The organism is Sporolactobacillus terrae (genome assembly GCF_019930545.1).
Classification (GTDB): Bacteria; Bacillota; Bacilli; order Bacillales; family Sporolactobacillaceae; genus Sporolactobacillus; species Sporolactobacillus terrae.
On the sequence record NZ_CP082837.1, the window covers coordinates 2650931 to 2766273 of the forward strand.

General features: G+C 45.6%; 104 protein-coding genes, 4 tRNA genes and 1 riboswitch (2 of these 109 running past the window's edge). Of the genes, 46 read left to right on the forward strand and 62 right to left on the reverse strand.

Translation table 11 applies throughout. The annotated features are described in order from the left end of the window. Positions 1-758, reverse strand: partial view of an NRAMP family divalent metal transporter gene (locus tag K7399_RS12635; RefSeq protein WP_152080812.1) — the 5' portion only. It extends 451 nt beyond the left edge of the window; 758 of the gene's 1209 nt are visible here — the first part of the coding sequence; it begins with the start codon at positions 756-758; its stop codon lies off the left edge, out of view. Positions 759-1017: 259 nt separating this feature from the next. Here K7399_RS12635 and rpiA point away from each other — a divergent pair, with 259 nt between their 5' ends. The 4 genes from rpiA to K7399_RS12655 all read left to right on the forward strand — a co-directional run bounded on the left by rpiA (position 1018) and on the right by K7399_RS12655 (position 6055). Then, on the forward strand, positions 1018-1722 hold the full coding sequence (gene rpiA, locus K7399_RS12640; protein WP_028978102.1) for a ribose 5-phosphate isomerase A: 705 nt from the start codon (positions 1018-1020) through the stop codon (positions 1720-1722). Further along, positions 1715-2683 carry a Gfo/Idh/MocA family protein gene (locus K7399_RS12645; protein WP_223362340.1) on the forward strand — a complete coding sequence of 323 codons (969 nt, stop codon included), beginning with the start codon at positions 1715-1717 and terminating at the stop codon, positions 2681-2683. Before rpiA ends, K7399_RS12645 begins: the two co-directional genes overlap by 8 nt. 127 nt (positions 2684-2810) lie before the next feature. Further along, on the forward strand, positions 2811-4307 hold the full coding sequence (locus K7399_RS12650) for an aldehyde dehydrogenase family protein (protein ID WP_223362341.1): 1497 nt from the start codon (positions 2811-2813) through the stop codon (positions 4305-4307). A 217-nt stretch (positions 4308-4524) separates the two neighbouring features. Beyond that, positions 4525-4626: riboswitch (SAM riboswitch) on the forward strand. A 124-nt stretch (positions 4627-4750) separates the two neighbouring features. Further along, positions 4751-6055, forward strand: coding sequence for an O-acetylhomoserine aminocarboxypropyltransferase/cysteine synthase family protein (locus K7399_RS12655; protein WP_028978105.1), 1305 nt, complete (start codon positions 4751-4753; stop codon positions 6053-6055). 80 nt (positions 6056-6135) lie between these two features. Here K7399_RS12655 and K7399_RS12660 read toward each other — a convergent pair whose 3' ends face one another. From K7399_RS12660 to K7399_RS12700, 9 genes are all read right to left on the reverse strand, one after another. Beyond that, positions 6136-7326 carry an NAD(P)/FAD-dependent oxidoreductase gene (locus tag K7399_RS12660; RefSeq protein WP_028978106.1) on the reverse strand — a complete coding sequence of 397 codons (1191 nt, stop codon included), beginning with the start codon at positions 7324-7326 and terminating at the stop codon, positions 6136-6138. A 640-nt stretch (positions 7327-7966) separates the two neighbouring features. Then, a tRNA-Glu gene (locus K7399_RS12665) sits at positions 7967-8038 on the reverse strand. Positions 8039-8182: 144 nt separating this feature from the next. After that, positions 8183-8836, reverse strand: coding sequence for a deoxyribose-phosphate aldolase (gene deoC, locus K7399_RS12670; RefSeq protein WP_028977116.1), 654 nt, complete (start codon positions 8834-8836; stop codon positions 8183-8185). Positions 8837-8865: 29 nt separating this feature from the next. Next, complete coding sequence (locus K7399_RS12675; protein WP_028977117.1) at positions 8866-10164, reverse strand: pyrimidine-nucleoside phosphorylase; 1299 nt, start codon at positions 10162-10164, stop codon at positions 8866-8868. Between the two features lie 17 nt (positions 10165-10181). Next, a complete protein-coding gene (locus K7399_RS12680) occupies positions 10182-11375 on the reverse strand; it encodes a phosphopentomutase (RefSeq protein WP_028977118.1) in 1194 nt (397 codons plus the stop codon). A 172-nt stretch (positions 11376-11547) separates the two neighbouring features. Further along, complete coding sequence (locus K7399_RS12685) at positions 11548-12501, reverse strand: ketopantoate reductase family protein (protein WP_028977119.1); 954 nt, start codon at positions 12499-12501, stop codon at positions 11548-11550. Between the two features lie 569 nt (positions 12502-13070). Then, positions 13071-13946: a glycine betaine ABC transporter substrate-binding protein gene (locus K7399_RS12690; RefSeq protein ID WP_028977120.1), complete on the reverse strand. Its 876-nt coding sequence runs from the start codon at positions 13944-13946 to the stop codon at positions 13071-13073. A gap of 10 nt (positions 13947-13956) precedes the next feature. Then, complete coding sequence (locus K7399_RS12695; RefSeq protein WP_028977121.1) at positions 13957-14805, reverse strand: ABC transporter permease; 849 nt, start codon at positions 14803-14805, stop codon at positions 13957-13959. Continuing rightward, entirely contained in the window at positions 14802-16007 is a 1206-nt protein-coding gene (locus tag K7399_RS12700; protein WP_028977122.1) for a quaternary amine ABC transporter ATP-binding protein, read from the reverse strand. The genes K7399_RS12695 and K7399_RS12700 overlap by 4 nt, the downstream gene beginning before the upstream one ends. A gap of 325 nt (positions 16008-16332) precedes the next feature. Here K7399_RS12700 and K7399_RS12705 point away from each other — a divergent pair, with 325 nt between their 5' ends. Further along, entirely contained in the window at positions 16333-16899 is a 567-nt protein-coding gene (locus K7399_RS12705; RefSeq protein ID WP_081791764.1) for a GbsR/MarR family transcriptional regulator, read from the forward strand. Positions 16900-17221: 322 nt separating this feature from the next. Here K7399_RS12705 and K7399_RS12710 read toward each other — a convergent pair whose 3' ends face one another. Both K7399_RS12710 and K7399_RS12715 read right to left on the reverse strand, forming a co-directional pair. Next, complete coding sequence (locus tag K7399_RS12710; RefSeq protein ID WP_028977125.1) at positions 17222-18247, reverse strand: NAD(P)-dependent oxidoreductase; 1026 nt, start codon at positions 18245-18247, stop codon at positions 17222-17224. Between the two features lie 574 nt (positions 18248-18821). Further along, on the reverse strand, positions 18822-19214 hold the full coding sequence (locus tag K7399_RS12715) for a DUF4183 domain-containing protein (RefSeq protein ID WP_010024027.1): 393 nt from the start codon (positions 19212-19214) through the stop codon (positions 18822-18824). A gap of 339 nt (positions 19215-19553) precedes the next feature. Between K7399_RS12715 and K7399_RS12720 the strand changes: the two genes are divergently transcribed. Then, positions 19554-19913 carry a DUF4183 domain-containing protein gene (locus K7399_RS12720; RefSeq protein ID WP_028977126.1) on the forward strand — a complete coding sequence of 120 codons (360 nt, stop codon included), beginning with the start codon at positions 19554-19556 and terminating at the stop codon, positions 19911-19913. A 288-nt stretch (positions 19914-20201) separates the two neighbouring features. Then, positions 20202-21221: a Rossmann-fold NAD(P)-binding domain-containing protein gene (locus tag K7399_RS12725; protein ID WP_028977127.1), complete on the forward strand. Its 1020-nt coding sequence runs from the start codon at positions 20202-20204 to the stop codon at positions 21219-21221. Between the two features lie 126 nt (positions 21222-21347). Here the strand turns inward: K7399_RS12725 and K7399_RS12730 are convergent, their stop codons facing one another. Further along, entirely contained in the window at positions 21348-22337 is a 990-nt protein-coding gene (locus K7399_RS12730) for a polysaccharide biosynthesis protein (RefSeq protein ID WP_081791765.1), read from the reverse strand. 447 nt (positions 22338-22784) lie between these two features. Here K7399_RS12730 and K7399_RS12735 point away from each other — a divergent pair, with 447 nt between their 5' ends. The 6 genes from K7399_RS12735 (at position 22785) to K7399_RS12760 (ending at position 27144) form a co-directional block, all read left to right on the forward strand. Continuing rightward, complete coding sequence (locus K7399_RS12735; protein ID WP_156031396.1) at positions 22785-22961, forward strand: hypothetical protein; 177 nt, start codon at positions 22785-22787, stop codon at positions 22959-22961. Then, on the forward strand, positions 22930-23121 hold the full coding sequence (locus K7399_RS12740) for a glycosyltransferase (protein ID WP_223362342.1): 192 nt from the start codon (positions 22930-22932) through the stop codon (positions 23119-23121). Before K7399_RS12735 ends, K7399_RS12740 begins: the two co-directional genes overlap by 32 nt. Positions 23122-23257: 136 nt before the next feature. Continuing rightward, a complete protein-coding gene (locus tag K7399_RS12745) occupies positions 23258-24028 on the forward strand; it encodes a DUF1796 family putative cysteine peptidase (protein WP_081787945.1) in 771 nt (256 codons plus the stop codon). Between the two features lie 266 nt (positions 24029-24294). Beyond that, the gene (locus K7399_RS12750) at positions 24295-25530 is read left to right on the forward strand and encodes a glycosyltransferase family 4 protein (protein WP_028977130.1); all 1236 of its coding nucleotides are present in this window, start codon (positions 24295-24297) and stop codon (positions 25528-25530) included. Continuing rightward, positions 25523-26185, forward strand: a complete 663-nt coding sequence (locus K7399_RS12755) for a hypothetical protein (protein WP_028977131.1) — start codon at positions 25523-25525, stop codon at positions 26183-26185. The genes K7399_RS12750 and K7399_RS12755 overlap by 8 nt, the downstream gene beginning before the upstream one ends. A 23-nt stretch (positions 26186-26208) precedes the next feature. Further along, a complete protein-coding gene (locus K7399_RS12760) occupies positions 26209-27144 on the forward strand; it encodes an NAD-dependent epimerase/dehydratase family protein (RefSeq protein ID WP_028977132.1) in 936 nt (311 codons plus the stop codon). Positions 27145-27596: 452 nt separating this feature from the next. Here K7399_RS12760 and K7399_RS12765 read toward each other — a convergent pair whose 3' ends face one another. Then, positions 27597-28376 carry an outer membrane protein assembly factor BamD gene (locus tag K7399_RS12765; protein ID WP_028977134.1) on the reverse strand — a complete coding sequence of 260 codons (780 nt, stop codon included), beginning with the start codon at positions 28374-28376 and terminating at the stop codon, positions 27597-27599. 167 nt (positions 28377-28543) lie between these two features. Here K7399_RS12765 and K7399_RS12770 point away from each other — a divergent pair, with 167 nt between their 5' ends. Beyond that, positions 28544-29449: an SDR family oxidoreductase gene (locus K7399_RS12770; RefSeq protein WP_028977135.1), complete on the forward strand. Its 906-nt coding sequence runs from the start codon at positions 28544-28546 to the stop codon at positions 29447-29449. A gap of 247 nt (positions 29450-29696) precedes the next feature. Here K7399_RS12770 and K7399_RS12775 read toward each other — a convergent pair whose 3' ends face one another. Beyond that, complete coding sequence (locus tag K7399_RS12775) at positions 29697-30884, reverse strand: pyridoxal phosphate-dependent aminotransferase (protein ID WP_028977136.1); 1188 nt, start codon at positions 30882-30884, stop codon at positions 29697-29699. Between the two features lie 208 nt (positions 30885-31092). Here K7399_RS12775 and K7399_RS12780 point away from each other — a divergent pair, with 208 nt between their 5' ends. Beyond that, a complete protein-coding gene (locus tag K7399_RS12780) occupies positions 31093-32679 on the forward strand; it encodes an amidohydrolase (RefSeq protein WP_028977137.1) in 1587 nt (528 codons plus the stop codon). Between the two features lie 381 nt (positions 32680-33060). Here the strand turns inward: K7399_RS12780 and K7399_RS12785 are convergent, their stop codons facing one another. Genes K7399_RS12785 through K7399_RS12805 form a run of 5 tightly spaced genes read right to left on the reverse strand, consistent with a single transcriptional unit; the run spans position 33061 to position 34633 of the window. Continuing rightward, on the reverse strand, positions 33061-33228 hold the full coding sequence (locus K7399_RS12785) for a hypothetical protein (RefSeq protein ID WP_160168717.1): 168 nt from the start codon (positions 33226-33228) through the stop codon (positions 33061-33063). A 13-nt stretch (positions 33229-33241) separates the two neighbouring features. After that, complete coding sequence (locus K7399_RS12790; RefSeq protein ID WP_128167233.1) at positions 33242-33490, reverse strand: hypothetical protein; 249 nt, start codon at positions 33488-33490, stop codon at positions 33242-33244. Next, positions 33456-33641: a hypothetical protein gene (locus tag K7399_RS12795; protein WP_160168718.1), complete on the reverse strand. Its 186-nt coding sequence runs from the start codon at positions 33639-33641 to the stop codon at positions 33456-33458. Before K7399_RS12795 ends, K7399_RS12790 begins: the two co-directional genes overlap by 35 nt. A gap of 4 nt (positions 33642-33645) precedes the next feature. Next, the gene (locus K7399_RS12800; RefSeq protein WP_028977140.1) at positions 33646-33969 is read right to left on the reverse strand and encodes a hypothetical protein; all 324 of its coding nucleotides are present in this window, start codon (positions 33967-33969) and stop codon (positions 33646-33648) included. A 1-nt stretch (position 33970) separates the two neighbouring features. Continuing rightward, positions 33971-34633, reverse strand: coding sequence for a YhbD family protein (locus tag K7399_RS12805; protein ID WP_028977141.1), 663 nt, complete (start codon positions 34631-34633; stop codon positions 33971-33973). A gap of 176 nt (positions 34634-34809) precedes the next feature. Between K7399_RS12805 and K7399_RS12810 the strand changes: the two genes are divergently transcribed. The 9 genes from K7399_RS12810 to K7399_RS12850 all read left to right on the forward strand — a co-directional run bounded on the left by K7399_RS12810 (position 34810) and on the right by K7399_RS12850 (position 46003). Beyond that, complete coding sequence (locus K7399_RS12810) at positions 34810-36165, forward strand: amino acid permease (RefSeq protein WP_028977142.1); 1356 nt, start codon at positions 34810-34812, stop codon at positions 36163-36165. A gap of 133 nt (positions 36166-36298) precedes the next feature. Next, positions 36299-37273 (forward strand): LacI family DNA-binding transcriptional regulator, encoded by a 975-nt coding sequence (locus tag K7399_RS12815; protein ID WP_028977143.1) that lies wholly within the window; start codon positions 36299-36301, stop codon positions 37271-37273. A gap of 165 nt (positions 37274-37438) precedes the next feature. Further along, complete coding sequence (locus tag K7399_RS12820) at positions 37439-38998, forward strand: ABC transporter substrate-binding protein (protein WP_028977144.1); 1560 nt, start codon at positions 37439-37441, stop codon at positions 38996-38998. 365 nt (positions 38999-39363) lie between these two features. Further along, positions 39364-40308 (forward strand): ABC transporter permease, encoded by a 945-nt coding sequence (locus K7399_RS12825; protein WP_028977145.1) that lies wholly within the window; start codon positions 39364-39366, stop codon positions 40306-40308. A 67-nt stretch (positions 40309-40375) separates the two neighbouring features. Next, positions 40376-41212: an ABC transporter permease gene (locus K7399_RS12830; protein WP_037563439.1), complete on the forward strand. Its 837-nt coding sequence runs from the start codon at positions 40376-40378 to the stop codon at positions 41210-41212. 19 nt (positions 41213-41231) lie between these two features. Further along, positions 41232-42218 (forward strand): ABC transporter ATP-binding protein, encoded by a 987-nt coding sequence (locus tag K7399_RS12835; RefSeq protein ID WP_028977146.1) that lies wholly within the window; start codon positions 41232-41234, stop codon positions 42216-42218. After that, complete coding sequence (locus K7399_RS12840) at positions 42215-43201, forward strand: ABC transporter ATP-binding protein (protein ID WP_028977147.1); 987 nt, start codon at positions 42215-42217, stop codon at positions 43199-43201. The genes K7399_RS12835 and K7399_RS12840 overlap by 4 nt, the downstream gene beginning before the upstream one ends. Then, positions 43198-43890 (forward strand): DUF1028 domain-containing protein, encoded by a 693-nt coding sequence (locus K7399_RS12845; RefSeq protein WP_037563441.1) that lies wholly within the window; start codon positions 43198-43200, stop codon positions 43888-43890. Before K7399_RS12840 ends, K7399_RS12845 begins: the two co-directional genes overlap by 4 nt. Before the next feature lie 4 nt (positions 43891-43894). Further along, positions 43895-46003 carry a helix-turn-helix domain-containing protein gene (locus K7399_RS12850; RefSeq protein WP_028977148.1) on the forward strand — a complete coding sequence of 703 codons (2109 nt, stop codon included), beginning with the start codon at positions 43895-43897 and terminating at the stop codon, positions 46001-46003. 35 nt (positions 46004-46038) lie between these two features. Here the strand turns inward: K7399_RS12850 and K7399_RS12855 are convergent, their stop codons facing one another. The 3 genes from K7399_RS12855 to K7399_RS12865 all read right to left on the reverse strand — a co-directional run bounded on the left by K7399_RS12855 (position 46039) and on the right by K7399_RS12865 (position 49232). Next, positions 46039-47274: a DUF2075 domain-containing protein gene (locus K7399_RS12855; protein ID WP_128167236.1), complete on the reverse strand. Its 1236-nt coding sequence runs from the start codon at positions 47272-47274 to the stop codon at positions 46039-46041. Between the two features lie 78 nt (positions 47275-47352). Further along, positions 47353-48366, reverse strand: a complete 1014-nt coding sequence (gene msrA, locus K7399_RS12860; RefSeq protein WP_223362343.1) for a peptide-methionine (S)-S-oxide reductase MsrA — start codon at positions 48364-48366, stop codon at positions 47353-47355. A gap of 146 nt (positions 48367-48512) precedes the next feature. Continuing rightward, complete coding sequence (locus K7399_RS12865; RefSeq protein ID WP_010023575.1) at positions 48513-49232, reverse strand: LbetaH domain-containing protein; 720 nt, start codon at positions 49230-49232, stop codon at positions 48513-48515. A gap of 469 nt (positions 49233-49701) precedes the next feature. On the opposite strand from K7399_RS12865, the gene K7399_RS12870 reads away from it, so the two are divergent. The 3 genes from K7399_RS12870 to K7399_RS12880 all read left to right on the forward strand — a co-directional run bounded on the left by K7399_RS12870 (position 49702) and on the right by K7399_RS12880 (position 54418). Then, positions 49702-52086 carry a phosphoketolase family protein gene (locus K7399_RS12870; protein ID WP_128167238.1) on the forward strand — a complete coding sequence of 795 codons (2385 nt, stop codon included), beginning with the start codon at positions 49702-49704 and terminating at the stop codon, positions 52084-52086. Between the two features lie 434 nt (positions 52087-52520). Then, positions 52521-53045 carry a GNAT family N-acetyltransferase gene (locus K7399_RS12875; RefSeq protein ID WP_010025890.1) on the forward strand — a complete coding sequence of 175 codons (525 nt, stop codon included), beginning with the start codon at positions 52521-52523 and terminating at the stop codon, positions 53043-53045. 356 nt (positions 53046-53401) lie between these two features. Further along, positions 53402-54418, forward strand: coding sequence for an oxidoreductase (locus K7399_RS12880; protein ID WP_028977153.1), 1017 nt, complete (start codon positions 53402-53404; stop codon positions 54416-54418). A gap of 46 nt (positions 54419-54464) precedes the next feature. Here K7399_RS12880 and K7399_RS12885 read toward each other — a convergent pair whose 3' ends face one another. After that, positions 54465-54677, reverse strand: coding sequence for a hypothetical protein (locus tag K7399_RS12885; protein ID WP_128167241.1), 213 nt, complete (start codon positions 54675-54677; stop codon positions 54465-54467). Between the two features lie 262 nt (positions 54678-54939). On the opposite strand from K7399_RS12885, the gene K7399_RS12890 reads away from it, so the two are divergent. Then, positions 54940-55434, forward strand: a complete 495-nt coding sequence (locus tag K7399_RS12890; protein WP_128167243.1) for a hypothetical protein — start codon at positions 54940-54942, stop codon at positions 55432-55434. A gap of 168 nt (positions 55435-55602) precedes the next feature. Next, the gene (locus K7399_RS12895; RefSeq protein WP_128167244.1) at positions 55603-56550 is read left to right on the forward strand and encodes an aldo/keto reductase family protein; all 948 of its coding nucleotides are present in this window, start codon (positions 55603-55605) and stop codon (positions 56548-56550) included. 174 nt (positions 56551-56724) lie between these two features. Here K7399_RS12895 and K7399_RS12900 read toward each other — a convergent pair whose 3' ends face one another. Further along, complete coding sequence (locus tag K7399_RS12900; protein WP_223362344.1) at positions 56725-57819, reverse strand: PTS sugar transporter subunit IIC; 1095 nt, start codon at positions 57817-57819, stop codon at positions 56725-56727. Positions 57820-58132: 313 nt separating this feature from the next. Here K7399_RS12900 and K7399_RS12905 point away from each other — a divergent pair, with 313 nt between their 5' ends. Then, positions 58133-58951: a MetQ/NlpA family ABC transporter substrate-binding protein gene (locus K7399_RS12905; protein ID WP_028977157.1), complete on the forward strand. Its 819-nt coding sequence runs from the start codon at positions 58133-58135 to the stop codon at positions 58949-58951. Positions 58952-59019: 68 nt separating this feature from the next. On the opposite strand, the gene K7399_RS12910 is transcribed toward K7399_RS12905, so the two are convergent. After that, positions 59020-60330, reverse strand: coding sequence for an L-cysteine desulfidase family protein (locus K7399_RS12910; RefSeq protein ID WP_128167246.1), 1311 nt, complete (start codon positions 60328-60330; stop codon positions 59020-59022). A 310-nt stretch (positions 60331-60640) separates the two neighbouring features. Between K7399_RS12910 and K7399_RS12915 the strand changes: the two genes are divergently transcribed. The 6 genes from K7399_RS12915 to K7399_RS12940 all read left to right on the forward strand — a co-directional run bounded on the left by K7399_RS12915 (position 60641) and on the right by K7399_RS12940 (position 68029). Then, entirely contained in the window at positions 60641-62284 is a 1644-nt protein-coding gene (locus K7399_RS12915; RefSeq protein ID WP_028977159.1) for a malolactic enzyme, read from the forward strand. Next, positions 62281-63699: an anion permease gene (locus tag K7399_RS12920; RefSeq protein ID WP_028977160.1), complete on the forward strand. Its 1419-nt coding sequence runs from the start codon at positions 62281-62283 to the stop codon at positions 63697-63699. Before K7399_RS12915 ends, K7399_RS12920 begins: the two co-directional genes overlap by 4 nt. Positions 63700-63899: 200 nt before the next feature. Then, entirely contained in the window at positions 63900-64781 is an 882-nt protein-coding gene (locus K7399_RS12925) for a LysR substrate-binding domain-containing protein (protein WP_028977161.1), read from the forward strand. A 162-nt stretch (positions 64782-64943) separates the two neighbouring features. Beyond that, on the forward strand, positions 64944-65909 hold the full coding sequence (locus K7399_RS12930) for an ABC transporter substrate-binding protein (RefSeq protein WP_028977162.1): 966 nt from the start codon (positions 64944-64946) through the stop codon (positions 65907-65909). Between the two features lie 98 nt (positions 65910-66007). Then, positions 66008-67003, forward strand: coding sequence for a FecCD family ABC transporter permease (locus K7399_RS12935; protein WP_051577945.1), 996 nt, complete (start codon positions 66008-66010; stop codon positions 67001-67003). Further along, a complete protein-coding gene (locus K7399_RS12940) occupies positions 67004-68029 on the forward strand; it encodes a FecCD family ABC transporter permease (protein WP_028977164.1) in 1026 nt (341 codons plus the stop codon). Between the two features lie 73 nt (positions 68030-68102). Here the strand turns inward: K7399_RS12940 and K7399_RS12945 are convergent, their stop codons facing one another. Continuing rightward, a complete protein-coding gene (locus K7399_RS12945) occupies positions 68103-68555 on the reverse strand; it encodes a helix-turn-helix domain-containing protein (protein WP_128167247.1) in 453 nt (150 codons plus the stop codon). Positions 68556-68868: 313 nt separating this feature from the next. Here K7399_RS12945 and nrdD point away from each other — a divergent pair, with 313 nt between their 5' ends. Continuing rightward, the gene (gene nrdD, locus K7399_RS12950) at positions 68869-71076 is read left to right on the forward strand and encodes an anaerobic ribonucleoside-triphosphate reductase (protein ID WP_128167249.1); all 2208 of its coding nucleotides are present in this window, start codon (positions 68869-68871) and stop codon (positions 71074-71076) included. A gap of 14 nt (positions 71077-71090) precedes the next feature. Beyond that, positions 71091-71681 (forward strand): anaerobic ribonucleoside-triphosphate reductase activating protein, encoded by a 591-nt coding sequence (nrdG, locus tag K7399_RS12955; RefSeq protein ID WP_028977167.1) that lies wholly within the window; start codon positions 71091-71093, stop codon positions 71679-71681. 90 nt (positions 71682-71771) lie between these two features. Here nrdG and K7399_RS12960 read toward each other — a convergent pair whose 3' ends face one another. From K7399_RS12960 to K7399_RS12975, 4 genes are all read right to left on the reverse strand, one after another. After that, entirely contained in the window at positions 71772-72809 is a 1038-nt protein-coding gene (locus K7399_RS12960; protein ID WP_223362345.1) for an alpha/beta hydrolase, read from the reverse strand. A gap of 337 nt (positions 72810-73146) precedes the next feature. After that, the gene (locus K7399_RS12965) at positions 73147-73419 is read right to left on the reverse strand and encodes a DUF4190 domain-containing protein (RefSeq protein ID WP_028977169.1); all 273 of its coding nucleotides are present in this window, start codon (positions 73417-73419) and stop codon (positions 73147-73149) included. 259 nt (positions 73420-73678) lie between these two features. Then, positions 73679-74893, reverse strand: a complete 1215-nt coding sequence (locus K7399_RS12970) for a CynX/NimT family MFS transporter (RefSeq protein ID WP_051577937.1) — start codon at positions 74891-74893, stop codon at positions 73679-73681. A gap of 611 nt (positions 74894-75504) precedes the next feature. Beyond that, a complete protein-coding gene (locus tag K7399_RS12975) occupies positions 75505-76056 on the reverse strand; it encodes a cysteine hydrolase family protein (RefSeq protein ID WP_028977171.1) in 552 nt (183 codons plus the stop codon). A gap of 898 nt (positions 76057-76954) precedes the next feature. On the opposite strand from K7399_RS12975, the gene ahpC reads away from it, so the two are divergent. The 3 genes from ahpC (at position 76955) to K7399_RS12990 (ending at position 79752) form a co-directional block, all read left to right on the forward strand. Next, positions 76955-77518, forward strand: coding sequence for an alkyl hydroperoxide reductase subunit C (gene ahpC / locus K7399_RS12980; RefSeq protein ID WP_010025844.1), 564 nt, complete (start codon positions 76955-76957; stop codon positions 77516-77518). Between the two features lie 11 nt (positions 77519-77529). Beyond that, positions 77530-79059, forward strand: a complete 1530-nt coding sequence (gene ahpF / locus K7399_RS12985; RefSeq protein WP_028977172.1) for an alkyl hydroperoxide reductase subunit F — start codon at positions 77530-77532, stop codon at positions 79057-79059. A gap of 498 nt (positions 79060-79557) precedes the next feature. Next, positions 79558-79752, forward strand: coding sequence for a hypothetical protein (locus K7399_RS12990; protein WP_028977173.1), 195 nt, complete (start codon positions 79558-79560; stop codon positions 79750-79752). 360 nt (positions 79753-80112) lie between these two features. Here the strand turns inward: K7399_RS12990 and pgmB are convergent, their stop codons facing one another. From pgmB to K7399_RS13040, 10 genes are all read right to left on the reverse strand, one after another. Next, positions 80113-80793, reverse strand: coding sequence for a beta-phosphoglucomutase (gene pgmB, locus K7399_RS12995; RefSeq protein WP_028977174.1), 681 nt, complete (start codon positions 80791-80793; stop codon positions 80113-80115). Between the two features lie 17 nt (positions 80794-80810). Next, positions 80811-81848 carry an aldose epimerase family protein gene (locus K7399_RS13000; protein WP_051577938.1) on the reverse strand — a complete coding sequence of 346 codons (1038 nt, stop codon included), beginning with the start codon at positions 81846-81848 and terminating at the stop codon, positions 80811-80813. A 65-nt stretch (positions 81849-81913) separates the two neighbouring features. Further along, a complete protein-coding gene (locus K7399_RS13005; protein WP_269473207.1) occupies positions 81914-84190 on the reverse strand; it encodes a glycoside hydrolase family 65 protein in 2277 nt (758 codons plus the stop codon). A 110-nt stretch (positions 84191-84300) separates the two neighbouring features. Then, positions 84301-85665, reverse strand: coding sequence for an SLC45 family MFS transporter (locus K7399_RS13010; RefSeq protein WP_028977177.1), 1365 nt, complete (start codon positions 85663-85665; stop codon positions 84301-84303). 242 nt (positions 85666-85907) lie between these two features. After that, positions 85908-86891 (reverse strand): LacI family DNA-binding transcriptional regulator, encoded by a 984-nt coding sequence (locus K7399_RS13015; RefSeq protein WP_028977179.1) that lies wholly within the window; start codon positions 86889-86891, stop codon positions 85908-85910. A 158-nt stretch (positions 86892-87049) separates the two neighbouring features. Further along, entirely contained in the window at positions 87050-87439 is a 390-nt protein-coding gene (locus K7399_RS13020; RefSeq protein WP_051577939.1) for a UPF0236 family transposase-like protein, read from the reverse strand. Positions 87440-87602: 163 nt separating this feature from the next. Beyond that, positions 87603-88205: a hypothetical protein gene (locus K7399_RS13025; protein ID WP_128167251.1), complete on the reverse strand. Its 603-nt coding sequence runs from the start codon at positions 88203-88205 to the stop codon at positions 87603-87605. A gap of 137 nt (positions 88206-88342) precedes the next feature. After that, the gene (locus K7399_RS13030) at positions 88343-90721 is read right to left on the reverse strand and encodes a glycoside hydrolase family 2 TIM barrel-domain containing protein (protein WP_028977180.1); all 2379 of its coding nucleotides are present in this window, start codon (positions 90719-90721) and stop codon (positions 88343-88345) included. A 37-nt stretch (positions 90722-90758) separates the two neighbouring features. Further along, entirely contained in the window at positions 90759-91367 is a 609-nt protein-coding gene (locus K7399_RS13035; protein WP_028977181.1) for a sugar O-acetyltransferase, read from the reverse strand. A 21-nt stretch (positions 91368-91388) separates the two neighbouring features. Next, complete coding sequence (locus K7399_RS13040) at positions 91389-92192, reverse strand: HAD family hydrolase (RefSeq protein WP_223362613.1); 804 nt, start codon at positions 92190-92192, stop codon at positions 91389-91391. A gap of 243 nt (positions 92193-92435) precedes the next feature. Between K7399_RS13040 and K7399_RS13045 the strand changes: the two genes are divergently transcribed. Continuing rightward, on the forward strand, positions 92436-93308 hold the full coding sequence (locus K7399_RS13045) for an AraC family transcriptional regulator (RefSeq protein WP_028977183.1): 873 nt from the start codon (positions 92436-92438) through the stop codon (positions 93306-93308). A gap of 203 nt (positions 93309-93511) precedes the next feature. Here the strand turns inward: K7399_RS13045 and K7399_RS13050 are convergent, their stop codons facing one another. The 17 genes from K7399_RS13050 to K7399_RS13130 all read right to left on the reverse strand — a co-directional run bounded on the left by K7399_RS13050 (position 93512) and on the right by K7399_RS13130 (position 109794). Further along, the gene (locus K7399_RS13050; RefSeq protein ID WP_128167253.1) at positions 93512-94204 is read right to left on the reverse strand and encodes a hypothetical protein; all 693 of its coding nucleotides are present in this window, start codon (positions 94202-94204) and stop codon (positions 93512-93514) included. Continuing rightward, positions 94185-94502 carry a response regulator gene (locus K7399_RS16320; RefSeq protein WP_081791821.1) on the reverse strand — a complete coding sequence of 106 codons (318 nt, stop codon included), beginning with the start codon at positions 94500-94502 and terminating at the stop codon, positions 94185-94187. The genes K7399_RS13050 and K7399_RS16320 overlap by 20 nt, the downstream gene beginning before the upstream one ends. Positions 94503-94684: 182 nt before the next feature. Further along, positions 94685-95164, reverse strand: coding sequence for a 23S rRNA (pseudouridine(1915)-N(3))-methyltransferase RlmH (gene rlmH / locus K7399_RS13060; RefSeq protein ID WP_028978109.1), 480 nt, complete (start codon positions 95162-95164; stop codon positions 94685-94687). A gap of 516 nt (positions 95165-95680) precedes the next feature. Continuing rightward, a complete protein-coding gene (locus K7399_RS13065) occupies positions 95681-96916 on the reverse strand; it encodes a S1C family serine protease (protein ID WP_028978110.1) in 1236 nt (411 codons plus the stop codon). A gap of 216 nt (positions 96917-97132) precedes the next feature. Continuing rightward, positions 97133-97927 carry an MBL fold metallo-hydrolase gene (locus K7399_RS13070; RefSeq protein ID WP_028978111.1) on the reverse strand — a complete coding sequence of 265 codons (795 nt, stop codon included), beginning with the start codon at positions 97925-97927 and terminating at the stop codon, positions 97133-97135. A gap of 45 nt (positions 97928-97972) precedes the next feature. Beyond that, positions 97973-98779 (reverse strand): two-component system regulatory protein YycI, encoded by an 807-nt coding sequence (locus K7399_RS13075; protein WP_128167255.1) that lies wholly within the window; start codon positions 98777-98779, stop codon positions 97973-97975. Then, on the reverse strand, positions 98776-100092 hold the full coding sequence (locus K7399_RS13080; protein ID WP_081791822.1) for a YycH family regulatory protein: 1317 nt from the start codon (positions 100090-100092) through the stop codon (positions 98776-98778). The genes K7399_RS13075 and K7399_RS13080 overlap by 4 nt, the downstream gene beginning before the upstream one ends. After that, the gene (gene walK, locus K7399_RS13085) at positions 100089-101903 is read right to left on the reverse strand and encodes a cell wall metabolism sensor histidine kinase WalK (protein WP_028978114.1); all 1815 of its coding nucleotides are present in this window, start codon (positions 101901-101903) and stop codon (positions 100089-100091) included. Before walK ends, K7399_RS13080 begins: the two co-directional genes overlap by 4 nt. Continuing rightward, positions 101896-102615, reverse strand: coding sequence for a response regulator YycF (gene yycF / locus K7399_RS13090; protein WP_028978115.1), 720 nt, complete (start codon positions 102613-102615; stop codon positions 101896-101898). Before yycF ends, walK begins: the two co-directional genes overlap by 8 nt. Before the next feature lie 263 nt (positions 102616-102878). After that, positions 102879-102951: transfer RNA gene (locus K7399_RS13095), tRNA-Phe, on the reverse strand. A gap of 7 nt (positions 102952-102958) precedes the next feature. Further along, positions 102959-103034 (reverse strand) — tRNA-Asp (locus K7399_RS13100). 4 nt (positions 103035-103038) lie between these two features. Next, positions 103039-103112, reverse strand: a tRNA-Met gene (locus K7399_RS13105). Positions 103113-103354: 242 nt separating this feature from the next. Continuing rightward, entirely contained in the window at positions 103355-104641 is a 1287-nt protein-coding gene (locus K7399_RS13110) for an adenylosuccinate synthase (protein WP_010027373.1), read from the reverse strand. Between the two features lie 148 nt (positions 104642-104789). After that, the gene (gene dnaB, locus K7399_RS13115; protein ID WP_010027372.1) at positions 104790-106160 is read right to left on the reverse strand and encodes a replicative DNA helicase; all 1371 of its coding nucleotides are present in this window, start codon (positions 106158-106160) and stop codon (positions 104790-104792) included. Positions 106161-106265: 105 nt separating this feature from the next. Beyond that, complete coding sequence (rplI, locus tag K7399_RS13120; protein ID WP_028978116.1) at positions 106266-106709, reverse strand: 50S ribosomal protein L9; 444 nt, start codon at positions 106707-106709, stop codon at positions 106266-106268. Further along, positions 106710-108689, reverse strand: a complete 1980-nt coding sequence (locus K7399_RS13125) for a DHH family phosphoesterase (protein WP_128167257.1) — start codon at positions 108687-108689, stop codon at positions 106710-106712. A gap of 157 nt (positions 108690-108846) precedes the next feature. After that, positions 108847-109794, reverse strand: coding sequence for a YybS family protein (locus K7399_RS13130; protein ID WP_010027209.1), 948 nt, complete (start codon positions 109792-109794; stop codon positions 108847-108849). Positions 109795-110275: 481 nt separating this feature from the next. Here K7399_RS13130 and K7399_RS13135 point away from each other — a divergent pair, with 481 nt between their 5' ends. The 4 genes from K7399_RS13135 to K7399_RS13150 all read left to right on the forward strand — a co-directional run bounded on the left by K7399_RS13135 (position 110276) and on the right by K7399_RS13150 (position 113219). Continuing rightward, positions 110276-111211: a cation diffusion facilitator family transporter gene (locus K7399_RS13135; RefSeq protein ID WP_028978118.1), complete on the forward strand. Its 936-nt coding sequence runs from the start codon at positions 110276-110278 to the stop codon at positions 111209-111211. 97 nt (positions 111212-111308) lie between these two features. Beyond that, positions 111309-111785: a chemotaxis protein CheW gene (locus K7399_RS13140; protein ID WP_028978119.1), complete on the forward strand. Its 477-nt coding sequence runs from the start codon at positions 111309-111311 to the stop codon at positions 111783-111785. Between the two features lie 45 nt (positions 111786-111830). Further along, positions 111831-112478 (forward strand): HD domain-containing protein, encoded by a 648-nt coding sequence (locus K7399_RS13145; RefSeq protein ID WP_028978120.1) that lies wholly within the window; start codon positions 111831-111833, stop codon positions 112476-112478. A gap of 171 nt (positions 112479-112649) precedes the next feature. Then, entirely contained in the window at positions 112650-113219 is a 570-nt protein-coding gene (locus K7399_RS13150; protein ID WP_037564048.1) for a DUF420 domain-containing protein, read from the forward strand. Between the two features lie 647 nt (positions 113220-113866). Here K7399_RS13150 and rpsR read toward each other — a convergent pair. From rpsR to ychF, 4 genes are all read right to left on the reverse strand, one after another. After that, on the reverse strand, positions 113867-114097 hold the full coding sequence (rpsR, locus tag K7399_RS13155; RefSeq protein ID WP_028978122.1) for a 30S ribosomal protein S18: 231 nt from the start codon (positions 114095-114097) through the stop codon (positions 113867-113869). 35 nt (positions 114098-114132) lie between these two features. Next, positions 114133-114651, reverse strand: a complete 519-nt coding sequence (ssb, locus tag K7399_RS13160; protein WP_028978123.1) for a single-stranded DNA-binding protein — start codon at positions 114649-114651, stop codon at positions 114133-114135. Between the two features lie 30 nt (positions 114652-114681). Then, the gene (gene rpsF / locus K7399_RS13165) at positions 114682-114987 is read right to left on the reverse strand and encodes a 30S ribosomal protein S6 (RefSeq protein ID WP_028978124.1); all 306 of its coding nucleotides are present in this window, start codon (positions 114985-114987) and stop codon (positions 114682-114684) included. Positions 114988-115095: 108 nt separating this feature from the next. Further along, on the reverse strand, positions 115096-115343 hold the 3' portion of the coding sequence (ychF, locus tag K7399_RS13170; protein ID WP_028978125.1) for a redox-regulated ATPase YchF. 853 nt of this gene lie beyond the right edge of the window; 248 of the gene's 1101 nt are visible here — the last part of the coding sequence; its start codon lies beyond the right edge, outside the window; the stop codon is at positions 115096-115098.

Below are 115343 nucleotides of genomic sequence, written 5' to 3' on the forward strand. Positions count from 1 at the left end.
GGATTAAGCTTGAATCCTTCTGCAATGACGGCAAGCGCGGCAAGAAAAAGCAGGACACGAATAAACGACGCCACACCAATGCCGGTCAACGCCCCTTGATTTATGTAACGAATACTTTCCTTTCCTTTAAGTCCGCCTTCAAGCAGTCGATGTCCACCTGAAAAGGATATGTAGCCGCCAACCGTACCGCCAACGATCGTTACAATTGAATAGAAGTCAATATGCGAAGGCGCGATGGTATGAATCGCAGCTTGTCCAACTGGAGGCGAGCTGATTGCAACTATAAAGATGATGAGCAGCACCTTTACAACCGCAAGTACTTGAACCGTGCGATCCATGACAATCAGCGCATTGCGAACAAGAAAAATAATTAATGCGATCGCTCCGCCAATTAACGCACCATTTTCCGGAGAAATACCGAAGAGTACATTAAAACCAAGACCAACACCGCCTATATTGCCAATATTAAAAGTCAAACCGCCAATGACAATTAGCGCCGTGAGCACGTAGCCGAGCCCCGGTACCAATTCATTGGCAATCTGTTGTGCGCGTTTTCCCGAAACACAGATAATTCGCCAAATGTTCAGCTGAACGCCAATGTCAACAAGAATACAAACAAGTATGGCGAATCCGAAATCAGCGCCCATTTGCGATGTAAATGCAGCCGTTTGCGTCAAGAAACCTGGCCCAACAGCCGACATGGCCATAAGAAAAGCTGCGCCCATCGCAACATTGAACGCCTTTTTATTATTAAGCATGGAACTCCTCCTAGTTGTAAGAAATCATGACACAGCAATTATACACTATAGTTATAAAAATCTTCAAACTAATTTTTGGAAAATATAAAAACCACCGAAAAGTCACCATTTTATCCTATAAAATGAATAAGGTAACACCGATCTTCAGAATTGCAGACAAAATAGTTTAACTATGGGTATTCGCGTAGTATACTTACACCGTACACAACGCACATATTTTTATCCCGTGCACATATGTGCAAGTGGTGGGGAGGTAAACATGAGCGAAACAGATCTAAAACGAGAATGTGCCAAAAAAGCGTTGGCGCTGATTCCCGATCATTCGGTTGTTGGCCTTGGCGGCGGCAGTACGATTCGTCATTTAATCCAATTTATTAAAGAAAAGCCTGAGCGAAACATCCAAGTCGTCACGCCTTCAATGCAGACAAGACAGCTATGTCTGGCAAACGGTCTCACCGTACTTCACACGGAAGCGGTCGACCACATTGATCTCGCTTTTGATGGCTGCGATCAGGTTGATGAACAGTTAAACGCATTGAAAAGCGGGGGAGGCATCCACACACTGGAAAAATTGATTGCGACGATGGCAGACGAGTATATCTTGCTCGTGGATCAATCCAAGTATGCACCCGCACTTACATTCGAAAAGCCGGTTGTACTTGAACTCTTAGCCGAAGCACAAGCCTATGTCACGCATCAAGTCAAGCAGCTTGGCGGCCGACCGGTCATGCGTCAAAGTGAAGGAAAAGACGGATTCACGATCTCTGACAACGGACACCCGCTAATGGATGTTTTTTTTCAAAAGGTCCGTAACATTCGTCAATTAAACCGTGAATTGGCATCCATTCGTGGCGTGATTGATACATCTTTGTTCGTTAATGTTGCAACCAAGGCACTGATCGCCGGTGAAAACAGCATAAAGTGGCTGAACAAATCAACTCAAGAGGTGACAATCCATGACTGAACCGAATTGGGCCATCATTGGTCCCGGGGCCATCGCATCTGAATTTGCACAAACGCTGCAAGCAAACGGTCGTGAAATTTACGGAGTTGGCTCACGTCATCTTGAACGTGCTCAAGCCTTTGCCGATCAGCACAACATCAAGCATGCTTACGGGAGCTACAGCGATCTGCTGCATGACCCGGCAATTGATATTATTTATCTGGCAACCCCGCACTCCCATCACTATGACTACCTGCTTCAATGTCTGGAAAACGGTAAGCATGTACTCTGCGAGAAAGCGATCACCGTAAGCAGCAGACAACTGGATCCGGTTCTGGCTTTGGCACAGAAAAAAGGACTGATTGTCGCGGAAGCGATGACCATTTACCATATGCCGCTTTATCAAAAAATAAAAGAACTGATCGCAAATGGTGCAATTGGAAACCTGAAAATGGTCAACGTCACCTTCGGCAGCCTGAAACCCTACGATGTCTCGAACCGTTTCCTTAATAAGGATCTTGCCGGCGGCGCCTTGCTCGACATCGGCACCTATGCGCTCTCCTTTGCACGCTTCTTCTTAACCAGTCAGCCTGATGAAATCTTAACAACGGTTAAACCGTTTGAGACCGGTGTCGATGAACAATCGGGAATTATTTTAAAAAATCCGGATGACGAGATGGCGGTCGTCACTTTAACCATGCGCGCAAAGCTGCCGAAACGTGGTATTGTGACCGGCGATAAAGCCTACATTACCGTGGACAACTTTCCAAGAGCAGACCAAGCAACCATCACTTATCCGGATGGTCGCACGGAAGTGATCAAAGCCGGCAGTACTGCAAAAGCAATGGTTTATGAATATGATCACATGAATGCTGCGGTCAGCGGAGCGATCACGGAACAGACTGCGCGTCTGACAAACGATGTCATGCAGATGATGACCAACATCCGTGATCAATGGGGAATCCGTTATCCATTTGAATGAGGCAGATTCGCTCAAATCATAGTTTTTAAAATAAGAGAGCGTTTTCTTTTTAATTTTTATATGTCTGTATTACAATATACCTGTGATATTAATTACACTAAATTCTGACTTGAAGGGAAGATGTGCAATGAGCATTCAAGACACAGTCCTGGAACACGCAGTAGATTCAGAATACAAATTATATATTGGAGGAAAATGGGTCACAGGCACGGAAGGCAAAAAGATCGCAAGCTATAACCCAAGCAACGGCGAAAAGCTGACTGAATTCGTTGACGCTAGCCATGCCGATGTAGACGCTGCAGTTGAAGCAGCGACAAAGGCTTTTGAAACATGGAAAGACACCAGCGTTCAGGAAAAAAGCGCCATCCTGCTGAAAATTGCCGATCTGATCGACGAAAATACCGAACATCTTGCACTTGTTGAAACGTTGGATAACGGCAAACCGCTCCGGGAAACAACAAACATTGATGTTCCGGCTAGTGCAGATCACTTCCGCTATTTCGCAGGCGTCATCCGCTCTGAAGAAGGCACAGCAAACGCTCTGGATGAAAATACATTAACAATTAACTTAAAAGAATCATTAGGGGTTGTCGGCCAAGTCATCCCTTGGAATTTCCCATTGCTGATGGCAGCTTGGAAGATTGCCCCGGCGATTGCTGCGGGGAATACGGTTGTAATCCATCCATCGTCCTCAACATCGCTCAGTTTGCTTGAACTCGCGAAGCTCCTTGATCAAGCGCTTCCTGCTGGTGTTGTGAACGTCATCACCGGACGCGGATCGGATTCAGGCGACTACATGCTGCACCACGAAGGATTTGCTAAACTTGCGTTTACCGGGTCGACCCAGATTGGTTATGAGGTTGCCGAAGCAGCCGCAAAACGGCTCATTCCGGCAACACTCGAACTCGGCGGCAAATCGGCAAACATCTTCTTCGATGATGCCCCTTGGGAACGTGCCATTGAAGGCGCACAACTCGGTATTCTATTCAACCAAGGTCAAGTATGCTGCGCCGGTTCTCGAATCTTCATTCAGGAAGGGATTTATGATAAATTTGTAGCCGCTTTGAAAGAAGCATTCGAAAAAGTAAAAGTCGGTCTCCCTTGGGAAGATGGCGTACAAATGGGCGCTCAAGTCAACAAACATCAATTGAGTCAAATTCTTGATTACGTAAAAATCGGTCAGGACGAAGGCGCAAAACTTGTTACCGGCGGCTGCCAGCTGACAGACAACAACCTAGATAAAGGGGTATTCATGGCGCCAACCTTGCTTGCAGATGCAAAGAACACCATGCGTATTGCCCAGGAAGAAATCTTTGGACCGGTTGCAACTGTCATTAAATTTAAAGATGCCGATGAAGTAATTAAACTGGCGAACGAATCGGATTACGGGCTCGGCGGCGCGGTTTGGACAAAGGATATTAACAAAGCATTGCGTGTCGCTCGCGGCGTACGCACCGGACGCATGTGGGTCAACACCTACAACCAGCTCCCTGCCGGCGCTCCGTTTGGCGGCTATAAGAAATCCGGAATCGGACGCGAAACATACAAGAGCATTCTCGATGCATACACGCAAACCAAGAATATTTATATCAGCACCAAGGAAGACGTCGACGGTCTTTATTAATTTTGAGCATTACAGTGCATTTTAAAAAGAGGGTCTCATCCTGTCTTTGGACACTGAGACCCTCTTTTTTGCCATTCAGAACCGATAGGCCGCGTGGTCACGCAATTGAACAGTGCATCGGCAACTGAGTTTTCTTAAATATAATTATTCCGATCTTTTTACTTATTTTATCTTGACAAACCCCTTGGGCGAAGCTAAACTTAACTCAATTAAATGAATCTTATCAAGAGCGGCGGAGGGACTGGCCCTGAGAAGCCCGACAACCAGCACATCGGTGTATGGTGTTAATTCCAGCAGATTAATTTCTGGCAGATAAGACTAGCATCGGCGATATAAGCCGCTTCTCAATAGTCTGCGAGAAGCGGCTTTTTCATCATCTGCTCACGCACCTTCTTCTAAGATTTTATTTAATGTACTCGAAATGAACAAAGGGAGCGATTCACATGGCAGAAGAACACAAGTACGGATTTGAAACGCTGCAGGTCCACGCAGGACAGGTGCCTGATCCTGCAACAGGCGCACGTGCAGTGCCGATTTATCAAACAACATCGTTTGTTTTTAAAGATGCGGATGAAGCAGCCGATTTTTTCCAACTGAAACGACCGGGTAACGTGTATGCACGAATTATGAATCCTACCGAGGATGTCTTTGAACAGCGTGTCGCTCAGCTTGAAGGCGGATCTGCCGCACTAGCAACCGCTTCAGGACTCGCAGCAATCACCTATTCGATCTTAAATGTTGCAAACAGCGGCGATCACATTGTTGCAGCGTCGACATTGTACGGCGGAACCTACGAATTGTTTAACGTGACCTTGAAAAAGCTCGGCATCGATGTTACCTTCGTTGATCCGGATGATCCGGAAAACTTCCGCAATGCGATTCAGGATAATACCAAAGCGCTTTACGGTGAAACAATCGGAAATCCGAAAATCAACATCCTTGATATTGAAGCCGTTGCGAACATTGCTCATGAATACAATATTCCACTGATCGTCGATAACACATTCGGTACACCTTACCTTGTTCGTCCGATTGAATTTGGCGCCGATGTTGTTGTACATTCCGCTACAAAATTCATTGGCGGTCATGGCACTGCGATTGGCGGCATCATCGTAGACGGCGGAAAATTCGACTGGCGTGCAAGCGGCAAGTTCCCGGACTTTACGACACCGGACAAAAGCTACGGCGGTTTAGTTTACGCAGACCTCGCTCCGGCTTCCTTTGCCGCAAAAGCGCGTGTTCAGCTGTTGCGCAACACCGGTGCAACCATCAGCCCGCAAAATGCTTTCTTATTCCTGCAAGGCCTTGAATCGCTCTCGCTTCGGGTAGAACGCCATGTTCAGAATGCCCGCAAGGTCGCCGAATACTTGAATAACCATCCGAAAATCACATGGGTTAATTATCCTGACTTAGAAGATAACCCGTACCACGACCTTGCGAAAAAATACTTCCCAAAAGGCGCCGGCTCGATCTTTACATTCGGCGTTAAAGGAGGCCGTGAAGCCGGCAAAGCACTGATTAATAACGTGAATCTCTTCTCCTTGCTGGCAAATGTCGCCGACGCGAAGTCGCTGATCATTCATCCGGCAAGCACCACACATGCAGAACTGACACCGGAGGAACAGGCGGTTACCGGTGTAACACCTGAACTGATTCGTGTATCTATCGGCGTTGAAACCGTAGACGATATTATCTACGATCTGGATCAAGCACTTGCAAAAATTCCAGATACAGTAGAAGCAAAATAAAAAAAGAGATGTGTTACATTACAGGGGTTATTGCATAAGGGAGTCTGCATACGCAGGCTCCCTTATATTATGACTGCAGCCTAACTGAATCTGCCCTTCTTCAGCATGGTTTCAACACCGCCGATCTTTACCAGTGAACGGTTTTCAATCACCTTTTTCATCACGGATGCCGGACGACCTTTTAACCCTTTACCCATGACTTCCCCAACCGCATCATCGCGTCCAAGTGAACAAACCGTCCCTTTAAACTTGAAAACAAACGGCTTTGTCGGTCTATCATCCAGCATTGCTTTAACATTGTAGGCAGCACAATCTGCCTGTTGCAGTGCGATTTGAGCAGTCGTCGGATAAGGTTGCCCGCTGCCTGGATCAATCACTGCGGAACAATCACCGATAATCAGTATCTCCGGATGATCCGGAACCGACAGGTCATCCATGACACGCACGCGACCGCGCCGCTCTTCAAAACCTGAATCACGGACAACCGCACTCCCACTGACGCCGCCTGTCCAAACAAAGGTCCCTGCCTTTAACGATCGAACATGTTCCTCCGTGCGATAATAAATCTTCGCTCCATCAAATCCGCACACACGCCCAATTAAAAAGTCAACACCGCGATCGCGAAGCTTGCGCGATCCGTATGCAGCAAGCCGTCGATTGAACATCGGCAATGCCTTTGGCGTCGGCTCAATACAAACAATGCGCACCTGTTTGGCATCTACTTGATAACGCGTGATTAATTCCGGAATACGATGTGTCAATTCACCGAGAAATTCAAAACTGGTAAATCCAGCTCCCCCGACCGCAACCACCAATCGATCCGAGCGCTGATCTTCAGTCCACGCTTTAAATTGTTCCTCGATATGGTTGCGGATTCTGATCACGGAGGGAATGTCAGAAATAGCAAGTCCAAAACGGTCCATCCCTTCAATCCCATAATACTCAGGCACAAATCCGAGTCCAATGACCAGATAGTCATAACTCACCGGATCATGATTCTGCAGCAGAATCATTCGCGTTTTCTTAACCACACGCAAAACGGTATCTTGAACAAATTGAGTCCGTTTTGGATCGATGACTTGCTGTAACGAATAACAGATTTCATCAGCATCCGCCGTTCCGGCCGCAACCTCATGAAGCGATGTCTTCTCACAATGATAGTTGTTTTTATCAATCAGAATCAATGCGGCGTTCGGTTTCATCCTTTGCAGTCTCTTTAACGTACGCAGTCCTCCATACCCCGCACCTAAAATAACGATTCGCTTTCTCATGGTCAATCCCTCCTCAATTGATCTTGAAGAACTCATCCAAGCAAACAGGAGATCGTCACAAATTATTCACATTTCCCTTTTTTATTGTAGCCCATAATGTAAACGCTTTCAATATAAAGATGAGAAAAACCGGGCAAAAAGCGCCCGGTCCTTACTTCCGCCTTCCATTCGGGCTTTGTTCATCACCTTGTGCACAAACGACACTCCAGCTGCTCGCTTGCCGCGGGCGATCCGGAAGCCTCCTCGGACACGCAATTGATCTGCGGGGTCTTCCTTGGCTCGCTGTTCCCGCTGGCGTCTCGCGCTTTCGTGTCTCGAGCTAACTCTTATTGATGAAATTGCCGCTTATCGTTCTACACCAAAGCAAAATCATAAACTTTCTTTACCTGTGAGAAAAACCAAGCTGTGCTTGGTCCTTAATCTCCAGCCATGTGTGATGGGCTCGTGTCTTTTCGGTGCTGAATCACCGCTTCGGTTACTCGCTGCCGCGGGCAGTCCAGGAGCCTCCTCAGACAGACAGGAATCTGCGCTTTGATTCTTAGCCAAAACACGGGTCTATTGGTTTGAAAGACGAATCAGATACTTTCTTACTCCTTAAAAAAAATGCTCCCCGCTGTTTACGGAGAGCATCTCATTTCTAGAGGGCGTACGGGAATTGAACCCGCGATCATGGAATGAGAATCCATTGGCTTAACCACTTGCCCAACGCCCTATACCATGTTTGCACGCTGAATAGGCGTTTTAACCACCCATTCAGCACGACAAACATTATACCACAGTTTTGATCATTGATTCAAGCAATTATTTTTAATTTCTGGATGTGATACTTACCTCGGATGACCTTATCGTATGAGGTTTAAACGCTTGCGGCAATAATTTTCACGCCTGAGCTGGCTCCGATTCGTGAGGCACCTGCTTCAATCATCGCTTCCGCATCTGCCTTAGAGTGAATGCCCCCGGCTGCCTTGACACCAATTCCGCTGCCCACCGTCTTCCGCATCAGTGCAACATCTTTCACGGTTGCCCCACCGCTAGAGAATCCGGTTGAGGTCTTGACATAATCTGCGCCTGCTTGAACCGCTAATTGGCAGGCCAGTACCTTTTCATCGTCGCTAAGCAGGCAAGCTTCAATGATCACTTTAACAAGCGCTTGCTTGTTTGCCGCTGCAACAACAGCACCAATATCCGATTCTACTGCATCCGTTTGCCCACTTTTTAGGGCACCGATATTGATCACCATATCGACTTCATCAGCGCCTTTAGCAATTGCATCTTTAGTTTCAAATGCCTTCGCTTCACTCGTTGACGCACCCAGCGGGAAGCCGATCACCGTGCACACCTTTGTTTTGCTGTTCTTTAGTTGATCAGCCGCTAGACGAACCCAACACGGGTTAATGCAGACGGAGGCAAACCCGAACTTTTTGGCTTCATCTGTAATTCTGATAATCTCTGCTTCTGTTGCTTCTGGTTTAAGAACCGTATGGTCAATATAGCTCGCAAGTTTATTCATCGAATTGATCACCCTTATTCTTTATTTCTTTAGCTGATAATGCGGCGAATCAGTTGCAACGGCTCGGCCTGCTCGGTTATCGAAATACTCTGTTCCAGTTTTTCTAAGACGTGATCGATATCCTCAGTATCCGCATGAATGGTCAACAACGATTCGCCTTCTTTTACTTTGTCGCCAACCTTTTTATGCAAGACAATTCCAGTCGCATGATTGATTGAATCTTCTTTTGTTGCGCGCCCAGCGCCAAGCAGCATCGCCGCAAGTCCTATTTGATCCGCCTTTAATCGTGCCACGACTCCTGAAGATGATGCCCGAAACTCGAATTGATGCTGTGCTTTCGGCAACCGTTCCGGATGGTCGATAATCTCCGGATCACCGCCTTGGTTGGTGATGAACTGCTTAAATTTTTCATAGGCCTTTCCTTGAGCAAGCGCTTGTTCAAGCTGCTTGCGTGCATCCGGCAAATGGTCCGCTTTGCCGGCAAAAAGCACCATGCGGCTGCCAAGTTCATAAACCAATTCCTTTAAATCACTCGGTCCATTTCCTTTTAATGTCTCAATGGCTTCTTTTACTTCAAGCGCGTTGCCGATTGCATAGCCAAGCGGCTGCGCCATATCCGTAATCACTGCGGACGTTTCCCGCCCCACATGTTTTCCAATCTGAACCATCGTCTTGGCCAAGCGTATGGCATCGCGTTCATTTTTCATAAAAGCGCCGTCGCCGCAGGTTACTTCGAGAACAATCGCATCCGCGCCGGCAGCAATTTTCTTGCTCATAATCGAGCTGGCAATCAGCGGAATCGATTCAACCGAACCGCTGACATCACGCAGTGCATAAAGTTTTTTATCGGCAGGCACAAGATCGCCTGTTTGTCCGATTACCGCAATATGATCATGATTGACATGATCGATGAACTGCTTACCGCTCATCTCCACAGAAAATCCGGGAATGGACTCCAGCTTGTCAATCGTTCCTCCGGTAAATCCAAGGCCGCGTCCACTCATTTTCGCAACCTTTACACCAAGTGAGGCTACAAGCGGCGCCAAAACAAGTGTGGTCGTATCACCAACACCGCCGGTCGAATGTTTATCCACTTTCTTTCCGGCAATTGCAGACAAATCTACGGTATCGCCTGAATCAACCATTGCACGTGTCAGTTCGGCAATTTCGGCATCATTCATGTCTCGAAAACAAATCGCCATGGCAAGTGCGCTGGCTTGGTAATCGGGGATTGTGCCGCCTACATAGCCTTCAATGAAAAAGCGGATCTCCTCAGGAGACATAACGCCTCCGTCTCGCTTCTTCGTGATGATGTCAACCATTCTCATTTTGGCTCACCTCGAATTTAGTTTAAGAAACTTAGGAAGCTTTCACCCGTTTTCGGCATTTCCACAGCAAAATTATCGGCCACAGTCGCACCTAAATCAGCAAATGTCTGTCGAACGGGGAGCGCTTCGACTGAAGAAAAGGATGGTGAATAGACGAGCAGCGGTACAAATTCACGTGTATGATCCGTTCCTCGGAACCCCGGATCATTGCCGTGGTCCGCCGTAATCATCAACAGATCATCTTTTTTCAATTTTGGAAGTGCTTCACCGAGCTGACGGTCAAACGCCTCCAACGCTTTCCCAAAAAGAACCGGCTCGCGGCGATGCCCGTATTTGGCGTCAAAATCGACGAGGTTCGTGAAGCTTAGCCCATGAAAATCACGGTCAAGCAGTGCAATGAACCGCTCCATACCATCTTCGTTGCTGACGGTGTGCCATCCTTCTTTTATTCCTTTGCCACTGAAAATATCATTAATTTTCCCGACTGCCAGCGTATCCAGTCCCGCATCATCTAGAAAATTGAGCGCGGTTTTTTCAGGCGGAACCAATGTCAGATCGCGACGATTGGCTGTGCGTTCAAACGTATCCGCAGAGTTGCCCACATATGGACGTGCAATGACCCGGCCGAGGTGATAGGGCTCATCAATGGTCAGCTTACGTGCATATTCACAAATTTTGTAGAGTTCCTCAAGCGGGATCACATGCTCATGGGCTGCAATCTGCAGTACTGAATCTCCGGATGTGTAAACAATGAGTTCACCGGTCTTCAGTTGACGCTCACCAAGTTTCTGGATAATTTCCGTTCCGCTCGCCGGCTTGTTCCAGAGGACTTTTCTGCCGCTGAAAGATTCAATCTTTTGAATCAGTTCATCGGGAAAGCCATTTGGAAATGTATGCAGCGGCGTCCTAACCGGAAGCCCCATCATTTCCCAATGCCCGTCCATACTGTCCTTTCCAGCCGACACTTCGTGCATTTTCGTATAATAGGCCAGTGGCTGCTCCTGAATCGGAACACCTTGAATTGGTCGTTCCGGACGAATATTGGATAAGCCTAACTTTGTTAAATTGGGGACGTTCAATCCATTCATTGCTTCTGCTGTATGGCCCAAGGTGTCGCAGCCTTCATCATTATAGTTTGCTGCATCGGTTGCTTCGCCAATACCAACCGAATCCAAGACAATGATATGAATCCGTTTAAAGCGTTTGGTCATGGGATCCTCCTATTAAGTAAAACGGTTCGAAAAAACCGCGTATTTGTCACTCGCGTAAAATCTATCTCCCATTTTACCCCAACCCATAAAAAGGAGCAAAAAACTCCGAATCAGGCGTTCCGTGGCCTGATCCAGAGTCTTTTGCTCCTGTCTGCTCATTGCACTGTTTCGTTCATTCTTCGTTGTATTTTCTGGATTCTTCCTTCAGATGAACAAGGTCGACAAGCATGGCGTGATAAGGCGCCTGAAGTCCATGCTTCTCTGCAAGGCGGACAATCGCGCCATTGATGTAATCCACTTCGGTCGGCCGATTCGTGCTCATATCCTGATGCATTGACGGATAGTGGCGCGGATTGCCGACCTCCGATACATACATCACTTGATCAACCAGCGCATCTTTTGTTTCTTCCATTTTAATGCCCTCTGCATCGATCGCTGTGTAGGCTTCATCGATCAATTTGCGCGCCATTTCTTTCGCATTTTTGTAAGCAGCGAATTGACCCATTTTAATATTCATCAGTGTACAAAGGGTATTAACAACCGAGTTAAAGACAAGCTTGGTCCAGACGGTACCCATATAGTCTTTCTGAACCGTCGGATGCATTAATGCCTTTTCCATTTCGTCGGCAACCTTATAGATGAAGTCATTCGGCTCGCCTTCAACACGGACAATATGCGCATGACCGCCGCCTCGTTTACCAATGAAGTCTACCTTACCCGGCCCTTTCAGTACGGTCGCAATCATTGCGGTTCCGGCAATAATGCGCGTACGCGGCACAAACTGTGCAATGTATTCAGCACCGCCAAAGCCGTTTTGATTGGTCATCACATAGGTATTCTCCCCAATGAAAGGTTTGCAGCGTTCCATTGTTTCCACCGTATGCATGTCTTTAACAAAGACAATCGCCAGTTCCGGTGCTTCATGATATTCTTCCGGATAGCTGATACTGACATCAACAAAGCGTTCATCTTTTCCATCGCGCCACACATGGACGCCTCCATTTTTTTTGATCGCTTCAACATTGGGTTCCCATGTGTCGACAAAATGAACGTCATTGCCTGCCTCCTGCAGCAGAACACCGTACCTTAACCCCATTGCGCCTGCACCGATCACAACAATCTTCATCCTTCTCGTCTCCTTTTCGTATAGTCTCTTTTTTCTCATCTCTCTTTGTCTTTCCTGCCTCTTTTTCTGATGGGTTTCTCCCATTCGCTTCTCTTTTTCCATACGAAAAGCCCCATTCAGGGAATTCTGAATGGGGCTTTCTCAAGTCCCGCTCAGAACGAAGAGGACTCGAGGTACACGCGATCGTTTATCGACGGTGATGCACCTGAGCCCTAGCTAATCAAAATGACGACTACTTTTATCGTTCTGAACTGAAACATAATGGTAACCTTCTTGAAAGACAATTTTTGTGAGTGTTGTTAGTTTACATGATCCCTTTATGAATGTCAATAGAATTTTAAGAATATTTATATTTAAGAATTAATACCCGTCGAGAAAACATGCCATGCCTACTCAAACAAGTTCGCTCTATCCTTTAGGGGCCTGAATCAACACTTTGGTGCCCACTTTCCGCGGACGATCCGCGAGCCTCCTCAGACAGGTTCCGCTGGCATGCGGCCCGATTAGATGAAAAAAAGGTGCCTCATCGTCAAAATGAATTGACGTTTGAGACACCTTTGTTCGTTCGATCAATCTTTTAGGTCATTGATCGAATCGATCTTTACATAGGACGGAACAACGAGTCCAAGCTTTGTTCCCTCCAAATTCGGACCTAGATCGGTAACCTTACTTTTAAATTGTTTCATGTAATCAGCATGTGTCGTCGGCAGCCATGCGGCAACGATGGCATCATCACTGCCCTTAGCCAGTCCAGCCCACATTTGTCCGGCACCCAGCTGTTCAAGCGTTACGTTGTAGCCTAAATCTTCAAGTACCGCTGCCACAACATTCGTGCTGGCAATTTCAGAAGCCCAAGCTACATAACCGAGCTTGATGCTCTTGCCGCTGACTTTATTAGCACCTTTTGTCCATGCGCTGACTTTGTCTGCATTATCCTTAACCCATTGGGCGGCTGCTTTCTTCGCATCGGTACCGTTTTGAATCGAGAGCATTACTTTTCCCATATCATCAGCAGTCCAAGAGAATTGATCCAGAACCTTGGTTGCATTCGGGTCTTTCTTTTCGAAGCCCTTATGAACGACGGTATGAATTTTCTCTTCTTTCCCATAAATACCCTTCGGATCCTTCAGATACTTCAGATCATATTTCTGGAACATCCAATGCGGCGTCCAGCCGGTAACGACGATCGGTTCTTTTTTCTTAATCGCTTTATCAAGTGCAGCAATCATCGTTGACTCAGAACCGGACTGTACCGTCCAATTGCTCAGCTCGTAATCCTTAATGACTTTGTCGGTCAGTTTCATTTCGCCTGCGCCAGGATCAATACCGATAATTTTGTGATCGACTTTATTGCCAAACGCATCGGCATTTCCTGAACTCTGACTCTGACATCCGGCTAGCGTCAAGGCAACTAAAATAAACAGACTCATCATGATACGATTCATTTTCTTCAAGTTAGGATTCCCCCGTTTTTTTATTTCGCGTATTTTGTGAAATGCGGTCCAGCATGATCGCAATAATCACGATCGCAAGACCCGCTTCAACACCAATGTCGGTACGCAGTGATGTTACTGCGAGATAGACATCGGCACCAAGTCCCGGTGCGCCAACCAGTGACGCAACAACGACCATTGACAGTGAAAGCATAATGCTTTGATTGACACCGGCCATGACGGTCGGCGCTGCTATTGGAATTTGGACTTTAAAGAGTTTTTGCCAAGTGGTCGAGCCAAATGCATCTGAAGCCTCTATTAAATCTGATGGAACCTGACGAATGCCGAGTCCGGTCATACGAATCGTCGGCGGCATGGCAAACACAATCGTTGCCACAACTCCCGGAGGCATGCCGGTACCAAACAGAAAAATAGCTGGAATCAAGTAAACAAATGAAGGCATGGTCTGCATAAAGTCAAGAATTGGCGTCATAATGCGATGAAACGTTTTATTGATCCCAGCCAAGATTCCAAGTGGAAACCCAATAAGAATCGACAAAACAACCGAGGTCAGAACAAGCGCAAACGTCTGCATCGCGTGTGCCCAATAACCTAAATCATAAATTAAGACCAAACCGATCAAAGTAAATAAAGCAACTCCGATACCGCGACGCCAAAAAGCGATGGCCACGCAAATTAAAATGAAAACAATCGGCGTCATTAAAGCAAAGATCCAGACCAGACTGTCCACAAAACTCTGTATTCCTGAAGCAATGTAACCGAAAAACCCTTCAAAATGATCCGTGATGAATTGAATCAGCAAATCAGCCCAGTGGCCGATCGGAATTTTTGGCAAAAACGTTTCATTCATACGTTCTGAACCTCCTCAGCCTTAGTGAAGGCGGTGTTTCCGGCCAGAGCATGAATGATTGCGGCACGGCGCACCAGTCCGCGTAACCTGCCCTGTTCATCAACAACAGCAAGCGGAATCGTGGACTTGGAAATATCTTCAAACAAGTCACTCAGATGAGTGTCTACTTGTACCGGTTTCACTTCCTGTACGATCTCCCTCAGCGGTGTACCTGATTTAGATGCTGCCGCAGCGTCATCCGCATCCACCACACCGAGCAATTTTTTATTGCGGTCTACAGCAAAAATACTGGAAATGCCATTGTCATTCATTAGCTGCAATGCCACACGTGCACCACGGTCACAAGTCATTGCCTCCGCACGCGTCATAATATGGCCGGCCGTGATGACTTTGCTCAAGTCAACATCCTCAACAAAGTGTTCCACATATTCATTAGCCGGATTCATCAAGATATCTTCCGGCGAGCCAATTTGAACAATTTGTCCATCTTTCATGAGTGCGATTCGGTCACCAATGCGCAACGCTTCATCCAGGTCATGTGTAATGAACACAATTGTTTTTTGCATATCGCTCTGCAAATCGAGCAACTGATCCTGCATTTCTTTACGGATTAATGGATCGAGCGCACTAAATGCCTCGTCCATAAGCAGAATATCCGTATCACTGGCTAACGCTCTTGCCAAACCGACACGCTGCTGCATCCCCCCGGACAGCTGATCCGGAAAGCTGTCCTCATAACCTTTCAGCCCGACACGTATGAGGGCTTGACGTGCACGTTCCTTTCGTTCCTCTTTATCAACGCCTTGGATCTCCAACCCAAACAGCGTGTTATCAAGAACTGTTCGATGTGGAAACAGTGCGAACCCTTGAAAAACCATACTGATTTTTTTACGGCGTACCGTGCGCAATTGCTCGGCATTCATTCGCGTAATATCTTCGCCATCAATCAGAATCGTTCCTGAAGTCGGATTGATTAACCGATTCAACAATCGAACAAGTGTCGACTTGCCACTGCCCGATAAGCCCATGATGACAAAGATCTCATTGGATTCTACGTTAAAGGTTGCACCAGCCACACCAACATTTAAGTCAGTTTTTTCTTTAATCGCTTGTTTGCTTAGCCCTTTTTTCAAAAGTTCCAACCCGCGTTTCGGACTTTTTCCGAATATCTTAGTTGCTTGCTTCACCTCAAGCTTTTTCATTGAAACACCTCAGCTTTCTTCGTTTATTTTTGTCAAATACCTGTAAAAATAAAGACAGAATTTCTTCAGTTCCGCAAAATTTTTCGCATTTATTTTTACTCGGAGCACGCAAAACGCTGCTGTGTACCGTGGATGGGCACGACATTTTTTCCAAAAACTTTTTTATCGCATCACTCGCAACATAAACCATGTTAACATAGTTGTTTGTACAGTTCAAACTGTACAAACCGATAAAACTATGTATACTGAATGAATAGATGTGCAACAAATTCCATCTTTTCAGAGAGAATAGCAACGGGTACAATGAACTGTAGTGAATTTTACAATGAAGTTGGTGAATGAAATGGATCGCTCTGAGATCGTTGAAAACATAAGAGATCGTGTCATTGAATCTGTATCACAAAATATGTATCTTTACGGCGTTTCCCCTTCGATCGGGCGACTGTATGGCACCTTATTTTTCAATGGTGAACCGATGACCTTAGATGATATGAAAGAAGAATTAAAAATGAGCAAGACCAGCATGAGTACTTCCGTACGTACACTCATGGAACTGAATATGGTTGAGCGTGCCTGGAGAAAAGGGATTCGAAAAGACTTGTACGAAGCTCAGGACGACTGGTACCAAATCTTTACCGATTTCTTTTCGAATCAATGGCGAAAAGTTACTGCGATGAATATGAAGGCTGTACGTCAATCCTTAAGCGAATTAACGCGACTCATGGATGATCCTGAGCTTTCCGAAAGCGACCGCGAATTGATCCAAACGGACATGGATAAATATCAATACATTTTAAATTATTACAAATGGCTGAACGAGTTTTTTGATTTTCTGAACAGCGATGAATTATACCAAGTTGTGAAGAAGAAAATGGACAATGAAAAAAAATAATGCGCGCGTATCTCAACCAGCGCTGACCCTTCAATGAACAAGACCCCCTAAAGTTGCCTTTCCTTTGTCCAACTTCAGGGGGTCCTTTCAATAAGGATTCATTATTTATTTTGCACGCTACGCGTACGCATCAAGCTGTAGTCCACGGGCAAAAAGCGCCCGGTGCTGAATCGTCGCTTCGGTTACTCGCTTGCCGCGGGCGCCGGAGCGCTTTCGTGTCTGTAACGGACTTATTGATGAAATGCCGCTGTTCGCCGTACTACAAGACAAATCATATAAAAAGTGGCCCCGCAATCGCGAGGCCACTTCTTTATCACTCAACTCATTTTTTTGCTGGTTCAGGAAGTTCAACTTCTGCGCGTCCAAGGCTTTCACCTTTAATTGCTGCGTTGAAGTTGTCGTAGCTTGTTGAAATCATGTTTGAAACGGCTACATCCGTCATTGCAGCAACGTGAGGCGTAATCAATACCTTCGGATACAATTCGATCAATTCTTTGATCGTAGCATCTGGGAATTCAGTGCCATCAGAGAAATCTTTGCCGAAGAAGCGTGCTTCGTCGGTCAATACGTCAGCGCCGAAGCCTTCGAGCTTGCCACTCTTGATCGCTTTAACAACAGCAGCTTCATCAATGAGTTCACCGCGAGCCGTGTTGATCAAGATCGCGCCGTCTTTCATCTTGCCGATGAAGTCTTCACCAACAAAGTTTTCGTTCTTGCCCGGGAAGTATGGAAGGTGCAGGCTGACAATATCAGATTCAGCAAGCAGTTCATCCAATTCCTTGAATTCAACCAATTTCTTAGCGAAGTCGCTTTGGAAGATGTCGTAGCCGAGCAATTTCGCGCCAAGACCTTTATACAGTTCTGCTTCAACGCAGCCGATATGGCCTGTTCCAACGATACCAACCGTAATTTTGTGTACTTCGTGGCTGAAGTTTGTTTCTGTTACGGTAAAGTTCAGTTTCGATGTACGAGCAGTTGTGTAAACCGTGTGACGAAGAAGTGCCGTACCAAGATAAACAGCAAGCTCTGCAATTGCATTCGGTGAGTATGCAGGGACGCGGGCAACTTTGATACCGAGATCTGCAGCAGCCTGAAGATCAATGTGGTTGAAGCCTGCGGTACGTGTAAATACATAGTTGATGCCGTAGTCATTGAATTTTTCCAGGTTTGCACGATCTGCAAGGCAGTTGACGAAAAGCAATACGCCATCGTAACCTTTTGCCAAATCGCCGTTGTCTGCAGTAAGCAAATCATTAACCAATGTCAATTCAAAGCCATATTTGTTCAATTCACTGTACAAATGTTCTTCATAAGGTTCTACACCATACGCAATAATTTTAAAAGCCATGCTGAAACATCCTCCTAGAGAAATTTATTCTACCCCGATGTTTCTGAACATCAGGGATGTACCCTTATTCGTGATTGTTTTCACAATGGAAAAACTTTTTCAACGCCCGACAAACAGTCAGTCAACCGTTTGTTAGTTTAACCTATTGTTTAACGAACGATTCTGAAACCTTTTTTCACTTTAAAAGTATACCATTGCATGTGATTATCGACAATCCGGCAATGTGCTGAAAAAGTGATTTTTTTGTGAATCATGCCCTTTTGGCACGTGGTTTGCAGCAACGGCGCGTTGCCATTCCACATCAAGCTTCACATCAATATAGAGATGCAACTTTGAGGAAAACGTATTTCGTCCAATCAAAAAATTTCTTTAACCGCCCTTTTCATTTACGGCCTGCCCTGCCATGACAAAATGTAAGAGAAGCCAAGCTACACCTAGTCCCTGCTTTTACAGGATGTGCTTATGGTAGTCCTACAAAGTAAAGTCATCTATTTCCTTTTCTTTTGACAAAAAGGTTATTCATAGGACATGTAACTGTCCCATGAATAACCTCAAGCGGATCACGGATCATTAATTATTCTTTTTCATCAGAGTCAGCATCAGCAGCAAGAACAGGATCAAAGTTCGCCACTTCAATAATAATTGGTGTTCCTTTTGCAATCGTTGATCCTTCAGGTACAGTAATCAATAAGTTGCCAACTCCATTTTCACCTGCTGTATAAGCAAAATTGTCCTCCATCTGTACGACACCATTAATGTAGACATTGATATAACTATTATTAAGCTCTAGTTCCGGAAATGATTGAACCGCTGCACCTGTATCATCTAAGAACTTCGCCGCATCAATTTTCACGACCGTCTCCTCTGGCACCGACTGCTCCAGTTCATAGAAAAAACGGGTCACTGACGGCGATAGTGCGATGCTCGTTTTCGCCTCGAATACAGGTTTAATGATTTTAAGGCCCATCCTATCTCCTCCTTTAATCGATAGATCAGATTTCTATTGAGAGGGAGCGCATTGCTTAATCGTTCTCATCTCTCATCTTGGCTGACTTAGTACACCATATGCTCGAAAAGGAAAAAGGACATCCACGAAAGCCAACAAACAAAAAGATAAGAAAAACACCTAAACGGATCATGGTGGGCATGAAACACACGCGAAAGAAATGCCGACAGAAAATAAACAAGCAACAGCCTCATTGAATGCAGCGTGCACCGCCTTTATACGTCTAATCTGCCGATCAAAAAACAGGGCGCACTCAATCCGGGCGTACTCATATACTGTTAGCGGGAGAGGGGAAGTAAAATGGAACACCGTTTTTATGCAAAAAGAAAATCACTCATTCCTCAGCCGTTTCTGTCACTTCCAAAAGCAGTACGCGGCCCAAAACGTTTATTTACGCATCCGCAACAGGTGGATACGCTCACGTTTTACACGTTATCCGACGGGCGGAAACGGGTGTACACATCCGCTGACGCCCTTCGCGGCCATGGCACAGAAGTCATTTTAGCCCCTGATGAAGTATCCTACATGAACTTATTCATTAACGGCATTTTACAATCCAAGCAAAGCTATGCCGTTGCTCAAGGGAAGTTAATCATCCGTACAGAGGACATCCCAATTAAAGGAACGCCAATCATTTTGCAAATGGTTACCATTCGCTAACGGAAAATGCAAAGAAACGGTTCATGCTGACTTTAAAAACAGCGCCTATACCGTTCTCGCACACGCGTTATAGCCGTTACGGTTTGCCGGTGCATTTGCATAAATACCGCTGCACTTTTTTTGTTTTAAACGCATTAAGGCAAAGGATACGCATTACCGACATGACAATAGATGAATTCCCGTCATAAACCGCTTGCTGCTTAAATACACTGTTTATGGCTATTTTTTATGATTAGTTGCAGGTACAGACAAAGCGAAACGTTACAATGGGGTGGGTGGTTTATCTATATGACGAGCGACACGCAACGCATTGAGAGAGAACTCAGTTATCTGAAGGGTATTAACGCCAAAACAGCCGCCTTTATCAGTACAACGGCTCGAAAATCAAGCGGGCTGCGTGTGCTGCCAAGACGATCTGCAATGGGATTTACTGCAATCAACTTCTTGGTAACGGAAATGGATCAAGCAAGAGCATGCTTCTGCGCTTTAGATGGCCATGTTGACTATATATTCATTGATATCGAGCGAAAACAAGACCTGACACTGATCCACGAAGCCCGACGACTGATCACAAGATCTAAGGTCCTGACGTGTAAACCGAATGATGCGACGATTGAATCCTGTGATCTGCTCATTAGGCATCATTACGCGGATCGGTTGGAGCATAAGTCCGTACTTGTGGTCGGATCAGGAAATTTAAGTACTAAAATCGCTTTGAGATTGGCCGAACGGCAAGCAAAGGTGTACCTGCAAAGCAGAAATCATCAAAAAACTGCACAAATCGCAGAAGCGCTCAATTTGATGCTTCCTAAATTTTCGCCTCCAATTCAAGCAATTCAAGAACCTCAGCAACACTACACGATGATCATTTCCTTTCTATCTGCAGAACGAATCATCGGCCCGAACTACTTACCACTGCTAAGCACGCATTCCTTAGTCATTGACGGCGGGATTAACAATTTTACCGCATCATTCATTCAAGGCGCTCTGGCAAAAGGCGTCACATGTTACCGATTGGATGTCCGGATTGCTTTTCTGTACCATTTGCTTCTTCTAAGCAATGAAGCAGAAGCATTCTTTTCGCAAGTCATGGGGCGCATCACCGTCCCTGATAGGGGGTATGATATGGTGTCCGGCGGGATTATCGGCAACCGGGGCGATCTCATCGTTGATCAAGTCATGACTCCCACTCAAGTTGTAGGTATTGCAGACGGATTCGGCGGGGTCAAACCATCCTCTGCGTACACCCAAGACGAAAAACAGCGCGTTGCCCGTTCGTTAAAAGCGCTGAACGCCAAGCAAGCGTAACGCACCATTCCATTACCCTTCCATATGACGTAAAAAGTGCAGCGCACGTATTTCACGCTGCACTTTTTATATTCAGACACCTGGCATTGCTAAAGCGTTCGGCCCATTCATTCAAGAGAGACAGAGTTAGTTAATGAAACCGTCTTTCTCTAACATCGCTTTGATCTCATGTTTACGCATTAACCCCTCTTTGGAACTGTATTCTGCAATTTTTGCCGCGGGGTAGTTTGCGTAATGTTCTTCCACACCCTCAATCGGGAGGGTTGGAAGAATCACATAATACTGATCGCTGTAAACAATGGTTTTCCTACTTTCATTTAAAGAAAGCAGCAGCTCATGAATTTTTTCCCCTGGACGAACACCAAGTGTCTCAATCGTTATCTTTGTTCTTCCCGAAGCTTCAATCAGCACCTGTGCCAGATCACTAATTTTACAGGAAGACATTTTCATGACAAAGGTTTCTCCGCCAACGCTTTCATAAGTGGCCTTCAAAACAAGCTTAATTGCGTCTTGCACAGACATGAAAAAGCGCGTCATATTAGGATCGGTAATGCCGATCTTATTGCTTTGTTCCATCTGGCTTTTAAAGACATGGATGACACTTCCGTTTGTTCCTAATACGTTTCCGCCACGGACACAGACAAATTTCGTTTGTGCGGTCAATGTATTTGCATGAATCACCAAGCGCTCGCCCATTGCTTTTGAAAATCCGTAAAAGTTTAGTGGATCAGAAGCCTTATCCGTTGAGATATAAACCACTTTTTTCACGCCGCAATGAATCGCTGCATCAATGACATGCTGCGTGCCGATCACATTTGTTTTCAGAGCATCGAGCGGCTGCTCTTCACAAACAGGGACATGCTTTAATGCTGCTAGGTGAAAAATATAATCCACCCCTCGGCAAGCTTCAATAAGTGCATCCTTTTCTCTTATGTCACCTATAATAAAACGCATTCGAGATTCCCCATTAAATACTTGTCTCATGATAAATTGATTGTTTTCATTGCGTGAAAAAATCCTAATTTCTTTTGGCCCTTTATCTAATAGTTGCCTAACTAACTCATAGCCCCATGATCCCGTTCCACCCGTTACAAGGATGGTCTGATTGTTCAACACGTCCAATGCCTCCTAATTTCAACGTTACGCTATTAAACTCATCCGTCGTCGTTCGGCTTTTTTCTGTTTTTATAAGGAAGAACGCTCCTTTGCTACGCGATGGCCACGTGGTGAATCGAACGATTTCGTTGATCAAGCGCCGACTCTTATAACGTATGCAATCCTAGTTTCATTGTCATAGGCAGTCTCTTTAATTTAAAGCGAAATAGGAATAAATGCCGGTGTACTGAAGATAAATGAGATACGCGCCCGCTGATGCTATTTTCACAGAGAAGCAGCGGAGATATTTCGATCTTTAGGTCAACTATCCAAACCAAATTCGGGATCGAGCAATACATTATGTCATATAGCGAAAGCGGGCGGGTTGACTTTTGAAAATACTGCTTGCCAGGTATTGGGTGATTCCTCATGTCGGTGGGGTTTGGAACTTCCTATGAATTTCTATGAGTGGCAGCAGCGTCTTTTGGATTAAGCGACTATGATCTCATCCACACACAAGATGTGTTGGCAACGGTCGCCATAAGCCGTATCAAGCTGAAGCATGTCCCACTCGTCGCAACATTGTATGGATCCGTCACACTCAAAGTTTTCTATGAGCTTGAAACAACCCAGCAGTCTTCTTGACCACCAGCCCCTGTCCGTCATTGAAGCTCAACTTGCCGGAAAAGTGGTTGTTGTAAGCCGTTCAGGCGGATTGCCTGAATGGGTGGCTGATGGCGTCACCGGAATGGTTATACTAAGCGTGATCCTCAGACACTATGTGAAACGTTTGATCTTTTGTTAGACAACAACCGACTCAGAGAAAAACGAGGAACCCATGCAAACAAATGGGGGCACAGTCATTGGTCTTAAGAACATGCTGTACCAAATTTAGTGCGTGTCTATGAACAGGTAAGTGCAAAGGAGGACCGGATTAAACAATGAAGCGGACTACTCTGTTTATCTTAAAATATAAACTATTGCATTGGTTTTCAAGAACCCGTTTTAAAATCAAACAATTTCGGGAACTGGGAGAAATTGAACAAGTGAAGAAGGAAGTCCATTTAAAAAGAAAGAAGAGGTGCACCATGCGTTTTAAAACGATCAATGGAACCTATGATGCGATTTTCAGTTTAGGCGACTTATGCTTAGCCAGTATTCAATTAAGAAGACACAATCTGCGTCCATTTGCCGGCGTTATCGACTGGATGGGATCGCCATCTCTGAATGATGTCAATCGCTTGCTTAAAAATAGATTTGAAGGGTTTATGGACGCTTCACATCTGTCGATTAGAGGCTATGCCAATGCACAAAATTTACTAGTCGCTGAGGAGCAGTATGGTATTATGTCAAATCATGACTTCGATACAGAAAGAAATACCTTAGCCTATTTGGCAACCTATCCGGAAGTAAAAGCAAAATTTGATCGTCGAATTAAGCGATTCTTAAACAAATGCGAAACAAGCAAACGGATTCTTTTTGTTCGAACCGAGGGGACATTTGATGAAATTCTAGCATTAGAAGATACCTTATCTAAACTGGTTAAGGGCGACTTCCGCATTCTTGTGATCAACCATACAAACGTTGCTGGGATCGTTGTCAAAGACTGGCCGCTTGACAATGTCCTTTCACTGGAGTTCCCTAATGGTGAAAGATGGGAAGGAAATAACGCACTTTGGGCTCAAGTCTTAAAAGGGGTTCATATTAGATAAACTGCAGAAACTGTTAAATCACGCTCAATTCGCACAACGCTAAAGCTGCCGACCAAGCAGACACTTTGGCGTTGTTTTTTGTTCACAAAGAATGTACAGGATTAGACCTTTCTGATCTAGAACACAATCATTGCTTCGATCAGCGCCAACCTAAAAAAAATAGACGATTAAAATATTTTTTTGTCAAAAAGAAAGAAACATGCCTACACAATATCATGCCTGCACAATACAGTAACAATATATCAACCATAGGAGAGATGCGGACAATGAAAATTTTGCTAGCCACTTATTGGTCCATTCCCCATGTGGGCGGGGTTTGGCAATATATGACCCAGCTGAAAAAAAAGCTGGAGTCATATGGTCATGAAGTTGATCTGCTTGGCTACGATCAATCCAACCTTAACGTCACCGTGATCAATAAAGGATTGGTTCTGTCAAGAGAACAGGTTACTCCATTAATCGATGCCCATTTTACGCAAGAAAATTATCCTGCAATGTATGCTAATTTCTTAGTGAAATGGACAGAAATGCAGCGTTATGTCTATGAATTAAGCGCCGCTTATTTCGGTGTTAAAGATTATGACATCATCCACACTCAGGATGTACTCTCCACCGTTGCAATGAGCCGAATCAAGGATCCAAATACACCCTTAATTGCCACTCTGCACGGATCCGTTGCTCACGAGATCAGACGTCAGTTGAAAACCGTTCACAAGTCGGAAACGGCTTATCTCGCCAGAACATACTACGATGAGTTGGAACACGACGGAGCGGTATCAGCAGACACAACCATCGTCTGCAATCAGTGGTTGCAAACAATGCTGACCGATGAATTCCATGTTCCGAAAGATCAGCTTAAGGTGCTGCATTACGGATTTGATACCGAGAGCTTTATTCAGAAATTACATCAAAAGGCAACCCTTGAGGCACCGAAGGGCAAAAAAGTAATTATTTACACCGGAAGGCTCGTTGAACTTAAAGGCGTCAATTATCTCATCGACGCATTAGCCAAACTGAAACAAATTAGAAACGACTGGGTAGGCTGGATCGTCGGTACTGGTGAAAAAGAATCGGAACTCAAAAGCCAAGTGCTGTCGCTTGGTCTCGGTGATTCCGTGCGGTTTCTAGGAAAAAGAGAGGATGTGCCAAGTCTGCTCACTCAAGCAGATATACTTGTTCTGCCGACATTGATTGAAAACCAGCCCTTATCAGTGATCGAAGCACAAATAGCGGGCAAAGCGGTGATTGCAAGCAATGTTGGCGGAATCTCGGAAATGATTCAGCAGGGTGTGACAGGCATGTTGACACCGCCTGAAAATGCTGATGCACTATTCAATATGATCAATCAGCTGCTCTCTGATAATCATTTGAGAAAAAAACTCGGAATTAATGCTCGAAAATGGGGTTTGACACATTGGTCAATCGATCGCGGCACTCAGGATCTTCTGAACGTCTATCTTCAGGCCATATACACCAAAAGAAAGGGTGAGAAGCTTGTATAAGCTGATTGAATTCTTCAAATATATTTTTCTCGTCTGCTATTGGAAAGTTACCGATCTTTTGAAAAAAGCATGGGGGAAGAAACCAAGCAACACGCCTGACTTTATGAGTGAGCAACGTACTGATCCTACGCTTTTAAACATCAAAGACACGCATTCACTCTTTACTTCTCCGCCTCAGGAGGACGCAACAGTCTTCATGTCGGAACCTATTTTCGAGAAGATTATTCATTCGCTGCCAACCAGTTATACCTTTCCGGATCTCAGCACATTGAGCAATATCGATGCGCGCTACAACGCGACGACAGACGTTAAACATGATGTAAAACGTAAGGGTGGCCGGACGGTTTCCAAAATAAACGCGGAGCTTCCAAACGACAACACAATCCTTCCATATGCCGCTGCCATGAAAACCAATCCATCGAAGCATTTGAATCAACGGATTCATCTTACCAAAGCAGTCACACCAACCATTGCCCCTAAGCCTGAGAAGCGTTCAGCCTTGAGCCCGTACGAAAACAGAAAGGCAGCAGTACCGAAAACCGAGCCTGCGCTCAGCATTACACCGCTTCAGTCAAGTAAGAAGATTATCGAGCCTGTTGATCAGAACCCGAAGTCCTCAAAAAACGGTCACTATAAATTTGTCTTTATAAAGTAATGACCGACTAGGGAGGCAGCACAATGAAAGCAATTGTTTCAGGAGGTGCAGGATTTATCGGTGCTCATCTCGTGGATGCGTTGATTAACCGCGGTGATGAGGTTCACATTATTGATAATCTGCACTCAGGCCACCTTGAAGCCCTCCATCCGCGTGCCACGGTGCATGTAATGGACGGTTCGAGTCCGGAGATTAAGGATCTGATTGTTCGGATCAAACCTGATGTCGTCTTCCATTTAGCAGATCATCCAGAAACAGCAGCAGCCTCCTCCGCACCGTCACTGAATTCCGGTTCCGCCATTACAATTGACGGTACGATCCATTTGTTGGAGGGCTGCCGCCTTGCCCGAGTCAATAAGGTCATTTTCGCGTCAACCGCTGCTGTATATGGTGACCCTCGGACTGATCTGATCGCAGAGAAGGATCCCCCGAGACCAACAACCAAGTATGGATGGGCAAAATTAGCAGAAGAGTCTTACATCCGTCTTTTTAATCGTATCGAACAGCTTCCTTACACCATTCTCAGATATGCCAGTGTATTTGGTCCAAGACAGCACACACAAAAAACAGACGGCGTGATTTCCTCCTTTATAAATCAGATAAAGAAAGGGGAACCGTTAACCGTATTTGGAGATGGAACGCAAAGCCGTGACTTTATTTATGTAAAGGATATCGTTCGCGCAAATTTGGCTGCAGTCAATCATGGTGACGGGGAGGTTATTCATATCAGTACCTCACTGACAACGACCATCAACCAGCTCATTGAAATGCTTGAGCAAATCCATGGATCACGATTAAACATCATTTATACAGATCCAAACCCGGCAGACGTCCGCCACATTGCACTGGATAATACCAAAGCAAAGCAGCTGCTCCATTTCTCGCCAATCTACTCGTTAATGGATGGCTTGAGAAAAACGTACGCAGCAGAAGTCCTAAATAAAGATCGGTTTGGCTAAATCTTCAGATCTCGCAACACATCTTTCGGTGCTGAATCGTCGCTTCGGTTACTCGCTTACCGCGGGCGCACCGCGAGCTCCTCAGACAGGCAGGAATCTGCGGGATCTCGCTGGCACGCATCAACAACGCGCGATCCCGCTGGCGCCAGAGCGCCTCCGCTTTGATTCTCGGTCAAGACACAGCTCTATTGGCTTGAAGACGGGACAAAATCATAAACTTTATCCTGTTAGAAAACTTGGCTTTGCCAAGCCTCTGGCGAAGGCAAAGTCGCCGCCCGCGACGGCCATGGACGGCCTAGTGTTCGGTGAGCCGCAGGACGCGGCGTTCTACCGAACCACTTACACTCGTTTCCTTAAATCTTTGATTTTCTATCCTTTCTTACCAGTGTAAAAAATGAATCTGCCGGAAATACGCGGCAGATCCATTTTTTATTCGTCCGTCCTTGGACAGATTAATCCTTAACTTCCTTATACTTATTACTTAAAACATCTAACTGCATAACTTTCCCTGAATTTTTATAGTATCGAAAAAAACCGATGGACGGTGCCGTATCAGAATCTGCGGCGCTGTCGTTTTTGTGGTTCTCTCTCAATTCCATTGAGTAGTACGCACCGTCATCGCGCGTATCGATATACACCTTATTCGGTGAATAACCGGCCGCTTGAATGACCGCCAGCTCCGCCTCTTTCTGTTGTGCTTGAACCTCCGTTGTGCTGCTTGACGAACGGCTTGCCTTACTTCCTGAACTGCTTGGAGCAGCTGATGGCGGCGCTGTTTCATCCGAATAATTCACTGCACTTGACGAGGACTCCTCAGAGAATGCTTCGGATGATGACATACTTGAAGAAGCGGCTGACGCTGTCGTCACACTTCCTTCACGCATCGTTACCACTTGTTTTTTCAGAGCGATGGCATCTTTTTTAAGCACTGCAGAACCTTTTTCTTGGTTAATGACTAAGTTCAACAATTTTTTAGTTTGCGCCGGCTGATTGATCGAACGCTTTGCATGAATAAAGTTGTTGGTCTGTGCTAAAAGAAGCGTTGCCTGATGATCTTTTTCTTTGTGCGTTAAAGCTTTCTTAAAAGCACTTGCCGCAGCATCATAATCCTTAGAAACCAAGGCAGCCTGTCCTTTTTCCATCTCTTGGTCATAAGCCTTGTCCTCTTGATTTGCGCATCCACCTAGGACAAGAACTACGATTATGAATAATGCTAGTAGTGTCTTCTTCATGGGTTGCCTCCCGTTTCACATGATGTTGTGCTCTTTTAATCTTAACATCTTTTTTTATTTTTTGATCCATTTTCCCAAAGGATTGACGCAATTGATGCGCTTTAGGCACTGATTCCCGCTTCGATGCGTACACTGTTACGATCTTTGAACGAAAGGGACTGAAGACCATGCAACGTGATGAATCACCCTATTACGGCTCAATGACTCAGTGTCACGAGGTACCGATCACCTTCCCGGCACAGCACCAAGATCAGCAGCCAGGTCTGGAGTATTTGATGAATCCCAAACCAATCTATGATAACCCAAGCTATATCGGTACAGGAAAATTAAAAGACAGGGTTGCCATCGTCACTGGCGGCGACAGTGGCATCGGTCGGGCTGTTGCCGTTGCCTTCGCCAAGGAAGGTGCGGATCTGGTCATTGTCTCCATGAAGTCGGAAGAAGAAGATGCTCAGACTACGAAAACAGCCATTGAAAAGCTGGGCCGAAGCGCGCTGCTTCTGCCGATTGACTTGAGGCAGCGCGGCGCCGCAGATCAGATTGTGTCCCGCGCCTTGCAAAGCTATCGAAAAATAAACATTCTGATCAACAATGCCGGCGTTCAATTCCCACAACCATCACTGGAAGCAATCAGCGACAAACAGCTGGAAACTACTTTTGATGTGAATATCAAAGCGATGTTCCGGCTCTCACGGGCAGTGATCCCCCATTTGCAGCGCGGCGACAGTATTGTGAACACAACATCCATCCAAGCGTATCTTGCCAGCAGAAATCTGATTGATTACGCTTCGACAAAGGGGGCCATTGTCAGCTTTACACGAGCATTGGCACATAGTCTTGCAGGTCAAGGGATTCGTGTCAATGCGATTGCTCCCGGTCCAATCTGGACACCGCTCCAACCGGCCTCGTGGTCTGCCGATACGGTTCAGACGCTTGGCGCTGATACGCCAATGAAACGTGCTGGACAGCCTTATGAGCTCGCTCCTGCCTATGTCCTCCTCGCCTCTGACGATGGTTCCTATATCACCGGACAGGTCATTCATATCAATGGCGGACAAACGATGGCGTCTTAGATGCCGCTTTGGCTCGACAAGCTTCAGCGACTCGCCATCAAAAAGCGTCTCAAAGTCGAACACGGACTTTTGAGACGCTCATTTTATACGTTTTTTACTTTTATACTAGCCTTTAGCCGCATACCTCTTGAGCAGCGGAGAAAACAATGCCCAGCTTTTCCCAGCGGGCTTCTTCCGCAGAGGACGGTCCCGTTTCACGATCATAACGTACTTCGTTCATTCAGGCAACCTTAAGTGAAGCTGTTTCTCATTGTTTATAGTCTTCCGCCAGCTTTTCGAAAGCTGCAAGCGAGCGTTCAACTTTTTCTGTTGGAATACAGTAGGCCATGCGGAAGTAGCCTGGGCATCCGAAGCTGTCTGCCGGAACAAGGATCAGATCATACTTTAACGCGCGTTTAGAGAAGGCGACGGCGTCCTCTTCCAATGCCTTCGGAAAAATATAGAACGTCCCGCCCGGTTTGACGCAAGAAAAGCCGAGCTTGGTCAAGCCGTCATACAAGATGTCTTTATTTTTTTCGTAGACCGACAAATCTGATGTTTGATCAATGACTTCAGCAACGGCAAGCTGAATGATCGACGGCGGGCAGTTATGACCGATGCCACGCGATATTTGTCCGCACATGTTCACGATCAGTTCGGCGTCAGGGCAATTCGGATTCACCGCAACGTAGCCAATCCGTTCGCCGGGAAGCGACAGCGACTTGCTGAATGAATAGCAGGTTAGCGTGTTCGCGTAGTACGTTGCGACATAAGGCGCATCGACATGGTTGAAAACAATTTCACGGTACGGTTCATCCGAAATCAAATAAATGTCATGACCGAATTCTTCTTGTTTCTGAGTCAGAATCGATGCGAGCTTTTTAATGGTTTCCGTAGAGTAGACCGCACCGGATGGGTTATTCGGCGTGTTGATCAGTACTGCGGAAACTTTTGGCGACAGCATTTCCTCGAATGCATCAAAGTTAATCTGAAACGTTTCCGTATTCGGCGGAACAACCTTCAGTTCAGCATCGAGACCGTGCACATAAGGGGTATACTCCGGGAAGAACGGTGCGAAGGTTAACACTTCATCGCCCGCAGCCACAACTGAGCGCAGTGCATGTGCCAAGGCACCTGCTGCACCGGAAGTCATAAAGATATGTTCTTTCTTATAATTTAAACCAAATCGTCTGGAAAGCGACGCAGCCACTTTTTCACGAACCGAGGTGATGCCAAGGCTTGGGCTGTATCCGTGTACCGCCATTGGATTATCGCTTGAGGCCAGCTTGACCAGCTGATCCGTAAATTCCTGAGGTACGGGCACAGACGGATTGCCCAGACTGTAATCGAAGATATTCTCTGCGCATATCTGTTTTGCCCGTTCTGTTGCATATTCCGAAAGCTCGCGAATAACTGATTTCTGACCGAGCATTTGTTTATATTTTTCCGCAATCATGGTATACTCCCTCTCTCTTTGGCTACCCGTCTCTGACGATCAAGCCTGTCTTTTCTCACATGCACTGCTATTATACCCGATCTTGTCCACTGATTGCTATGCGCTCGTATGATTTCTTGTGTCCATTCACCGATTGAGCAACCGGCAATGGGGGTGTTTTGTCTTTTTTTATTTCCCTTATGTTAATCTAAAAGATGGGGTGAAAAAGATGAAGTTTTGGACAAATGGGACTTTTTATACAATGAGAAAACCTGGAGAAACCATCCATTGCGTGCTCACAGAACATGGAAAAATTGTCGCAACCGGTCACGAAGCTGAAGCGCAGGTTCGGGGAAGAGCTGTTGACGTCATGGACCTTAAAGGCAGGACGATTTTTCCCGGTTTTATCGACAGCCATCTGCATTTGATCTGGTATGGACAAGCCTTGGATCGACTCAATCTTTCAAAGGCTACAACCAAAAAAGCATGTCTCGAAGCTATTGCCGCGCGTGCCGAAATATTGAAGGATGGCGACTGGCTGTTTGTCGAAGGCTATGACGACAATCGTTTAACCGACAGCAACCGACTTTTGACGTGCCGCGATCTCGATGCGATCAGCCGCACGCATCCGATCCTGGTCCGGCGCATCGATTACCACACCGTCAGCATCAATACGCCGTTCATTCACGCAATTGGACTCAAACGCAATCAAGTCTTTGACGGAGGCGGAATGATTGACTTAGATGATGATGGTTTCCCGACCGGGGTTTTGCGCGATGAGGCATCGACACTCGCCATAGAGCGATTCCCAAAAGAGTCTCAGGCAGAACTGGCGCGGCTAATCCGGATCGCCGTCAACGATTTATGGAAAAAAGGGATTGTTGGTGCACACTCAGAGGACCTTCATTACTTCAATGGGCTTGTTGGGACCGTCCGAGCGTATCGGCAGACACTAAACGAACCCTTCCCGTTTCGCGCGCATCTGCTCGTTCATCACCGTGAACTGGATGCTTACTTACGCGCGCCCCGCACCGTTACCTCGCCCGACGAATTTGTGACACTCGGCGCAGTGAAGATTTTCTATGATGGTACGGTTGGCTCACATACCGCCTTCATGACCCAACCGTATGCCGGGGAGCCGAATAATTACGGGCTGCAGTTTCATCGCGCGGAAGCCTTTGAGCAGATCGTGCAGCAAGCACGACTCGCGCAGCTTCCGGTGGCAGTTCATATCATTGGCGATCGCGCTTTTGCCGACGTGGTTCACGTACTCAAGAAATTCCCGCCGCAGCCGGGTCAGCTTGATCGCATGATTCATACGCCGTGGCTGCGCAGCGATATGCTTGATGCGGCAAAAGGCATGCCGCTGATTTTTGACATTCAGCCGCAATTCATGAGCAGCGACATGCCTTGGGCACTGGATGTCCTTGGTTCGGACTTTCCGCCGCTTGCCTTCGCCTGGAAATCGATCAAGGAAAACGGCTTCCCGATAGCCGGTGGGAGTGATGCCCCAATCGAAGTCCCTAACCCGTTTCTGGCCATCCATGCTGCCGTTACACGGACTTGCAATTCAGATGTGAACGGCAAGCGTTATTTTCCTGAAGAAGCGCTGAGTATTTTTGATGCGCTGTCGCTTTATACTTCAGGCAGTGCGGCAGCGGCTGGTCAGAGCGGTTCATGCGGGACGATTGCACCCGGCAAGTTTGCCGATTTCACGGTACTCGATCAAGATCCCTTTACCGTTGATCCTGCAGATCTGCGTGCGCTGACCATTCGAAAAACCATCGTTAACGAGCAGATTGTCTATGAGCGGTGAGATGACAACTCGTTTTTAACTTTGGGCCACTCCTTTAACTTTTCTAACGCGATGGAGTCGGACGCATTGACGGATATGAAGCAGGGACGTTTCCTGCTTCCGAAAAGTATATACACAATTGGCCAAGATTGATTGCGCGGATGCGCGTCATACGGTTGCTTAGCTAGGGACGCACGTCCCGACATCGCACCAAGAATCAGCACACGTGCACCTTCTTCAATGACTTTCGGCATCGATCGGTTGCTTCACCGCTGTATAGCCTCCTTGTTACGCTTTTCTTTCTTCGTTTGTTCTGATAAAACAGCCATACGCGAACGGTGCGGATGGCTGTTTCCGATTGGACTTCTTTTGCTTCTCTCCGGGTTTCGCACGCATCTTCCATTACATGGTAAGCGACGTTTGAACCTCTGCTTTATCATCTTTTTGATAATCACTTCTATAGATCACGCGTCCAATCATACAGCCGGGGCCGATTTTCACGCGATCGCCGCGAACAACGTTTGCTTCAGTATCTTCGAGATAAATATCATCGCCTTCGATCGTATCCACGATCAACCTTCTTTTACCCATAGCGCTCAACAGTGAAGCAAACAACGCAGTTGCTGCTGTCTGACGGCGGACCGTTAACCGCAAGCTCCTCACTCTCTAAATCTTTTTCAACGACCAGCATTCCGGAACTACTTATAGAGTCGCCGTGCATCGCACCAAACACCTTGGTCTGGCCGTCACTTTGAATGCGTTCTCCATGAACATCGCCCTTCACCTTACATGAACCGTTAATGATCATCGATTCGGCGCTCAGCTGTTGCACCGATTTCCCGCACCTTATTGATCGTATTAAATTTCAGTACCATATCAATTGTGTCGCAATTGAGCAAACCCGCTACCTGAATACCGCCGCGCATACCCAATGCCTCAAGCGATACATCGCCGGAAACGCTGAGCATACCATGTACTTTCATCGACTCACCGGTGACGTTCTGCGCAATCGTCAGTTCCCCGTAAACCACGGACTGCTGCAACGCACAATGACCTTGCACCTGCGTTTGTCCCAATCAGCCGGGCCTGCTTGGCTGCCAAACTGCCGCCGATAGCGACTTCACCCATATTTTTAAATGTCGTACAGGACAGGTCGCCGGAAATGGAGCATTCACCCATCACCTTGCATGAGTCCGCTTCCACCGATCCCGTTATCGTACATTCACCCATCGTTCGCACTTTATCGAATTGCCCGCCGTTCGATTGCGTTTCGCCCATTATTTTCAAGTCTTTTCCTGTCGCTTGACTCATTTTACCCGCCCTCTCGACTGATTTCTCTCGCGTTTATCGATTCGATTCGTTTTTTTAATTTCTCAATATTCGAGGAGATTGACTGTTTCTTAATGACGTGCACTCCTTGATCAAAGAAAATCGAAACTTCATCTGCAGCAATCAAAACCACAGAAACACCCATTTTCCGGATATAATATAAATAACTATTTTTATCGTAAAGTCTGCTGCTGTTCTCCTGCATAACATTGAGTAGATCGCTGGCTTCCGAACGATTCATTTGCCCCTCGCTCAGCATTTGGTCAAGCAGAAACATGGCCAGTAAATCGATAAACGGATATTCGCTCTGATTCGGTCGTTGCTTCTTGAAAAGATTCAGGGCTGTTGTTGAAACAATGTTTTGATCAAGCATCTGTTCTTCAGATAAAAAGATTTTTGTCACCGACCGCGGCGAAAAATGCTCTGCCAGTTCATCAAGCGACAACGTATCCTTCATCTCCGATATCACATGAACCCGATTTAAGATTTTCTTTTCTGGGAAAAAGGTTTCTTGCCCGGTATAAGTTGCTTTTCGAATAAACCAGTTTTCCGGAATCAAATTTTTCCGCTTCCAACGATAGAGCTGACCATACGAAATGCCCGTTCGCTCAAGCAGCTCTTTTTTTGTAATTAATGGTTCATCCACACGCGATCCTCCCTCACGTCTTTTCACACGCCAACCATAACATAACACTGTTACGTTGTAAATGGCGTTTTTTCATACACTTTCCTTTTTTTTGATTTGTTATACTATATAAATCCCCCGATTAAACATCGGGCGGAACCCATCATAAGAGAGAACGACAACAGGGAGGAAATGAAGTGGAAAATCAGCATCTTGAGCGAAAGCTGAAAAACAGACATATTCAGCTGATCGCAATTGGCGGAGCCATTGGCACCGGATTATTTCTTGGATCCGGAAAAGCGATTCATTTAGCTGGTCCGTCGATTATTTTTGCCTATCTCATCATTGGTATTGCTCTGTTTTTTGTTATGCGTGCACTTGGTGAGCTGCTCTTATCAAATTCCGGCTATGCATCATTCACCGATTTTACCTCGGAATACCTTGGCCCATGGGCTGGTTTTGTCACCGGATGGACCTACTGGTTTTGCTGGATCATGACCGCCATGGCCGACATCACCGCCGTAGGCAAGTACATGCAGTTTTGGTTTCAGGTTCCGCAATGGATTCCTGCCTTCCTCTGCCTGATCGTTTTAACGATTTTAAATTTGCTTACGGTAAAAATGTTCGGTGAAATTGAATTCTGGTTCGCCATCATAAAAGTTGTTACCATCGTTGCTTTGATTATCCTCGGATTAATTTTAATTGTTATCGGTTTTAAAACAGATTATGGACAAGCTTCCGTCCAAAATTTATGGGCGTACGGCGGCTTATTCCCGCATGGCATCGATGGCTTTTTCCTTGGCTTTCAAATGGCTGTCTTCTCATTTGTCGGGATTGAACTGGTCGGTGTGACCGCTGCTGAAACGGCGGATCCCGAGAAAAATATTCCACGCGCGATCAACAGCCTGCCCGTACGTGTTCTGCTGTTTTATATTGGCGCACTATTTGTCATTCTCTGCATCATTCCTTGGATAAAACTTCATGCAGAGCACAGCCCCTTTGTCACGGTATTTACACTCGTCGGCATCCCCGCCGCTGCCGGAATCATTAATTTTGTCGTGCTGACCTCGGCAGCTTCCGCATGCAACAGTGGGCTGTTCTCGACCAGTCGTATGCTCTTTTCTCTCGGGCGTGACGGCAATGCACCGAAAAGCTTCGCACGCTTAGGGAAAAGTGCCGTGCCAAGCGCAGCATTAATCTGCTCAACATTGGCACTGTTTGCAGGCGTTATCCTTAACTATTTCCTGCCCGACATTGTGTTCACGCTCGTTACAAGCATCAGCGCCATTTGTTTCATCTGGGTATGGGGCGTCATTTTAGTCGCGCATATTATCTATTTAAAAAAGCGCCCGGATCTTGCTGCCGCATCCAAATTCAAGGCACCGCTCGCTCCATTAATTAATTGGATCGTCCTTGCCTTTTTCATCTTTCTTCTTGTGCTCATTGGCATGGCTGCCGACACACGCATCGCTCTTTTTGTGACACCGGTATGGTTCTTGCTTCTGTTTATTGCCTATAGCCTGCATCGCAAAAAACGGCAAAGTCAGCGATAATACTCGCTACGCCGAGCCGCAGAAAACTTTTTTGAAATAAAAGTTTGTCTCAGATGAAAATTTATTTTTTAATCAACAAATCAGTTATACTAATTGTAATCGTGTATGATGTGGTCTTGAGGAGGATGTCGATTTGCCGGAAAAACCAAAACTGGAGGATGTCGCCAAACTTGCGGGTGTATCACCGACAACCGTATCACGCGTACTGAACAACCGAGGCGCGATCAGTGAACGGACACGGCGCAATGTGAACAATGCTATTCAACAATTAAACTATCATCCCAATGAAATCGCACGCTCTTTATTTGGCAGCAAGACGCATTTTATCGGACTAATTTTTCCATCCACCGGGCATCCTTTTTTCGGAGAGTTGATCTTTCAGATTGAAAATATCCTTTCTGAAAAACACTACAAGGTACTGATCTGCAATACCATGGATCAAACGGAAAAAGAGCGCAGCTACTTGGACATGCTTCTGTCCAATCAAGTTGATGGAATGATCGTTGGTGCGCACAATATCGGGATTGATATTTATCAACGCGCAAAACTGCCGATTGTCGCTATCGACCGCAAAATGTCGGAAACGATCACCGTTGTCAGCAGCGATAACTATCAAGGCGGACGCATGGCCGCTGAAGAACTGCTTCGTCAAGGACGGAGCAAAATTATTCATGTGAACAGCATCCGTCAAAAGGAGGCGCCCTCGAGCTACTTGCGCCGAAAAGGGTACGAGGACGTAATGACCGAACACGGTCTTCCTTTCAAAACCTATGAAATCGAATCGCCTTTTGACCCTGAAGTCAAAAAACAGATTCTCTCGTCGCTATTGGATCAGGATCCAACGATCGACGGCATGTTTTTAAGTGATGATTTGACCGCCGCAATCGCGCTCAGCATGATTCGCAAAAGAAACAGAGACATCCAGATCGTCGGCTATGATGGGACGGAAATGGTAACGACCTGCCTCCCCGAGCTGACAACGATTGTTCAGCCGATCCGCGCCATGGCTCAGCTCGCTGTCGATCTTCTATTGAAAGAGATCAACAATGAATTTGACGGGATTAAAAAGAACTATATTTTACCGGTGACACTGCGACGGGGGACATAACCCCTCAGTCACTCCCACACCATTGTGAATGATGGCAAAACAAAACCGCTTTTTTGGGAATTCTCCCAAAAAGCGGTTTTTAATCTTTAGTAAATTTTCTGTATAATATCTATTTTCGCCCATCTATAATTTAGTTATACATTTTAGAAGGTGAGGTTTTCTTACATGAAGAAGTTGTCATTGCTCACATGCTTCCTACTCTTATTCACCATAATCAGCGCATGTTCTTCTGGAAACAGTACTAAGGACTCCGGAACATCTGCAAAAACAGATCAAAAACCCGTATACGGCGGCACGCTGACCATTGCCGACCTTAATGATGCAAAAGGGCTCGATCCACATAAAGAAACTAGTGCTCAATCCTTCCACTATATCGAAAATATGTATGATACCTTATTTCGCTATAAGGATGGGAAATACGGCATCATCGAAAAGGATCTCGTCAACGATTATACGATTTCCAAAGACGGCAAGACCTATACCCTTCATCTTCACGATAACGTTAAATTTCATAATGGTGATCCGTTAACTTCATCAGATGTGAAATACTCCATTGAGCGGATCATCAAAATGGGTGTTCGCGCACAACAATTTGATGCTGTGAAGTCCATCGACACGCCGGATAAGACAACGGTTGTCATTACTCTGAAACAAGCAGTTGCTCCGTTCCTGACGTTCTTAGCCAACCCAATGAACGCAATTGTTAACAAAACTATTGTTGAGAAAAATGGAGGCAAGTTGGATCAGGCTGATGCAGGAAGCGGACCTTTCACGCTTGTTTCTTGGAAGAAAGATCAGGAAATGGTCCTTAAAAAGAATAAATCCTACTTCAAAAAAGGACTTCCTTATCTAGATAAAGTTGTTTTTAAAGCCATCCCCGACAGCACCGCCCGTTCAACAGCCATTCGAAATAAGGAATTAAATATCGATCTGCAGCTCACCGCAAAAGATAAAATGCTGCTTGATCATGCATCCGGTGTCACGGTTAAGTCGGTGACCGGCACCTATTGGGAATACATTGGGCTTAATGTCACCAAAGGGCCGCTCAAGAAAAAAGAAGTCCGTGACGCGATTGCATGGGCCGTTGACCGCAATGCGCTGAATAAGCAAGTGAAATTCGGACAAGCAACACCACTGACGGGTGGACCAATCCCGCCCGGCCATGCCTATGACGCAAAGCTGGACACATTCAGCAAGCGCGATACAGCTAAAGCGAAGCAGCTGCTGGCTGATGCCGGCTATCCGGATGGGTTCTCAATTACACTTAAGGTCGGACAAAACCAGGATCAAGTGGATGCTGCTCAGGTTATTAAGGACCAGTTAAAAGCTGTCGGCATTAAAGTCAACATTGAGCAGCAAGAAGACAGTGTATTCTTTAATGCACTAGGCAAAAAGCAATTTGAAATGACGATTGTCGGCTGGGTCGGCTTCGTTGATCCGGACGAATTCTTCTACAATATTTTCCATACAGGCGGTGCCTACAACCAGCAAGGTTACACCAACAAAGAAGTTGACAAGCTGCTTGAAGAAGGCCGCGTCACCATGGATGAAGCAAAACGCAAACAGATCTATGACCATGCACAGAAATTGATTGTGGAAGATGCACCGATGGTATTCTTATATGCCAACAAACAATCAACAGCGATGACCGACACGGTTCATGGATTTGATGTAAACCCAACCGTCACAACGAAGTCTTTGGAGAGCACTTGGCTCAGCAAATAATCCTAAGTCTTATTGAGAAAAACCGGGCAAAAAGCGCCCGGTCCTTACTTCCGCAGGATGCGGTGGCTTTCGCGTTGCATACAGGACGTATACTCCCTTAGCGAAAGTTCATTTCTAGTTAGCAGAAGTTCCCTTACTTAGTGGACGTTCCTTTTGCTCCGTATGCGGTTTTAAGCCATCAAGTTTGTGCCTGACGGGCGCTTCGCTTGCTCGCTGCAAGCCTCCTTGGCCCTGCTAATAGACCTGCGTTTTTGATTCCTAGTTAGGACACTAGGTTATGGCGAATGATATACTTTTTTTCTTGCGAAAAAGACAAGACAGCCCTTGTCTTTTTCATTACATACTAATTTTGTAGGGGCGAGCTTATGGGTAAATACATTCTTCACCGATTAATAATCGCTGTACCTATACTTATCGGCATATCGATCTTAACGTTCTTCTTGATCCGGCTTGTTCCGGGAGACACGGTAACAGCCATTCTTGGAACCAATTACGACCCGAAACTTGCGCATAAACTGCGCAGCGAAATGGGACTGGATCAGCCGGTGATCCTTCAATATTTAATTTGGATTGGACACGTCTTTATGGGCGACTTCGGTACATCTTCATTTACGGGACAGCCGGTGCTTTCAGCCCTTATGGAACGGCTTCCGATCACGCTGGAGCTGGCACTGCTCAGCTTGGTTGTTGCCCTGATCATCGCGATCCCGCTAGGTGTGCTCGCCGCGTACAAACACGGCACCAGAGCCGATTATGCTTCGGGAACATTCGGCATGTTCGGGATCTCCGTTCCAAACTTTTGGCTGGGCACTTTGCTCATTCTCATCTTTTCACTGCACTTGCATCTGCTTCCTTCCGGCGGATACCAGCCGCTGAGCAAAGGTATCGGCGAAAATCTAAGATCATTGCTGATGCCGGTTATCGCGCTTGGCACAGCGGTTGCCGCCGTAACCATGCGTTCCACACGTTCAGCAATGCTTGATGTACTTAATGAGGACTACATCAAAATGGCAAAAGCGAAAGGTGCCAGCAATGCGAGAATCATATGGAAACATGGGCTTCGCAACGCATTGGTACCGGTTATGACTGTCGTCGGCATCCAGATCGGCTATCTGCTTGGCGGATCAGTAATCATTGAACAGGTGTTTGCACTTCCGGGCATGGGCCGGCTTGCACTGCAGGCCATTTCCAATCGTGACTACAGCCTGCTTCAAGGAACCATTCTGTTCGTTGCCGTAACCTTCATTATGATTAATCTGATCATTGATGTGATCTACGGATGGATCAATCCAAGCATTCGATATAAATAAATGCCTATGCAGCTCGCTTGAGTATCTTCTAGTGCGCACTTAGTAAGTAAAATGAGGTGATTCACGCATGTTAAAAGTCTGGAATCGTTATCGGCACAACCTTTTGGCAGTCAGCGGCCTCGTATTTATTCTTCTGCTGATCGTCATCGCCATCTTTGCAAGACAAATCGCACCGCACAATCCATATACAATGAGCACAGCGGCTCGGCTTACAGGTCCAAGCAGCTCGCATTGGTTCGGCACCGATCAATTCGGCAGAGATATTCTTAGCAGAATCATTTATGGTTCGCGCATTTCTCTTCAAGTCGGAATCATTGCCGTTGGGGTTTCCTTCATTGTCGGCACGGTTATGGGGGTAATCGCCGGATACAGTGGCGGTTGGGTCGATTCACTGATTTCAAGAATTACGGACGTTCTGTTTGCGCTTCCGGATATTCTTCTGGCGCTCGTGATCATGGCGATTCTCGGTCCGAGTCTAAACAATTTGATGCTGGCAATCGGCATTGTCTATACACCTATTTTCTCGCGTATCGCACGCGGTGCCGTATTAAATATCAGAGATTCCTTATATATTGAAGCCGCCTATTCAATGGGCGTTAAGAAGATTAAGATCTTATGGCATCATATTCTGCCGAATATCCTCTCGCCGCTGATCGTTCAAGTCACCCTTTCCTTTGCCTTCGCCATCCTATCGGAAGCTGCGCTAAGCTTCTTAGGCCTTGGCGTCTCGCCGGACACCCCTTCCTGGGGCATCATGCTCAGCAGCGCAAAAGATTGGATGGAACTTGCATGGTGGACGGCTGTATTCCCGGGGATCGCAATCACGCTTGCGGTGTTCAGTTTCAATAGTGTCGGAGACGGATTGCGCGATGCACTTGATCCAAGAACCGGCACAGGCAACTAATCGATGGGAGGAGAACACGATGAATGACGACCTGCTTCTTGATGTTCGGCATCTCAAAGCATATTTTAGATCAAAACAACGTACCGTGAAGGCGGTCGATGATCTGTCCTTCACTTTAAAAAAAGGCGAAATTCTCGGCCTTGTTGGTGAATCCGGATGCGGAAAAAGCACAACGACAAAGGCACTGCTCCGCTTAATCGGTAATCAAAAAAAGGAGTACCTTGAAGGAGAAGCTTTCTTCGAGGGTGAGGATCTGATCAAAAAAAGCGACAAACAAATGCAGAAGATCCGTGGCAACAAAATTGGCTTTATTGCACAGAATCCAATGTCTTCGCTCAATCCTGTCTTTACCATCGGCAATCAGATCGCGGAAGTCCCGCAGATGCATCAGCGCGCAGCAAAAAATAAAGCCTGGTCGATCGCCTTAAAGATGCTGCAAAAAGTAGGGATTTCCGATCACGAAACCCGTGCCAAACAATATGCACATCAATTCAGTGGAGGTATGAAGCAGCGCGCAGTTATCGCCATGGCGCTTGCTGGAAATCCATCATTGCTTATTGCCGATGAACCGACAACTGCGCTTGATGTCACGATACAAGCACAAATTCTTGACCTGATGGTTAAGCTCAGAGACGAGACGCAAGCAGGGGTTTTGCTCATCACCCATGATTTAGGCGTTGTCGCAGAAGTATGCGACCGCGTCGCCGTCATGTACGCCGGGAAGATCGTTGAGCAGGCACCGGTTGACGAACTGTTTCATCATCCGCAGCATCCATACACGAAAGGATTGCTGGCATCGATGCCGAAAATCGGCTCAAGAAAAAAACTGATACCGATCAGCGGCCATCCGCCAAATCTCTATGAAATGCATGGCGGCTGCCTGTTTCAAGAGCGATGCCCCTTCGCTTTTGACCGCTGCAAAAATGTCGAACCGCCGCTGCATAAAATCGCAGAAAATCATCAGTCTGCTTGTCATTTATCAAGTGAGAGGATGAATTCCTTTTGAACCGTGACTATAAACCATTCATTCGTGTCGATCATCTAAAAAAATATTTTCCAGTTGCTAAAAACTGGCGTGGAAAAAACAGCCAATACGTAAAAGCCGTCGATGATGTCTCTTTTTCAATCGATGAAGGTGAAACACTTGGCCTTGTTGGCGAATCCGGATGTGGAAAATCAACAACCGGCCGACTGCTGCTGCACTTGCTGGCGCCGACATCCGGATCACTCTTTTTTGACGGTCAGGACTTAACGCAGCTGTCGAAGCAGGCGCTGTGGCAAAAACGCCGGGAGATGCAATTCATCTTCCAAGACCCGTACGCCGCGCTTAATCCGAGAATGACCATTCAAGACAGTCTTCATGAGCCGCTAAAAGCTTACGGCGAAGATAAGCGGACGCGCAGCGAAACAATCAAAACGCTTATCGATGCGGTTGGGATCCCGTCCCAGTACTTGAATCGCTATCCGCATGAATTCTCCGGAGGGCAGTTACAGCGGATCGGCATTGCGCGTTCACTCGCATTGAAACCTAAATTTGTGGTCGCCGACGAGCCCGTGGCTGCACTTGATATGAGTATTCAGGCGCAGATTCTCAATCTAATGAAGGAGCTTCAGCACGCTTTCAATTATACGTATCTCTTCATCTCTCATGATTTGAGTGTGATCGATTATATGAGTGACCGCATCGGCGTCATGTATCTTGGAAAAATGGTAGAATTAACAGATCGGGATGCATTGTATCAAGAACCCCTGCACCCTTATACCCAGGCCCTGCTCTCGGCAATTCCGATTGCAGAACCAAAACGATCCAAGAAGAAAATCATGCTCAAGGGCGAAATTCCAAGTCCTGTCCATCCTCCGTCCGGATGCCATTTCCGAACGCGATGCCCGTTCGCCAAAGCGATTTGTGCAGAAAAAGAACCGGAGTGGGTTGAAATGAAAAAAGGTCACTATGTCGCATGTCACGTTGTTCAGGAGGCGCACCAATGACTTATTCAATTGTCGCCAAATGTAAAGAAACCGGATATTTTGGTGCAGCGGTAACCTCATGTTTTCCAGGTATCGGCGCCTACTCCCCGACCATTAAAGCCAATATCGGGATTATCGCTTCCCAGGGATGGGTCAACCCCACTTTGGGGCCAATTGGAATCAAATACCTGGAAGCGGGCAAAACAGCCAATGAAACGTTAAATACGCTGCTCATGAAAGATCCGGGCCGAGAATTGCGTCAATTAATCGTCATGGATCATTTTGGAAACAGTGCCGTTTATACCGGTGTTGAAAATGATGATGCCAAAGGGCATATTATCGGCGATCAATTTGCCGTTCAAGGCAATATTCTGACCAGTCTGGATGTACTCTATGCCGTAGCGGAAACCTTTGAACGAACCAACGGACCAATACAGGAACGTCTGCTTGCAGCGATGCTTGCAGGCGACAAGGTCGGCGGAGACGCGCGCGGAAAACAAGCGGCTGCAATCAAAGTGGTGGCTGAGGAGGGGTTTCCCTTTGTCGACTTTCGTGTCGATGATTCAGCTGAGCCCATTCAGGAATTGAACGCCATTTACAAGAATAATAAGCATGTGCTCATCGATGAATACTATGAGTGGATCGATGCAGTCCGGGCAGGAGTAAAACTTCAGGATCGCCAAGCAGCGATGAAAAAAGAAAGAGGATAATCCTTTGACGATCAGAACCCGCAACCAGAAACAACCGGATAACCGTCATTTTGTCGCAGCAACGCTTCACAATTGGTGCAGTCGTTTTGCGCTGACCCATCTCTCATTGTGGGAACGGGTCGGAGACAGAAAGCACTGCATCTGGGCCTTCCCTCAGCAGGACTATATCGCCAAATTGCCAAAGGCAGCGGACTGCGTTTCTGTAGCGGATCATTTTTTGCTTGTCTTCGATACGGAAAAAACGGCCGTTTTTCGTGACTATTTGCAGCAGTGCCGTACATTTCTGCCTGTATGCTTTGAAGCGGCATTAGCCTTAGAGAAGCGCAGCGTTGAAGAAAAGCTTTGGCTCGGTCTGAGCGGGGAGGTATTAAATGACGTTGACGACTCCTTTTACACAAAATTGCTGGACACGCTGATTACAGGTCTCCCTGGTGCCGAGGCCGGCTTATTGCTACTGAATAACGAGCGGACAAGCAAACTGGTCATTGAGTCCGGCATCGGATTCGATCATGAATATTATCAACGCATTCAGCTCTCATCCGATGAGTCGCTCGCCGGCACCGCCTTTTCTAAACAAGAATTGCTGGTTTATAACACGAAAACAGCTCTTCAACAAGCCATGGCATCCCTGTCGCCGAAAAACCGGGACTATCTGATTCAGGCAGCACAGTGGAAGCGGATGCCCAGCACGGCGCTTGCTTTTCCAATTATCAACAACCAGCAATCCTTTGGTGTTGTTGTTTTGTTTGGTTTCAGCGACGGCTCCTGTTTTTCACCGGAAATCGTTGATACACTGCAGAACGTTCTAAACTATATTTCATTATTATACGGTCGTTATAAGAACCAGCGCGAAGCGAAAAAGACGAAGCGTGAACTGGATATCACCTATCGCGCGCTTCGCACCGAGCACTCGCAGCTGCGAAAAACGCTCGACTTATATAACATTCTGACTGCATTGAGTCGTAATAACAAAGGCATCAATGAAATCATGAGCGCGATGTACAGCACCGCACATACGCCAATTGTCTATTATGATGAACTGCTCTTTCCTATTGCCTCCTGCGGAACCAGTGAGCAGCACGTACTGCCGGACCATTTTTTAAAAACACGTGAAGCACGTTATTCCGTACGCGTGAAAAAATGGCAGCTGCTCAAACTGACAGAGGATGAACTTTTGTTAATCATCCCCGTAGTCGGTGCTGAACGCGTGATCGGATTTCTCTGTGCCTGGATCAATAAAAATACGTTCAACGACAGTGACCGGACCTTGCTTGAGTACAGCGCCTCATTTCTTGGACTTGAGTCCATGAAACGGCAGGCTGTTGAGCAGACAAAGCGACAGCTGTTCGGTGATATCTTTGATCAGGTGCTGAGTAATACTTTTAACGAGAACATGCTTCAGCAGGCAAAAAATCTAGATCTGAATGAGAAGGATCTTTACACCGTGCTCATCTGCGAGTACACGCATGCGGCAACTCCGGGAATTCAGGAGCAATTTGCCAGTGAAGCCTGCATGAAGTGGCTGGAACAAGCACTCAAGGAAGTGACGATTAAAGGCTTGGTTGCCCACAGAAGAGGAGCCATTGTCGCCTTTTTATCCTTCCCATCTGATGCTGAGAAACGAACCATTGATTCGAAACTGACGCGCTTCAGCACCCGCATTAATCAATTTCCGGGGGCGATCAAAGTAGGCATCGGCCGTTTGGAGGAGGGATTTATTCGAATTAATCAATCCTACAACGACGCCCGGCAATGCATCCGATTGCTCAAAAAGAAAAAAAGCGGCAAAGTGTACCGTTTTTCCAGCGGCGGGATTGATCATTTGCTCATGAATCATGACCCGGATGAGCTGAAGCTTTTTGTTGAGGATCATCTCGGTTTGCTGCTGGAGTATGATGCACGTAAGCATAAGGAACTCTTAAAAACACTCCTCGTCTATTTGGAGCATAATCGTAATCTGCAGAAAACAACCGAGGCATTGATGATCCATCACAATACACTGTATTACCGGATCAATCAGATTGAAGCCATTTTATCGGTTAAACTTTCTCATAGCGAAGACTGGATGAACCTCGCCATGGCATGTCGCATCTATCAATTTTTACAAGGTTGAGCACGCAGCTTTCGCAAGCAGCCGCGTGCTTTTTGTCAGCGTCTCTTTTCCTGAAGCGCCATCAACCTGCGCCGCAGCTTCGGATCGCTGGCATACAGATACAGCCCATAAACGCCGCGCGTCATCAATACATTAATCGCGTTCAGGATGATCTGCTCTTTAATCGCATCGACATGAGCGAGATCATCGCGTTTGACGAACGCCGCACCATCCTGGTAGTTTTCGGGACGAATCACAAGCTGATCGTTCGGCTCATCATAGGTAACGGTTGGACCGAGAATGACACCGGCATAATTCAAGTCAAAGCCTTGAATCGTATACACCGATCCAACTTCATCAATTGTGTCGGCACGCTCAGCCCACGCCTGCTTCTCGGTCGGTTTCGAGCGGTCCCAGCGCACATGGAAATTCGGCTCATCAATAAAATAGTCCTTGCCGTCGAGTGCATAAGGATAATCATATGTTGCAAGTAAACGAGACAAATGATCGCGACTGTTGCGCGCTTTGATCACTTGGAAAAGTTCTCCCGCATCATCGAAGATGCGAAAATCAAAGGCTTGCTTGTGCGGCAGCGGCAGCACATGCTTATGGATGAAGGCATTGATCCATTCCGAAACATCCGCAGCAGCACGCACCCGAAACTGATCGGTTAAATGAAAGGTTTCGCTTGGGATGCCGTCCATAAACCGTTTAACAGCCATGGGATTCCAATAGCTTTTAAATTTCAGTACCTGTTTTTCATCAAAGACGATCACAACCACTCGGCTGCATTTCAAGATTTCCTCAAGCTGGTTGTCCTGATTGAAGCGATTGTAGCGGTCACTTTTGCTTAGCAGCAGATGTGCCTCATCGACAAAGACAATGTCCGCGCGTGCTCCGCGTTTGTGCATGAGGTTAATGAACGAGGTGGGACGAATAAAGTCCTTTTTGCGCACATGCGGCAGTTCTTCAGCAATCTCTTTGTACAGTTTAATCATTTCCGCATGATTGACAATCAGGTAATTCTCCGTATGCGCCAGCGGATCATCTGCAGCACCGCTGCGTGACGCGCTTTGAATCGTGTTAAAGACGGAACTGAGCACAACACTCTTTCCTGTGCCCGCATCGCCCTGAATGACGAACAGTGCCGGATCGGAAGTTTGCACGTGGACCCGGCAAAAAGCTTCAATGCTTTGCTTCAGCTTTTTTTGCTGCTCCGACAACTTTTTGAATGGTGAGAGCTTGAACACTGCCTGATTATGGTCATGTTGAACGCGACTCGCTTGCTGCATTTTAAAGCACTTCCTTTTTCCCTTTATCTTCCAGTGTAGCGGATTCAATCGCAGAAAAAAGAGCGGTTAAAAACCCGCTCATCGTGCACCTTGTTTAAAAAGCGCCAAGTACTCCCCATAGCCTTCCTTTTCCAAATCTTCTTTCGGAATAAAACGCAGTGCTGCTGAATTGATGCAGAACCGCGTTCCGGTCGGTTCAGTGAAAACATGGCCGAGATGCGCATCGCCCAGCTTGCTGCGTACCTCGGTGCGGGACATACCCAATGTATTGTCCGGATGCGTCACTATCCGATAGGTGCTGATTGGCCGCGTGAAACTCGGCCAGCCGCAGCCCGCATCGTATTGATTGGTCGTCGAAAACAACGGTTCACCGGAGACCAGATCGACATAAATCCCGGGTCTACTGTTGTCCCAATATGCGTTTTGAAATGGCGGCTCCGTACCGCTTTTCTGCGTCACCTCATACTGGATCGGTGTCATCTGCTCTTTTAACTGCTTATGGTTTTTCTTTGTTCCCCAATGTTCCGCGATAAAATCATCCCGACCGGAGCCCCGGCGATAGCGCCGATAGCTGCCCGGATCTTTTCGATAATAGTTTTGGTGCGACTCCTCTGCCGGATAGAATGGACCTGCCGCGACAATCTCAGTCACAATCGGCTCACGAAAACGTCCACTTTGCTCCAGTTCTTTTTTTGACGCTTCTGCAAGATGTTTCTGCTCGGCATTATGATAAAAGATGGCCGTTCGGTACTGATCGCCGCGATCATGGAACTGCCCTTGACGATCGGTCGGATCAATCTGCTGCCAGTACCGTTCCAATAACTTGCGATACGGATACACCTCAGGATCGAACGTAATTTGCACCGCTTCTGCATGTCCCGTTGTTCCGGAGCAGACCTCACGATAGCTTGGGTTTTCCGTATGGCCGCCGGTGTAGCCCGAGCGCACCTTGATAATGCCCGGTTCTTGATCAAAGGGCTGAACCATGCACCAAAAACAACCACCGGCAAATGTTGCCTTTTGCGTTCGCGTCACATCGATCCCCCCTGCCCCATCGCTATAATAGGTGAAATCGGTTACTTTTAAGTTCATTATAGCATGACCTAAAGAAGGTCCCGTGATTCAAAGTTTCCCTGCTGCTCGATTGCGGCCTTATCGCGATATTCCAATCTCGCTAGCAAATACCGGTCTCATCCATTTTTTGACGCAGGGCAAAATCATATGCTTTTCATTTGCTTTTACGGCTTCAGTTTCATTTTCTTGTTCGGGGTAAAGTTCAGTGCTTTGCTTGTTGATACGCGCGTTTCCTTTGGCACAAAGCCATGAACACGGGTCAGCGGGAATACCCACGTATATGGTCCGATGCATGTTCCCGGAAGTGTCGCCGAGTTGGCGCCAATTCGACTGAAGTCGCCGAGCACGCAACCGAAGAAATCAGTGTCAAATTTGGTATAGGTGTCGCCGACTTTGACGCCGATGATGCCTTGATCGAAGCGGCGATTAGCAATAATCGTACCGGAACCGACACGTGCACCTTGACCAAGCACCGAATCGCCTGCAAACGTGAAGCTCTGCACCTTCGCGCCGTTTCCGACAATCGCATGTTTCACTTCACAGCCGTGACCGATCACGCAGTTATTGCCGATAACCGTGTAGGGACGAATCAACGCGCCGGACTGAATCGTCACGTTTTCACCAATGATCACCGGGCCCTCAATCGTCACTTGCGAATGAATCTGCGTGCCCTTTCCGATCAAATAGTTGCCGTGCAGATAACTGCCCTCGGCTAAAGTGCCTTCATTGACTTGCAGCTTCTTTTCTTCAACCCGTTCGTCAACAATCTGTGTTGCTTTTTGCAAAGCTTCCCAAGGGTACTCAACCCCTTCAAAAACTTCAGGAACAGCAAAGCTTTCCGTATTCTCAAAGAAATAGCTTAGTTTCAGTTCTTCAACACTCACTGAAATAACCTCCAATACGCATTCATCGTTAATGTAACAGTGTACGATCAAACGATACGTTCACCAAACAATCATTCGTCCCATTCACACCGTTTGTTTCCATAAATCTCATTAAGAGAAGCGGCAAATGAATCGTTTACTTCTTCCTATTATATTTGTCTTTGATTTGATGTTCCAGTCAAAAATCAAATCAACCACGAGTAGAAAAGTTCCGTTCTTTCCGCTTCATTGTGAAAAATTTTTTTAGAAAATAAAGGAATTATCAAGAGTGTTGGGGAAAAAGAAATAGAGAGCGCTTGTTGAAACGAACGGCAAACATTTTTGAAATCGTTTTTCTCCTACTTGAACGCGTCGTTCTGCTTTTCATCAATGCCGACTCATTTTTTTCGTCCATTTAACAAACACTCTAAATAATTAAGGGTGGCGCATCAGCAGCATTGCATCTTGCAAGAGAAAGGAACGTTGCAGCATGAATCAATCAACTGAAAAAGCAAGCGACTATTCTTCAAAAGCATACTTCGATTTATTGGATAAATACTGGCGAGCGGCCAATTACCTGTCTGTGGGTCAAATCTATTTGAAAGACAACCCATTGCTGGATCGTCCGCTTAAAGCGAGCGATGTCAAAGTGCATCCGATCGGTCATTGGGGAACGATTTCCGGACAAAATTTTATCTATGCTCATTTGAACCGTATTATTAACAAATATGACGTCACCATGTTCTATATCGAAGGACCGGGACATGGTGGCCAAGTGATGGTATCGAATAGTTATCTCGATGGAAGCTACACCGAAATTTACCCGGACATCACGCAGGATAAAGCAGGCATGCAAAAGTTGTTCAAACAGTTCTCCTGGCCTGGCGGCGTGGCCTCACACGCAGCCCCGATTACGCCCGGATCGCTTCACGAAGGCGGCGAACTGGGCTATTCGATTTCCCATGGTGTCGGGGCCATTCTCGATAATCCGGATCAAATTGCCGCAGTTGTTGTCGGCGATGGAGAGGCTGAAACCGGACCGCTTGCCGCTTCCTGGCAGTCCAACCATTTTATCAATCCGATTCATGACGGTGCCGTTCTGCCGATCGTTTACATTAACGGTTATAAATTGAGCAACCCAACCTTGTTCTCGCGTACGTCCGATCAAGATTTGCAGCACTATTTTGAAGGACTCGGCTGGGATCCGCTGTTTGTTTCCGGAAATGATCCGCAAGAGGTTCATCCGAAAATGGCAAGCGCGCTCGATCAAGCGATTGAAAAAATTCAAGCGATTCAAAAGCAAGCACGTGAAAACGATGATCCAACCATGCCGCATTGGCCGGTCGTTATTTTCCGCAGCCCCAAAGGATGGACCGGACCAAAAACATGGGAAGGGAAACCAGTTGAAGACTCGTTCCGGTCGCATCAGATTCCAATTCCGGTCGATCAAAACCATCTGGAGCATAGCGATGAATTGGTTCGCTGGCTCAAGTCCTATAAGCCGGAAGAACTGTTCAATGCGGACGGATCATTACAATCCGAGATCGCTCAAGTCATTCCTAAGGGCACCAAAAGAATGGCCGTGAATCCAATCACAAACGGCGGCGTAGATCCGCGCGAACTGCGTTTACCTGACTATCGCAGCTATGCGACAGACACGAAAGTACGTGGCAGACAGCTGGCACAAGACATGATCATCTTTGGCGAATACGCCCGCGATTTGATTAAGCTGAATCCAACAAATTTCCGTATTTTTGGTCCGGATGAAACGGCATCAAACCGCTTGGGCGCGGTTTTTGAAGCCACAAGCCGGCAATGGCTCGGCGAGGTCGACGAACCGCGTGATGAATTCGTCGCACCCGCCGGCCGCGTCCTCGATGCACAGCTTTCCGAGCATCAGGCAGAGGGATGGCTTGAAGGCTATACATTAACCGGCAGACACGGATTTTTTGCCAGCTATGAAGCGTTTCTCAGAATCGTTGACTCGATGCTGACACAGCATTTCAAATGGCTACGCAAAGCAAGTGAACTCGCATGGAGAAGTTCCTATCCTTCTTTAAACGTGATTGCATCATCGACCGTTTTCCAGCAGGACCATAACGGCTATACGCATCAAGATCCCGGCATGCTGACGCATCTCGCTGAGAAGAAACCTGCGTTTATCCGTGAATATCTTCCGGCGGATGCCAATACCTTGCTTGCCGTTGCAAATAAGATTTTCAAAAGCCGTAATAAAATCAATCTAGTGGTTACATCCAAACACCCACGCCCGCAATGGTTTTCAATCGAAGAAGCTTCGGAACTTGTTGCGAATGGACTTGGAATGATTGACTGGGCAAGTACCGATCAAGGCTTGGAACCAGACCTTGTCATTGCCAGCGCCGGAACCGAACCCACGCTTGAGTCGCTCGCCGCGCTTCAGCTCTTGCATGACGCGTTTCCGGAAATGAAGATTCGCTTTGTCAATGTCGTTGATCTGCTCAAACTCAGAAGTCCAAAGAAAAGTGCACGCGGTCTTTCTGATGAAGCCTTCGACCATTATTTCACCAAAGACAAGCCGATTCTCTTTGCCTTCCACGGCTACGAAGACCTTATCGAAAGCTTGTTCTTTGGTCGTCATAATAACAAGTTAACGGTTCACGGCTATCGTGAAGACGGCGATATCACCACGCCATTTGACATGCGCGTCTTAAACCATCTCGACCGGTTCCATCTCGCTAAGACCGCCGTCATGATTCAACCGGCTTATGAGGAAAAACGCGATGCATTTATCGCAGAAATGGATCGAATGATTGCCAAGCATCACCGATTCATTCGCGATGAAGGACAAGATCTCCCGGAAGTTTCCAATTGGCAGTGGACACCGCTGCACTGAAATTGCGTTAAATACGTTAAATCCCCCTTGCCGTTCCGGTCAGGGGGATTTGTTTTTTTAACCTCATTTTTTAAGTGCTTTTTTGCCAATAGCAACCCGGCGAGAATGATTCGCTCCGGTCGCAGCACCAAAGTATAGCTGACGACTGCCTGGGCAAGATAATAGGCTTCAAGCGCCCACCGAATAACATACGTGCCCCTCCTAAAGGATTGAAATTTAAATTGCATTGTATTCATTTAAAGCCATTTATGTATGGTAACGACTTATCCAATGTTTCAAATCAGTGCATGCTCTTTCACCGTTTCATCAGCCAAACGCCGCCGCACACACCGTGATTGCTTGACTCTCGGATTCTATAATATAATGAAATCATTACTTACATCATCACAAGTTACCTTTAAGCCTGCAATATCAATAGATTGGGGGGACCTCTTTTGACCGCTTATTTACGCCAAGCAACTCCGCATGACTTTTCCGGTATACAAAAAATCATTGATCAGGCAAAACAATTGCTTAAAGCAGACGGCATTGATCAATGGCAGGACGGCTATCCGGACGACACTGTCCTGCATCATGACCTTGAACAGAAAAGGGGCTTTGTCCTGATCACCGATGATCAAATTGCCGGTTATGGTGTTCTTTTTGAAGAACTCGAACCGGCTTATGAAGCGATCAAAGAAGGTGCTTGGGTACAGACTGGCGTTCCGTATGTGTCGATACACCGCATCGCACTTTCCTCCGATTTTCGTGGCCGTCACCTTTCTTCAGTGCTGATGGATCACCTGATTAGCGCTGCAGCACTTAAAGGCTATACTGATCTGCGCATCGATACTCATCCGGAAAACCCGCGCATGCAGCACGTGATCAAGCAAGCCGGTTTTGAGTATCGCGGGGTCGTTTACCTCGATATGCCGAACGGCAAACGGCTGGCCTACCAGCGGATGCTCACAAGAAGATAAAAACTGCATGCGCATGTTATCCACAGTGCACATTCACCATTCAGAAAGTTATCCACAGGTTAATAACTTTCTGTTAAGTGAGTGCCGCATAAATTTCTAATGAAAAAAGGAAAGCCGACGGTGCTTTCCCTTTTTTTACTTTATGTTCAGAGAAAAGTCGTATCAAACGTTCATCAAATCGTAGAAATGCAGCCATGGTTGTATCGAACTTTGCAAAAAGCGTGGCGAGCCTCAATAACCCTTATAACTGGCTGCGTTCAAAAAAGTTGCGCCAAATTGAAGGGCTTTCGGCATCCTTTCGCTAATTATAATCTATGAGAACGCTAAGTGATCTGAATGAAAAGTAGGTGAGATGCTTGAATAAAAGTTTCCATGCGCTTGTGGTTAACAAAATCGAGCAAAGTTTTTCACGCAGGATTGAATCCTTAACATTAAACGATCTGCCTGAAGCAGGCGTGCTCATACGCGTTTGCTACTCAGGGATCAATTATAAGGACAGTCTTGCAGCCATTCCTAACGGACATATTTTGAAAAACTATCCCTTTGTGCCCGGTATTGACCTCTCAGGAATTGTCGTATCCTCAGAAGACCCGCGTTTCAAAAAAGACGACCCGGTCATTGTAACCGGTTACGGCCTTGGTGTTTCCCATTTTGGCGGATTTAGTGAATACGCACGGATCCCCGCTGATTGGATCGTTCCGCTGCCTTCAGGGCTGACACTCAAGGAAGCTATGAGGATTGGAACCGCCGGCTTCACTGCAGCACTGTCTGTTTTTCGCCTGGAACAGGCAGGGATTGCGCCGGACAAAGGAGAGGTAATCGTCACTGGTGCGTCGGGCGGCGTCGGCAGCCATGCCGTTGCACTACTTTCCGATCTCGGTTATTCGGTTGTCGCAAGTTCCGGAAAAAGCGCCGAGGCATCAAGCTATTTGAAAATGCTAGGCGCGCAGAGCGTTATCGCACGTGAAGCTGTATTTGACGGAACGGTAAAGCCGTTGCAAAAACAGCAGTGGACGTCGGCAGTTGATTCGGTCGGGGGAAAGCCGCTTGCCGGATTACTCGGCAGGATGCGCTATGGCGGCTATGTTGCCGCCTGCGGACTCGCAGCAGGGTCTGAGCTCCCGGCAACCGTCTTTCCATTTATTTTACGCGGCGTCAATTTGCTCGGGATCGACTCTGTTTCTTGCCCGATGGAGCTCCGCCAGGTCATTTGGCAGCGGCTCGCCGAATTGCATAAGCCGGAAAAGCTGGCAGCAATCGCTCAAAAAGAAATTCCCTTGAGCCAGCTTCCAAACGCCTTGCCCGCCCTGCTCAGCGGCAAAAAGATTGGTCGCACCATCGTAATATTAAACCCGGAGGTCACTGATGAGTAAAAGAGCCGTGCGAGAAAATTCGCTCTGCTCTTTTATTTAACCCTGCTTAGCGGTTAAACATGCGTTTCACCAAGACGAAAATACCAACAATCAGCAAAAGAATTAAAAACCACTTGAACAAAAAACCAAAGAAGATGATGAAAATAATTGCTAGGACGACTAGCACAATCCATACTGCCGATGTAATCAGCACACCGCCGATTACAATGAAGATAATAAAGAGAATCAACGCTGCAATCAATCCGAAAATAAGTCCCATAATGTTCGTTCCTTTCATGACCCGTTCGACTAAGATGCATGTGGCCGTTCATCCCTTGCCCGGCCGCATCTCTATAATCCTACTATAGTACACCAAGCCGTCCAGGGTAATGCGCTCAAGTCCGGATTCCGCTACGCCTTAAGACTTATTTTTTGCCAATGGCAGGAAACGGACCCTTTGAGTTAGGCACCCATCCGCCACAAAATCATACAGTAAAACCATAGGTGACTTCATCAAGAAGAACAGGTGAGGGGTGACGCGTATGGAGTGGCGATCGTTTCAAGGCATTGTTACGGCGATTGACGATTATATCACCAGCCCGAGCGGTGAAAATTCAGGCTGCTGGAAGCTGATGACGCTGGAGAATAACGATCAGGTTGTTCGTTTTGTGGTGTCGCCAATAACTTACGTTGTCGACCAAGCCAAGATTCGAATTGGCGATCGGGTCAGCGGATATTATGACGGAAACGCGCCGGTTATTCTCATCTATCCACCGCAATACCGAGCGCTCATTCTTGTAAAGGAACGCTCCGATCAGAATGTAAAGGTCGGTTTTTTCAACGAACAGCTCTTGAGCCGCGATGGTCAACTACAATTAAACTTGGGACCGTTTACACAGGTTATGCTGGCAAACGGCCAAGACTTCAATCCTAATCCGGCAAATCGTGATTTGATTGTGATTTACGGCGCAGCAACAAAAAGTATCCCCGCCCAAACCGTGCCGTACAAAATCATCGTTTGGTGTCCGATGCCGTGAAGACGATACGGGCAGCCGCAATCAGGCTGTCCTTTTTGTTGCAGCTGGACAAGCTGGCTTGCGGTTCTCTTTGCGTGCGCTTAATGAGAAAGACAGCTATCATTAAAGAGATCATGTGATTGTCCGCTGAAGGCATTCCGCAAAAAACGTATTTTGAGGAGGTTTCTGATGAAGTATCGCCATCTCGGCAGTACCGGCGTCAAAGTCAGCACCGTCAGTCTGGGCAGCTGGCTGACTTACGGCGGTTATGTCGCACAAGAAAACGCAATAAGTACCATTCATAAAGCTTATGATCTGGGCATCAACTTTTTTGATACTGCCAATGTATACATGCGCGGTGAAGCGGAAAAAGTCGTCGGAAAAGCGATTAAAGCCTTCCCACGTGAAGCGATCGTGCTCTCGACAAAAGTATTCTTTCCGATGGGTGATGGACCAAATGACCATGGCCTTTCCCGAAAACATATTATGGAACAGGCGAATGCCAGCCTAAAACGATTGAACACCGATTATATCGATCTGTATTACTGCCATCGCTTTGATCCGGAAACACCGATTGAGGAGACGCTGCGTGCGTTTGACGATTTGATTCATCAAGGCAAAATAAACTACATCGGTGTCAGCCAATGGACGGCGGCTCAAATCACCGAAGCAGCACATATTGCCGATCAGAAACTGCTTAATCATTTCGTGGCAAATCAGTCTAAATACAATATGTTGTCCCGCGAAATCGAAGCCGAAGTGATTCCGTCAAGTGCGGCGCATGGTGTCAGTCAGGTCTGCTGGTCGCCGCTCGCACAAGGTGTGCTGACCGGAAAATACAGTTCCGTCAGTGAATTTCCGGCCGGTAGCCGTGCCGCCGAGAATAAAGGCGGGATCCGCACGTATCTGACCGAACTCAATTTGAGTAAAGTGAACAAACTTAAGAAAATCGCTGCTGAATTAGGCGTCAGCATGGCACAATTGGCCCTTGCCTGGGTGCTTCGTCAGGAGCAGGTTGCCAGTGTCGTCGTAGGTGCCAGCAAAACGGAACAAATCGTGGACAATGCCAAAGCCGCTGATCTGATCTTAGATTCAGAGACCGAAAGACGGATCGAGGAGATCCTGAGCGCTGAATGATTCAGGTATCGAATTTGAATTAAACGCTAAAAACCCCTCGCGTGAACTGCCACGTGAGGGGTTCCTTTTTACACTGGTAAGAAAGTATATAAAAAAATTCAAGGAAACGAGTGTCAGTACAACTAAGACTTTGCCCTCGCCAGAGGTTTGGCAAAGCCAAGTTTTCTAATACGATTAAGCTTTTTCCAACACAAGCTTTGCCTTCGATTGCTTCTTTTCTTTCTTAAATTCTGCCATTTCGGTACTGTAGTCTTCTGAACCATAGAGATGGAGCACGCTGCGGCAGAGCCATTCGAAGAAGAAGCCGCCGGCAAAGGGTGCGGCGATGTAAACCAAACCGATAATCAGCAGATTCGCCGCTGTTGCGCCGCCGGGCATAAAATGCAGCGCATTGATCGGTCCTACCATTCCAGAGAAGCCGAATCCGGCACTGATCGGCGTTCCTTTAATTTGGAACAAGGCACCGATGACGCCAAGGAAGGTTGCGTTAAGCACAATTGGAATACAAATTTTCGGCTGACGGACCATTGCCGCAATCATGATCTTCGGTGTCCCCAGCAAGATGGAGAGAGAAAGGCCGATTTTATTGACGCGCAGTCCACCGACAAACATACCAACGGCCGCCGCCACGCAGCCCAAATTGCCTGCTCCGGATGCGATACCGCTCATACCAATCGCCGATGCAATGGCTACGGTTGAAATCGGCGAGATCATGACGACCGAAAAAACGGCTGCGATCAAAACGCTCATCGGGATCGGTTGAAGCATGGAGAAGCTATTGATCACTTGTCCAAGCCCAACCGTTACATTGTGGACGAACGGATAGAGAACAACACCTAATCCGCCTCCGACGATACAGATGACCGGTGGCAATACAAGTGGTTCGAACGATTTCAAACGATGGCCGATCAGAAGCACCAAGGCGCAAGTGACACTGATCGTCACCAAGGTATTCACCAGATCGCCCATTCCGGTAACGACGATGCCATTGGCTGTAAATTTCAATGCACCCGATCCAGCCCATGAGGCAGCTGCCACGCAAGCCATCGGAATCGGCTTCATTTTGAACTGGTAGGCGACAGCCGCCCCAATTAGTAGAGGAACGGCCAGCATGAAGATTGTGACCAATTGATAGATCGTACCGAAAACCGGCACCCGTCCCATCAACGCTTTACTCAATTCACCGAGCAATGCCGACGGTACCAACGCTGCCACAATTCCAACCGCATGACCGACAAGCACGTGATTTACAAACGTTTTCACCGTCATCTTTTCTCTTCCCACCTGCAACACCCTCTCCTGTTTTCTTTCTCTAGTTCTTCTTCATCAATGGTGAGTGTTGCTATTCTAACACATCGCATTTCGCAATGCAACGCGTTTATTCACTAAAGTATTTTTCCCATGATTTCCCGCTCGTTTAGCGATGAGCGCACGAATCCGGGCATCCAAGGTTGGAAAAATTTTTTATCGTTGCCGCCAAAAGCACAGTTAACATCTGTGTTTTATTTGTTTAATGAGCCGAGCCTTGCTAATATAAACAGATAGAAAGAAGCTACAAACCCAAAAAAGAGGAGCAAAACAGATGAAGCATCACGTCAAGCCAGTGTTTATCGGATTAATTCTTATACTAATTTTTGCTCTGTCCGCATGCGGATCCAGCACATCCGGCTCACTCAGCACGAAAGAACTTACCATCGGGGTGACCGGCGGACCACACGAACAGATTATGGAGCAGGTTGCGAAACTTGCCAAAAAAGATGGGCTCACCATTCATTTAAAAGTCTTTAACGACTATAACCAGCCGAATACCGCATTGGATGGCGGCGATTTGGATGCAAGTAGCTATGAAACCCTGCCGTTTCTAAAAGCACAAATCAAGGACCGAGGCTATAAAATAACGGATGTTTTCAAGACGGTCGCCTTGCCAATGGGGATCTACTCCAATAAAATCAAGCATCTCAAGGATCTAAAAAAAGGAGACAAGATCGCCATCCCAAACGATCCATCCAGCCAACCGCGCAGCCTGACCCTTCTTGAAAAAGCAGGCGTCATCAAAATGAAACCGGGAACGCAAACAACCGGATCTACCCGTGACGTTGCCAGCAACCCCAAAAAAATTCAGTTCGTTGCCATGGATCCCGCGCAAATTACCTCCCATTTGGACGAAGTCACTGCAGCAGCGATCAATTCCAATTTCGCAATGGGTGCCGGACTGACGATTTTGGACGATTCGATTGATCATGAATCGCTCACGCATAACCGCTATCCGAATTATTTTGTTGTCCGCAACGAAAATAAGAACGATGAAGTGGTCAAGCAAATCAAAAAATACTACCATTCTGATGAAATCAAAGCCTATATCAAAAAAACATTTAAAGGCTCGGTCGTACCCTCCTGGTAAACTTAAATACGAAAAGCCCTCGCACAGCCGATTTTGCCTCAGCGCTGCGGGGCTTTTTGCATACGTGTTTAAGATTTATTTCCTGCGGGTTGCTTGCTGCTGGTCCGGTTCAGCATAATATCAATAATCTGACGATCCGTTTGCCGCATGCCATCTTTGGCCAAAACTCCAACGTTACGAATGGTGGCGTCCACACCTTTTGTCACAATACCATCGCCGCCAAAAAATTGCTGCTTATTCTGGTACATGTGATAACCAAGAATGCCGGCATCAACCGCCGAGGAGATTTTGGCCGCACAAGAAGGCTTTGCGCCGTCGCAAACAATCCCCGATGTGATCGCCAGTGCATTGACAATCGTATGCGCAATCTCCTCATAACCGCCGCCATGTAGATAAGCTATACCGGCACCCGCGCCGCATCCGGCACTCACCGCACCACAGTATGCGGAAAGGCGTCCGATGCCCGCTTTTTGGTAAATGGTCGTCAGATTCGACAAGACCAGGGCGCGATAAAGCTTTTCACGTGAAACATGTAATGCTTTTGCATACTCAATCACCGGAAGCGATGCGGTCATTCCTTGGTTGCCGCTGCCTGAGACAATCACGACCGGCTTTTCGCAGCCGCTCATCCGTGCATCGGATCCGGCCGCTGCGGCAGCGCGAGCGCGCGTTCTAATATCATTGCCATATGCTTTCAGCAGCACTTTCCCTATATTAGCGCCCCAATCGTGCTTTAATCCTTCTTCCGATACAGCACAGTTATACGTGACTTGCCTTTCAATGATTTCCGCTATATCTTCAAGACGCACGCTGTCTGCAAAGTCTAATATATCTTTGACATTTAGACTGTTCCGATCCGTCAAGCCGCCGCCCTCAGCAGGGCCGTCCCCTTTTTCGAACTGAGTTTCCCCATTTCGCACGATCCGAACGATGTTGGTATGCTTGTCTTCAATCACAACCGTTGCTTCGTCATTGCCCTTTTTCACCGTTGCCGCAATAAAAAAAACAATGTCGTTGTGCGCTGGAAGTACCGTCACGGTATGCGCTTTAAGATATTCCTTGATCTGAGACTTCGCCGCCTCTTCGATCGCGCCCAGCACTTCCAATTTCTTTGAGGCATCTCCGGCGACAATGCCTGCCACAGCGGCTGCCGCAATTCCTTTTAGTCCCCCCGTATTCGGAACGACGACACTTTTAACATTTTTGATGATGTTTCCGCTTGCCTCAATCGTGCATGTGTCGGGCAGCACGCCCAGTACTTCTCTTGCCATTGCCGCCGCATAAGCAACGGAAATCGGTTCCGTGCAGCCTGTCGCAGGAATAAGCTCCTCTTTTAAAAGATTCAAATAAATTTGGTAACTACAGTCGTCCGGTTTCATAACCTTTCCTCCCCAAGAAAGTCAAATGAAACGCCGCACGGAACGCGATTAAAACTCGGTTCACACGCAGCGGCCTTTTCTATATGCTTTCGCACGATCGTTCACGCTGTCCTCATGCATCATCATTAAAATTCATTTTCACTTCATTATAAAAGAAATTCAAGAGGAAATAATGTCAATAGACGGACAAATTCCGCAATTCGTCCTTTCATATAAATAAATCTGATTGCTTCTGCTACGTTTGACTATATTCTGCGTGCCTTTCTATGATGTTCATGAACCATCCTAAAGGTTAAGGAGATCCTTTTCTATGAACCCACTATCGATTCTAAATGATCCTTTTCGAAACAAAGGAACCGCGTTTACAGAAGAAGAACGGCGAAACTATGGATTGGCCGGGCTGCTCCCGCCTCGCGTACAAACCTTGGCGGAGCAGACGGAACAAACCTATGCCCAATTCAAATCAAAGTCATCCAACTTAGAAAAACGGCTTTTTTTAATGCAAATTTTTAACGAAAACCGTGTCTTGTTCTTTAAGTTATTCAGTCAGCATGTTGTTGAATTTATGCCGATTGTCTATGATCCGACGGTTGCCGACACCATCGAAAACTACAGCAATCTGTTCGTAGAGCCGCAGAATGCCGCTTTCTTGTCGATCAACGATCCGGATGCAATGGAAGATGCTTTAAAAAATGCCGCTGGCGGTCGTGACATCCGTCTGATCGTTGTCACCGATGCTGAAGGCATTCTCGGTATCGGCGACTGGGGCGTGCAAGGCGTCGATATATCGGTTGGCAAGCTGATGGTCTATACCGTTGCTGCCGGTATTGATCCGAGTCAGGTGATGCCCGTTGTACTGGATGTAGGCACAAACAATAAAAAGCTGCTGGACAACCCCATGTATCTCGGCAATCGCCATGAACGCATCAAAGGTGATCGCTACACCCAATTCGTTGACCAATTCGTTGAAACTGCGGAGCAGCTGTTTCCAAACCTGTACCTGCACTTTGAAGACTTTGGCCGTGATCATGCCGCCAGCATTTTAAACAAGTACAAGGACAAAATCACAACCTTCAATGACGATATTCAGGGAACCGGAATCATTGTTTTAGCCGCTATTCTCGGTGCGCTTAATATCTCTAAACAGAAAATGACCGAACAAATCTATATGTGCTTTGGCGCAGGAACCGCAGGGGCAGGCATCACCAAGCGTATTTATGATGAATTCCTGCAACAGGGCTTGTCTGAAAAAGAGGCCAAACAACACTTTTATATGGTGGATAAGCAGGGCTTGCTGTTTGATGACGATCCAACGCTGACCCCGGAACAAAAGCCATTTGCTCGCAACCGTTCGGAATTTGAAAACCCGGAACAATTCACGGACTTGCGGGCTGCTGTTGCCGCTATTCATCCAACCATTCTCGTCGGCACCTCGACGCAACCGGGGACGTTTACCGAAGAAATCGTGAAAGAAATGGCCGCTCATACCGAACGCCCGATCATCTTCCCGCTTTCCAACCCAACGAAACTCGCTGAAGCCAAAGCGGAAGAGCTTATTCAGTGGACGGACGGCCGTGCACTCGTTGCGACAGGCATTCCTGCTCCGGACGTCCGCTACAACGGCATCAGCTACCACATCGGCCAAGCGAACAACGCCCTCGTTTATCCTGGACTCGGCCTTGGCGTGATCGCTTCAACGGCACGATTATTAACAGATGAAATGATTTCAGCTGCCGCCCACTCGCTCGGCGGTATTGTTGATCCGGATCAACCGGGTGCGGCTGTTCTCCCGCCGGTTTCCAAGTTGGATGCCTTCTCGCAAACGGTTGCTCTGGCTGTGGCCAAATGCGCGGTTGCGCAGAATCTGAACCGGGAACCAATGACTCATGTTGCCGCGGCAATTGAAAAAGAAAAATGGCTCCCTGAATACAAAGATCTAGGCGATCAACGATGACATTAGAGAAAATCAGCTACAAGAAATTTCTGATTCCTGTATTGGTTGGCGTCATTTTATGGCTGCTGACGCCAATTAAACCGGCAGCGGTTTCCCCCGCCGCTTGGCATATGTTTGCCATTTTTGTCGCCACCATTATCGGCTGCATCACCCAGCCGCTGCCGATTGGCGCCGTGGCCGTGATCGGCTTTACATTAAGCGTTTTGACCGGAGAAGTACCGCTGGAGACTGCTATTGCCGGATTTGGCAACAACAGCATTTGGTTGATTGCGATGGCGTTCTTTATTTCTCGCGGGTTTATCAAGACCGGACTCGGCACAAGGATTGCCCTAAACTTTGTCAAACGATTCGGCAAAAAAACACTGGGCCTCGCCTATTCACTGATTGGTGTCGATCTGGTTCTGTCTCCAGCAACGCCAAGCAACACCGCTCGCGCCGGTGGCATTATGTTCCCAATCATCAATTCACTGTCGCGCTCTTTTGATTCCAGTCCGGAACGTCATACGCAGCGCAAAATGGGATCTTTTTTGATTTTTTCAGCGTTCCACGGAAACATCATTACCTCGGCCATGTTTCTTACAGCCATGGCCGGAAACCCATTAGCGCAGTCGCTCGCCAGATCGGTGCATGTTTCCATCACTTGGATGAATTGGTTCACTGCTGCTTTAATTCCAGGGTTGATTTCATTAATTGTGGTTCCTTTTTTAATCTATAAATGGTTTCCCCCGGAAATCAAGGAAACACCGAACGCCAAGGAGTGGGCGGAAAGTCAACTGCAAGAATTTGGCAAAATGTCGCGTCCGGAAAAATTTATGAGTGGTATCTTCCTTATCTCTTTGGTTTTATGGGTGCTTGGCGGCACAGTGCACATTGATGCAACACTAACCGCATTTATCGCGTTAACGCTGCTGCTGCTTAGCGGGGTTCTCTCCTGGAATGATATTCTTGGTGAAAAAGGCGCATGGAATACACTGGTCTGGTTCTCCATTCTGGTAATGATGGCCGGTCAGCTCAACACACTCGGCTTTATTCCATGGCTCAGCCGTTTTATTTCAGGTGGCCTCCACGGAATGAACTGGATGATCGTGCTTGTCGTGCTCATCCTCGCCTATTTTTACAGTCACTATCTGTTCGCCAGCGCGACGGCCCATATCAGTGCCATGTACAGTGCGCTGCTCGGTGTCGCCCTGGCAGCGGGGGTTCCGGCATTGCTTGCTGCACTAATGCTCGGCTTCTTTGGCAACCTTTTTGCTTCAACAACGCATTACAGCAATGGACCGGCACCGATTTTGTTCTCATCAGGTTACGTCACGCAACAAACCTGGTGGAAATTAAACGCGATGCTCGCCATCGTCTATTTCATCATCTGGCTCGGGCTCGGTTCACTGTGGATGAAATTAATTGGACTTCTCTAAGTACGCGCTTCTTAACCGTTCAAGCGGTCTACAGGTCTCGAACTGACCCTATATAAAAACCGCCGATCCTTTTATCAGAACGTCCTCAATCCTCATACTTAGTATCATGGAATCCAAAACCGCTCCATTGGGCGGTTTTTTCATGCGTACGGTACATGATAGAATAATGGATAAGACGATTTAATGAGAGAGGATTCCGAATGAACATACGTGATCTGCACTATTATAACCGGCTGTGTCAGGATAAAAATTTCACAAAAGTTGCTCGTTTTTTTAAGGTCAGTCAGCCGACGATCACGGCAGCAATTCAGCGGTTGGAAAAAGAGCTCGACGCACAGCTGATCATTCGCGACCAATCGCACAACGCGCTCACCTTCACGGATTGCGGCAGACAGTTTGCGCAGCATGCCACGCAAATGCTGCAGGAATTAAAGACAGCACAGTTAGAAATTTCAGCGATCAAACACGAACGCGTCCGGCTAGGCCTGCCGCCAATTATCGGCAGCGCGCTGTTCCCGGCCCTTTCAGCAAGACTTTCCCAGAAAAATCTGCTTGGCCATCTGGACACGCATGAAGACGGCTCCAAGTCGCTCCTGAATCAGTTAAAAAACGGACAGCTCGATCTCGCCTTACTTGGCTCTACCACGCCTATTCAAGATGACCAGCTGTCCGTAAGTTTGCTTACACGAAAGCCGTTTAAAGTGATTACAAGCCCAGCACACCCTTTAGCCAAAAACGGTTCAATCCGATTTTACGATCTTGCGCAAGAGTCCTTCATTCAGTTAAATGAGCGTTTTGTGCATTCCATCGCCTTCAATCAACTCAGCCGACAGGCACAGATTAAACCGAAACTCATCTACCAAACCAATGATGTGCAGATTATCAAAGGCATGGTTGCAAAGGGTGTCGGCATCAGCCTGCTCAGCGCGGCCGCCCTGCTGCCGCAGGATCCGGTCGCCGTATTGACGCTCCGCGATCAGCCGCAGCCGGAATTCTTAATCCAGCTCGTCTATCGATCAAATCATCTTCTGACCAATCTGCAACAAGAAATGATTCAGCTGTTTATGCAAGAAAATTTTTAAATGACCACATTCCCGCTCTTCAAAAAAACTTGAACCCGCCAAAGCATGAGAAAAAAATTCGTTAAATGACTCGCCAAAAATTTTGATGATTGACGAAATTGTCGCATTTTGGTAACATTTTAATGAAATTGATAATCATTTTCATTAAAAGGAGCCAACTTCATGCATTTTTTTTCATATAATCGAAAAGTACTTGTACGAATCGCCGTCTTGATCTTGACGTTAACTTTGCTGTCGGCCTGCACCGGACAACAAGGTGACCAAAATACGGATCATACATCGACCAAGCAAAGAACAATTACCGATGCAACAGGCAAAAAAACCATTCCTGCACAGCCGAAAAAGGTCGCGGCCACAAGCCAGCAGCTCATGGAATACCTGATCCCACTCGGTATTCCCGTCAAAATTGCACCTAAAGCTACCATCAGCGATAACTTTTACAGCTACTTCCCGAAAGACAAACAAAAGGGCTTTCATCTTGTCGGCGAATCTTCCCCACTTAACTTTGAAGGCTTTCTGGCTCAAAAACCGGACCTCATTTTCGTCAGAGAAAACACACAATCTTACGATAAGATGGCTCAAATCGCCCCGTCTATTATGATTAAGGAAACAGAGAATTGGCGTACTGACTTCAAGGCCTATGCACAGCTCATGGGAAAACAGAAAGAGGCAAAAACTTATTTAGCCAACTATCAAAAGCAGGTTGATGCTTATAAAGCCAAACTGAAAAAAACGGTTGGAAATAAAAAAGTAGTGTTCATCAGACTGCTGGACAAGCAGGTACGTATCTATAATCATTTACCGTCAAGTGTCGGCGGTGTGCTCTATCACGATCTTGGACTGACACCGGTTGCCGGCATTGAATCAAAGGACCTTTTTTCTGCGATCTCACTAGAGAAGTTGCTTGAAATGAATCCTGACTACATCTTCGTACAAACCGGCAAGCAGGATGAGAAACCGGAAGTATCGAAGAAACGTCTGAAACAAATCACCAGCGGAGACATTTGGAAATCGCTTAATGCGTTTAAAAATCATCATGTTTACGTGGTCGATTCCAGCTTTTTTAACAATACGCCGATGTCACAGCTGAATACAGCAAAAATTATCACGGAAAAATTAAGCAAATAAGCCAAAGAGACATAGAAAAGTAACTGAGAGAAAGAACGGTGGCAAAACTGGCAGCGCTAAAAGCCAAACACATCAATCAATCGATCAAGAATAGCCGAATGAAAAAGTGGTCCTTTCCGATCCTATTAATCGTCGGACCGTTTTTGCTGGTGTTTGCGATCGGAGTCTCCATCTCCTATGGTGCGGCAAACATCGACTTGAAAACCGTCTGGGATGCGGTCTTCCACTATAATGCTCAACTTGTGCCGCATAAAATCATTTGGGAACTGCGCATGCCGCGTGTACTTGGCAGTGTCATTATCGGTGCCTGTTTTTCCGTTTCCGGAGCATTGATGCAAGGCGTCACCCGAAATCCACTCGCCGATTCAGGAATCCTTGGCATTAACGCAGGGGCGGCTTTTGTACTTGCGCTTTGCTATGCTTTCTTTCCGGCGCTTCCCTTCTTCTATTTGATGATCTGCTCCTTTATCGGTGCAGGCGTGGGTGCCGGCATCGTCTATGGAATGAGTTCGCTGTCGCCGAATGGCATGTCACCGGTCCGCCTTGTTCTGGCAGGTGCCGCAGTCAGCGCCTTGCTCACTGCACTGAGTCAAGGCTTAGCGATTTATTTTCAGATCGGGCAAGATCTTGCCTTTTGGTATGCAGGGGGAACGACCGGCATTCACTGGTTTGAGCTTATGATGATCCTTCCTTGGGTGATTGGCGCGTTTCTCGCTGCTCTTTTTCTGTCACCATCCATCACCATTCTCAGCCTCGGTGACAACATAGCGTCCGGGCTTGGCATGCATACGGGCATCATTAAAACGGCAAGTATCGTCATGGTGCTTATTCTTGCCGGTGCCGCAGTGTCGGTCGTCGGTGCGATCGGGTTTGTTGGGTTAATTGTCCCGCATCTGACCCGCTATCTTGTCGGTACGGATTACCGAAAAATCATTCCCAGCACAGCCATTCTTGGCAGCCTGCTGCTGGTTTTGGCCGATCTTGGCGCCCGCAGTATCAATCCGCCTTATGAGACGCCCGTCGGCGTATTAATCGCATTGATCGGCATTCCGTTCTTTCTCTATTTGGCCGGATCGGAAAGGAGCGACCATTAAATGAGCAGCCTCACTGCCGCGGAACGACACAAAAGGAATCGAAGCATTCAAATAATGGTTTTGCTGACCACACTTATTGTCGTCCTCTTTGTCATCAGTATGAATACCGGATTTACAAGACTGGCTCCTCTTGAAGTGATTCAGACCCTGTTCGGCGGCGGCACAAACGCTCAGTCGCTTATTCTTTTTGAATTCCGGATGCCGCGCATCATCATTTCGGTACTGGCCGGCGCGGGACTCGCCGTATCCGGATGCATCATTCAAAGTGTCACGCGCAGCGCACTCGCCGATCCGGGCATTCTAGGCATTAATGCCGGTGCAGGGCTGGCGATCGTACTGTTTATCTCTTTTTTCCAAAGTCGGCAAGCAGTACCGGTTTATATGCTCCCAATGGCTGCGCTTATCGGCGCAGCCGCTGCAGCGATACTCATCTATGCGCTTGCACTCCGGCAGCACCAAGGCTTTTCTTCCACCCGGCTCTTATTAACAGGTATCGCCGTCGCATCAGGCATCAGCGCGCTCATGGTTATCCTGACGCTTAAATTCGATCCGAATCAATATCAATTTGTGTCTACATGGCTTGCGGGAACGATCTGGGGCTCGAATTGGCACTTTGTCCTTGCACTTTTACCTTGGGTTCTCGTGCTCTTTTCTTATGTCCTGTATCATGCACGGACGCTGGACCTTTTGCAACTTGATGAGCCAACCGTGATCGGTCTCGGCGTTGCGATCGAAAAAAACAGACGGATGCTGCTTCTTGCCGCAGTCGCACTTGCCGCCGCCTGCGTTGCAGTCAGCGGTGGGATCGGTTTTATCGGACTGATTGCTCCCCATCTGGCCCGCCGCCTTGTGGGGGCGCAGCATCTGCGCCTGCTCCCCGTCTCCGCGCTTTCCGGCGCACTTCTGCTTCTGGCCGCCGATACCCTCGGCCGCTGGATGCTTCAGCCGGCGGAACTTCCAGCCGGGATCATTGTGTCCGTACTCGGTGCACCTTATTTTCTTTATTTACTGTCACAGGCTAAGTGAACAAAAAGTCTCAGCTTATCAATAAAAAAACGCTTTCTGTCCACTACGTTTTGGGCGGCGTGACTTTCAACGGTTAATCTTCTTTGTATTTTTCTTTAACCCCATCGGAGCCAATCGCTCCGCCAATCATAAACAAGACGGATCCCAAGTTCCAAATCAACTTGCCGCCAATCAGAGGCAGATCCAATGCCGTTAGGTTATTGATCAGCAGCACTGCTAACTTAATCAGCATGAGTACTCCCCCGAATAAAAAGAGCACTTCAAACCAGAATTTAAGTCTCGGATGCGCCAGTTGCTTGCTGTCCTGAATCACCTTCTCAGTCAATGCAACATCACTCCTTAATAAGTCATCGATCGTCATATCAAACAGATCACTTAGTCTAATAATGCTTTCAATACTCGGATAATTTTGACCAATTTCCCATTTAGAAACAGACTGCCGGCTAACAAACAGCTTTTCTGCCAAGTCATCTTGTGACCAGCCTTTCTCCTTGCGTAATTTTTTCAATTTATCTGCAAAATCCATCTCAGCGATCACCCTTTATCACGTGATACCTTATTCTCGCCTGTTCTGCCTCAAAAAGTAAAGCGAGCCTTGGTTGCGCGCTGCCCGCACCCTAAGGTTGCAGGGAAAAAGCTCGCTTTTTTCGATCTTTTAAGATTGGAACACATGTGGTTTGCATCTTTCACAAGCTTGTCACAAATCGTATTTCCCCTTCCACAATACCATATCTAGTACTTTTCACAATATTTCCCGCGTTTTACATCCCATATATAGATTGAAACCTATGCGCCAATATCCTATGATAGTTTAGTAGTTTTTCAAGGGGGCGTTCACGATGATCGATACAAAACAACCATTTACAGTCAACACACCGGCCATCAAAGTATTAAAACGCGATGGCCGTATTATAGATTTTAATGCTGAGAAAATCACCACGGCTCTATTAAAAGCCGCAAAGCACGTTTTTGGCGATTTGGATCCAATCACGTTTCAATTAATCAATGACATTACCGATGATGTGCTCGCTGAAATCGGATCACGGTTTCATGAAGACATCAAAATTTATGAGATTCAAAATATTGTTGAGCAAACGCTTCTGACCCATCATCAGTATGATATTGCTCAAGAGTACATCAACTACCGCACCGAGCGTGATTTTGCCCGTAATAAAGCAACCGACATCAATTTCACCATTCGAAAACTCTTACATAAAGATCAATCCATCGTCAATGAAAACGCGAATAAGGACAGCCAGGTCTTTAATACACAGCGCGATCTTACTGCCGGTACGGTCGCCAAAGCGATTGGACTGAAGATGCTGCCGCCAAAGGTAGCCAATGCACAGCTTAAGGGAGAGATCCATTGGCATGACCTTGACTATCAGCCATACAGCCCAATGACCAATTGCTGCTTGATCGACTTCAACGAAATGCTCAATCATGGGTTTAAAATCGGCAATGCAGAGGTCGAACCGCCGCATTCGATTCAAACGGCAACTGCACAAATGGCTCAGATTATTGCCAATGTTGCTTCCAGTCAATATGGCGGCTGTTCCGCCGACCGTGTGGATGAACTGCTTGCTCCTTTTGCCAAAAAGAATTATGACAAGCATTTAACGGATGCGGAAGAATGGGTTGAAGGAACGGAAAAACAGCAGGCCTTCGCCCGTAAGAAAACGAGAAAAGATATTTATGACGCCATGCAGGCACTCGAATACGAAATCAATACACTCTATTCCTCTCAAGGACAAACACCTTTTACAACCTTAGGCTTTGGCCTAGGGACCAATTGGATTGAACGTGAAATTCAAAAAGCGATTCTGCGTATACGCATTACCGGGTTAGGCAAAGAACACCGCACCGCGATTTTCCCAAAGCTGGTATTCAGTCTGAAACGCGGGCTCAACCTCGATCCGGAAGATCCGAATTACGACATCAAACAGCTTGCTGTTGAATGCGCAACAAAACGGATGTACCCGGACGTGCTGATGTATGACAAACTGGTCGAACTGACCGGAAGTTTTAAAGCACCGATGGGCTGCCGCTCGTTCCTGCAAGGCTGGCATGATGAGAACGGCAAAGAGGTCAATTCCGGACGAATGAATCTCGGCGTGGTCACGGTTAATCTGCCGCGCATTGCGCTGGAATCAAAAGGGGACAAGGAAGCCTTTTGGAAGATTCTCAAGGAACGACTGCAGATCTGCAAGGAAGCACTCGTCTTTAAGGTGGAGCGCGCGAAGCAGGCAACGCCGGACAACGCGCCGATCCTTTATCAATACGGTGCTTTTGGCAAGCGACTAAAGCGTACGGACTCGGTTGATGAACTCTTCAAGAATCGCCGCGCCACCGTTTCTCTTGGCTACATCGGCCTTTATGAAGTGGGCACCGTTTTTTACGGCAGTACATGGGAAAGTAATCCGGAAGCCAAAGACTTCGCCATCAGCGTCGTGAAGAAGCTCTGGGAACACTGCCAAGATTGGGAAGAAGAATACGGCTATCATTTCAGCGTATACAGCACACCAAGTGAAAGCCTGACCGACAAATTCTGCCGCAAAGATACGGAAAAATTCGGCAAAGTGAAGGACATTACCGATAAGGAATACTACACAAACAGCTTCCACTATGATGTACGCAAAGCGCCGACGCCATTTGAAAAATTAGACTTCGAGAAGGACTTTCCGCCGTATTGCGCCGGTGGATTCATCCATTACTGCGAATATCCGAATCTGAAGCAAAATCCGAAAGCGCTGGAAGCAGTATGGGATTATGCGTACGACCGCGTCGGCTATCTGGGTACCAATACACCGATTGATCAATGCTTCAAATGCGGCTTCAAGGGCGAATTCCAACCAACCGAGCGCGGCTTTGAATGCCCGGAATGCGGCAATACCGATCCACAGTCCTGTGACGTTGTAAAAAGAACCTGCGGCTACTTGGGCAACCCGCAGCAGCGACCGATGATTCACGGGCGGCATGTGGAAATCGCATCGCGCGTCAAGCATCTAAGCCTCGGTAACGACAGCAACACGATTGCTCGGCAATAAAGGGAGGCATTCCATTGGTAAATGATGCGGCTCAGAGAAAACGTCCACGCGACCCGAACCCAAAAACATGGCTGGCCGAACGCTTGAGCCGGTGCTATATTGCCAGCTACAAACCATTCAATTTCGTAGACGGAGAAGGCGTGCGCTGCAGCCTCTATGTCAGCGGCTGTCCTTTCGACTGTCCCGGCTGCTACAATAAAGCGGCCCAGAACTTCCGTTACGGTCAACCCTATACCAAGGAGCTGGAGGATCAAATCATTGCCGACATCGGACAGTCTTATGTACAAGGCTTGACGCTGCTCGGCGGTGAACCGTTCTTAAACACCGGCGTCTGCCTTTCGCTCGTGAACCGAATCCGAAGCGAGTACGGACAAGCAAAAGATATTTGGTCATGGAGCGGCTACACGTGGGAAGAACTTCAGCACGACTCTGAGGACAAGCGCGAACTCCTGTCAAAAATTGATATTCTCGTCGACGGTCGCTTTGATCTGGCAAAGAAAGACCTGACCCTGCAATTCCGCGGCAGTTCAAATCAGCGGATTATTGATGTGCAGCCGTCCCTGAAAAGCGGCCAAGTCGTCATTTGGGATCGGCTTGTTAAATAAGATGATATAGAGAAGCGATTAACCGCGTGTCCAATAGCGACACGCGGTTTGCTCATCTATACAGTCCGGCAATGGAGCAGCCTGCCCCATTTATTCGTTTTGCGGCACATGCTTTTCAAGAAAGTGAAAGATCGTTGAAAAATACAATTCAGGATCGACAATTGACGAAGCCGCATGGGTCGCCTTTTTCACAAGCAGAAGCTCCTTCTCGCCGGCTGCCGCCTCATAGACTTTATGCACCATATGGGTTGGGACAAACGTGTCGTTATCGCCATGAATGAATAAGATCGGTACGTTTGCCTTCTTCACTTGTTCGATTGCCGAGGCTTCATAAATGCCATAGCCGGCGCGCGAACGCGTCACTCGATCCGCCAATCGCAAAATAGGAAAAGCTGGAAGCCGAAACAAATTGCGCAGTTCATAGGCAAATTCATCCGCTACGGACGTATAGCCGCAATCTTCAATCACGCAGCAAACGTTTGACGGAAGCTTCTCACCAGCGGTCATCATCGCCGTCGCGCCGCCCATGGAAACGCCGAAAACGGCAATCTTAGCCTCAGGGTCCTGTGCAACAAGTTGTTTGATCCAACCTACAACATCGAGACGGTCATTCCAGCCCATACCGATGTAGTCCCCTTCACTTCGCCCTGCTCCGCGCAAGTTGGGAACAAGCACATTATAGCCATGTTCGGCAAAAACAGAGGCATAATAAAACATGTTCGAAGCTTCATCCATATAGCCGTGCAGGAGTATAATCCAGTGATGCTTGTTCGGATGCGCTTCAAATCGAAATGCGTGCAGGTTCAACCCATCCGATGATCGCATAAACCGGTCGGTCGGCGGGCACTGCTCAAGAAACTGTTTCTTTGCTGCTTTCCGCTCATCTATACGTGTCTGTATGACCGAAGAAAGGGCAACTTTTCCGGCTTTTGGATCCAGATTCTGCCGCCGCGGTGACTTCTCCCGAGCAATGGCCAAACGGTAAAAATAATTGCCGACCATTGTACCGGCCACTCTGCATGCAGCCGCTGCTGCAGTCAGAACTGCCGCCGCCAAAAAGATCTTTGTTTTCATTGATTGAGGTTGGTTTTTGCGCCCGTTTTTTTGCAAGCGTTCCGTTTTCACCATTTGCATGCGACCCCCTAATTCTCAAGCATCTCGTCCCTAATTCGTTTAAAAGAAAAAAATCAAAGGGAAGGAAAAGAAAGCAATAAGCGCGCTCATCTTCCCTCACATTAGTTGAATAACCAGGCAAACCGAGTCCCTTAGCACCACTCTGCTAATGGCTTGGGTTCATCACCCTTACACTTGAACAACATGCCACTGCTCGCATCAACACGGCACGACCACAGGCTCTCAAGTACTTACGCATTTGATTCACAACCCTTTGCTTTACTGAAAATCAGATGCTTTCTGATCGAATAAAAAACCTCTATATCGGTGGCTAAAGGATTTTTCATCGAATTCACCCTAGATTGGCAGCAACGCCTGCAACAATCACAATAAAAAAGATAATCAGTGCATAGATCGATACGGAAATGATGCTGGTGACCAAACCGGCAATGGCCATTCCTCGGCCTTGCTGGCCATATTGAGCAATTTCATTCAGTGCTTTCTTTGAAAAAATGATGCCGAGAATACCCAAGATTAACCCCACATAAGGAATGATAATCGCGGTAATCCCTAAAACCAACGCTGCAATCGATTTGCCGTTCACTTGATTTTGCTGTGCTTCCACTAATTGTTCACCTACCTAACCCTGAAAATGACTGATATAAAAAGAATGCTCTTATTAAAAGCGAAACCTGATCCGTATCTCGAACCGATAAATCACGACTAAAGGAGAATGATGTGGTCATTACAGAGGAAACAATGACGTAGTAAAATGATTTTTCTATATCCCTATGCCAATACCTTTAATTGTATCAAAACAACTGCATATACAAGTAGATCTTTCTTTTTTTTATTTAATCTTACTCATGATACGGTGCTCATCCTCAGGATCTTCTGCGTACAACCAAATGAACTTTGTGATCTCGACCGACGCCAAAAGCCAACACGGTTAGCAAAACGGAACAGATAAGAAGAAAGATTTTAGTTGCTTCCCAGCTGCCGGAAAGGTCGTGGATATAGCCAGTGACTACCGGTGCGACTGCGGCCATCAGATAACCGACGGATTGTGCCATGCCGGAAAGCTTTATGCTTTCTTCTGCCGTATTTGTCCGCAGATTGAAAAGTGAAATGGCAAAACTGAACGAAGCGCCGCTGCCGAGCCCAATCAAGATGGACCAAAGCAGGATCCAGTGCCCGTTAAGCAAACCGGCAAAAGCGATCACATAAATGATGCCGGATGTCACGACAAGCTTTGTCTGACTCTTTGCACGACTTGCAAGGACAGGCGCCAAAAAAGAAGTCGGCAGGGAAACAATCTGAATGACCAGCAGCAATAAACCGCCCTGATTCATCGACAGCCCTTGTGCGTTCAGCATAGAGGGAAACCAAGCCAACACTGTATAAAAAAGAATGGACTGGATGCCCATATAAAGCGTAACGCACCAAGCTAACTTCGAACACCAGATTGAACCCGCTGACTCACTGTTCTCTTTTTCTGGCAAAGCGGCCTTCAATTCTCCATTGCGCTCACGCAGAAAAGGAGACAGAGCAATGAGCGCAAACAGGGACATCAGGCACCAGATGAGCAGACTGCCTTTCCAGCCAAGATGCCCGCTTACGGCAAGCGGGAGACTGAATCCAGAGCTGACACCTGCCCAAAGTGCCATGGATACTAAATAGACGCCGGTCATTAAACCGATCTGCTTCTGGAAGCGATATTGAATAAAACTCGGCAGAATAACGTTCCCGGCTGCGATGGCTACGCCCAAAATTGCTGTCCCGATGAATAAACCGAGAATACCCGGAACCAGCGAACGAACCAGAATGCCTGCCGTCAGCCCGACCATACTGGCGAACAGCATACGCACCATGCCCCATCGACGAACGAAACGCGGCGTGATCGGCGCAATAAAAGCAAAAGCGAACATGGGCAGCGAAGTCAGCAAACCGCTCAGCGTTCCGTTAAGCCCTGTATCGTTCTGAATCAGATGAATCAAGGCCCCAACAGCGGTAAAGGGCGCACGCAGGCAGGCAGAGATTAATAAAATGACAAATAGCAAGATAAGCCAGGTTCGCTGGCTTTGTTTTTTTATGCTCACGATTCCATCTCCAACACTTTGTTTATTTATGATAAAACGACATTTAGTTCTAAGGGTGCAGCAGGGATCTACGTCAATTCCCAATGTTCCAGCAGTTCTCGTTGAGTTTTTTTTCTAGACTTTGCTCCGTGCATGTTCGGACATCATTTAAGACTGTCTCTCCCATAAAAAGTGTATCGTAACAAAACGATTTTACAAGACTGTGTTTGGTAAAACCACATTTATTTATGATAACGGTTAACCGTGGCGTAGCAAAATGAGGTTCCCTTGGATTTTTGAAATATAAAAAGAACGCTAAGTCAACCTGTCTCGCAATGTTAGATAAGAAGTTTTGTCCTTAATTAAGTCACTAGCAAAAAGTTAAATAAGCGGAGATTTTTCGGTTAGATGCAGAATGGGACTCTTTTCGAGGGTATATAAGGGATGTTTTCCGACTATGCAAAGCAAAAAGCCCCATTTTCACGTTTTTCGAGTAAATAGGCGGAATCTCTCCGTCTATTGAAGCTAGTTTTTATCCTTTTTACTAATTAAGCAAATTTATTCCGTCAATTTTTCAGATCGGGGCTTAGGCTGACCATCCCATAACCAATGAGATCAGACCTCACCCGAATTCACCGGTTTCGTTTGTGCCCATATTTTTCAACATAGTCAGCATAGTATAGAACTTCAATCACCCTGGACCAATTAAGAATTGATCCTACCATATCTCTAATATCTAATCCAGGCATCTCATATGTTTTTTCATCGTTAACAGTTCCTGTGGCATCTTCAATAAATGTGACATCATATCCTTTTTCGAAAGCTCCTAGCGATGTGAACAAACAACAATATTCAGTATTAAAACCTACAACAAAAACATGATTAACATTTGATTTTTGCAAAATATTTTGTAATTCAGTATTCATAAAGCCACTTGGTGTTCTTTTTGGAACAATATAATCAGCTAACTTAATAAATTCAGGAAATATTTTGCTACCTTTTGATCCTTCTACAAGCGGACTATTAGGGAATTTATCTGCAGAGTCAATGTGTTGAAATAATACAACTAACTGATCCCTATCTTTAAAATCACTAATAACATTTCTGATTATGGTTAGTTCCTCCGAGAAATCTTTCTTTTTAAGTATACCAATTTGAGGATCTAGTACTAAAAGTGCATTCATCCACGTTACCTCCTTAATTCAGTGTTGATACCCTCACTTACTTATGATACGGTTCACCGTAGTTATTTAAGAGGCAAAATGAGCATTGGGCTATAAACCTAGTGCTTCATTTTATTTCCTCAAATTGATTTTTAGGAAAGATGTGATACATGTGAGTTGCCTTTTCTCTGAACTCTTTTGAAAAAGTTCTTCGTTCCTTTTTCATATGTCCGGCGAATAGTTGAACCAAGTGTACATGACCTTAATTTATTTGTCCTATTAAGTGTAACCTAACCAATCCCTCCTCCTATCCAAGGATGGAAATAAATTCACAGTAGCTACAACACCGTAATCCAATTTAGACAAGTTATCAATGACCTATATCGTTGTTTGGTCTTGAACCTGCACAATTTCTTCTGCCTCCCTGAGGCTGTCTTAAAAGTCTATGGAAAGCGGCAGCCGGAACGCAGTATACGTTCAACAACCTTTTGTGACATCCGCTCTTTTCCATTTGTGATCTTCACTTTTTACTGCGTTCAGATATCTCTACCCATCATCACTAAATTCCAAAGTGTCAAAAAAACAATGAATAATAAGATTCATTATGGTACACATTGTTTATGAACAAGGAAAAGGTCTTGGATTTCAGGCAATAAGCTAACTTGTCAAGTAATTGACAATGGTATCATTTACCGACCATTCAATCCGTGGCACGCTACAAATAAAGAAATTTCTTTTCATCCTCTACCGTTTATTCTTTCAACATCTATTACGGTTACCACAACAAAAATAAGGCTGAGAGTGTTTCACTTGACAATAGAACGTATCTTAATCAATAATTAATTTACATTGATAATAATTATAGATAGATCAGTTATAATCAATACAACCAAAACCACTTTTAGGAGGAAGATTAATTATGTCCATTATTGGGTCTGAAGTACAACCGTTCCAAGCAAAAGCTTACAAAAATGGTGAGTTCATTGACGTCTCTGAAGAAACGCTAAAGGGTCAGTGGAGTGTCGTTTGCTTTTATCCGGCAGACTTTTCCTTCGTATGTCCGACTGAACTTGAAGATCTGCAAACTGAATATGATACGCTAAAGAAACTGGGTGTTGAAGTTTATTCCGTTTCAACGGACACTCATTTTACACATAAAGGATGGCACGATGCTTCAGAAAAGATCGCAAAAATCCAATACACCATGATCGGCGATCCATCGCAAACAATCTCCCGCAACTTCGATGTTTTAAACGAAGAGGCAGGTCTTGCTGACCGCGGTACGTTTATCGTCGATCCGGACGGCATTATCCAAACTGCCGAAATTAACGCAGACGGTATCGGCCGTGATGCAAGTACTCTTATTAATAAAATCAAGGCCGCTCAATATGTTCGTAAGAACCCTGGTGAAGTTTGTCCGGCTAAATGGCAAGAAGGTTCTGAAACACTGAAACCGAGCCTTGATCTTGTCGGAAAGCTTTAAGAGGTGTACCAATGGTGCTCGAAGCAGCTATTAAGAATCAATTAAACCAATACCTTCAACTCATGGAAGGTAACGTTCAGCTTAAAGTCAGTGCCGGATCTGATCAATTGTCAAAGGACCTGTTGGCTTTTATCGACGAGATCGCTTCCTTATCTTCCCAAATCACGGTTGAAAAAGCATCGCTTCCAAGAACGCCAAGCTTCAGTGTCAACCGTCCTGGAGAAGATACCGGCATCACGTTCGCAGGTATTCCTCTTGGTCACGAATTTACATCACTCGTATTGGCCTTGTTACAGGTGAGCGGAAGGGCGCCAAAGGTTGATCAGGGCGTCATTGATCAAATTAAGAAGATAAGCGGTGAATACCACTTTGAAACTTACGTCAGCCTCAGCTGTCACAATTGCCCTGATGTTATTCAGGCATTAAACGTGATGAGCCTTCTGAACCCCAACATCTCAAATACGATGATTGATGGGGCATCCTTTAAAGAAGAAGCAGAAAGCAAGGACATTATGGCCGTGCCGGCGGTTTACTTAAATGGTGAGTTCTTCAACGGCGGTCGAATCTCGCTTGAAGAAATTCTTGCCAAACTAGGCAGCGCACCCGATTCATCAGCGCTTTCAAATAAAGATCCTTTTGATGTACTCGTTGTTGGTGGCGGTCCTTCAGGGGCAAGTGCGGCGATTTATACCGCACGAAAAGGATTGCGTACAGGGGTTGTTGCGGAACGCTTCGGTGGCCAGATTCAGGAAACATTGGGTATCGACAACTTTATTAGTGTGAAACATACTGAAGGTCCAAAACTCGCAGCCAGTCTTGAAGAACATGTTAAGGACTATGATGTCGACGTCATGAACCTTCAGCGCGCCAAGGATATCAAAAAGAACGATCTTTTTGAAGTAGAACTTGAGAGCGGTGCGGTGCTCAAAAGTAAAGCCGTCATTCTATCCACCGGCGCACGTTGGCGCAATGTTAACGTACCCGGTGAACAAGAATTCAAAAACAAAGGGGTCGCTTATTGCCCACATTGTGACGGTCCTTTATTTGAAGGAAAGGACGTAGCCGTTATCGGCGGTGGTAATTCCGGCATTGAAGCCGCTATTGACCTAGCAGGTATTGTAAAACATGTGACCGTTCTTGAATTCATGCCAGAGCTCAAAGCTGATGAAGTGCTGCAGAAACGTCTTTACAGCCTCCCTAATGTTACCGTCTTAAAGAACGTTCAAACAAAAGAAATCACCGGTACCGATAAAGTAACCGGCATTACCTGTGTTGATCGCGCAACCCAAGAAGAAACACATATCGAATTACAAGGCGTATTTGTTCAAATCGGTCTTGTACCAAATACCGATTGGTTAGAAGGAACTGTTGAGCGTACACGCGTCGGCGAGATCATTGTCGATAAGTACGGCGCAACCAGTGTTCCCGGATTGTATGCCGCAGGTGATTGCACCAACAGTCCCTATAAACAAATCATCATTTCAATGGGGTCAGGAGCAACCGCTGCTCTCGGTGCATTCGATTACCTGATCAGAAATTAACCAGATTAAAAGACTCATACACTAACTTAATTGTTAGGAAAGCCGTTGTACTAATCATTTTTTAGTACAGCGGCTTTTTTTACAGAAAGTTTATGATTTTGCCTCCACTCTGACGTCAGCGGGTTCGCGTTTTGTTGATGCGTGCCAGCGAGCGTATCCATTCATGAGGTGTAATGTTAAACAGGTATTTTCTTTGCTTGATCAAGCAATCACTCGGTTGTCGCTAATCGTGATGGAGGCGTAGGCTATGACGAATCTCTTTTAAAGAGTCCCTTATCATATTGTTTTCTGATTCAAATCCTCACTTACTTATGGTACGGTTCTCCGTAATGGGTGTAAGTGTGGTTTTATTACACAAACTAAAAATCTTCTAGACCATTATCTATTTCCTTTTTATAATAGAATGTAATACTTGAAAAGAAGACATTGAAAATTCTCCGTTTTCTTGAATGAATTTGTTTATATTGGCCAGTTGTAAAATCAAATTAGCCAGCTAGGTTGGAGGAATTCAAGAAGACCCTGGAACAGAATAAGGCGCTGAATCAACTTGATTGGTTCACTTTTGAGAGCATCGTAGAGAAAGTTATTGTCGGCGGTTATGATGAAGATGGCAATAAAGATCCGGCACAACTTCTCTTTGTCTATAAAATGGACCTGAAAAATCATTTAGATGGCAAGAAATTTAACCACTGAGAAAAAATGCTAAAGCAAGGCATACTTCTAATAAATTGTACTCTTATGGCCATAACGAGACCAATAAATTGCCCTCTTATAGCAGTCCTGTCATATATGGCTTTTGGGAATACTGTCGCTGAAATCCATTGGAAGAATGAGTTGATGCATGTTATACTTTTCGAAGATAATGTTTTTCAAAAAAATCGCCTTCTTTTATTGAGATTCGGGATAATTTCATTTTAAGAGAATTGGCGATTTTTTTCTATGATTTTTATCCAGAAACGCGAAAAAACGAGAGGGATAAAAATTCCCTCTCGTCTTTCATCTGCTGACCTTTTGGGACAGCCTCTTACACTGAAAACAATTTAAATGATCGATTTATGCGTTAACTTTCATTGCAGCTTCAATGTTCGCTAATGTCATGTCTTTTGTGCTTGAGAAAAGAATATCAGCGGCACTTAGTTCTTGTGTATCACCAATACCAATTGATGTTTCACCAGCACCATTAATGGATTGAATCCCTGCAGCGGCATCTTCAATTCCAATGCATTCTTCAGGCTTCAAGTTCAACAGTTCAGCTCCACGAATATAAATTTCAGGATCTGGCTTTCCTTTTTTCAGTTTAGATGGATCGACAACAGCTGGAAAATATCTTGCCAGGTTTAACTTTTTAAGAATAATTGAAGAATTCTTTGAAGCAGATGCCAAACAAATCTTATAATTGTGGGCCATTAAATCTTCTAAGAACTCTGGTATTCCAGGTAAAAGATCATCATTATTCATATTTCCAATAAGCGCCAAATAATTGTCATTTTTCTTTGCCGCTAATTTGATTTTTTCTTCTTCGGTATAGTCGTTTTCTTTATTGCCAGCTTTCAAAATCATTTCTAAAGAGTCCATTCGACTGATCCCTTTGAGCCCATCTTCAAGTGATTTTGTCCATGTCGCATCCAACTCATCGGCAATCTGATGCCAAGCCTGACTGTGATACTTAGATGTCAGCGCGATTACGCCATCCAAATCAAAGATGAATCCCTTAATATCATTAAAGTTTGTCAAGCAATTTTCCCCTCTCATTAAATTTCTTCGTATTGATAGTGTACGGTATATACTTTCGGCTGATTCGCTTTTAATACGATATCGCCAAATTCCGGATGATGAATGGCATCCGGAAGCGTCTGTGCTTCGATTGCCACACCATTATAGGGATGGCTTGCTTCCCATTCCTTCGATTTTCCAATCACTTCAGGATTGGCCGTGAACATCACGATACCATTTCGGTTAGAATAAACGCGAATTTGACGGTGGGAAGCGTTATCCCGAATCACAACAGCTGGATGTTCTTGGCCGACCAATTTGAATGCGTCGTCAAATTGGTTTTTACCCATTTCTTTTTGTAGCTGTGCGAGCGCTTTTTGCAACATTACAGGTTTAGAAAAATCAAATGCCGTTCCACTATGTTCAAGTAAACGACCGGTCGGCAGTTTTTGATCATCGACTTCAACGTGTTGCAGGCTATTGATCTGCAATTCATGATTCATAATGGTTTCTTGGTCATCGCTCAAATTAAAATATACATGCGTCATCGGATTGAAGAGCGTATCTGCATCACTTTGACCAAAAAATTGAATCGTGACTTTGTTTTGATTGTCTAGGGTGTATGAGATTTTCACCTCAATATTTCCCGGAAAACCATCATCTTGAGTTGCTATCTTCCGACTAAATGTCACGTTCACTGCATTTTGAGAGCTTTCCATAGCGGCATGCCAATTCCAACTGGAAAAGCCATGGTTGCCGCCATGAATTAAATTCGGACCTTCGTTTGCAGGAACATGGTATTTAATGCCGTTAATGGCGAAGCTGCTATTTTTAAGTCGGCCACCTACGCGACCGATGGTATTACCAACATGAAATGGATTCGTCAAATACGTGTTGATGTCATCGAATCGTAAAATCAAATTGTGTAATTTGACATTTTGATCTGGAACCATAAATCCTTGCCAAGTTGCTGCATAGGACATACAGACGACCTGAACATGGTGATCGTTTTCTAAGGTATATTGTGTAATTGGCTCATCAACAATTGAACCAATCGTTGCTTGCGTAATTTTCACCGTTACTACCCCCTAACTTTCCTCTATACTTTAGGGATAAATGCAGAAACTCACTCAATATGAATTTAAGCCGTGACGGTTTCTGAATCCAGTTGAACGTTTTGTCCTTTAACATCAATGGTGAGCGGTTCACCAGAAACTAATGTGATCCGTGTTCCCACATGATCGACAGCAACTTGGATGATCCGTCCACGGAAGTTGATCCGGAAGCGATACCCTTCCCATTTCTTCGGTAAGAATGGATCAAAGTGTAGTTGATTATTGCGAACGCGCATGCCTGCAAAGCCTTGCACGATGGCGAGCCAGCTACCGGTCATTGAGGTAATATGCAGCCCATCGGCAGTATCGTTGTTATAGTTATCTAAGTCTAAGCGGGAGGTCCGTTCATACATTTCAACTGCCTTATCTTCGTAATGCAGGTCGGCAGCTAAAATCGAATGAATCGAAGCAGATAAACTTGATTCATGAACGGTTAAAGGCTCATAGAAGTCAAAGTTGGCTTTCTTTTGTTCCGGTGTGAATTCATCGATAAAGTCCCATATTCCTTGAAGAACGTCACCTTGCTTGATGTATGGCGAACGTAAAATTTTATCCCATGACCAATGCTGGTTAATCGGCAATTGATCAGCTGGAAGTTCACTGACCAGTTTTAAATCTTTATCCAGGAATCCGTCGTCCTGAACAAAGATGCCAAGTTTCTTGTCTTCTGGTAAGTACATCTTGTTGATGATCTCTTTCCATTGTTTCTTTTCTTCATTAGAAACATTTAATTGAACTGCTTGTTCGGATGAAACTTCATCCAATATTTCAAGTGTGTATTTCAAAGTCCATTGTGCCAGGTAGTTCGTATACCAGTTGTTATTGATGTTGTTTTGATATTCATCTGGACCGGTTACACCGTGAATCATGTATTGATCCTTACGTTGTGAATAATGTACCCGATCTGCCCAGAAGCGAGAAATTTCGGTTAAGACCTTGCTGCCTTCGTTTAATACATAGGATTTATCACCTGTATATCGGGTGTAGTTGTAAATGGCAAATGCGATATCGCCGTTTCGATGAATTTCTTCAAAGGTAATTTCCCATTCATTATGGCATTCAATTCCGTTGAACGTCACCATCGGATATAGCGCACCCTTTAAGCCTTGTTCTTTAGCGTTGACATAAGCACCATCGAGCTGCTTATAACGGTACATTAACAAGTTTCGGGTCACTGTAGAATCGGTAACTCCTAAGTACATTGGAACGGCAAATGCTTCGGTATCCCAATAGGTGGCACCACCATACTTTTCGCCAGTAAAGCCCTTAGGGCCAATGTTCAGCCGATCATCTTCACCATAGTACGTAGAGAATAATTGATACAGGTTGAAACGAATTCCTTGTTGTGCAGCAGCATCGCCGTCAATTTCAACATCGGATTTTTTCCAACGTTGTGCCCAAACATGTGTGTGAGCCGCCTGTAAATCGGCTAACTTTTCATCCGCAATTTTGGCAGCTAATTCATGCATGGCTTTGATTAAACTCGCTTGGTCATCGTAATCGCGTGAAGTAATGACAACGACACGTTTTTCAAAATAAGCTGTGTCACTTGGTACAAGTTCTTTACTGAACTGGTTTTGAACGGCTAATTCTAATTCATCCGTCTTTTCAGCAGTCAAATCCGTTTTGTTGACCATCTCATTACCAACGATAAATCGAGGAGTACCGAACTGATTTTCTTTAGTGATCGCTACAACATGACCTTTGGTATTACTTTGGGACTTATCTAAAACTTTCCAGAAACGTTCTCCGTAATTTGCATCTTCATTTTGAACATCAGCGTCAATTTGGGTATTTACGGTTAATTTAAAAGGCGTTGAACCCTCGTTTTCAAATTGATAAGCATCCACGAATAATTCTTTTTGTGCGGCGCTGACAAAGCGATTAATGGATACTTTTAATTTAGCGTCGCCCTTTTCAACAATAAATTCCCGTGATAGTATGGAACGTCTCATGTCCAACTGCAATTTAAAGCCGCTGATCGAATCACTGGCTAAATCAATCGGTTCGCTGTTAATCAATACGTTTGTTTTGATGAAGTTAACAGCATTGATCGCTTTGCCGAAGTACTTTGGATAGCCGTTCTTCCACCATCCAACGCGTGTCTTGTCAGGGAACCAAACCCCCCCGATGTAAAGTCCTTGCAGTGTGTCTCCGCTATAACTTTCTTCAAAAAACCCACGCATGCCCATGTAGCCGTTTCCAATACTAGTCATACTTTCTTGCACCCGTTTGTTTTCTTTGTCTAATTTATGGGTAACGACTTCCCAAGGGTCAATTTCAAAAATTCGCTGCATGCCAATTCCTCCTCGTATGTCCATTTTGAATGCTCTTTCATGCTCTTATATTAAATGCAACCGGTTGCATCGTCAAGCAAAAATCAAAGCGGTTTCAATTAATATTGCTGATTAACTTATTCTGCATAGGTTTCTTTGATAATTGAAACAGAGAATGCACCGATAATCAGCATAACACCTGAAAATAAAATCATTGACGGCATCGATGATCCAAACGCCGGGAATAAGGCAAAGCTTGCACAGGATGCAATAATTTGCGGCAAACAAATGCTTCCATTGAACAGTCCGAGATACGTTCCCATATTCTCGCCAGACAAAGCATTGGTCAGTATTGTGAATGGGAATGTCATCATAGCAGCCCAGGTTATACCGATCAAGATAAATGAAACGATCAATGCCCATTGATTATGAATGAAGAATACTGAACCAAAACCGATACCGCCTAGCAACAGGCTGAAGGCATAAGCCGGTTTGCGTTTATCATTTGGCAGGCGCGACAAGACAAGTGACCACAAAACGGCAGCAAATGAATACACAGCTGATAAAATACCAAACCAGTTCCCGGCGTCTTGATAAGCTGCGCTTGTTGGATCAATCGTCTGCCAAACATTCTTAGCAACGGCACCTGCGCCGTAAGTCCACAAATACTGAAAACCCATCCAGCAGAAGAGTTGCACGATAGTAACGGTCCAGAAAACTTTTGGTGCATGGACAAGCAGTTTGAAAATGTTACTTTCTCTCTGAGCGGTTTTATCTGTGATCCCGTGATAGAATGCATACTCAGAAGGTGAATACTCTTTAACCTTGAATATCGTAATTAAACTGCAGACAATTAAAATAATTGCTCCGGCATAAAATGAAATAACAACTGATTGAGGAACAACCCCTTTTGGTGCACTGTTTGACGTGCCCAGCACGGTTAAAACAAAGGGAAAAATACAAGCCAGCACAGCGCCGCTGTTTGAGAGAAAGCTTTGAATAGAATAGGCAAACCCTTTTTGCTCCTCGTTAACCATATCGCCAACCATCATTTTAAACGGTTGCATAGCAACGTTTGATGACAGATCCATAAACAGAATCGTGATGGCTCCGAATGTCAGTGCTGTCATTGAACCAAAACCAAAACCAAAACTGCCTGAATTAGGCAATAGGCACATGACAATGACAGCAACAATGGCTCCGATGAGCAGATAAGGGATACGGCGACCAAGTTTTGGTATCCACGTGCGGTCGGAAAAATAACCAACTAAGGGTTGAACAACTAAACCTGCCAGCGGAGGCAAGATAAAGAAGAAACCGAGTTTAGTAGGATCTGCGCCAATCGTCTGGAAGATCCGTCCCATATTTGAACTTTGTAATGAGAATGCCATTTGCACGCCCAAAAACCCAAAACTAATCATCCAAATCGTACTGACCGGGAGACTTGGCAATTTCTGTTCGGTGCTTTTTACATCGGTCTTAACGGGTTGTTCTTGATACATCATTCTTTCTCCTCCTCCATAATCGAACAACAATGCCTTAAAAAGGATAATGTTCGTTACTTGCATAATCTATTATGTAACGGCTTACAAAAAAATGCAACCGGTTGCAATTGGTTTTTTTAAGATTTTTTTACGAAGGGACAGTCGATTGCATCAAAAAGCAAACAAAAAAGCAGCTCCTTCGCGGTTTAGGCGAATTAACTGCACGATTGGCGGACCAAATCAGCCGATAAATTTTTTAATTAATTTTGTTCGATGATTTTATAGGGTACAATTATTTTTTCGAAAGGTTCATTCGATTCCTGCTCGAGTTGCTGAATAATCAACTGTGCGGCTGCCTTGCCAAGTCGTTTCGGATAAATTTGTACGGTGCTGATTTTGGGTTCGGCAAATTTAGCAAATAAAGAATCGTTGAATCCCATCAGTTCAATCTGCCTTTCAGGGGCAATTCGCTGCACAGCTTTTTGGACTTGAAAGGCTAAAATATCATCACTCGCCAAAATGGCAGAAATGTCTGGATAGCGTTGCAAATATTCCTTAATGGCGGTACCAAAACGTTCACTGCACAGTTCCAGATTATAACCGTATAAATCATTGCGACGAATTGCTTCATGAAAACCAAGCATTCGGTCTGTTTGTACCAATTGGTATCTACTAGTAAAGGCATACCCTAACTGACGATGTCCTTTGTTTATCAAATATTCCGTTGCGTCTAATCCAGCATTGACATTATCATTGTCGACATAGGGGATGCTATTGGCGTTAGTATAGGGCTTTCCAATGACAGCATACTTTGCTTTTCGTTGCTGCAAATATTTCAAAATAGGATCATTTTCAATAGAATACAATAAAATGAATTGCTCAATTTTACTATTTTCAATCATTATTTTGATAGTTTGCTTCAATTCTTTTACGGTACCACCTAAAGCCACCGTCATGAAAAAATGCTTTGGTATTAATTCCTGATTAATGCCTTCAATTAATTCAGTATAAAAGGGGTTTTGGTACAAATCATCCTTATCAACTGGGAAAACAATACCAACAGTGTTATTGGCGTTAGTTGCTAGATTATGTGCGTTGAAATTTGGAACATAGTTCATTTTTTTTGCAACAAGTTGCACTTTTTTTCGTGTTTCTGGGCTGATTAGCGAACTATTCCGTATGGCGCGTGATGCCGTTGATGCAGATACACCAGCATATTTTGCTACATCCCGAATAGTTACCATCAATATTCCTCCCGTTTACTTCATTATAGCAGAAATTCATGCAACGGTTGCATGGGATTTTCAAAAAATAATTTCTTATAATACGGGCGGCCAGTTGTAAAATCAAATAGCCAGTTAGGTTGGGTAATAAAACACCATCATAAAATCCGGTGTTATCATTAAAGCGACGAAACCATAAGGGCGCTTTTCGGCAGCACCTTCGGTGACGGACCTTGAATCGCCAGTTCAATCGCAGCTTCCTCAACCATCGGGCTGAGATGTCCGGCTTTTTCAAAAGCCAAATACCGATCCAGGAGATAGACATGTTCATTCTTTGTTCGGTCGCGATAGTAAGCGCGTTCGATCGTGAGTTCACCGAAAAGACTGGTGATTTGAAGCGGGCGTTTACTCACGAGCCGATACTGTTTTTTATCCCGTTCGTCGGCAATTTGTTGATCCATGTCCTCCAAGAGCTTTTTCATCACCTGAGTGAACGTCTCCTGTAGCTGCCGCCAGACCCATTGTTCCAGTTGTTTTAAATTCATATACACTGTGTTATTCTGTTTCATGAAGGTGCTCCTTCGAATCGTTGTGGTCAACTTTGATTCTACCAAGGGGTCACCCTCTTTTCCATAGTTATCGCTTCTTGATCCTACCGCGCTACCGCTTGGTGTCCTTTATTTCCAGTCAATGGCTGTTTCCATTAACTGGAAATAAAGGCTATCTTTCTGCCTACAAAGCATCTGCATCCATCTCCATGGTCCTAATATCTAACGGTGAGACACTATTAATTTTGTCGGCATCTCTATAAAACATCGGAATATACTGCATATTACTGCTTTGTTTTGCACTTATATATTCACAATGGCCATTAAGCAAATGACCCAATTCATGAGTTAAAATGAAACGTGCAACAAATGTATTAAGCAAACTAGCTAGGCTTACGTCAATAACTTTGCTGTCTATAGCTTTAGCTTTTCCATTATTGTCGAATACAATTCCTTCATATGATATTTCCTCACCATCAATCTCATCTGCACCAAGCGACATCGCCTTTATAAATTCTTCACTTCTTTTTTTTGCAAAGTCATAAAAATAATCAAAAAACTTATCGATTACTCCTGTATTTATTCCAATATTATCAACGTTGTTTTTATGCCCAGATTTTCCATTTAGTCTTTCATCCTCTATGAGATAAAATTTCAATTGGGATTTCGTTGAGTTAGTATTACTTTTCAAGACTTTCTGCATTAAATATTGGTACTGTTGATAGATTGCCTGCGCTCTATTTTCAATATCTTTGTAGAGAGCCTCTTTCATAGTAACTCTATCCACTTTCTCAACTTCTCTCATTTTTAATTTTATACTCTGATTATATCGTTAGAGGAAAGACGTAAAAGTCAGCATTTTTCACGAATACCCCATCCATATAGGGAGCAACGTAACCTTCTGACATAGCTTTAAATAAAGGATTAAAGGGACACAACAAGCGGTGAAAATCCTTCGACTGAAAATTTCACGGAGCCTTTTTGCCCCTTGTCAGTCTGCACATAGCAAATCATGCGCCCGTTAAAGCTTCTGCGCCATTTTTCCACGTAATTGGTTATATCATCGACATTCCCGTTTTCAAACCCGAGAAATGCTGCATCATCCGACGAAAAAGTCACGATTCTTTCATCGCTTGTCGCGCGTCCTTTGTTATCAATAAACGTTAATTCAATTTGATGGATCACTTTGTCTGGATTATATGTGCGGTTAAATCGCGACCACTTAACCGGTGCTTGCCAGACGTTAGCCATTAATTGGCACGATTCACCAACCGCTTCCAATAAATCTGTAATTGGCTTGCCGTCTTTTTTTGCTTCAAGCGTTAAAGGAACGTTTTGATAATGGGTCACTGCTGTGTAATAGCCTTCGGTTTCATCAAAGGTCATCGGAATATCTGTCTGTCCCATTTTTAGGGTAAACTGATCGGCATTGGTATAAAGGCGAATTTCAACATCTTCTCCGTCTCGATAGTTCCATTTTCTAAAGACCGGTGTCCATGGATCTTCTGTTTTGCAGCCATCATAGGGGCGCGTGTACAGCTTGCCCGTTGCCGCTTCAACCCACCAGCTTTTTCTTTTATAGAACATAATGGTTGGATAACCGCACAGATCAATCAATCCGCGATATGTCCCGTGCCTCGGAAATACACCACGCGCTTCTCCCAGAAAGTCGACTCCGGTCCATATAAAATGACCCGAAATATAATTATTATTCTTCACCGCCAGCCACTGGGAATAGCTATGTTTGCTTTCACTGCTGTAAAAAGGCTTGTCCGGAAAGCGTTTGTGATGATCTTCATATAAATTTTCTTTGTAATTATAGCCGACAAGATCGAGAACGTCGATCAGGCCCGTTTGAGAGGATAGCTCCGGAAAAGCTGCCGCCAGGGTCACCGGGCGAGTTGCATCCTCTCTGTGCACAATGTCTGTCAGCCGTCTGGCGATCACAGTAGCGCGCCGCGTATCCGGACGATTCGGGTTATAGATACGTTCCTCGGCCGGTTTATTGGCATCGTTATTTCCCGTCATTTCATTGAAAAGCTGATTCGCGTACGGATCGTTCGGGTAATCAATCTCATTGCCAATACTCCAGGCAATAACGGAGGCATGATTTTTATTGCGGCGAACCATATCGACAAGATCTTTTTCGTGCCAGACGGGAAAATCCTTTGCATAGCCTTCATATTTTGGCGGATAAATATTATGGCCCCGGCACCATTTATTTTTGGGGTTTTCCCATTCATCAAATGCTTCGTCAATGACAAAGAAACCAAGCGCATCACACAGGTCATACAGATTCTGCGCATGAGGATTGTGCCCCATGCGGATGGCATTGCCTCCTGCTTCCTTAATTTTAAACAGGCGCCTCAGCCAAACCGCAGTTGGGACAGCTGTACCGAAACAGCCAGCATCCTCATGAAGATTGACACCTTTCAATTTCGTCGCTGGCTGATTGTTCAGTAAGAAGCCCTTATTGGGATCGAAGACAAACTTGCGGATGCCCACGTTTTCCAGATAATGTGATTCTTTTCCTTCAGCAGTGACTTTTGTCTCCAATTGATAAAGAGCGGGGATTTCTGCGCTCCATAATTTGGGCTCTGCCAATTCTTTTGCGAAAACGACTGCCCGTTTACCGTGAGCGGGAACGGAAACCGTTTCTTCTCCTAATTTAAAGAAAGATTCACCGCCGATTTCTTTTAGCGTCTGTTCAACCGTAACCTGCGTCTCTGTATCCAGTGCATTGGTTAATATCGCTGACGCGTTCACCTTGGCTGCACGATCGGTGATGGCTTCTGTTTCAAAAGTGACATCATAACGGTCGACATAGACCTGATCCAAAACGGCAAGATAAACCGGACGCGTTATTCCCGATCCGTTATACCAGCGGGAATCTGCGATATCCGAGTGGTCCACACGCACGGCGATCACAAATTCGTCATTGTTGTTAAACGCAGCAAGATCCGTGAGATCATACTGAAATGAGCTGTAGCCGGAAGGACGATAGCCGAGATGATAACCATTCACCCATACATCCGCATTTTTATAGACACCTTCAAAACGAATCTGCAGGACACGGTCCGATAGATCCCCCAATTCCGCAGCGCTAAAATGGCAGCGATACCAGCCAATGCCTCCCGGCAGATATCCGGTGCCGCTTGACGCATCTTTTGTGAAGTCCTGAGTAATACTCCAATCATGAGGGACGGTGACCTTTTTCCAGCCCTGATCCGCAAAATCTTTTTGCCAGGCATTTGACAGATCGCCTAGAAATAATTTCCAATTGGTCAAACAATATTGTTCCATTTGTACACCTCTGTTTTTTTACATTAAGTGATAACGGCTATTCCCAAACATCCAGTTTTCTATCTTTAAAGTAAAAGGTTTTATCTTTTTCCCCTATTTTTCTGATCACACGGCAAGGGGAGCCGTAAGCCACAACATTGGCGGGAATGTCTCTCGTCACCACGCTTCCGGCGCCAATAACCGAATGATCCCCGATCGTCACGCCAGGCAGGATCTGGACACCAGCACCAATCCAGACATTCGTGCCAATCTTAACGGGCAGGTTGTAGACGTAATGATGCTCTCGAAGTACGGGGAGAATCGGATGTCCGGATGTTGCGATCACAACATTCGGACCAAACATGCAGTGGTCGCCAACGTATATATCAGTATCATCAACAAAGGTGAGATTGAAGTTGCAATAAATGCCACTTCCAAAATGGACATGATGGCAGCCCCAGTTGGCATGGAGCGGTGTCTCTATATGACAGTTTTCGCCAATCTCCGCGAACATTTGTTTTAACAATTTCCGTTTTTTCTCATTTTCTAACGGTCTTGTGGCATTATAATCATGCAGCAACTCCAGATACTCCATTTGTTTCCCCATGATCTCAGGATCGTCATAATGATAGGGCAATCCTTTTTCTTTTCTTTCTTTGTTATTCACCCCGGCACCTCCATTCAAAAGCTATGCTCTGCGCTCTTTGCGCCTGATCAATTCTTCTACAATTTTAATAACTCCATAGTCATCATTTGACGCGGTTATATAGTTTGCGTATTGTTTCATACCTTCGCTGGCATTGGCGACTATATAGCTGTATTTTACGGATTGAAGCATCTCGGCATCATTATACGTATCGCCAAAAGCCATCATTTGAGAAGAATCAATATGCATATAGTCACCTAATCGTTTCATTGCTTTCCCTTTATCAATACCTTTATTCATGATATCAATCCAAAGCGTGCCGCTGATCACCACTGAAAATTCTTTTACAAATTGCGGTTTAAAAATTCGATCGTAATGCGCCTTGCTGCCTGCCCCCGGGAAATAAATCGTAAACTTATCTGCTTTCACCGCCAATTTTCGCATGTCTTCAACAACGGTTATTTTGGTATAGTACGTATACAGGAACGATTTATACTGCTCATTTTTCTTCGAAATATAGGCGGAATCCAAGCCGCATAGAATAGCGACACCATCGGTTTCATCTTCGACAAATCGGATCATCTTCTGATAAGCGCTGACATCAATCAGACTGTTAAAGAGTATCTTCCCTTTGTAACTGACTAATCCGCCATTATCACAGATAAAGACCATATCCTCTTTTAGATTTGAAAAAATATCACTCAGTGTGTAAAGCGGCCGGCCACTTGCAATCGCAAAATCAACGCCCAATTCCCGAAGTTTTAAAACATAGCGTTCAAAATCAGGCGGCAATTCACTGGTACTTGTCAACAAGGTGCTGTCCATATCCGTTGCAATCAGTTTCACATTTTCCAAAATCGGTTACCATCCTTTTTTTATTTTATGACTTTGTTAAACTCACCTGTCGCTCTCCAGGAGATTGATTACCGCAGGCATCACGCGCCTTCCGATCCAATCAACGGAGTGGCAAAAAAACGACAATGAATTTAAACAGAACTTATTCTATAAATATTGTATTTAAAAGACTTTGAAAGCACTATCTTTATCGTATATAATCATGTAAAAATCGTATGTAAAGGAGTCAAGGCGATGCGCACTCCATTAGGCGTCTCATCCGATCTGTCAGAACGTCTCAATTACAATATTCCTGACTTCCCGCTTTATTTGAAGAGAGACGATTTGAGCAGATACGGATACAAAGCACTTTGCCATTGGCATACGGATCTGGAATTCATTTTCGTCCTTCATGGTTCCATGGATTTTTTCGTAAACGGTGGCATTCATCATTTGGAGGAAAACAGCGGTATCTTTGTAAACAGCAAAAGACTCCATTACGGATTTTCGGAGGATCATACTGAATGTGAGTTCATTGCACTGGTGATCAGTCCGGCACTGTTTTTTGAGCATTCACTTGTGACCAAGCACTATTTTAAAGAGAAATTCGGCAGTTTGTCCCAAGACTGCCTCTCCCTGAGCAAACGAATCGAATGGCAAAAAAATATTCTTGACACTATGTATTTCCTTAATAGGGAAATGACAAAAGATCAGCCTAATATTCTTCGCGTTATGTCTCTTTCGACACTTTTATGCGCGGATGTCGGCGACCACTTAGTAACCCGAAAAGAGCATCTGGATGAAACCCCTGATCAGAATCTTGTCTGGAAAATGACGGATTATATACAACGGAATTACGACAGAAAAATCTCACTGAACGACATTGCCGGGGCGGGGGCCATTTGCAGAAGCAAATGCTGCCAGCTGTTCAAAAAATATTTAAAACAATCACCCAATAACTACTTGATCCGCTACCGGCTTTCTAAGTCCCGTGATTTACTGAGAAGTACGAATTTAACCGTTTCTGAGATCAGTGCCCTTTGCGGTTTTCAGGCGCCCAGTTACTTTACACATGTTTTTAATCAAGAAATGGGAAAAACACCTAAAGCGTATCGTCAATCACAATAAGTACTTTTTAGTTAAGGATTCCCGAGTGTTTCATTCAAACGATCATTCCTTTATAATGTCAATGAAAATAATTGAAAACAGACACAGGTGCAGACGGCTTCTTTTTGCTTCGTTTCTTTTTTCTGTTTCATCCAGCCCTGATCATCAGCCAAACGTCCGTTTTAAAGCCACAAGGATTAACGTGACGTGGCAATCATTAAGCTTTATAAATTTTTCTCGGATTTTTTATCCGTTTTATACTTCAAACCAAGATTGTTCGCCATAAAAACATCAATAAGCCGCTTGGGAAGAAGCCGGGGAATGACCCAATTGGTTATTGGACGCGGAACGACCGAAAATCCGTAGCGAACTTTTGGGTGCGGGGTTGTTAGTGCCTTCCAGACGATATTCCCGAGACGTTCGTTTACCTGTGCATTAATTCTTAAAATGATATATTGATCCTGACGAGAAATGTGCTTTCGGTGATAGACTTGCCATAGATTAATCCATGAAGCGGCAGGCCCGAGACTTTCAATTAGATATAAGGTATTCATTCGCTTACTCCAGCGGCGCGCTCTTAATCGCTTTTCTATAGCTGGAATGATATATTTTTCGAATGCTTTTGACTGAGTGATGTTTAATAAATTTAAATCGAATTGATTGTTCATTTCTTTTAACAATTCAAGGATCGCATCATCAAACAGTCTTTTTTTCTTAAAATATTTCAGCGAATCTTCAGCCTCCCCAAATAAATTCTGAAAAATTGGAGGCTGTATCTTTCTTTTTAGTTGTTCAATACTAGCCTGACTACGGTTCGCATAAATTTTATGAATGACCAGAATTATAAAAAGAGCCGACAGCATAAAGAACAAAGCAATCACCGCATAGGCAACTAATTTAATTGAAGGAAGGAACAAGTTCGCTCATCCTTTTTTTCATGTTCATCATTCTTACAGTCAATTCATGGATCCTGATTGGCTTTTCCATAAAATCATTGACCCCAAATTTAAATGCGCTCAGCACATCTTCTTCTCTTTTTCTTCCCGAAAACATCATGATCGAAACTGTAACATCGGAGTAATTTTCCCTAATTTGCTTAACAATTTCAGGGCCAGTTATTCGGGGAAGTATGTTCTCCAGAAGAACAATGTGTTTCCCCGGTTTTTCAAGGTGTTTACTCTCAAAAAAAGACTGACCCTCTCTAAAAGTTTCAATATCGGACGGACAGTTCCAATTCTGCCGATCGAAGAGTTGCTAAAGAAGATGCTTATCAGTTATTGGGAAGCCGCAGGTAAAAAACGAGGGCTCGATCTAAAATATCTAAAGAAACGATAAAACCAGAAAAGATTTGACTATTCAATTTTTAAACTTTATTTTATATTCTACAAAAACCTCACTTACTTATGATACGGTTCTCCGCGCATAATTTTAAATGCGCGATAAATTTGTTCAATCAGGATCAGTCGCATCAGCTGGTGCGGGAAGGTAAACTGAGAGAAGGAGAGCTGAAAGTCGGCACGTTTAAGTACGTCATCACTGAGTCCGTTTGAACCGCCAATGATGAAGGCGATATCGCTGTGCCCATACGTTGCTAGATCTTGAATCTTTGAGGCAAAGTCTTCAGACGGCATTTGTTTGCCCTTGATCGCTAAGGCAATTGCATAAGCGTTGTCCGGCAGTTTTTTCAACAACCGCTCACCTTCTGCCTGTTTTACCTGTGTGACCTCTGCTTCCGATAAATTTTCCGGTGCTTTTTCATCAGGGACTTCAATAATCCTGACTTTTGCATAGGTGCCGAGTCTTTTTGCATATTCCTCGATCCCTAACTTAAAATACTTTTCCTTTAGTTTTCCGACGGTTAAAAGACTAATATTCACAACTTATCCCAACCTTACTCTAAGTTATACACAAAACTTATGCACATATCCACAGAAATTTTCTATATTCTGTATGGAAGCATTCGTTTGCCACAAGATATAGAACGGCAAAAAAAGTTGTTTTTCGACGTATGTGGATAACTTTTTCTATCAAAATGACTCAAACTTTGTCGAATTTTCATTTTTTTATTCGATTCCTTCACCATACATCTGAAAAAAGACTGACGATGCTTCCTTAGCCTATCGATTAAGCTTTTCGTATTAGCTGTGGCACTCAAACATCCCTATTTTAACATAATCAATGTGATGAATTTTCAGAGTTATAAACAATTTAACCCCAAATGTGCATAACTTGTGGATATCTATTCAACAATGCACACAAGTTGTCCACAAATCTCCATTGTTTTGTACACATCCATTTCGCTGATTGGTTATCCTCCTGTTTATAAACACCAAAAAGAAAACGGGTCCAAAGACAGATCTTTCGTCTTGGACCCGCTCTATTCATCTTGCTAATTATGAGAATGTTTTGCTGCCGAGCGTTAATTGCGTCGTATGTGATTTTCCCATTCGATAATACTTGATCGTGACTTTTTGACCGGCGTTCAGCTCGGTGTACATGTACGTGGAGAACTCAATGTAACTCTTGATTTTATGCCCGTTAATTTCCGTAATCACATCACCGGCTTCAAGACCGCTCTTTGCTGCCGGGCTCGAACTTTGAACATCGGTGACCACAAGTCCGGTTTTAACACTGGACGGCAGCTGCAGCTGCTTGACTTCCTCATTCGGCACCATCGTCAGATCAACAATGCTGACGCCAAGCATCGGACGCTGAACCTTTCCACCTGTTTCCAGTTTCTCGATCACGGTTTTGGCAAAGTCGATCGGGATAGCAAAGCCAATGCCCTCAACGTCATCATTGCTTCCGGTACCGGTTGATGCAATCTTCGACGAATTAATGCCGATAACCTGACCGGCAATGTTAACCAATGCACCGCCACTATTGCCTGGGTTGATGGCTGCATCGGTTTGCAACACCTGGGTTTCAATTGAAGCATTATTGCTCTCAACCGGAATCGTACGATTAGTCGAGCTGATGATTCCTTGTGTCACAGAGCCGGAGAATCCCAGCGGGTTGCCAATCGCAATCGCCGGCTCGCCACGTTTTAATTTAGAGGAGTTTCCAAACTCAGCAACTGATTTCACGTTTTTTGACGAGATACGCAGTACCGCCAAATCGTACAGAGAATCCTTTCCCAACACGGTCGCATTTGTTTTGACATTATCATTTAGCCGCACTTCTACTTTTTCCGCGCCGGAAACCACATGATTATTCGTCACAACGTAGGCATATTGATTATCTTTTTTATAAATAATTCCCGATCCTATTCCTGATTCCGTGTACTTGTTGTCAAAGAAGTTAGCCTTTTGCAGGTTAATGACCGCGACAACTGCAGGCGAAACTTTATCAACTGCCTCAGTAACCGATGAGGTCACATTAACGTTCATCTGCCGATTAAAGGTGGTATTCCCGACATTATTGGTATTCTGAGCGCCTGTTGAGACTTGATAAGGGAAAACACCCAGATCTGATAGGATTGGAGCAAAGATCAAAAGACAGACCATGCCGACGATCGCGCCGATAAACCCCGAGAGAAACCATCCGCCGCGTACATGGGTTTCTCTCGATTGATGGCCATTTTCTTTTGAGTCTTGATCATTTTCATGGTTTTCATCATAATACCCCATACCTATTCCTCCTCTGTATCATAAAGAAAATGCATCAAAAGTTTGAGCACACTGCCTCCTGAGCAGCCAACCGTGCTGATGATTCATACAACTTTCTTTACCAATAATTTACCACTGATTAGGAACTGCTTGAAAATTATGTGACTATTTTTAAAAGGAGCGCAAAAATCCCATTGTTCTATGTAAAGAATAGCCAATTGTAGCTGCAATTAAACCTTAAACCGCAGTCAGTTTCGTCGAATGATCCGGGTCGGTATCATACAGACCAATCTCACGACCTAATTTAAGTCCCAACCGCTCTAAATGCTGGCCAACGCTCATACGCGCCAGCTCTTTCATGTTGTTGTCCTTGCTTAGGTGAGCAAGATATATCCGTTTGGTGTGATCACCAAAGACTTCGGTCAGTGCGACTCCCGATTCTTCGTTTGAAATATGGCCAGTGTCGCCCAAAATCCGTCGTTTGACGCTCCATGGATATCGCCCCATCATCAGCATTTCCGTGTCATGGTTCGCCTCCATCACATAGGCATCTGAATTATGAATTAATCCTTTGATGTGCGTTGAAACATAGCCGAGATCGGTTGCAAGGGTCAGCTGTTTCTCACCCTGATGAACAACAAAGAACATTGGATCCGCTGCATCATGTGAAACGGAGAACGATTCAACGGACAAATCGTTGAAATCCTGCGTTGTATTGGCTTCGAAATCGAACTTTTGCTCCGTCGGAATCTCTCCAATGCCTGAGGACATCGCCCGCCACGTTTTCTGATTGGCATAGACCGGTGTATGAAAACGACGCGCAAACACGCCCAGTCCCTTAATGTGGTCACTGTGTTCATGAGTGACTAAAATCGCGTCAATATCTTCCGGGCGACGGTCGATCTGTCCAAGTAGTTCAACCATTTTCTTGCCGCTTAGTCCGCAATCAATAAGCAAACGCCGCTGCTCCGTTTCAATATAAAGAGAATTCCCCGTACTTCCGCTTGCTAAAACACTGAATTTAAATGGCACCGTTACCCCTCCCAAGGGTGATTAATCCGTCACACAATCGATTGCTTATTTAATGGTAAGTACATTCCCTGATACTGCATTAACAAAGTAATCGCTCGTTCCATTTACCGTATGAACCACGAAATGCCATGCCGGAACGAAGATCAACGGTTCCGAACTTTCATCGCCAACGGTATTCAAATAACACAGTTCAATGGCTTTGATATGCAGCCGGTTATAGCCGACCAGATCGGTTCGCTCTGCCAAGCTATTAATTGCCTGTTCCGCATTGATCGGGTCAACTTTATTTTTTTCCGTGAGTGAAAAATAGCTCTGTTTAAATCCCGTAACCTTGTTATCCTCAATGGTAAAATCAAGCATTTGCAATTTATTTCGTGTACTAATATAAACCGGACGGCCACGGTACGTTTGCGCAAATTTAATCTCCGTGCTGCTCGATGTAAACGGCCAATACTTATATTCCTGACCCTGATAGACATTGCCTAATAAATCTTGCTGAACATCTTCACTGTCAATATGCCCAATCGAAATCGGCCGTTTGAACGTACTGACCAGCTGCAGATTATTTTGATCAAGCGCAAACCCCTGCTTTTCCCGTACCTTGCCTTTTGCTGCTACCTGAACCAGTTGGTCTTTGTTTCGGCTCCAATCCATACGTGTACCACGCAGAAAAGTAATGTCTTGGGGCATTGTTGGAATAACCGTTTCAAGTTTATAATTATAGCGCTGCGACTCATCATGATAATTGACAAAGTTCTCATCTTGCTGTCGCATGTACATCTCAAAAACAAGAAACACATCAAGAAGCAGAAAGCAAATAATGAAAATCGACTTTGTTCGGCTCCAATTCATGATGGATCCTCCTTCCCATTGTTCATTTGAGAAGGGATCAGTTCTTTCGTTACTGAACTCCAGCGATCCCCGATTTTATAGAACCAGTCTGGCGCTGCCACGATCGATTGTCCTGAGCCTGAGGACGGGCTCTTCAGTTCATACCCAATGCATAGATCTTCAATCCGGTTGACCGGTACATTCGCCTGCTTTAATTGATCGAGTACATCGCGCGCGGAACTAAGCATAATCGATCCTTGAGTATCAACGGGATTCAATTCAAGGAGCGTCCCTTTATAACTATTGAGCTCCCCGCTTTTCCAGCTGAGTTCAATCATGCTCAAATACCAATTCGGGTAATCCGTGTTAAAAACCATGTAGTCGCCTAGCGTCATTCGAAAAGAAACGGTTCCGTCGCCGCGATAATTCTTCAATGATGCACCCTGATAGATAAAGTCATTCGTCCATAATTTGATTTGATTCATCCAATCAAAGCTGACCAGAATCGGATCCTTATTCTGCTCTGTCGAACTCACAATCCCTGGATTGACATACTGAACAATATTATTTGTCCGCTCCAGCTGCCGTCCGCTGTCTGTGTACTCGGTTTTCCCGCGCACAGCAAACACATTGTCCGGATCAGGAAAAAGTATTGGAATGAATTCCTCTAAAGAAACCCGCTCAAAGTAGGTCACTTCTGCGTGCATTGTCGTTTTCCCCTGGGGCAGATAAGCAACCTTATCTCTCAAAGACAAGCGGTCATACGGGCGAAGTTCCGCCTTGGCATACAGACCTTGCAACGTTTCAAAATTCAAATGATCAACGGTTGTATAAAATTTATTTTTTTCATCCGGTGAAGAAAAAACAGCAATCACATTTTGCTTGTCTGTTGAGCCAAAAATATCAATGCGATCAACCGGAATATGGTTTGCACTGACAGACTTGCTCGAATCAAATTGAAAAACCCTTCCCAGCGCATCAAAGGTCAGTGGTGCAGGAAACACAAGTGTATAATGCGGCGTATCGGCATCCTCAAGACTCGACGCGCTGCCGGTTATTTCGCTGAATACAGATTGCCGCAGCAAGGAATAGACCTTTTGAATGTCCGTATTGCTGTTTTGGCCAAACCGCCCGTTTTGATTTCGTTCCAGCATCAAATTGGGGCGAATGACTTGTGGAAATTTACGGGACTCGGCAATTGCAACCTGACTTGTTGAATTCGGTTTGTACTTTTCAAAATCCGATTTATAGAACAGTATGTTGGATGTCATCACAACACTGGCCAAGACCAGTACACCAAGCAATATCGATTTAAAGATTTCTCGTTGCATCATGAATCCCTTCTATCGAGTGGGAGTATAAAATGAATGGTTGTCCCGCGGTTCCAATCACTCTCCGCCCAGATTTCTCCGCCTTGAGCCTCTACCATTTCTTTGGCAATCGCAAGTCCAAGACCTGTCCCACCTAATTTGCGCGAACGGGCACGATCAACTCTGTAGAAGCGATTAAAAATCTTTGGCAGATTTTCCTTTGGTATGCCGACACCTTGGTCACTGATCATTGAGCGGATCTTATTGCCTCTACGCCGAATTGCAAATGTAATGATGCCGCCTTCCGGCGAATATTTAATCGCGTTCGAAATAATGTTATCGATGACCTGGGTCAGTTTGTCCCGATCAATAAGAACATAAAAAGACCCCTTTGGAAATTGGCGAACGAATTCAATATTCTGTTTTTTCGACATTTCAAATCGATCCATGATACTTTGGCAAAAAGTGATATAATCCGTACGTTCCAAATGAATTTTATAGTCTTTAGAATCAAGACGAGACAATTGCAGCAAATCATTCACAAGCCGAATCATCCGTTCGGTTTCTCGCTGCGTCACACCGAGAAACTTACTTGCCAGGGCGGGATCTTCCACTGCGCCATCCTGAAGCGCTTCGAGGTAGCTTTTCATTGTGGTCAGCGGTGTGCGCAATTCATGCGACACATTGGCAACAAACTCGCGACGTTCCATGTCCACTTGCTCCTGCTCCGTAACGTCATGAATGACGGCAATTAATCCATTAGCCAGTCCGCTGTCTTTTTTTACAACAGAGAAGTTGGCGCGCAGCAGGATCGTCTCATCATCCGTACTGAAGTCGAGCACGATCGAGTTCTCCATATTATAGAGATCCATAATTTTATAGTCTTTGCGAATCTTTAACAAATCCAGAATCGAGTTTCCGGTCACATCATGACGGTACACATTAAGCAGCTGCTCAGAGCGATTATTCATCAGCACGACATTGCCTTTTCGATCCGTTGCAATGACGCCATCGGTCATGAACGTCAAGACGGATTTTAATTTGCGCCGCTCCGATTCGGTTGTTGCATTGGCTTCACGCAGTTTCAATGTCATGTTATTAAACGACGTGGCCAGTTTCCCAATCTCATCCGGTTCGGTCATTTGTACTTTTCGGGTAAAGTTTCCTTGAGAAACCGCCATGACCTGCCGCTGCATTTGAACGAGTGGCCGTGTAATTGTCCTCGCCAAGAAAAAGCCTAAGATAGCCGTAACCAAGAGTGCAAAAATGGTCGCAGTGGCTAAGATCTGGTTGATTTGCTGCAACTGCTCATAGACATTTTCAAAACTCTTTTCTACGTAAAGCATCCCATATCGATGGTTGTCGACCATAATCGGTGTCGTCACAATGTCGATACGTTCACCGCTCGACCGGTCGGCACGCCGAAATTTATTCGTTGAAGTGGATGAAAGGTTTTGAACGACCAATTGATTTGTGGTCCGTTTGCCAACGGCATCGCGATGCTTTTCATCGGCTGCAACAATCACCATATTATCGTCAATCACTTCAATCTCGCGGATGTTGGCATCAATCTCCAAGAGCTGGTTCTGAATCTGATCTGCCACATGATTCGGATCTTCCACATTTGACTCTTGCGCTTGACGAATCGCTTCGCCAACATTCCATGCAATCAGCTGGCTTTGGCTCTCAAGTGAGTTTTCAAAACTATCCAGAGTAATTGTCTTGACGCGATCGGCAAAGTAGACACCGATCAACTGCATGGCAAGCAAAATAAGCAGCGTGTAAATCAAGACCACCTTGAACTGTATTGATTTAAAAAAGCCAACCTTATTCATCACTGATCTCCTGATTGGGTTCCTTTAGATAATAGCCGACCCCGCGCCGAGTAACGATCCACATCGGTCGGCTCGGATTATCCTCAATTTTTTCACGCAATCGTCTTACCGTGACGTCGACCGTCCGTACATCCCCAAAATAATCATAGCCCCATACCGTTTGCAGCAGCTTTTCACGGGTCATGACTTGGCCGATGTGTTCCGCTAAATAATGAAGCAGTTCAAATTCCCGGTGCGTCAATTCAATCACTTTCCCCCGCTTGGTGACGACATAGGCATCGAGGTGAATGGTTAAATCGCCGATCTCAATATTGTTGACTTGTTTCTTTTCCTCTTCGGTATCCTCTTGTTTGTGCCGCCTCAAGTTCGCCTTGACGCGTGCAATCAACTCTCGATTACTGAACGGTTTGGTTACATAATCATCAGCGCCCATTTCCAACCCGAGTACCTTATCAATCTCCGAATCTTTTGCCGTCAGCATGATAATCGGCATATTATGTGTTTTTCTTACTTCACGGCACACTTCCATACCGTCTTTGACCGGCAGCATCACATCGAGCAAGATCATATCCGGATTTTCTTCTTCAACCTTTTTCAGCGCTTCTTCTCCATCGTACGCGCAAACAACTTCGTATCCTTCCTTCTCCAGGTTAAACTGCAATATATCAGCAATTGGCTGTTCATCATCAACAACAAGAATTTTATTTTCCATTATGAGCAGACTCCTTGTACGTTCTTGTGATTTATTTCCCGTGCAATTATTCTTTCGCAATCGTTGTTCGTTTTATTGGCGGCATGTTCTTCATTCATCTGCCGCTTTTCTTAGATAAATTCTTTTATATTTTAACACACTCCTTGAGACAATGTCATAAAACCAGAAATAGGAAACAGGACAAAACCCCTGATTACCTCAAGGATTTTGTCCTGTTTAAGTACGTTTTATAAAGTGCGGTAAACGCTTATGTTTGGAGAACATGGCTCGAGGCGGAATCGAACCACCGACACGAGGATTTTCAGTCCTCTGCTCTACCGACTGAGCTATCGAGCCATAATAATGGCGGATCCGATCGGATTTGAACCGACGATCTCCTGCGTGACAGGCAGGCATGTTAACCCCTACACCACGGATCCATAATTGCGGGGGCAGGATTTGAACCTACGACCTTCGGGTTATGAGCCCGACGAGCTACCAGACTGCTCCACCCCGCGATGATATAAGCTGCAAATGCTTGTCTTTTTGCGGCACAAGAAATATTTTAACACGGTCTTTATGCATTTGCAACCCTTTTTCTGAGAAGGTCTACTCTTTATTCGGAAAAACGAGCAAATCTTGAACCTTTACCTACGCCTCGCGCATTGGTTTCACAGCCTTTGCGTTATGCCGGAAAGTAAAAACGCCATGGCCTTTAAAGGATAGCCATGACGTGATTTTTTATTCTTTTATTTTCTGATTAGCGAAATGGATTGCGCACCTCAATGGTTTGTGTGCGGTCCGGACCGACAGAGAACAGTGACAAACCGACTTGAGTCAGTTGTGCAATGCGTTCAATATAGTGACGCGCATTCGCCGGAAGTTCAGACAATGATTTTGCTCCGGTGATGTCTTCTTTCCATCCAGGCATTTCTTCGTAGACCGGTTCGCATTCGGCAAGGACATTCAGACTTGCCGGGAACTCTTCAATCAGCTTGCCTTTATATTTATAAGCTTTGCAGATTTTTACCGTTTCAAGTCCGGTAAGAACATCGACACAGTTAAGGGACAGATCCGTCAAACCGCTGACACGGCGTGAATGGCGGACAACCACACTGTCAAACCAGCCGACGCGGCGCGCCCGCCCGGTTACCGTTCCGTATTCATGGCCCACTTCACGAATTTGATCGCCAATCTCATCCTCTAATTCGGTTGGGAACGGACCATCGCCAACACGTGTTGTATAAGCTTTCGCGCAGCCGACAACATGATTGATTTTTGACGGACCGACACCGGCACCAATCGTCACACCACCGGCAACTGGGTTGGATGACGTTACAAATGGGTACGTGCCTTGATCAATATCAAGCATGCATCCTTGAGCGCCTTCAAACAGCACGCGTTTTCCAGCGTCAAGTGCGTCATTCAGAACAACGGACGTATCGCACACGAGCGGTTTCAGGCGTTCACCATAGCCAATATATTCATCATAGATGTCCTTAATATCAAAGCCTTCGCTGTCATAAAATTTCTCGAGAAGACGGTTCTTTTCTTTCAAGTTCTTTTCCAGTTTCGCACGGAATGTTTCCGGCTCAAGAAGGTCCGCCATCCGAATACCGACACGTGCCGCCTTGTCCATATATGCAGGGCCGATTCCCTTCTGTGTTGTGCCGATTTTGGATGTGCCCTTGCTTTCTTCTTCGAGCATATCCAGTTTCAAGTGGTACGGGAGGATCAGATGCGCGCGATTGCTGATCCGCAGATTCGTCGTGCGCACACCGCTTTCCATCATATAATCCAGTTCCTTGCACAACGATTTTGGATTGATCACCATACCATTGCCCAAAACGCAGATCTTTTCGCTGTATAGGATCCCTGACGGCATCAACCGTAATTTATAGGTTTTGCCGTTCCAAACAATGGTATGCCCGGCATTATCTCCGCCTTGGTAGCGCGATACTACTTCCGAGTTTTCCGAAAGGTAGTCGGTAATCTTGCCTTTTCCTTCATCGCCCCACTGTGCGCCAACAACAACAACAGAAGACATTCATTTAGCCCCCAACTTTTAAAAAATAATATTTTAGTTCACTAAAGCCACTGTCTAGTCTAACAGGTAATTGCTTGAAAAGTCAATGTGGACACGAACATTAACAGGGTTATAATTATTTTTATTCGGATTCACGATATAATTCTACTCATGCACCACGCGGAACATCCTCATCACTGTGTTTCCGATCAATATTCACGAATTTGCTGTACTCTTTAACAAAGGCCAATTCCACCGTACCAACCGGACCGTTTCGCTGCTTGGCAATGATAATTTCAATGATGTTCTGTTTTTCGCTTTCCTTGTTGTAGTAATCATCGCGATATAAGAAGGCAACAACGTCGGCATCCTGCTCAATACTTCCGGATTCACGGATATCGCTCATCATCGGCCGCTTGTCCTGACGTGCTTCGACACCACGGGACAGCTGGGACAGCGCGATAACCGGGACGTCTAGTTCTCTGGCCATCTGTTTCAACATTCGCGAAATTTCCGAGACCTCTTGCTGCCGGTTTTCCTGACGGCCGGAACTCCCCGAGCCCATGATTAGCTGAAGATAGTCAATGACAACCATATCCAGACCTTTTTCCTGCTTCAGGCGGCGGCATTTTGAACGGATATCGTTGACCCGCACACCAGGGGAATCATCGATATAAATGCCGGCACGTGACAGACTGCCCATCGCCATCGTCAGCTTTTGCCAGTCCTCATCTTCCAGCTTTCCGGTTCGCAGTTTTTGCGCATTAATATTCCCTTCTGCACACAACATACGCATCGCCAATTGTTTGGCTCCCATTTCAAGACTGAATATCGCCACATTGGCCTCATTCTTAATGGCAACATTCTGAGCAATATTTAACGCAAAAGCCGTTTTTCCGACCGATGGACGGGCAGCGACGATGATCAGATCGCTTTTTTGAAAGCCTGCTGTCATCCGATCGAGTTCCAGAAAACCGGTCGGTGTCCCGGTAACATCATCCTGCCTGCTCTGAAGCATTTCAATGTTATCGTATGTTTCCATCAAAACATCTTTAATGGCCTGAAATTCACCGCTGCGCTTTCTTTCGGCAACCTCCAGTATCCTGCGCTCCGCATCATCAAGCACGGTTTCGATGCCGTCCTCGCTTGTGTAGCCCTCGGAAACAATTTGCGTCGCTGTTCGAATCAGACGGCGAAGGGTTGCTTTCTCCGCCACAATCGAACAATAGTACTCGATATTTGCAGCGGTTGGTGCGGAATCGGCCAGTTCGGCGAGATAGGAAACGCCGCCGACCTCTTCCAGCCGCTTCGAGGACTGAAGGGCATTGGTGACCGTGACAACATCAACCGGTTCATTCTTTTCCGAAAGCTCAAGCATGACGGAGAAAATGAGCTGGTGGCTTGTGCGGTAAAAGTCTTCAGGAATCAACACTTCCGACGCAGTGATCACCGATGAAGGTTCTAGGAAAACGGCGCCGAGAACAGCCTGTTCGGCTTCCATATTATGGGGCGGAATCCGATCCGCAAATAAGTCACTCATGTCGCTCCTCCTTTAGAAAATTCCGGTTTCACACGCATCTCTCAATGCACAGTAATAACCGTAAAAATCCGCCAAACGCACAGACGCGCCGGGCGGATTCAAGGCTTATTCTTCAGTGACATGAACCTTTACCTTAGCAAGAACTTTCGGATGAAGCTTCAACGGTACGTCGGTAAAGCCCAGTGTCCGAATCGGTTCCGGCAAATCAATTTTGCGTTTATCAATGCTGATATCCGCCTTTTTCAAGGCTTGCGCGATTTGTTTGCTGGTAATTGAACCGAACAACCGACCGCCTTCACCGGATTTTGCTTTCAGCTCAATCGTCATTTTTTCAATTTTTGCTTTGAGTGCTTCTGCCCCATTGCGTTCATTTTCTGCGCGTTCTTTTTGCTTCTTTTTTTGCGCATTTAACATGCTTAAGCTCCCCTTGTTTGCTTCTACTGCCACATTTTTGGGGAGGAGATAGTTGCGTGCATAGCCTTCGGAAACCTCTTTAATTTCACCGGCTTTTCCCTTTCCTTTGACATCTTTCAAGAATATCACTTTCATTTAGGACAAACCTCCTTCAAGATACAAATCGACCGCTTTTTTCACGCGATCCACGGCCCCTTCCAGCGTGATGTCCGCCATCTGAGTCGCCGCATTATTTAAGTGACCGCCGCCGCCCAAGCTTTCCATAATGATCTGAACATTCATATCGCCAAGCGACCGGGCACTGACACCAATCAATCCATCTTTGCGTTTGCCGATGACAAACGAAGTCCGGATCCCTTCCAGCATCAGTAACGTATCGGCTGTCTGCGCAAGCAGTACCTGATCGTAGGTTTGATCTGCTTCACCCACTGCAATTGCAGCATTCGATTTATATAATTCGGTCTTTCGAATCAATTTTGCCCGCTGATTGAATTGATCCAAATCATCACTGAGAAATTTCTGCACCAGTATTGTATCGGCGCCATGTGCGCGCAAATACGAAGCGGCATCAAATGTTCGAAAACCGGTGCGCAGCGTGAAATTTTTCGTATCCACCGCGATACCACCGAGCATTGCCGTTGCTTCAATGACGTCAAGCGGCCGTTCATTCGGTTGATACTCAAGTAGCTCTGTAACCAATTCAGCTGTTGAGGATGCATAAGGCTCCATATAGACCAAAACGGAATCTTTAATAAATTCTTCTGCGCGCCGATGGTGGTCGATGACAACGACGCGATGTACATCAGCGAGCAGCGATGGCGCGGCAACCATGGACGGTCGATGCGTATCCACCACAACCATCAAGGTACGTTTGGTCATCTGATCCGCCGCACGTTCTGCGGTAATAAAATTGGACCATAAATTTTTCTGCTTTTTCAATTCTTCAATGAGTTTGGAAATCCCGGAGACATTGTGCGCATCATCCATAATAATCTTGGCGCTCCGCCCATTGGCATGGGCTATTTTCAAGATACCGATGCACGAGCCAATTGAATCGAGGTCAGGTGCCTGATGGCCCATAATCATAACCTGATCGCTTTCCAGCATCAATTCAGACAGCGCATGTGAAATCACGCGAGCACGTACACGGGTGCGTTTTTCAACCGGGTTTGATTTTCCGCCGTAGAAACGAACATCACCATCCGGACGTTTGATTACCGCTTGATCGCCGCCGCGTCCAAGACCCAAGTCCAAAGCAGATTGCGCGTAGCTCCCCAAATCTTCCAAAGAAGTGCTTCCCGCACCGACGCCAATACTCAAAGTCAACGGGATATGACTGAGCGGAACGGTGATTTCTCGAACCTTGTCCAGAATCGAGAAATGTTCATCCTCAATTGCCTGAAGCAACCGTTCGTTCAAAACAGCTAGAAAGCGGTCTGAAGCAGTTCTGCGCAAGTAAATGCCGTGTTCAGTCGCCCAATTTTTAATAATAGAAGTCGTCTCGTTATTAATTGTACTGCGCACCTGATCTTCCAGACCTTGCGTCACTTCATCATAATTATCAAGGAAAATGAGAGCCAGAACCGTTTTTTCATTGTAGTAGTGCTTCTTAATTTCCAACGTATCCGTGATATCGTTAAAATAAATCAGCCGGTCCGAACGTCTTAAACGCACCCGGTACTGGCGATCATTAATCGAAATAATCGTCGATTCGTTATCCGAAGCAATCAGCTTCACCAACTGTTCGGAAATCTCGCTCAACGGGCGGCCGATCACGGTTCGTGCTTCTTCATCAGCAATCGCATTCAGGGAAGTATTGCACCACTCGACCCGGTTTGATTCATCATAGAGCAGAATCCCGATCGGCATATTCAGTAATACTTCATCGCCGACTTTTTTTATCCGGTAAGACAAACCGGCCACGTATTGAACCAATTCCCTGTCAAATTGTCGCTCATTGACCAAGAACCACGAGACCGACAGAATCAGAAGCACAAGTCCGGCGAGCGACAGCAGCCAATTTAAGAAAGCAATAAAGACAAGAAACAGTAGACAAAGGAGACCGATTACGATCAAAAAATCGCCGCGCCACCGATGTTTAAATTGATTCGCCAAAATGTGTCAGCTCCCACAGGCCGCATGAAAATGCTACGGTCACGCCTCAAAACATTCCTTTAAAAACGAATGATCATAAGGCAGTACACGTCATCATGCTTCATTTTGCGTGCACAAACAGCCGTTACCGTTTGCTCGCAAAACTGAAACGGCCAGATCAATTATGACTTTTTCGACCAATCCTCTTGCGAAGATCGAAACCCAAGTCAATTATACCCAATATACGTACCAATTGCAGTAGCAAGAATCCAAACATACCGATGAGGATGGTTAGTGTAATCGGCACAATTAACGGGAATTTTTTCATATGCGCATAGTAATAAATCAAACTGAGTCCCTGAACTGCAAGCAGAATTTGTAAAATCACATCAATATTGAGCACAGCTGTAAACAGTGGCGTTTCCTGATCGATACCGAACCAGCCGATAAAAAGAACCGCCAGATACAGCCAGATAATGCTTCTCGGCACTTGCCAGAGACGGAACGGCACCCAGCGCGGCGCATCAATCTTTAATTTGCGTAAAATCGGCAAGGCAATTAAAATCACAATGAAGGCATAGAAAACTCCGGCCATGATCAGGATCACCGGCGTCAGAAGAAGCAAATGATTCATTTGCGTCCGAATTTGCGCCATTAGTTCATCTGCATTTTGCTCCATCATCGGCTGCATCTGCTGAATGGTTTGATTGAGCGAATCATTGAGATTCGACTGGAAAACAGTTACCGGGTTAAAGTGAAAAGCCAGAACGGAAATTGCCAAATAAACGATCAGCACGACAATGTTGGTCAGGCTGCCGGCAAGTAGCAAGGCAAATGCGGATTTTTTTGCCTGCAACATGTAACCCAGCGCCCCACCTAATATCATGAAGAAAATTGGCAATAGCGAATAGAGCGAATGATCTGCAAAAACCAAGAACAGAACACCCAACGCGAATGTACATAGTGATGCTTTCCAACCGTCTTTTGCGCCAAGATACATTAACGGAAGTGGAATCAACCATATCGAAAGTAAAGACAAATACGGTACGAAAAAGGTAAAAACAAGCAACAAATATAATAAAATCACAGCAAGCGCCCCGCGAAGCAGAACGTTTCGATCAGTCATAATGACACCCCTCAGGCTTAGGCTGGACGGTTTGAACAACCGCCTTTAAACACGTTCGTATGGGCTTCATTATGCCCAAATGCCCCAAATACAGGCAGAGAAGAGAATGGGGAATGACGATTTTGCATCAGCGCAAGCGCTTCCCAACATCGACAAAATAAGCGGGAAATCCCATGCCTTTCATTATAATACAAAAACACTTTTGATTTAAAGACCAAGTTGTTTCTTGCATTTTATTGATCAGATTCATATAATAAAACTGTTATTTACTGCGTAAGTAAGCGTTTCACTATTATAATCCTCATCTTATCTTCGCCTGTTTCTATTCCCGGCGGCCTTTTTGATGGATGAGCGAGAGCTGGTATTCCCATGGGCGTACAAACCATTACAAATAAATTTTTAAAAAGGCGATCCGCGTGCGGATTGCCTTTTCTGTTTCCTAAATTGCCTCAAGCAAACAATTTAAGGAGCGTGAATCATTATGACCTATGAAGGCCCAAAAGCATTGCTTACCGCATGGGTCAGTCTGGTAAGCAACCTACTTCTGACATTGCTTAAACTGATCTTTGGATTGGTTTTCCATAGCACCGCACTTGTCGCCGATGGCGTCCATAACGGGGGCGATGTGATCGCCTCAATTGCAACAATCGGTTCCATGAAACTTTCTAACCACCCGGCAGATCGCGAACACCCCTACGGGCACGGCAAGGCAGAGGATCTGTCCACAGCCTTTATCTCGATTATTCTGATTGCTGCGGCCTTGTTTCTCACCTTTGAAGCGATTAAAGCGCTCTTTGCCCCTGCTTCACCAATCAGTGTCTGGGCATTCGGGGCAGCGCTTGTATCCGCCTTATGGAAGTGGCTATTGTATCGATACACAAACAAAGCCGCCGTACGTTATCACAGCAAGAGTCTGCGTGCGACAGCATCGGATCACCTTGCCGATATTTATGCATCGATTGCTGCAGCCATTGGTTTGGGCATTAGCTGGATTGGAAGCATCCTGCATATTCCTTACACCCACTACGGTGATCCACTTGCCGGTATTGTGGTCTCACTTTTGATTTTTCGAATTGCGGTAATCATGATTATCAAAGCATCGAATGTATTAATGGAGAGCAGTGTTGACGCAACGACCCAAGAAAAGTACAGCGCCGTGATCCTCTCCTTTCCTGAAGTCAAAAAAATAGACATTCTCCGTGCCCGTGAACACGGGAATGCCGTATTGATTGATGCGCAAATTCGCATCCCAGGTTCCTACACCATTCAGGAAGGGGATGACTTAACCGAAGCCATACGCTCAAAGATGTTGCAAGCCTATCCAGATGTTGAAGAAGTATTGATTCATATTAATCCTTGGTACGAAGACCAGGAATTAGTGGAACCGGACTCTGTCCCTCACTTGGATCAGAAATGACGAAATTCACTTTTTCGTTTATAGTATTAGTAACGAATTAGAGAGATCTTTAACGCTTAGTCGCGGCTAAAGATTTCCACCCCGAGGTGAACATACAATGGATGAACAAATTGGCATTACTGTATTTGTTGGCACAGAAGAACTATCCGTATCGATTGATGACGTTCAGGAAGTTATTGAGCCTGTTCCTGTTCTGAGTGTACCTGTGACACACTGCTTTTTTACGGGACTCATTTCATTAAGAGGAGCGATTATTCCGCTTGTGGATTTGCACTCTGTTTTACATGAATCGCCGAGTCTTTTTACGAATAAAGATAAAAAATACATCATCTGCCGTTCGGGTCAAAAAAGTATTGCCATCTACATTGACTCCGTCGGCGACACTTTTTCCTTCACTTCCGATCAAGTCAGCGCCCCTGCAAACGACAAGACGGTACTCCAGCAATTGGTAAGCGGGCAAATTCGCTTAGCAGATCGGGAATTGCCGCTGCTTTCTATTGCGCGCGTCATTGCTTACACGTCAGAACTGAATGCAAAACAGCGTGAGCAACTAGGCTATCTTGCGGTGCACTGATTGATTTTTTAATGAAGGAACAACCTTTAACAGGAGGAGTTGTTTATGGGGATTCATAAATATTTTCAAAGCTTATCGGACCTGGAAGGCATTTACCGCTGTCCAGGTGTTTTTAAATATCAAGAACATTCCGTAGCCAGTCACTCATTTAAAGTGGCGACCATTGTTCAATTTCTCGCAACAGTCGAAGCTGAAAACGGACAAAATATAGACTGGAAAACCGTTTATGAAAAAGCAATCAACCACGACTATTCCGAACTGTTTACCGGTGATATTAAGACGCCCGTGAAGTACGCTCTTCCGAAACTTCGCGAGTTGTTCTCTCAAGTTGAAGGATCAATGACGCAGGAATATTTGGATAAAGAATTTCCGGAACCGTTTCGCTCGGAGTATGAAGCACGCTTTAAAGAAGGAAAAGATCGCTCGCTTGAGGGACGGATTCTGGCTGTTGCCGATAAAATTGATCTGCTCTATGAATCCTATGGTGAGATCCAAAAGGGCAATCCAGAACCACTTTTCTTTCAGATCTATAAAGAAGCCCTTTCCTCAATTATACAGTTCAATGATATGGTCTCCGTACGCTATTTCATTGATGTGATTCTCAAAGAAATGATCGAGGAGGAAATCACCTCGCATACACGCATTAAATCCATAACCCTGCATTTATTGAAAGATGATCTACATCGGCACTAATTCATCTTGGCAATACCAGTCCGAATGTTCTTAGCTCGCCCATCGATTAAACAACAGCCCCATCGAAGGTTTGAATCTTTGATGGGGCAGCACATTTTGCTTGATTCCCCATCAAATCTTCCCTATGATAAAGTAAATGTGTCTGTTTTATGACAAAAGGGGTTGCCTGATATGCAAAAACAAGTGGACATTCAGGATGTCAAAGACAACGCGCGCCATAATAAGCGTTACATCGTGTCCATTCTTTCTTTTTCTATGGTTGCAGACGCGCTGATCCTGTTGCTTTTCTTCGCACCGTTCATCGGATATAAAGGGCATATTGGATTTGATGTTTACCTGCTTCCTCGATTTAATGCAGTATTTAATAGTTTTACTTTTATTTTTCTTGTCGCCGCACTGCTCGCGATTATGAAGAAGAAAATTAATGTTCATCGCGGATTTATTCTTGCCGCATTTACATCAACATTGCTTTTCTTGGTCTCGTATCTGGCCTTTCACTACCTTGCCCCGCCGCCGCATTACGGAGGCGTCGGCATCATCCGCCCGATCTATTTCTTTATCTTGATTACGCACAGCGCACTGGCCGCTTTGGTCGTTCCGCTCGCTCTGCTTTCTCTTGTATGGGGCTGGACGATGCAAGTGAACAAACACAAACGGATTGTGCGCTGGACGATGCCAATCTGGCTCTATGTCAGTCTGACCGGCGTTATTGTGTACCTCATGATGGCACCTTATTATTAAGCGAAAGAGAAAATCCTCGCAGAATTTGCGAGGATTTTTGCGCTTCATGGTGCAAGAAAAATCGAGCAAAAAGTGCCCGGTCCTTACTTCCGCAGGATGCGGTGGCTTTCGCGTTGCATACAGAACGTACTTTCACAGGATGTGATGGCTTTCGCGTTGCATACAGGACGTACTTTCACAGGATGTGATGGCTTTCGCGTTGCATACAGGACGTACTTTCACAGGATGTGATGGCTTTCGCGTTGCATACAGGACGTACTTTCACAGGATGTGATGGCTTTCGCGTTGCATACAGGACGTATGCGCACTTAGCGAAAGTTCCCTTAGGAAAGTTCCTTTACAATCAGGAAAGTTCCTTTTACTCTGAATGCGGCTTTCATTCATCAATGATATGCTTAAACATCGCTTCAGTTACTCGCTTGCCGCGGGACGTCCAGGAGTCGCCTCAGACAGGCAGGAATCTGCAGGATCTCCTTTGGCCTGCTCTCCCGCAGGCGCCAGAGCGCTTACGTGTCTCACAAACTGACTTATTGATGTCATAACCGCTAATCGTCGTACCAGCAAAGCCAAATCACAAACTTTCTTTGCCCGCAAAAAAGAGGTTGAACAAGAATCGAATTCCTGTCCAACCTCTTTCTTATTCGTGATCATTCCGTTGTGTACGGAAGCAGAGCCATTTGACGAGCGCGTTTAATCGCGCGGGTCAGCTGACGCTGGTATTTCGCACTTGTTCCAGTTACACGACGAGGCAAAATCTTTCCTCGTTCAGAAATAAAACGACGGAGCAGATCAACGTCTTTATAATCAATGTAAGTAATGTGGTTAACCGTAAAGAAACATACTTTACGGCGTTTGCCACGAGAACGACGTACAGCCATATTCGGCACCTCCCTATTTTCTTTTGCATGCATCATTAGAACGGCAGATCGTCATCCGATATATCAATCGGTTTACTGTCGCCGGCGAAAGGATCATCAAAAGAAGGAGCGCCCTGGTCTTGGCCGGCACCATTCATTGCATTATTGCTCGATGGTGCAAAGCCGCCGCGCTGCTGGTTGGCCGGTGCTGAAGGAGCACTTGGGGCGTAATTACCACCATTGTTATTTCTTGATCCTTTTGGTTCAAGAAATTGAACGCTGTCGGCAACTACCTCAGTCACATAAACCCGCCGGCCTTCATTATTCTCATAATTGCGTGTCTGAATGCGGCCGTCAACGCCGGCAAGACTTCCTTTTTGCAGGAAATTAGCAGCATTTTCGGCTTGTCTTCTCCAAACAACGACAGGAATAAAATCGGCATCTCGTTCCCCTTGTTGGTTCGAAAAAGGGCGGTTTACCGCAATGGTAAAACTCGTTACAGCGACACCGTTCGGCGTATAACGCAATTCAGGATTCTTCGTCAGCCGCCCAACCAAAACAACGCGATTGATCATCAGGAACATTCCCCTTTCTTTTCAAGTCGATTATTTCGCTTCTTCAGGTTTGCGTTCGTCTTTAATCGTCATGAAACGGAGCACGTCATCGTTGATCTTAACAAGACGATCAAATTCATTGATGGCTTCGCTGCCTGCATTGACATACAGAACAGTGTAGACGCCCGTATTCAAGTCATTGATTTCATAGGCCAAACGTCGTTTGCCCATTTCCTTGACTTCCTTGATTTCGGCGCCGTTGTTCGTCAGAATGGAAGCTAACTTTTCCTTAACGGATTTTTCCTGTTCTTCTTCCAGATCCGGACGAAGGATGTACATAATTTCGTATGCGCGCACTATCATTCACCTCCCCTTGGACTAAGCGGCTCCACTATGGAGCAGAGAGCAAGTTTTCTCACTCATAGGTAAAAATAATACCATAGATTTCTCTTTCAATCAAGTTTATCAGACATTAAATCGGAAGTTGACAATGTCTCCGTCCTGCATGATATACTCTTTTCCTTCCAGACGAAGTCTTCCCATTTCTTTTGCTGCGTTTTCCGATCCCGCTGTGATTAGATCATCATAGGAAACAATTTCAGCACGGATAAATCCGCGTTCAAAATCCGAATGGATGATGCCAGCTGCTTGCGGTGCTTTCGTCCCTTTTCGGAACGTCCAAGCGCGCACTTCTTTTTCTCCTGCCGTAAAGT

Bases quoted from the DNA above. Each gene is read 5' to 3' on its own strand.
- K7399_RS13015 (WP_028977179.1), bottom strand. From the start codon at position 86,891: ATGGTAACTATTCGGGATGTAGCAAAATATGCTGGTGTATCTGCATCA.
- K7399_RS12905 (WP_028977157.1), top strand. From the start codon at position 58,133: ATGAAGCATCACGTCAAGCCAGTGTTTATCGGATTAATTCTTATACTA.
- K7399_RS12660 (WP_028978106.1), bottom strand. From the start codon at position 7,326: ATGAGAAAGCGAATCGTTATTTTAGGTGCGGGGTATGGAGGACTGCGT.
- K7399_RS13135 (WP_028978118.1), top strand. From the start codon at position 110,276: ATGACCTATGAAGGCCCAAAAGCATTGCTTACCGCATGGGTCAGTCTG.
- K7399_RS12775 (WP_028977136.1), bottom strand. From the start codon at position 30,884: ATGATTGCGGAAAAATATAAACAAATGCTCGGTCAGAAATCAGTTATT.
- K7399_RS12690 (WP_028977120.1), bottom strand. From the start codon at position 13,946: ATGAATCGTATCATGATGAGTCTGTTTATTTTAGTTGCCTTGACGCTA.
- K7399_RS12870 (WP_128167238.1), top strand. From the start codon at position 49,702: ATGAATCAATCAACTGAAAAAGCAAGCGACTATTCTTCAAAAGCATAC.
- K7399_RS13065 (WP_028978110.1), bottom strand. From the start codon at position 96,916: ATGGGGTATTATGATGAAAACCATGAAAATGATCAAGACTCAAAAGAA.
- K7399_RS13145 (WP_028978120.1), top strand. From the start codon at position 111,831: ATGGGGATTCATAAATATTTTCAAAGCTTATCGGACCTGGAAGGCATT.
- K7399_RS12835 (WP_028977146.1), top strand. From the start codon at position 41,232: ATGAATGACGACCTGCTTCTTGATGTTCGGCATCTCAAAGCATATTTT.
- K7399_RS13075 (WP_128167255.1), bottom strand. From the start codon at position 98,779: ATGAATTGGAGCCGAACAAAGTCGATTTTCATTATTTGCTTTCTGCTT.
- K7399_RS13110 (WP_010027373.1), bottom strand. From the start codon at position 104,641: ATGTCTTCTGTTGTTGTTGTTGGCGCACAGTGGGGCGATGAAGGAAAA.
- ahpF (WP_028977172.1), top strand. From the start codon at position 77,530: ATGGTGCTCGAAGCAGCTATTAAGAATCAATTAAACCAATACCTTCAA.
- K7399_RS12750 (WP_028977130.1), top strand. From the start codon at position 24,295: ATGAAAATTTTGCTAGCCACTTATTGGTCCATTCCCCATGTGGGCGGG.
- K7399_RS12650 (WP_223362341.1), top strand. From the start codon at position 2,811: ATGAGCATTCAAGACACAGTCCTGGAACACGCAGTAGATTCAGAATAC.
- K7399_RS12705 (WP_081791764.1), top strand. From the start codon at position 16,333: ATGAAGTTGGTGAATGAAATGGATCGCTCTGAGATCGTTGAAAACATA.
- K7399_RS12940 (WP_028977164.1), top strand. From the start codon at position 67,004: ATGAGCAGCCTCACTGCCGCGGAACGACACAAAAGGAATCGAAGCATT.
- K7399_RS13140 (WP_028978119.1), top strand. From the start codon at position 111,309: ATGGATGAACAAATTGGCATTACTGTATTTGTTGGCACAGAAGAACTA.
- K7399_RS12925 (WP_028977161.1), top strand. From the start codon at position 63,900: ATGAACATACGTGATCTGCACTATTATAACCGGCTGTGTCAGGATAAA.
- K7399_RS12715 (WP_010024027.1), bottom strand. From the start codon at position 19,214: ATGGGCCTTAAAATCATTAAACCTGTATTCGAGGCGAAAACGAGCATC.
- K7399_RS12820 (WP_028977144.1), top strand. From the start codon at position 37,439: ATGAAGAAGTTGTCATTGCTCACATGCTTCCTACTCTTATTCACCATA.
- K7399_RS12780 (WP_028977137.1), top strand. From the start codon at position 31,093: ATGAAGTTTTGGACAAATGGGACTTTTTATACAATGAGAAAACCTGGA.
- K7399_RS12710 (WP_028977125.1), bottom strand. From the start codon at position 18,247: ATGGCTTTTAAAATTATTGCGTATGGTGTAGAACCTTATGAAGAACAT.
- rpiA (WP_028978102.1), top strand. From the start codon at position 1,018: ATGAGCGAAACAGATCTAAAACGAGAATGTGCCAAAAAAGCGTTGGCG.
- K7399_RS12890 (WP_128167243.1), top strand. From the start codon at position 54,940: ATGGAGTGGCGATCGTTTCAAGGCATTGTTACGGCGATTGACGATTAT.
- K7399_RS13130 (WP_010027209.1), bottom strand. From the start codon at position 109,794: ATGACTGATCGAAACGTTCTGCTTCGCGGGGCGCTTGCTGTGATTTTA.
- K7399_RS12935 (WP_051577945.1), top strand. From the start codon at position 66,008: ATGAAAAAGTGGTCCTTTCCGATCCTATTAATCGTCGGACCGTTTTTG.
- K7399_RS12680 (WP_028977118.1), bottom strand. From the start codon at position 11,375: ATGACCAAACGCTTTAAACGGATTCATATCATTGTCTTGGATTCGGTT.
- K7399_RS12800 (WP_028977140.1), bottom strand. From the start codon at position 33,969: ATGAGTCAAGCGACAGGAAAAGACTTGAAAATAATGGGCGAAACGCAA.
- yycF (WP_028978115.1), bottom strand. From the start codon at position 102,615: ATGGAAAATAAAATTCTTGTTGTTGATGATGAACAGCCAATTGCTGAT.
- K7399_RS12885 (WP_128167241.1), bottom strand. From the start codon at position 54,677: ATGGGACTTATTTTCGGATTGATTGCAGCGTTGATTCTCTTTATTATC.
- K7399_RS12655 (WP_028978105.1), top strand. From the start codon at position 4,751: ATGGCAGAAGAACACAAGTACGGATTTGAAACGCTGCAGGTCCACGCA.
- K7399_RS12930 (WP_028977162.1), top strand. From the start codon at position 64,944: ATGCATTTTTTTTCATATAATCGAAAAGTACTTGTACGAATCGCCGTC.
- K7399_RS12725 (WP_028977127.1), top strand. From the start codon at position 20,202: ATGACGAGCGACACGCAACGCATTGAGAGAGAACTCAGTTATCTGAAG.
- K7399_RS13030 (WP_028977180.1), bottom strand. From the start codon at position 90,721: ATGGAACAATATTGTTTGACCAATTGGAAATTATTTCTAGGCGATCTG.
- K7399_RS12740 (WP_223362342.1), top strand. From the start codon at position 22,930: ATGAGCTTGAAACAACCCAGCAGTCTTCTTGACCACCAGCCCCTGTCC.
- K7399_RS12830 (WP_037563439.1), top strand. From the start codon at position 40,376: ATGTTAAAAGTCTGGAATCGTTATCGGCACAACCTTTTGGCAGTCAGC.
- K7399_RS12855 (WP_128167236.1), bottom strand. From the start codon at position 47,274: ATGCAGCAAGCGAGTCGCGTTCAACATGACCATAATCAGGCAGTGTTC.
- K7399_RS12845 (WP_037563441.1), top strand. From the start codon at position 43,198: ATGACTTATTCAATTGTCGCCAAATGTAAAGAAACCGGATATTTTGGT.
- K7399_RS12910 (WP_128167246.1), bottom strand. From the start codon at position 60,330: ATGAAACCGGACGACTGTAGTTACCAAATTTATTTGAATCTTTTAAAA.
- rpsR (WP_028978122.1), bottom strand. From the start codon at position 114,097: ATGGCTGTACGTCGTTCTCGTGGCAAACGCCGTAAAGTATGTTTCTTT.
- K7399_RS12770 (WP_028977135.1), top strand. From the start codon at position 28,544: ATGCAACGTGATGAATCACCCTATTACGGCTCAATGACTCAGTGTCAC.
- K7399_RS12825 (WP_028977145.1), top strand. From the start codon at position 39,364: ATGGGTAAATACATTCTTCACCGATTAATAATCGCTGTACCTATACTT.
- dnaB (WP_010027372.1), bottom strand. From the start codon at position 106,160: ATGAGTGACTTATTTGCGGATCGGATTCCGCCCCATAATATGGAAGCC.
- K7399_RS12975 (WP_028977171.1), bottom strand. From the start codon at position 76,056: ATGAATGCACTTTTAGTACTAGATCCTCAAATTGGTATACTTAAAAAG.
- rplI (WP_028978116.1), bottom strand. From the start codon at position 106,709: ATGAAAGTGATATTCTTGAAAGATGTCAAAGGAAAGGGAAAAGCCGGT.
- K7399_RS12645 (WP_223362340.1), top strand. From the start codon at position 1,715: ATGACTGAACCGAATTGGGCCATCATTGGTCCCGGGGCCATCGCATCT.
- K7399_RS13150 (WP_037564048.1), top strand. From the start codon at position 112,650: ATGCAAAAACAAGTGGACATTCAGGATGTCAAAGACAACGCGCGCCAT.
- K7399_RS12945 (WP_128167247.1), bottom strand. From the start codon at position 68,555: ATGGATTTTGCAGATAAATTGAAAAAATTACGCAAGGAGAAAGGCTGG.
- K7399_RS12675 (WP_028977117.1), bottom strand. From the start codon at position 10,164: ATGAGAATGGTTGACATCATCACGAAGAAGCGAGACGGAGGCGTTATG.
- K7399_RS13045 (WP_028977183.1), top strand. From the start codon at position 92,436: ATGCGCACTCCATTAGGCGTCTCATCCGATCTGTCAGAACGTCTCAAT.
- deoC (WP_028977116.1), bottom strand. From the start codon at position 8,836: ATGAATAAACTTGCGAGCTATATTGACCATACGGTTCTTAAACCAGAA.
- K7399_RS12795 (WP_160168718.1), bottom strand. From the start codon at position 33,641: ATGAAAGTACATGGTATGCTCAGCGTTTCCGGCGATGTATCGCTTGAG.
- K7399_RS13010 (WP_028977177.1), bottom strand. From the start codon at position 85,665: ATGTATCAAGAACAACCCGTTAAGACCGATGTAAAAAGCACCGAACAG.
- K7399_RS12915 (WP_028977159.1), top strand. From the start codon at position 60,641: ATGAACCCACTATCGATTCTAAATGATCCTTTTCGAAACAAAGGAACC.
- K7399_RS12745 (WP_081787945.1), top strand. From the start codon at position 23,258: ATGAAGCGGACTACTCTGTTTATCTTAAAATATAAACTATTGCATTGG.
- ssb (WP_028978123.1), bottom strand. From the start codon at position 114,651: ATGATCAATCGCGTTGTTTTGGTTGGGCGGCTGACGAAGAATCCTGAA.
- K7399_RS12700 (WP_028977122.1), bottom strand. From the start codon at position 16,007: ATGAAAAAGCTTGAGGTGAAGCAAGCAACTAAGATATTCGGAAAAAGT.
- nrdD (WP_128167249.1), top strand. From the start codon at position 68,869: ATGATCGATACAAAACAACCATTTACAGTCAACACACCGGCCATCAAA.
- K7399_RS12685 (WP_028977119.1), bottom strand. From the start codon at position 12,501: ATGAAGATTGTTGTGATCGGTGCAGGCGCAATGGGGTTAAGGTACGGT.
- ahpC (WP_010025844.1), top strand. From the start codon at position 76,955: ATGTCCATTATTGGGTCTGAAGTACAACCGTTCCAAGCAAAAGCTTAC.
- K7399_RS12695 (WP_028977121.1), bottom strand. From the start codon at position 14,805: ATGAATGAAACGTTTTTGCCAAAAATTCCGATCGGCCACTGGGCTGAT.
- K7399_RS12765 (WP_028977134.1), bottom strand. From the start codon at position 28,376: ATGAAGAAGACACTACTAGCATTATTCATAATCGTAGTTCTTGTCCTA.
- K7399_RS13020 (WP_051577939.1), bottom strand. From the start codon at position 87,439: ATGAAACAGAATAACACAGTGTATATGAATTTAAAACAACTGGAACAA.
- K7399_RS12760 (WP_028977132.1), top strand. From the start codon at position 26,209: ATGAAAGCAATTGTTTCAGGAGGTGCAGGATTTATCGGTGCTCATCTC.
- K7399_RS12900 (WP_223362344.1), bottom strand. From the start codon at position 57,819: ATGACGGTGAAAACGTTTGTAAATCACGTGCTTGTCGGTCATGCGGTT.
- K7399_RS12920 (WP_028977160.1), top strand. From the start codon at position 62,281: ATGACATTAGAGAAAATCAGCTACAAGAAATTTCTGATTCCTGTATTG.
- K7399_RS12895 (WP_128167244.1), top strand. From the start codon at position 55,603: ATGAAGTATCGCCATCTCGGCAGTACCGGCGTCAAAGTCAGCACCGTC.
- K7399_RS12720 (WP_028977126.1), top strand. From the start codon at position 19,554: ATGGAACACCGTTTTTATGCAAAAAGAAAATCACTCATTCCTCAGCCG.
- K7399_RS13080 (WP_081791822.1), bottom strand. From the start codon at position 100,092: ATGATGCAACGAGAAATCTTTAAATCGATATTGCTTGGTGTACTGGTC.
- msrA (WP_223362343.1), bottom strand. From the start codon at position 48,366: ATGAACTTAAAAGTAACCGATTTCACCTATTATAGCGATGGGGCAGGG.
- K7399_RS12960 (WP_223362345.1), bottom strand. From the start codon at position 72,809: ATGGTGAAAACGGAACGCTTGCAAAAAAACGGGCGCAAAAACCAACCT.
- walK (WP_028978114.1), bottom strand. From the start codon at position 101,903: ATGAATAAGGTTGGCTTTTTTAAATCAATACAGTTCAAGGTGGTCTTG.